At 63.1% G+C, this 95587-nt stretch carries 89 protein-coding genes, 4 tRNA genes, 1 other RNA gene and 1 pseudogene; 18 read left to right on the top strand and 77 right to left on the bottom strand.

Annotated features, from left to right (window positions below):
- A pseudogene (locus AC1AUD_RS11490) lies at positions 1 to 115 on the top strand (IS3 family transposase); the annotation flags it as partial.
- Positions 116 to 328: 213 nt separating this feature from the next.
- On the opposite strand, the gene AC1AUD_RS11485 reads toward AC1AUD_RS11490, so the two are convergent.
- From AC1AUD_RS11485 to adhE, 33 genes are all read right to left on the bottom strand, one after another.
- Positions 329 to 417, bottom strand: a tRNA-Ser gene (locus tag AC1AUD_RS11485).
- 127 nt (positions 418 to 544) lie between these two features.
- The gene (gene truA / locus AC1AUD_RS11480; RefSeq protein WP_476574514.1) at positions 545 to 1465 is read right to left on the bottom strand and encodes a tRNA pseudouridine(38-40) synthase TruA; all 921 of its coding nucleotides are present in this window, start codon (positions 1463 to 1465) and stop codon (positions 545 to 547) included.
- A gap of 209 nt (positions 1466 to 1674) precedes the next feature.
- Positions 1675 to 2211 carry a 50S ribosomal protein L17 gene (gene rplQ / locus AC1AUD_RS11475; protein ID WP_476574513.1) on the bottom strand — a complete coding sequence of 179 codons (537 nt, stop codon included), beginning with the start codon at positions 2209 to 2211 and terminating at the stop codon, positions 1675 to 1677.
- 87 nt (positions 2212 to 2298) lie between these two features.
- Positions 2299 to 3294: a DNA-directed RNA polymerase subunit alpha gene (locus AC1AUD_RS11470; protein WP_476574512.1), complete on the bottom strand. Its 996-nt coding sequence runs from the start codon at positions 3292 to 3294 to the stop codon at positions 2299 to 2301.
- 79 nt (positions 3295 to 3373) lie between these two features.
- The gene (rpsK, locus tag AC1AUD_RS11465; protein WP_204468737.1) at positions 3374 to 3772 is read right to left on the bottom strand and encodes a 30S ribosomal protein S11; all 399 of its coding nucleotides are present in this window, start codon (positions 3770 to 3772) and stop codon (positions 3374 to 3376) included.
- A gap of 91 nt (positions 3773 to 3863) precedes the next feature.
- Positions 3864 to 4241, bottom strand: a complete 378-nt coding sequence (gene rpsM, locus AC1AUD_RS11460) for a 30S ribosomal protein S13 (protein ID WP_476574511.1) — start codon at positions 4239 to 4241, stop codon at positions 3864 to 3866.
- A gap of 137 nt (positions 4242 to 4378) precedes the next feature.
- A complete protein-coding gene (gene rpmJ / locus AC1AUD_RS11455; protein WP_003808136.1) occupies positions 4379 to 4492 on the bottom strand; it encodes a 50S ribosomal protein L36 in 114 nt (37 codons plus the stop codon).
- A gap of 21 nt (positions 4493 to 4513) precedes the next feature.
- Positions 4514 to 4732 carry a translation initiation factor IF-1 gene (gene infA / locus AC1AUD_RS11450; RefSeq protein WP_004268611.1) on the bottom strand — a complete coding sequence of 73 codons (219 nt, stop codon included), beginning with the start codon at positions 4730 to 4732 and terminating at the stop codon, positions 4514 to 4516.
- A gap of 227 nt (positions 4733 to 4959) precedes the next feature.
- Positions 4960 to 5526 (bottom strand): adenylate kinase, encoded by a 567-nt coding sequence (locus AC1AUD_RS11445; protein WP_476574510.1) that lies wholly within the window; start codon positions 5524 to 5526, stop codon positions 4960 to 4962.
- A 72-nt stretch (positions 5527 to 5598) separates the two neighbouring features.
- Complete coding sequence (gene secY / locus AC1AUD_RS11440) at positions 5599 to 6936, bottom strand: preprotein translocase subunit SecY (RefSeq protein WP_476574509.1); 1338 nt, start codon at positions 6934 to 6936, stop codon at positions 5599 to 5601.
- A 279-nt stretch (positions 6937 to 7215) separates the two neighbouring features.
- The gene (gene rplO, locus AC1AUD_RS11435) at positions 7216 to 7668 is read right to left on the bottom strand and encodes a 50S ribosomal protein L15 (protein ID WP_476574508.1); all 453 of its coding nucleotides are present in this window, start codon (positions 7666 to 7668) and stop codon (positions 7216 to 7218) included.
- Positions 7669 to 7670: 2 nt separating this feature from the next.
- A complete protein-coding gene (gene rpmD / locus AC1AUD_RS11430; RefSeq protein WP_476574507.1) occupies positions 7671 to 7856 on the bottom strand; it encodes a 50S ribosomal protein L30 in 186 nt (61 codons plus the stop codon).
- Between the two features lie 2 nt (positions 7857 to 7858).
- Complete coding sequence (gene rpsE / locus AC1AUD_RS11425; protein WP_476574506.1) at positions 7859 to 8599, bottom strand: 30S ribosomal protein S5; 741 nt, start codon at positions 8597 to 8599, stop codon at positions 7859 to 7861.
- Positions 8596 to 8967, bottom strand: coding sequence for a 50S ribosomal protein L18 (gene rplR, locus AC1AUD_RS11420; RefSeq protein WP_476574505.1), 372 nt, complete (start codon positions 8965 to 8967; stop codon positions 8596 to 8598). The genes rpsE and rplR overlap by 4 nt, the downstream gene beginning before the upstream one ends.
- A 1-nt stretch (position 8968) precedes the next feature.
- Positions 8969 to 9508, bottom strand: coding sequence for a 50S ribosomal protein L6 (gene rplF, locus AC1AUD_RS11415; protein ID WP_476574504.1), 540 nt, complete (start codon positions 9506 to 9508; stop codon positions 8969 to 8971).
- Positions 9509 to 9525: 17 nt separating this feature from the next.
- Entirely contained in the window at positions 9526 to 9924 is a 399-nt protein-coding gene (rpsH, locus tag AC1AUD_RS11410) for a 30S ribosomal protein S8 (RefSeq protein WP_476574503.1), read from the bottom strand.
- Between the two features lie 71 nt (positions 9925 to 9995).
- On the bottom strand, positions 9996 to 10181 hold the full coding sequence (locus AC1AUD_RS11405) for a type Z 30S ribosomal protein S14 (protein WP_003808046.1): 186 nt from the start codon (positions 10179 to 10181) through the stop codon (positions 9996 to 9998).
- 1 nt (position 10182) lies between these two features.
- Positions 10183 to 10755: a 50S ribosomal protein L5 gene (gene rplE, locus AC1AUD_RS11400; protein WP_476574502.1), complete on the bottom strand. Its 573-nt coding sequence runs from the start codon at positions 10753 to 10755 to the stop codon at positions 10183 to 10185.
- On the bottom strand, positions 10752 to 11087 hold the full coding sequence (rplX, locus tag AC1AUD_RS11395) for a 50S ribosomal protein L24 (protein ID WP_476574501.1): 336 nt from the start codon (positions 11085 to 11087) through the stop codon (positions 10752 to 10754). The genes rplE and rplX overlap by 4 nt, the downstream gene beginning before the upstream one ends.
- A 1-nt stretch (position 11088) precedes the next feature.
- Positions 11089 to 11457 (bottom strand): 50S ribosomal protein L14, encoded by a 369-nt coding sequence (gene rplN, locus AC1AUD_RS11390; protein WP_044089104.1) that lies wholly within the window; start codon positions 11455 to 11457, stop codon positions 11089 to 11091.
- A 90-nt stretch (positions 11458 to 11547) separates the two neighbouring features.
- Positions 11548 to 11814 (bottom strand): 30S ribosomal protein S17, encoded by a 267-nt coding sequence (gene rpsQ, locus AC1AUD_RS11385; RefSeq protein ID WP_476574500.1) that lies wholly within the window; start codon positions 11812 to 11814, stop codon positions 11548 to 11550.
- Positions 11815 to 11816: 2 nt separating this feature from the next.
- Positions 11817 to 12074, bottom strand: coding sequence for a 50S ribosomal protein L29 (gene rpmC, locus AC1AUD_RS11380; protein ID WP_476574499.1), 258 nt, complete (start codon positions 12072 to 12074; stop codon positions 11817 to 11819).
- Complete coding sequence (rplP, locus tag AC1AUD_RS11375) at positions 12074 to 12493, bottom strand: 50S ribosomal protein L16 (protein ID WP_476574498.1); 420 nt, start codon at positions 12491 to 12493, stop codon at positions 12074 to 12076. Before rplP ends, rpmC begins: the two co-directional genes overlap by 1 nt.
- 7 nt (positions 12494 to 12500) lie before the next feature.
- Positions 12501 to 13319 (bottom strand): 30S ribosomal protein S3, encoded by an 819-nt coding sequence (gene rpsC, locus AC1AUD_RS11370; RefSeq protein WP_476574497.1) that lies wholly within the window; start codon positions 13317 to 13319, stop codon positions 12501 to 12503.
- Between the two features lie 2 nt (positions 13320 to 13321).
- The gene (rplV, locus tag AC1AUD_RS11365) at positions 13322 to 13681 is read right to left on the bottom strand and encodes a 50S ribosomal protein L22 (RefSeq protein WP_476574496.1); all 360 of its coding nucleotides are present in this window, start codon (positions 13679 to 13681) and stop codon (positions 13322 to 13324) included.
- Between the two features lie 15 nt (positions 13682 to 13696).
- On the bottom strand, positions 13697 to 13975 hold the full coding sequence (gene rpsS, locus AC1AUD_RS11360) for a 30S ribosomal protein S19 (protein ID WP_172145459.1): 279 nt from the start codon (positions 13973 to 13975) through the stop codon (positions 13697 to 13699).
- A gap of 15 nt (positions 13976 to 13990) precedes the next feature.
- On the bottom strand, positions 13991 to 14821 hold the full coding sequence (rplB, locus tag AC1AUD_RS11355; protein WP_476574495.1) for a 50S ribosomal protein L2: 831 nt from the start codon (positions 14819 to 14821) through the stop codon (positions 13991 to 13993).
- A 35-nt stretch (positions 14822 to 14856) separates the two neighbouring features.
- On the bottom strand, positions 14857 to 15153 hold the full coding sequence (rplW, locus tag AC1AUD_RS11350; RefSeq protein ID WP_476574494.1) for a 50S ribosomal protein L23: 297 nt from the start codon (positions 15151 to 15153) through the stop codon (positions 14857 to 14859).
- A gap of 4 nt (positions 15154 to 15157) precedes the next feature.
- Entirely contained in the window at positions 15158 to 15823 is a 666-nt protein-coding gene (rplD, locus tag AC1AUD_RS11345) for a 50S ribosomal protein L4 (protein ID WP_476574493.1), read from the bottom strand.
- 6 nt (positions 15824 to 15829) lie between these two features.
- Positions 15830 to 16480: a 50S ribosomal protein L3 gene (gene rplC / locus AC1AUD_RS11340; protein ID WP_476574492.1), complete on the bottom strand. Its 651-nt coding sequence runs from the start codon at positions 16478 to 16480 to the stop codon at positions 15830 to 15832.
- Between the two features lie 16 nt (positions 16481 to 16496).
- Positions 16497 to 16805: a 30S ribosomal protein S10 gene (gene rpsJ / locus AC1AUD_RS11335; RefSeq protein WP_003827292.1), complete on the bottom strand. Its 309-nt coding sequence runs from the start codon at positions 16803 to 16805 to the stop codon at positions 16497 to 16499.
- A 495-nt stretch (positions 16806 to 17300) separates the two neighbouring features.
- The gene (locus AC1AUD_RS11330; protein ID WP_476574491.1) at positions 17301 to 18239 is read right to left on the bottom strand and encodes a YwiC-like family protein; all 939 of its coding nucleotides are present in this window, start codon (positions 18237 to 18239) and stop codon (positions 17301 to 17303) included.
- Between the two features lie 383 nt (positions 18240 to 18622).
- Positions 18623 to 21349 (bottom strand): bifunctional acetaldehyde-CoA/alcohol dehydrogenase, encoded by a 2727-nt coding sequence (gene adhE, locus AC1AUD_RS11325; RefSeq protein ID WP_476574490.1) that lies wholly within the window; start codon positions 21347 to 21349, stop codon positions 18623 to 18625.
- Positions 21350 to 21707: 358 nt separating this feature from the next.
- Here adhE and AC1AUD_RS11320 point away from each other — a divergent pair, with 358 nt between their 5' ends.
- Entirely contained in the window at positions 21708 to 22844 is a 1137-nt protein-coding gene (locus tag AC1AUD_RS11320) for an ROK family transcriptional regulator (RefSeq protein ID WP_476574489.1), read from the top strand.
- Between the two features lie 41 nt (positions 22845 to 22885).
- Here the strand turns inward: AC1AUD_RS11320 and AC1AUD_RS11315 are convergent, their stop codons facing one another.
- From AC1AUD_RS11315 to AC1AUD_RS11290, 6 genes are all read right to left on the bottom strand, one after another.
- On the bottom strand, positions 22886 to 23983 hold the full coding sequence (locus AC1AUD_RS11315; protein ID WP_476574488.1) for a glycoside hydrolase family 172 protein: 1098 nt from the start codon (positions 23981 to 23983) through the stop codon (positions 22886 to 22888).
- Positions 23980 to 25029: a LacI family DNA-binding transcriptional regulator gene (locus AC1AUD_RS11310; protein WP_476574487.1), complete on the bottom strand. Its 1050-nt coding sequence runs from the start codon at positions 25027 to 25029 to the stop codon at positions 23980 to 23982. Before AC1AUD_RS11310 ends, AC1AUD_RS11315 begins: the two co-directional genes overlap by 4 nt.
- A 37-nt stretch (positions 25030 to 25066) precedes the next feature.
- Positions 25067 to 25924 (bottom strand): carbohydrate ABC transporter permease, encoded by an 858-nt coding sequence (locus tag AC1AUD_RS11305; RefSeq protein WP_476574486.1) that lies wholly within the window; start codon positions 25922 to 25924, stop codon positions 25067 to 25069.
- Positions 25921 to 26793, bottom strand: coding sequence for a carbohydrate ABC transporter permease (locus AC1AUD_RS11300; RefSeq protein WP_476574485.1), 873 nt, complete (start codon positions 26791 to 26793; stop codon positions 25921 to 25923). Before AC1AUD_RS11300 ends, AC1AUD_RS11305 begins: the two co-directional genes overlap by 4 nt.
- Positions 26794 to 26862: 69 nt before the next feature.
- Complete coding sequence (locus AC1AUD_RS11295) at positions 26863 to 28209, bottom strand: ABC transporter substrate-binding protein (protein WP_476574484.1); 1347 nt, start codon at positions 28207 to 28209, stop codon at positions 26863 to 26865.
- A gap of 86 nt (positions 28210 to 28295) precedes the next feature.
- Complete coding sequence (locus AC1AUD_RS11290; protein WP_476574483.1) at positions 28296 to 29750, bottom strand: hypothetical protein; 1455 nt, start codon at positions 29748 to 29750, stop codon at positions 28296 to 28298.
- A gap of 342 nt (positions 29751 to 30092) precedes the next feature.
- Between AC1AUD_RS11290 and AC1AUD_RS11285 the strand changes: the two genes are divergently transcribed.
- Positions 30093 to 30221 carry a hypothetical protein gene (locus AC1AUD_RS11285; RefSeq protein WP_476574482.1) on the top strand — a complete coding sequence of 43 codons (129 nt, stop codon included), beginning with the start codon at positions 30093 to 30095 and terminating at the stop codon, positions 30219 to 30221.
- A 262-nt stretch (positions 30222 to 30483) separates the two neighbouring features.
- Here AC1AUD_RS11285 and AC1AUD_RS11280 read toward each other — a convergent pair whose 3' ends face one another.
- Complete coding sequence (locus AC1AUD_RS11280) at positions 30484 to 33015, bottom strand: glycoside hydrolase family 31 protein (protein WP_476574481.1); 2532 nt, start codon at positions 33013 to 33015, stop codon at positions 30484 to 30486.
- 31 nt (positions 33016 to 33046) lie between these two features.
- Positions 33047 to 34330 carry an MFS transporter gene (locus tag AC1AUD_RS11275; protein WP_476574480.1) on the bottom strand — a complete coding sequence of 428 codons (1284 nt, stop codon included), beginning with the start codon at positions 34328 to 34330 and terminating at the stop codon, positions 33047 to 33049.
- Positions 34331 to 34612: 282 nt separating this feature from the next.
- Between AC1AUD_RS11275 and AC1AUD_RS11270 the strand changes: the two genes are divergently transcribed.
- Both AC1AUD_RS11270 and AC1AUD_RS11265 read left to right on the top strand, forming a co-directional pair.
- Positions 34613 to 35644 (top strand): LacI family DNA-binding transcriptional regulator, encoded by a 1032-nt coding sequence (locus tag AC1AUD_RS11270; protein ID WP_476574479.1) that lies wholly within the window; start codon positions 34613 to 34615, stop codon positions 35642 to 35644.
- Positions 35645 to 35871: 227 nt separating this feature from the next.
- On the top strand, positions 35872 to 36438 hold the full coding sequence (locus AC1AUD_RS11265; RefSeq protein WP_476574478.1) for a hypothetical protein: 567 nt from the start codon (positions 35872 to 35874) through the stop codon (positions 36436 to 36438).
- Positions 36439 to 36538: 100 nt separating this feature from the next.
- On the opposite strand, the gene AC1AUD_RS11260 is transcribed toward AC1AUD_RS11265, so the two are convergent.
- The 4 genes from AC1AUD_RS11260 to AC1AUD_RS11245 all read right to left on the bottom strand — a co-directional run bounded on the left by AC1AUD_RS11260 (position 36539) and on the right by AC1AUD_RS11245 (position 41971).
- The gene (locus tag AC1AUD_RS11260; RefSeq protein ID WP_476574477.1) at positions 36539 to 36937 is read right to left on the bottom strand and encodes a VOC family protein; all 399 of its coding nucleotides are present in this window, start codon (positions 36935 to 36937) and stop codon (positions 36539 to 36541) included.
- A 102-nt stretch (positions 36938 to 37039) separates the two neighbouring features.
- Complete coding sequence (locus AC1AUD_RS11255) at positions 37040 to 39577, bottom strand: glycoside hydrolase family 31 protein (protein WP_476574476.1); 2538 nt, start codon at positions 39575 to 39577, stop codon at positions 37040 to 37042.
- Positions 39578 to 39624: 47 nt separating this feature from the next.
- Entirely contained in the window at positions 39625 to 40896 is a 1272-nt protein-coding gene (locus AC1AUD_RS11250) for an MFS transporter (RefSeq protein ID WP_476574475.1), read from the bottom strand.
- 37 nt (positions 40897 to 40933) lie between these two features.
- The gene (locus AC1AUD_RS11245) at positions 40934 to 41971 is read right to left on the bottom strand and encodes a zinc-dependent alcohol dehydrogenase family protein (RefSeq protein WP_476574474.1); all 1038 of its coding nucleotides are present in this window, start codon (positions 41969 to 41971) and stop codon (positions 40934 to 40936) included.
- A 553-nt stretch (positions 41972 to 42524) separates the two neighbouring features.
- Here AC1AUD_RS11245 and glgX point away from each other — a divergent pair.
- The gene (glgX, locus tag AC1AUD_RS11240) at positions 42525 to 45092 is read left to right on the top strand and encodes a glycogen debranching protein GlgX (RefSeq protein WP_476574473.1); all 2568 of its coding nucleotides are present in this window, start codon (positions 42525 to 42527) and stop codon (positions 45090 to 45092) included.
- A gap of 83 nt (positions 45093 to 45175) precedes the next feature.
- On the opposite strand, the gene rpsI is transcribed toward glgX, so the two are convergent.
- From rpsI to AC1AUD_RS11210, 6 genes are all read right to left on the bottom strand, one after another.
- Positions 45176 to 45667, bottom strand: coding sequence for a 30S ribosomal protein S9 (gene rpsI / locus AC1AUD_RS11235; protein ID WP_476574472.1), 492 nt, complete (start codon positions 45665 to 45667; stop codon positions 45176 to 45178).
- 21 nt (positions 45668 to 45688) lie between these two features.
- The gene (gene rplM / locus AC1AUD_RS11230) at positions 45689 to 46138 is read right to left on the bottom strand and encodes a 50S ribosomal protein L13 (protein WP_476574471.1); all 450 of its coding nucleotides are present in this window, start codon (positions 46136 to 46138) and stop codon (positions 45689 to 45691) included.
- A 209-nt stretch (positions 46139 to 46347) separates the two neighbouring features.
- Positions 46348 to 48537 (bottom strand): 4-alpha-glucanotransferase, encoded by a 2190-nt coding sequence (malQ, locus tag AC1AUD_RS11225; RefSeq protein ID WP_476574470.1) that lies wholly within the window; start codon positions 48535 to 48537, stop codon positions 46348 to 46350.
- A 167-nt stretch (positions 48538 to 48704) separates the two neighbouring features.
- Positions 48705 to 49349, bottom strand: coding sequence for an AbrB family transcriptional regulator (locus AC1AUD_RS11220; protein ID WP_476574469.1), 645 nt, complete (start codon positions 49347 to 49349; stop codon positions 48705 to 48707).
- Between the two features lie 49 nt (positions 49350 to 49398).
- Positions 49399 to 50031: an IMPACT family protein gene (locus AC1AUD_RS11215; RefSeq protein ID WP_476574468.1), complete on the bottom strand. Its 633-nt coding sequence runs from the start codon at positions 50029 to 50031 to the stop codon at positions 49399 to 49401.
- A 6-nt stretch (positions 50032 to 50037) separates the two neighbouring features.
- Complete coding sequence (locus AC1AUD_RS11210; RefSeq protein ID WP_476574467.1) at positions 50038 to 51465, bottom strand: CapA family protein; 1428 nt, start codon at positions 51463 to 51465, stop codon at positions 50038 to 50040.
- Between the two features lie 341 nt (positions 51466 to 51806).
- Here AC1AUD_RS11210 and AC1AUD_RS11205 point away from each other — a divergent pair.
- A tRNA-Ser gene (locus AC1AUD_RS11205) sits at positions 51807 to 51896 on the top strand.
- A 257-nt stretch (positions 51897 to 52153) separates the two neighbouring features.
- Here AC1AUD_RS11205 and murA read toward each other — a convergent pair.
- The gene (gene murA, locus AC1AUD_RS11200; RefSeq protein ID WP_476574466.1) at positions 52154 to 53482 is read right to left on the bottom strand and encodes a UDP-N-acetylglucosamine 1-carboxyvinyltransferase; all 1329 of its coding nucleotides are present in this window, start codon (positions 53480 to 53482) and stop codon (positions 52154 to 52156) included.
- A 206-nt stretch (positions 53483 to 53688) separates the two neighbouring features.
- On the opposite strand from murA, the gene AC1AUD_RS11195 reads away from it, so the two are divergent.
- Positions 53689 to 55032, top strand: a complete 1344-nt coding sequence (locus tag AC1AUD_RS11195; protein WP_476574465.1) for an NAD(P)/FAD-dependent oxidoreductase — start codon at positions 53689 to 53691, stop codon at positions 55030 to 55032.
- Between the two features lie 248 nt (positions 55033 to 55280).
- Here the strand turns inward: AC1AUD_RS11195 and AC1AUD_RS11190 are convergent, their stop codons facing one another.
- Positions 55281 to 56402, bottom strand: a complete 1122-nt coding sequence (locus tag AC1AUD_RS11190; RefSeq protein ID WP_476574464.1) for a diguanylate cyclase — start codon at positions 56400 to 56402, stop codon at positions 55281 to 55283.
- Between the two features lie 197 nt (positions 56403 to 56599).
- Between AC1AUD_RS11190 and AC1AUD_RS11185 the strand changes: the two genes are divergently transcribed.
- Complete coding sequence (locus tag AC1AUD_RS11185) at positions 56600 to 57433, top strand: response regulator transcription factor (RefSeq protein ID WP_476574463.1); 834 nt, start codon at positions 56600 to 56602, stop codon at positions 57431 to 57433.
- A gap of 216 nt (positions 57434 to 57649) precedes the next feature.
- Here the strand turns inward: AC1AUD_RS11185 and AC1AUD_RS11180 are convergent, their stop codons facing one another.
- Positions 57650 to 59023 (bottom strand): sensor histidine kinase, encoded by a 1374-nt coding sequence (locus tag AC1AUD_RS11180; protein ID WP_476574462.1) that lies wholly within the window; start codon positions 59021 to 59023, stop codon positions 57650 to 57652.
- The gene (locus AC1AUD_RS11175; protein ID WP_476574461.1) at positions 59020 to 59832 is read right to left on the bottom strand and encodes a DUF805 domain-containing protein; all 813 of its coding nucleotides are present in this window, start codon (positions 59830 to 59832) and stop codon (positions 59020 to 59022) included. The genes AC1AUD_RS11180 and AC1AUD_RS11175 overlap by 4 nt, the downstream gene beginning before the upstream one ends.
- 129 nt (positions 59833 to 59961) lie before the next feature.
- On the opposite strand from AC1AUD_RS11175, the gene AC1AUD_RS11170 reads away from it, so the two are divergent.
- Both AC1AUD_RS11170 and AC1AUD_RS11165 read left to right on the top strand, forming a co-directional pair.
- A complete protein-coding gene (locus tag AC1AUD_RS11170) occupies positions 59962 to 60564 on the top strand; it encodes a PH domain-containing protein (protein WP_476574460.1) in 603 nt (200 codons plus the stop codon).
- Positions 60564 to 62432, top strand: a complete 1869-nt coding sequence (locus tag AC1AUD_RS11165) for a PH domain-containing protein (protein WP_476574459.1) — start codon at positions 60564 to 60566, stop codon at positions 62430 to 62432. The genes AC1AUD_RS11170 and AC1AUD_RS11165 overlap by 1 nt, the downstream gene beginning before the upstream one ends.
- A gap of 60 nt (positions 62433 to 62492) precedes the next feature.
- Here the strand turns inward: AC1AUD_RS11165 and leuD are convergent, their stop codons facing one another.
- A complete protein-coding gene (gene leuD / locus AC1AUD_RS11160) occupies positions 62493 to 63176 on the bottom strand; it encodes a 3-isopropylmalate dehydratase small subunit (protein WP_476574458.1) in 684 nt (227 codons plus the stop codon).
- 132 nt (positions 63177 to 63308) lie between these two features.
- Positions 63309 to 64712: a 3-isopropylmalate dehydratase large subunit gene (leuC, locus tag AC1AUD_RS11155; protein WP_476574457.1), complete on the bottom strand. Its 1404-nt coding sequence runs from the start codon at positions 64710 to 64712 to the stop codon at positions 63309 to 63311.
- Between the two features lie 255 nt (positions 64713 to 64967).
- Between leuC and AC1AUD_RS11150 the strand changes: the two genes are divergently transcribed.
- Positions 64968 to 65792, top strand: coding sequence for an IclR family transcriptional regulator (locus AC1AUD_RS11150; protein ID WP_476574456.1), 825 nt, complete (start codon positions 64968 to 64970; stop codon positions 65790 to 65792).
- A gap of 91 nt (positions 65793 to 65883) precedes the next feature.
- Here the strand turns inward: AC1AUD_RS11150 and AC1AUD_RS11145 are convergent, their stop codons facing one another.
- The 4 genes from AC1AUD_RS11145 to gltX form a co-directional block, all read right to left on the bottom strand.
- Positions 65884 to 67254, bottom strand: a complete 1371-nt coding sequence (locus AC1AUD_RS11145; protein ID WP_476574455.1) for a metallophosphoesterase family protein — start codon at positions 67252 to 67254, stop codon at positions 65884 to 65886.
- 84 nt (positions 67255 to 67338) lie between these two features.
- Positions 67339 to 67413 (bottom strand) — tRNA-Gln (locus tag AC1AUD_RS11140).
- Between the two features lie 40 nt (positions 67414 to 67453).
- Positions 67454 to 67526 (bottom strand) — tRNA-Glu (locus AC1AUD_RS11135).
- A gap of 232 nt (positions 67527 to 67758) precedes the next feature.
- Positions 67759 to 69282: a glutamate--tRNA ligase gene (gltX, locus tag AC1AUD_RS11130; RefSeq protein ID WP_476574454.1), complete on the bottom strand. Its 1524-nt coding sequence runs from the start codon at positions 69280 to 69282 to the stop codon at positions 67759 to 67761.
- Between the two features lie 134 nt (positions 69283 to 69416).
- Here gltX and AC1AUD_RS11125 point away from each other — a divergent pair, with 134 nt between their 5' ends.
- Positions 69417 to 70592 carry a DUF805 domain-containing protein gene (locus AC1AUD_RS11125; RefSeq protein ID WP_476574453.1) on the top strand — a complete coding sequence of 392 codons (1176 nt, stop codon included), beginning with the start codon at positions 69417 to 69419 and terminating at the stop codon, positions 70590 to 70592.
- Positions 70593 to 70662: 70 nt separating this feature from the next.
- Here the strand turns inward: AC1AUD_RS11125 and AC1AUD_RS11120 are convergent, their stop codons facing one another.
- Complete coding sequence (locus tag AC1AUD_RS11120; RefSeq protein WP_476574452.1) at positions 70663 to 71592, bottom strand: hypothetical protein; 930 nt, start codon at positions 71590 to 71592, stop codon at positions 70663 to 70665.
- Between the two features lie 170 nt (positions 71593 to 71762).
- On the bottom strand, positions 71763 to 72440 hold the full coding sequence (locus AC1AUD_RS11115) for a histidine phosphatase family protein (RefSeq protein WP_476574451.1): 678 nt from the start codon (positions 72438 to 72440) through the stop codon (positions 71763 to 71765).
- A gap of 228 nt (positions 72441 to 72668) precedes the next feature.
- Between AC1AUD_RS11115 and AC1AUD_RS11110 the strand changes: the two genes are divergently transcribed.
- The gene (locus tag AC1AUD_RS11110; RefSeq protein WP_476574450.1) at positions 72669 to 74066 is read left to right on the top strand and encodes an MFS transporter; all 1398 of its coding nucleotides are present in this window, start codon (positions 72669 to 72671) and stop codon (positions 74064 to 74066) included.
- 88 nt (positions 74067 to 74154) lie between these two features.
- Here the strand turns inward: AC1AUD_RS11110 and AC1AUD_RS11105 are convergent, their stop codons facing one another.
- Complete coding sequence (locus AC1AUD_RS11105; protein ID WP_476574516.1) at positions 74155 to 74691, bottom strand: GtrA family protein; 537 nt, start codon at positions 74689 to 74691, stop codon at positions 74155 to 74157.
- Positions 74692 to 74863: 172 nt separating this feature from the next.
- Between AC1AUD_RS11105 and AC1AUD_RS11100 the strand changes: the two genes are divergently transcribed.
- The gene (locus AC1AUD_RS11100) at positions 74864 to 75211 is read left to right on the top strand and encodes a tautomerase family protein (RefSeq protein ID WP_476574449.1); all 348 of its coding nucleotides are present in this window, start codon (positions 74864 to 74866) and stop codon (positions 75209 to 75211) included.
- Positions 75212 to 75373: 162 nt separating this feature from the next.
- On the opposite strand, the gene AC1AUD_RS11095 is transcribed toward AC1AUD_RS11100, so the two are convergent.
- From AC1AUD_RS11095 to AC1AUD_RS11085, 3 genes are all read right to left on the bottom strand, one after another.
- On the bottom strand, positions 75374 to 76891 hold the full coding sequence (locus tag AC1AUD_RS11095) for a formate--tetrahydrofolate ligase (RefSeq protein WP_476574448.1): 1518 nt from the start codon (positions 76889 to 76891) through the stop codon (positions 75374 to 75376).
- 171 nt (positions 76892 to 77062) lie between these two features.
- Entirely contained in the window at positions 77063 to 78643 is a 1581-nt protein-coding gene (locus AC1AUD_RS11090; protein ID WP_476574447.1) for a C69 family dipeptidase, read from the bottom strand.
- 60 nt (positions 78644 to 78703) lie between these two features.
- Complete coding sequence (locus AC1AUD_RS11085) at positions 78704 to 79255, bottom strand: YbhB/YbcL family Raf kinase inhibitor-like protein (protein ID WP_476574446.1); 552 nt, start codon at positions 79253 to 79255, stop codon at positions 78704 to 78706.
- A 130-nt stretch (positions 79256 to 79385) separates the two neighbouring features.
- Here AC1AUD_RS11085 and AC1AUD_RS11080 point away from each other — a divergent pair, with 130 nt between their 5' ends.
- Both AC1AUD_RS11080 and AC1AUD_RS11075 read left to right on the top strand, forming a co-directional pair.
- Positions 79386 to 79706 carry a FitA-like ribbon-helix-helix domain-containing protein gene (locus tag AC1AUD_RS11080; protein ID WP_476574445.1) on the top strand — a complete coding sequence of 107 codons (321 nt, stop codon included), beginning with the start codon at positions 79386 to 79388 and terminating at the stop codon, positions 79704 to 79706.
- Between the two features lie 3 nt (positions 79707 to 79709).
- Positions 79710 to 80147 carry a PIN domain-containing protein gene (locus AC1AUD_RS11075; RefSeq protein WP_476574444.1) on the top strand — a complete coding sequence of 146 codons (438 nt, stop codon included), beginning with the start codon at positions 79710 to 79712 and terminating at the stop codon, positions 80145 to 80147.
- Here the strand turns inward: AC1AUD_RS11075 and AC1AUD_RS11070 are convergent.
- From AC1AUD_RS11070 to ffs, 10 genes are all read right to left on the bottom strand, one after another.
- Positions 80144 to 80710, bottom strand: coding sequence for a hypothetical protein (locus AC1AUD_RS11070; protein ID WP_476574443.1), 567 nt, complete (start codon positions 80708 to 80710; stop codon positions 80144 to 80146). The two genes, AC1AUD_RS11075 and AC1AUD_RS11070, sit on opposite strands and share 4 nt — an antisense overlap.
- Positions 80707 to 81699 (bottom strand): class C sortase, encoded by a 993-nt coding sequence (locus tag AC1AUD_RS11065; RefSeq protein WP_476574442.1) that lies wholly within the window; start codon positions 81697 to 81699, stop codon positions 80707 to 80709. The genes AC1AUD_RS11070 and AC1AUD_RS11065 overlap by 4 nt, the downstream gene beginning before the upstream one ends.
- Positions 81700 to 81734: 35 nt before the next feature.
- Positions 81735 to 82799 carry a Cna B-type domain-containing protein gene (locus AC1AUD_RS11060; protein ID WP_476574441.1) on the bottom strand — a complete coding sequence of 355 codons (1065 nt, stop codon included), beginning with the start codon at positions 82797 to 82799 and terminating at the stop codon, positions 81735 to 81737.
- A gap of 171 nt (positions 82800 to 82970) precedes the next feature.
- A complete protein-coding gene (locus AC1AUD_RS11055) occupies positions 82971 to 84656 on the bottom strand; it encodes a SpaH/EbpB family LPXTG-anchored major pilin (protein WP_476574440.1) in 1686 nt (561 codons plus the stop codon).
- Between the two features lie 121 nt (positions 84657 to 84777).
- The gene (locus AC1AUD_RS11050) at positions 84778 to 88599 is read right to left on the bottom strand and encodes a Spy0128 family protein (protein ID WP_476574439.1); all 3822 of its coding nucleotides are present in this window, start codon (positions 88597 to 88599) and stop codon (positions 84778 to 84780) included.
- A gap of 335 nt (positions 88600 to 88934) precedes the next feature.
- On the bottom strand, positions 88935 to 90086 hold the full coding sequence (locus tag AC1AUD_RS11045) for a DNA polymerase III subunit delta' (RefSeq protein ID WP_476574438.1): 1152 nt from the start codon (positions 90084 to 90086) through the stop codon (positions 88935 to 88937).
- Between the two features lie 183 nt (positions 90087 to 90269).
- Positions 90270 to 90887 carry a dTMP kinase gene (gene tmk / locus AC1AUD_RS11040; protein WP_476574437.1) on the bottom strand — a complete coding sequence of 206 codons (618 nt, stop codon included), beginning with the start codon at positions 90885 to 90887 and terminating at the stop codon, positions 90270 to 90272.
- 12 nt (positions 90888 to 90899) lie between these two features.
- Positions 90900 to 93950 (bottom strand): type I DNA topoisomerase, encoded by a 3051-nt coding sequence (gene topA / locus AC1AUD_RS11035; RefSeq protein WP_476574436.1) that lies wholly within the window; start codon positions 93948 to 93950, stop codon positions 90900 to 90902.
- A 105-nt stretch (positions 93951 to 94055) separates the two neighbouring features.
- Positions 94056 to 95111: a phosphatase PAP2 family protein gene (locus AC1AUD_RS11030; protein WP_476574435.1), complete on the bottom strand. Its 1056-nt coding sequence runs from the start codon at positions 95109 to 95111 to the stop codon at positions 94056 to 94058.
- A 41-nt stretch (positions 95112 to 95152) separates the two neighbouring features.
- Positions 95153 to 95247, bottom strand: an RNA gene (gene ffs / locus AC1AUD_RS11025) — signal recognition particle sRNA small type.
- Between the two features lie 232 nt (positions 95248 to 95479).
- Between ffs and AC1AUD_RS11020 the strand changes: the two genes are divergently transcribed.
- Positions 95480 to 95587 (top strand): NAD(P)-binding protein (locus AC1AUD_RS11020; RefSeq protein WP_476574515.1); only part of this gene is annotated, 108 nt, incomplete at its 3' end.

Genomic DNA, 95587 nt, shown 5'->3' with positions numbered 1-95587 from the left:
CGAGCGGTTCAAGACCGAGCTGGACGCGTACATCGTCCACTGGAACACCAAACGACGCCAGATACGACTCGAGGGACACACCCCGGAGGAATACCGGAACATGTCCCTCGCAGCCCGACCCCCGTATCCTAATAAACAACGTCCAACAAACGGGGCGCAGTTCACATTGCATCTGCCGGGCCTTTTGTTTTCGGCTTTCGCCGATCGGCCCGCCATATCAAAGCGGGGATGCCGCATGTAATGGCATCATGGTCGAGCATATCAATCCACGGAACCGCGTTTTTCACGGAAAGCAAAAAGGGTTTTGAGGAAATCCCAAAACCCTTGGTGGCGGATGAAGCGAGATTCGAACTCGCGGAGGGGGTTGCCCTCACACGCTTTCGAGGCGTGCTCCTTAGACCGCTCGGACATTCATCCATATCACTCGGCTAGCCGAGCAACTTGTCTATTATTACACACTCCCGCCGACACTCAAACCACGGCGTGCCCCGTGCCGGCATATGCAGGGTCCAGGAAAGCGTCTCCCGCCCCGTGCCATAGACCTCTACGGCAGGGTGCGCACGGCCCGGATGGCCTCGGCTCGCGCGGCAAGCTGGTCGTCGGGCGGGTAGGCGACGTGTTCGAGCGTGAGTCCCTGCGGGGCGATCGGCCCGGTCGAGCCCTCGCGCTTGGGAACGGCCATTTTGCCGGCGAACCAGTCGAGATCACGTTTGCCGGTTCCAACCGCGACGCACCCCCCTACCAAGGAACGCACCATATTGCGCGCGAAGGCATCGGCGACGATGGTGAAGCACAACAGACCGGATTCAAGGGTGGGCACTGCGAATCCCGCACGCTCCGGCATATCGGGCGCCGCCGGCACCAATGGCGTGACGGGGATACGCTCCCATCGCGCGAACTTGACCTCGCGGATCGTGGTGCCGCCCGGATTAGGCGTGGCGAAAGATCCGAAATCATGAAGGCCGAGCGTCATCGCCGCCGCCGCGTTCATGGCCTCGATATCGAGTTCCGCGTCGATATGGAGCACGCAGCCGGCCAAACGCGGATCGACCATCGAGGAACGGTCGGCGATGCGATACACATAGGTGCGTTCCAGCGCCGAGAACCGTGCGTCGAATCCCTCGGGCGCGAGCGATACACGATATATCGAGATATCGGCAGGCAGAATGCGCTGCAATCGACGTTGCAAAGCCACCACCGGCGGCACATCCATATGCCCGACCGCGCGCGCCAACGTCTCTTCATCGAGGTCGAGGTGGCACACCTGCCGGCTGGCATGCACGCCGGTGTCGGTGCGGCCGGCGACCATCAAACGCAACGGTTCCGCCGGATCCCCGGAACGCACGCGCAGCACCTTGCGCAGCGCCGCCTCGATCTCACCTTGCACGGTGCGCAGCTCGGGCTGCACGGCCCAGCCGTAAAAGTCGCCGCCGTCATAGCCCAGATCGATTCGCAGTCGTGTCATAACCCCATATTCTCCCATGCCCTGCACTCGCGTGGTGCGACAAAACGTGCGTGGTGCGACATTGCGTAGTGCGATAATGGCGGAATTGCAAGGATTCGTGTTGTCGCACCGCGCGCACTTTGTCGCACCACGCGCGACCCGGATATGGCAAAGGGCCGGGAACCCAAACGGATTCCCGACCCTTATATCGGTTCGAAGAACCTACCGATTCACTCGGCCTTCTCGGCCTCGGCGGTCTCGGCAGCCTCGGCCGCTTCCACAGCCTCGACCGGGGTCTCAGCCACGGCCTCTTCGACGGCCTCGGCCTTCGCCTCGACGGCCTCATCGGCCTTGGCGGCGACCTTGGTGGCAGCCTCGGCTTCCTTCACGACGGCCTTCTTCGGGGACACCGGCTCGGTGACGAGCTCGATGATCGCGGCAGGCGCGGAATCGCCACGGCGCGGAGCGATCTTCACGATGCGGGTGTAGCCGCCCTCGCGCTGCTCCATCTGCTCGGCGATCTGGGTGAACAGCATGTGCACCACGGACTTGTTGCGGATGACGCGCATCACGCGACGGCGGGAGTGCAGATCACCGCGCTTGGCGAAGGTGATCAGGCGCTCGGCCAGCGGACGGAGGCGCTTGGCCTTCGGCAGCGTGGTGGTGATGCGGCCGTTCTGGAACAGGCTGGTGGCCATGTTCGCGAGCATCAGGCGCTCGTGCGCCGGGCTGGACGCCAGGCGCGGACCCTTCTTGGGTGTAGGCATTGGTTACTCCTTTTGCCATGCCGTCTCAGGTGGGCAGCGGCCCGAACATCCGAAACGGCGCGGCGGTTGGTTAAGGGTGGAACGATCTCACTCGTCTTCCGGCGAGAAGAAGGTGCCGCCCTCGAGATTATTGGCGTCGAAGCCCAGCGGCGAAGCCTTGAGGCTCAGTCCCAGGGACTGGAGCTTCTCCTTGACCTCATCGATCGACTTCATGCCGAAATTGCGGATGTCGAGCAGGTCCTGCTCGGTGTGGGAGACAAGCTCGCCGATGGTGTGGATGCCCTCGCGCTTGAGGCAGTTGTAGGAACGCTGCGTCAGGTTGAGGTCCTCGATCGGCACGGCCATCTCGGGGTTGGACTCCTCAGCCACAGGGGCCGGTCCGACCTCGACGCCCTCGGCCTGGGTGTTGAGCTCGCGGCACAGGCCGAAGAGCTCCACCAGGGTCGAGCCAGCGGAAGCCACCGCGTCTCGCGGCGAGATGGCGGGCTTGGTCTCCACGTCCAGAATGAGCTTGTCGAAGTCCGTGCGCTGTTCCACACGGGTCGCCTCGACCTTGTAGCTCACCTTGAGCACCGGGGAATAGATGGAATCGACCGGAATGCGGCCGATCTCATCGTTGTCGCTCTTGTTCATCTGCGCCGGCACATAGCCGCGGCCGCGCTCGACGGTGAACTCGAACTCGAGCTCGCCGTCCTCGGCCAGAGTGGCGATGTGCAGGTCCGGGTTGGCGATGGTGACGCCGGCGGGAGGAGTGATGTCCCCCGCGGTCGCCTCGCCCTTGCCGGCCTTGCGCAGATACATGACCACCGGCTCGTCGTATTCGCTGGTGAGCACGATGCCCTTGATATTGAGCAGGATCTCGGTGACATCCTCTTCCACACCCGGCAGAGTCGTGAACTCATGCAGGGCGCCGGAGATACGCACCGAGGTCACCGCTGCACCGGGGATCGAGCTCAGCAGCGTGCGACGCAGTGAGTTGCCGAGCGTATAGCCGAAGCCAGGCTCGAGCGGTTCGATGGTGAAGCGGGAGCGCTGAGGATTCAGGGATTCCTCGGTCAGGGTCGGACGCTGTGCAATAAGCACTGTGATATCCTTTCAGCTTTTGCGCGCGTGGTGCACTCACGGCACGCAACAGCGGGTTGGAATTGCTGTCTTCTAGTGCTCAGACGCGGCGGCGCTTCGGAGGACGAACGCCGTTATGCGCTTGCGGGGTGACGTCGGTGATGGAACCGACTTCCAGTCCGGCGGACTGCAGGGAGCGGATGGCGGTCTCGCGACCGGAGCCCGGGCCCTTGACGAACACGTCGACCTTCTTCAGACCGTGCTCCATCGCCTTGCGGGCGGCGGACTCGGCGGCCATGCCGGCGGCGTACGGCGTGGACTTACGGGAGCCCTTGAAGCCGACATCGCCACCGGACGCCCAGGACAGGACGGCGCCGGACGGATCGGTGATCGAAATGATCGTGTTGTTGAAAGTGGACTTGATGTGCGCCTGCCCGACCGGGACCGACTTGCGGTCGCGGCGACGCGGCTTGCGCGCAGCTTGCTTTTGAGCTGCCATTGACCCTCGTTTCCTAAATAACGAAATATTGCTATTTGGATTCCGGACGATGAAGCGGGAGCTTCCGCCTCGTGGCCCGGATAGTCACCTACTACTTGGTGGCCTTCTTCTTTCCGGCGACCGTGCGCTTCGGGCCCTTGCGGGTGCGCGCGTTGGTCTTGGTGCGCTGGCCGCGCACAGGAAGACCCCTGCGGTGACGCTGGCCTTGGTAGCAGTTGATCTGGATCTTGCGACGGATGTCCGCGTCGATCTCACGACGCAGATCGCCTTCGATCTTGTAGTTGCCTTCAAGATAGTCACGCAGCGTGATGAGCTGCTCATCCGTCAGATCCTTGACGCGGATATCCGGGTTGATCCCGGTCGCGGCAAGCGTTTCCTTCGCACGAGTGCGACCCACACCGAAAATATAGGTGAGGGCGATCTCAATGCGCTTCTCATTGGGGATGTCGACTCCGGCAAGACGTGCCATTGCGATTCCTTCTATGTTCCGTAGGTCTTGCACCGAGTCGCCCGGTTTCCCGGCACGGGCCTACGTTCCCGTGGTGAAGTCGTCCATGGATCACGGACGACTGTGACTCAGCGCCTTTCTGTGCCGCTGGAATCTGCTCAGCCCTGGCGCTGCTTGTGGCGCGGGTTGACGCAGATCACCATGACGCGGCCGTGACGACGGATCACGCGGCAGTTCTCGCAGATCCTCTTCACACTAGGGCTGACCTTCATGGTTTTCCTTTGCTTGTACCTTTACTTGTAGCGGTACGTAATGCGTCCGCGATTGAGGTCGTAGGGGCTCATCTCAAGGACCACACGGTCCTGCGGCAGGATGCGGATGTAGTTCTTGCGCATCTTGCCGGAGATGGTGGCCAGCACGATGTGCTTGTTCTCAAGTTCGACGCGGAACATTGCGTTCGGCAATGCCTCCACGACGCGACCCTCGACCTCGATCACACCGTCTTTTGCCATGTGCTCCTGCTTCCGTTCTCGGCTGCATTACTGATAGTGCGCCCGAAGACACACCAAATTGCAAGAATATAGCAAGCCCCTCCCAACGACACGCCGTGGATATCGGGCGTGTTGCGGGAGGGACTGTGCTTCTCCTGTCATCCTGAGCGAGCAAAGCGAGTCGAAGGATCTCTAGAGATGCTTCGACTCAGCGCTACACGCTCTGCTCAGCATGACAAAAAAGGCGCTCAGCGGGCATCGAGCGCGGCGACGATATTCGCCTGGATCGCGTCGATGTCACCGGTGCCGTCGATGGCGACGAGCTGGCCGCGGGACTGATAGGTGTCCAGCAGCGGAGCGGTCTCCTTGGCATAGGTCTCCAGGCGCTTGGCGATTACCTCGGGGGTGTCGTCGGTGCGGCCCTGCTCCTCGGCGCGCTTGGCCATGCGGTGCATGAGCACATCATGGTCGGCGTCGAGAGCCACCACCGCGTCAAGCGGGGTGTTAAGGTCGGCAAGCATGGCGTCGAGCGCCTCGACCTGGGAGGCATTGCGCGGATAGCCGTCGAGGATCCAGCCGTTCTTGGCGTCGTCCTGGGCCAGACGGTCCTTGACGATGCTGTTGGTCAGCTCGTCGGGCACCAGCTCGCCCTTGTCGGTGTAGGCCATGACCTTGAGGCCAAGCTCGGTCTTGTTCTTGATGTTGAAGCGGAAGATGTCGCCGGTGGAGATGGCGGGGATGCCATAGTGCTCGGCGAGCAGCGCGGCCTGGGTGCCCTTGCCGACGCCCTGCGGGCCCATGATGAGCAGACGCATGGTGAGTGCCTTTCTTGTTATATCAATATCGAAAACGAATTATCCTCCCCCTTGTCAGGGGAGGATATATGTTTACTTGCCTTCCGTATGGTCGGTGCCCTCGAAGAGGAATCCGGCGTACTGGAACTGCTCGGTCTGGGCCTTAGCCTGGCGCAGGGTGTCGAGGCCGACGCCCGCGATGATCAGGATGGTCGTGCCGCCGAAGGGCAATTGCGCGTTGAGGCCGAGCGCCATGATGAGCACGGTCGGGATCAATGCCACGAAGAGCAGGTAGACGGCGCCCACGGTGTTGAGGCGGTTCATCACGTAGCTCAGGTAGCGCGAGGTGGCACTTCCGGCGCGGATGCCGGGGATGAAGCCGCCGTAGGACTTCATGTTGTCGGCCGTCTCGTCCGGGTTGAACGTGATCGACGTGTAGAAGAAGCAGAAGAACACGATCATCAGCGCGTAGAGCGCGATGTACCACACGGAGGTGGTGTTCGCCAGGTTCGCGTTGATCCACTGCACCCACGACTGGTCGGACTTGCCGAACTGGGCGACCAGGGTCGGGATGGCGAGGATCGACGAGGCGAAGATCGGCGGGATGACGCCGGACATGTTGATCTTCAGCGGCAGGTAGGTGGAGGAGCCGCCGTACATCTTGCGGCCGATCATGCGGCGCGTGTACTGCACCGGGATGCGGCGCTGCGACAGCTCGACGAAGTCGACGAAGATGAGGATCACGACGAGCACGGACACGACGATCGCGAACTTGGTCCAGTCGCCGTCGGTGCCGTTGGTGCCCCAGCCGATCTCCCACAATTGGGGCAGGAAGCCGGAGCAGATGGACATGAAGATAAGGACGGACATGCCCTGGCCCAGGCCCTTGTCTGTGATGAGCTCGGCCATCCACATGATCAGGCCGGTGCCGCCGGTCATGATCAGCACCATGACGACGAGGTTCCACACGGAGCCGTCGGGGATGACCTGGGAGCACTGGTAGTTGAACAGCGCGCCGGAGCGGGCGGTGACGAGGATCGTCGTGGACTGCAGCACCGCAAGGCCGATGGTGAGGTATCGGGTGTACTGCGTCAGCTTGGCCTCGCCGGACTGGCCCTCCTTGTGCAGCGCCTCGAAGCGCGGGATGACCACGCGCAGCAGCTGCGTGACGATGGAGGCGGTGATGTACGGCATGACGCCCAGCGCGAAGATCGACAGCTGGAGCATGGCGCCGCCGGAGAACAGGTTCACGAGTCCGACGAAGTTCTCCTGGTTGCCCGACAGGTTCGAGATGCACTGCTGGACGACCTTGTAGTCGACGCCCGGAGTGGGGATGAACGAGCCGATGCGATAGATGATGATGATGAACAGGACGAAGAGTATCTTCTTGCGCAATTCCTTCGTCTTCAGGGCCTGGATTAGCGTCCTCACCTTGGGTATCCTTCCTGATCGTGCGAATCTCGCGCACGTGTGAACACAATCTAGCGCACCACTGTAGCGCACAGCATCTACCACTAGACGCATGCGACCGGGAATCGGATGTACGCAAAACTGTTGAAAATGATCCTCAACCATCAACATGGGGAAGAGGAAATCCCATACTGACGCCCGTATAAGAAAGGAACGGGGGTATGGGAAGAATAATATGCAACGACCCTCCCACGTCCCACGGACGGGGAGGGTCGTTCCTAGGCTTTCATCGCCGAGGCATCAGTCCTCGGAGACGGAACCGCCAGCGGCCTCGATCTTGGCCTTGGCGGAGGCGGAGGCCTTGACGCCCTTGAGCGTGAAGGCAACCGTCACATCGCCGTCGCCCAGCACCTTGACCGGGGCGTTGGCGCGCACGGCGCCCTTGGCGATGAGGTCCTCGACGCTCACCTCGCCACCGTTCGGGAACAGCTCGACGAGACGGGCGACATTGACGACCTGATACTCGACGCGGAACGGGTTCTTGAACCCGCGCAGCTTCGGCAGGCGCATGTACAGCGGCAACTGGCCGCCTTCGAAGCCAGGACGCACATGATTGCGCTTGGTCTGGCCCTTGGCGCCACGGCCCGAGGTCTTGCCCTTGGAGCCTTCACCGCGGCCAACGCGGATGCGATCCTTGTTGGCGCCCGGCGCGGGCTTGAGGTCATGCATCTGCAGGATTTCGTTATCTGCCATGATCAGTCAACCTCCTCGACGGTGACCAGGTGGCGCACCACGTTGATCAGGCCGCGCACCGCGCCGTTGTCCGGACGCTCGACCGTCTGGCCGATCTTGCGCAGGCCGAGGGTCTTGGCGCTTTCACGCTGGGCGTGGTTCGCGCCGCACATGCCGTGATGCAGGGTAATCTTCAGGGACTTAGCCATGCTCACTCACCATCCTTCTGGTCGGCGGCAGCCTTGGCCTGAGCCTCTTCGCGAGCCTTGCGAGCCTCGGCGATGCCGGCGGCGCGGGAACGCAGCAGGGCGTCCGGGGCCACCTCTTCGAGGGACAGTCCACGACGGGCCGCGATCTCCTCGGGCTCCTCGAGCTGCTTCAAGGCAGCGACGGTCGCGCGCACCATGTTGATGGCGGTGGGCGAGCCCATGGACTTGGACAGCACGTCGGTGATGCCGGCGCACTCCATGACGGCGCGCACCGGGCCGCCGGCGATGACGCCGGTGCCGGGGGCGGCCGGACGCAGCAGGACGGTGCCTGCGGCGTCGTGACCGATCACCGGGTGGGTGACGGTGCCGCGGATGCGCGGGACGGAGAACATGTGCTTCTTGGCGTCGAGCTGGCCCTTGGCGATGGCGGCAGGAACCTCACGGGACTTGCCGTAGCCAACGCCCACGGTGCCATTGCCGTCGCCGACCACCACGAGGGCGGCGAAGCTGAACGTGCGGCCACCCTTATGGGTCTTGGACACGCGGTTGATGGTCACCACGCGATCGAGCAGCTCATCGCCCTTGTTCTCCTCGCGGCGGTTACGACGCTCGCCGCGACGGCCTTCGCCACGCTGGCCGCGACGGTTGGAGCGGCGCTCCTCGGTCGCATTGCCCTCGGCGGCGGGAGCCTGGGTGTTCTGGGTCTCTTCAGCCACTTGGGTTTCCTTCTCGTTGTCGCTCACAGCTCAAGACCTCCCTCGCGGGCGCCTTCAGCCACAGCTGCGACGCGACCGGTGTACTTGTTGCCGCCACGATCGAAGACGACCGCGGTGATGCCGGCGGCCTTCGCCTTCTCGGCGACCAGCTGGCCGACCTTCTTGGCCGCCTCGACCTTGGTGCCCTCGAAGCCCTCGAACTCGGCGGTGACCGTCGAGGCCGAGACCAGGGTGATGCCCTTGGTGTCGTCGACGACCTGGGCCACCATGTGGCGGTTGGAGCGGGTGACCACCAGGCGCGGACGCTCCGGGGTGCCGGTGATGTGCTTGCGCAGACGGGCGTGACGACGCTTGAGCGCGACCTTCTTGCCCTTGCCCTTGATAGCGACGCTCATATCACTTACCAGCCTTTCCAGCCTTGCGCAGGATACGCTCGTCGGCGTACTTGATGCCCTTGCCCTTGTAGGGTTCCGGAGCGCGCAGCTTGCGGATGTTCGCGGCAACCTGGCCGACGGCCTGCTTGTCGATGCCCTTGACGACGACCTCGGTCGGGCTCGGCAGCTCGAAGGTGATGCCCTCGGGCGGGTTGACGGTGATGGTGTGGGAGTAGCCGAGGGAGAACTCGATGCCCTGGCCCTTCATCGCGGCGCGGTAACCGGTGCCGACGATGAGCAGGTGCTTCTCGTATCCATCGTGCACGCCCTTGACCATGCCGGCCATGATGGAGCGGGCCAGGCCGTGCTTGGCACGGGTGGGACGCTGGTCGTCGGCCGGGGTCAGGACGATCTCGTTGCCCTCGACCGCCGCGGTGATGCCCTCAGGGATGTCGAAGCCATCGGTGCCCTTGGCGCCCTTGGCGTCGAAGCGCTGTCCGTTGATCGTGACCTCCACACCGGCCGGGATGGCGATGGGGAGCTTACCAATATGCGATGCCATGTGTCAGCTCTCCTTTCTCACCACACGTAGGCGACGATCTCGCCGCCGATGCCCCGGTCGAGGCATTCCTTCTGGGTCAGCAATCCCGACGAGGTCGAGATGATGGCGATGCCAAGGCCGCCGAGCGGCATCGGCAGGGCGTCGGACTTGGCGTAGCGGCGCAGGCCCGGCTTGGAGATGCGCTTGATGCCCTGGATGGAACGCTCGCCGTTGGGGCCGTACTTGAGGGTGACCTCGAGGGTCTGCCCGACCTTGGCCTCCTTGGCGGCGAAGTCCTTGATGAAGCCTTCGCGCTTGAGGATCTCGGCGATGTTCGCCTTGAACTTGGAGTACGGCATGTCCACGGTCTCGTGCTTCGCCGCGCTCGCGTTACGCAGACGGGTGAGCATGTCTGCGATCGGATCTGTCATTGTCATTGTGGGCTAACGCCCTTTCTCGCCGTGGTTTCCGCCGCCCACTCGGGGCCGCGGACCTTCAGCGTCGATGTTTACCAACTGGACTTAGTGACGCCGGGCAGCTCGCCGCGGTGGGCCTTCTCGCGAAGGCAGATGCGGCACAGGCCGAACTTGCGGTAGACGGAGTGGGGACGACCGCACACCTGGCAGCGCGTGTAGGCGCGCACCTTGAACTTCGGCTTGGCGGCCGCCTTGTTCTTCAGAGCGGTTTTTGCCATATCAGTTCTCCTTGAAGGGGAAGCCCAGGTGCTTCAACAGCGCGTAGGCCTCGTTGTCGTCCTTGGTGCTGGTCACCACGGTGATGTCCATGCCACGCTGGTGGTCGATGGAATCGGGATCGATCTCATGGAACATGGACTGCTCTGTGAGGCCGAAGTTGTAGTTGCCCTGGCCATCGAACTGGTGGCCGTTGATGCCGCGGAAGTCGCGGATACGGGGCAGGGCCGTGGTCAGAAGGCGGTCCAGGAACTCCCACATGCGCTCGCCACGCAAGGTGACGTAGGCGCCGATGGCCTGGCCTTCGCGCAGATGGAACTGGGCGACGGACTTCTTGGCCTTGGTGATCTTCGGCTTCTGGCCGGTGATCAGGGTGAGGTCCTTGACGGCGCCCTCGATGAGCTTGGAGTCGCGCGCCGCGGCGCCGACGCCCATGGAGACGACGACCTTCTCGAGGCGGGCGACCTGCATGGGGTTGGAGTACTTGAACTCCTTCTCCATCTCGGGGACGATCTCCTCGTTGTAACGGACCTTCAGGCGCGGGGTGGCCGGCGCTTCGACGGTGGTCTCGCTCATGCCAGCTCCTTTCCGGACTTCTTGGCGACGCGCACGCGCACGTTCTTGACCTTGCCGTCGCGCACTTCCTGCTTGACGACGATGCCCACGCGGGTCGGCTGCTTGGTCTCGGGGTCGATCAGCATCACATTGGAGCGATGGATCGGGGCCTCGACGGACACGATGCCGGACTGCTGGCCCTGCTGCGTGGCGCGGACGTGCTTCTTGACAATCTGCACGCCCTCGACGATCAGACGGTCATCGGGCAGCACGCGGGTGACGGTGCCTTCCTTGCCGCGGTCCTTGCCGCGGATGACCTTGACCTGGTCGCCGCTCTTGATCTTGGCTGCCATATCAGATCACCTCCGGGGCGAGGGACACGATCTTCATGAACTTGTGCTCGCGCAGCTCACGACCGACCGGTCCGAAGATACGAGTGCCCTTCGGTTCACGGCCGGAGCCGAGAATGACGGCGGCGTTCTCGTCGAACTTGATGTAGGAGCCGTCGGTGCGACGGGACTCCTTGACGGTGCGGACGACGACGGCCTTGACCACGTCGCCCTTCTTGACCGACCCGCCAGGGATCGCGTCCTTGACGGAGGCGACGATCACGTCGCCGATGCCGGCATAGCGTCGCTTCGATCCGCCGAGCACGCGGATGGCAAGGAGTTCCTTGGCACCCGTGTTGTCGGCGACATGAAGCCGCGTTTCCTGCTGAATCATTGATTCTCCTTTGCCGAGCCGGTTCTCCCCGTCCACCCGGCCGGCCGACGAATCGGTCGGCCGGGTGAGACGCGGAGCCTTGCCGAACTATTACTTGGCGCGCTCGATAATGCTAACGAGACGCCAGCGCTTGGTCTTGCTCAGAGGCCGAGTCTCCATGATACTCACGAGGTCGCCAACATGCGCCTCGTTGTGTTCGTCATGGACCTTGACCGTCTTGGTGGTGCGCACGACCTTGCCGTACAGCGGGTGGGTCGAACGCTTCTCGAGCTCGACGGTCACGGTCTTGTCCATGGTCTCGGACACGACGTAGCCGCGGCGAACCTTGCGGAAATTGCGCTCCTGGGTATCAGCCATGATCACTTCTCCTCAGCTTTCTTGTCGGTGGCCTCGGGCGCCTGGCTGATGCCGAGCTCGCGCTCACGCAGGACGGTGTACATCCTGGCGATGTCGTGCTTGACCGCCTTGAGGCGGGCAGTGTTGTCGAGCTGACCGGTGGCGGACTGGAAGCGCAGGTTGAACAGCTCTTCCTTGGACTTCTTCAGGAAGCCCTCGATCTCCTCGTTGGTCTTCTCGTTGAGATTCTTGATGGAGTATTCAGCGGTTCCGACTGACATCAGAGATCACCACCTTCGCGAGCGATAACACGGCACTTCATGGGAAGCTTGTCGATGGCGCGGCGCAGGGCCTCGCGGGCGACGTCCTCGGACACACCGCCGATCTCGAACATGACGCGACCGGGATGGATGTTGGCGATCCAGAACTCCGGGGCGCCCTTTCCGGAACCCATTCGGGCGCCGAGGGGGTGCTTGGTCAACGGACGATCCGGGAAGATCGTGATCCACACGCGGCCACCACGCTTGATGTAGCGGGTCATGGCGATACGCGCGGCCTCGATCTGGCGGTTGGTCACGTAGGCCGGGGCCATCGCCTGGATGCCGTAGTCACCGAAGTTGATCTCGTTGCCGCCCTTGGACATGCCAGAACGGGTGGGACGATGCTGCTTGCGGTACTTGGTCCTCTTTGGGATAAGCATTCCTAGCTCACTCCTTCGTTTCCGTGGCGGCGGGCGCCTCGGCGGCAGCGGCCGGAGCCTCGGCCGCGGGGGCCTCGGCGGTGGTCTGCTGCTGGCCGGCGGCAGGACGGTTGCCACGGCGCGGGCGGCGATCGCCGCGGCGGCCGGGACGGTTGTTCTGCTGGGCCTGCTGCTCTTCGAACTCACGCTCGGTCATATCGCCCTTGTAGATCCACACCTTCACGCCGATGCGGCCGTAGGTGGTCTTGGCCTCGAAGAAGCCATAGTCGATCAGGGCGCGGAGGGTCTGCAGCGGAACGCGGCCCTCGCGATAGAACTCGGAACGGCTCATCTCGGCGCCGCCGAGACGGCCCGAGAGCTTGATGCGGATGCCCTTGGCGCCGGCGCGCATCGCGTCCTGCTGGGCCTTGCGCATCGCGCGGCGGAAGGTCACGCGGTTGGTCAGCTGCTCGGCGATGCCCTGGGCCACCAGCTGGGCGTCCAGAGCGGCGTTCTTCACTTCGAAGATATTGAGCTGGACCTGCTTGCCGGTGAGCTTCTCGAGCTTGGCGCGCACGCGCTCGGCCTCCGCGCCGCGGCGGCCGATCACGATGCCCGGGCGGGCGGTGTGGATGTCCACACGCACGCGGTCGCGGGTGCGCTCGATCACGATCTTGGAGACGCCTGCGCGCTCCAGATCCTTGCTCATCTCCTTGCGGATCTTGTCATCCTCGAGCACGAAGTCACGGTAACGCTCGCCGGCCTTGTTGGAGTCGGAGAACCACTTCGAGCGGTGATCCTCGGTGATGCCCAGACGGTATCCAAACGGATTGATCTTCTGACCCATCTTTAGCGGGCTCCTTCCTTGCTAGCAACGACGACCGTGATGTGGCTCGTGCGCTTGTTGATGCGAGCGGCACGGCCCTGGGCGCGGGCGCGGAAACGCTTGAGCGTCACGCCTTCGTCCACATAGGTCTCCTTGACGACCAGATCGTTCTCACGGAACGACTCGCCGGCCTTGTCGGCCTTCACGCGTGCGTTGGCGATCGCGCTCTTGAGGACCTTGAGGACCGGGACGGACGCATCCTGCGGAGCGAACTGAAGGATGGTGATGGCTTCGGTCGCCTGCTTGCCTCGGATGAGGTCGACCATGCGGCGAGCCTTGCGCGGCGTCACGCGGACGTGACGAGCGATTGCTTTAGCTTCCATAAGTCATTCTCTCCTTTAGCGGCGGGCCTTCTTGTCGTCCTTCACATGACCCTTGAAGGTCTTGGTCGGGGCGAACTCGCCGAGCTTGTGGCCGACCATCGACTCGGTGACGAACACCGGGACGTGCTTGCGGCCATCATGCACAGCGAAGGTGTGACCGATGAAATCAGGGGTGATCATCGAACGGCGCGACCACGTCTTGATGACGTTCTTCGTGCCCTTCTCGTTCTGCTCGTCGACTTTCTTCTGCAAGTGGGCGTCGACGAAGGGGCCCTTCTTGATGCTACGAGTCATCTTCTAGACACTCCCTTACTTGCGGTTCTTACCATTCGGACGACGACGAACAATCATCTTGTTCGAGGCCTTCTTCGGACGGCGGGTACGGACCTCACCCTTGCCCCACGGGCTCACCGGCGGCTTGCCACCGCGGGTACGGCCACCATGCGGGTGATCGACCGGGTTCATGGATTCACCACGGGTGATCGGGCGCTTGCCCATCCAGCGGGCGCGGCCAGCCTTGCCGAGCTGAATGTTGGCATGGTCCTCGTTGCCGACCTCGCCGACGGTCGCGCGGCAGCGCGCGTCGACGTTGCGAATCTCGCCGGAGGGCATGCGCAGCTGGGCGTAGGGGCCGTCCTTCGCGACGAGCTGCACGGCGGTGCCGGCGGAACGCGCAATCTTGGCGCCACCGAGCGGGCGCAGCTCGATGGCGTGCACCACGGTACCGGTGGGAATGTTCTTCAGCGGCAGGTTGTTGCCCGGCTTGATGTCGGCCTGGGCGCCGGTCTCGATGACGTCGCCCTGCTTGATGCCCTTGGGGGCGATGATGTAGCGCTTCTCGCCATCCGCATAGTGCAGAAGGGCGATGTTGGCGGAACGGTTCGGGTCGTACTCGATTTCCGCGACCTTGGCGGGCACGCCGTCCTTGTCCCAGCGACGGAAGTCGATGAGACGGTACTGGCGCTTGTGGCCACCGCCGCGATGGCGGGAGGTCATGCGGCCATAGGAGTTGCGACCACCGGTCTTGGTGAGCTTGCGAACCAGCGACTTCTCAGGCGTGGAACGCGTGAGCTCGGAGAAATCCGAGACGGACGCGTTGCGGCGGCCTGCGGTCGTCGGCTTATAAACGCGGATAGCCATAATGTAGTTCTTCCTTTGACTTTCTCGGCTAGCCTTCAGTTACCGAAGATGTCGATCGACTGGCCCTCGGCCACGGTGACGATCGCACGCTTCTGATTGACGCGCTGACCGAAGCCGAAGCGGGTGCGCTGGCGCTTGCCGGCGCGGTTGAGGGTGTTGACGTTCGTCACCTTCACCTTGAAGATCTCCTCGATGGCCTGCTTGATCTGCACCTTGTTCGCGTCGTTGGCCACCACGAAGGTGTACTGGCCGCGATCGGACAGGGCATAGCTCTTCTCGGAGACGACGGGCTTGAGGATGACGTCGTGGGCGGGCTTGTGAATAGCGACCATGAAATCAGGCCTCCTTGACGGTCGGCTCGGTCTTCGCCTTGACGAACTCCTCGAGCGAGGCCTTCGTGAAGACGACATACTGGGCGGTGACCACATCGTAGGTGTTGAGCTGATCGGCGAACAGCACATGCACGGTGGGGATGTTGCGGACGGACAGCCACTCGTTCACCTCGTCGCGCGTGAGCACGACGGTCGTGAACTTGTTCTCGGTCACGGGCGTCAGCGCGGCGACGGCGGCCTTGGTGGAGGGAGCCTCCAGCTTGCCGAAGTCGACGACGGCGACGCGACCGGCGTTGGCGCGATCCGACAGGATGTAGCGCAGGGCCGCGGCCTTCATCTTCTTGGGGGTGCGCTGCGAGTAGTCACGCGGCTGCGGTCCGAAGACGACGCCGCCGTGATACCACTGCGGGGCGCGGATGGAGCCCTGGCGGGCACGGCCGGTGCCCTTCTGCTTCCACGGCTTCTTGCCGCCACCGGAGACGTTGGCGCGGGTCTTCGTGGCATGGGTGCCCTGGCGGGCGGCCGCGAGCTGCGCGATGACGACCTGGTGGATCAGCGGGATGCGGGTCTGGATCTCCTCGGAGGCAATGCCGAACAGCTCGGCGGGGGCCTCGACGGAGCCGGCCTTGGCGCCCTTGGCGTCAGTGACGTTCAGAGTAACGTTTGCCATGGTTTATCAGGCTCCCTTCACTGCCGAACGGACGAGAACGATGCCGCCCTTGGGGCCCGGGATGGCGCCCTTGATGGCGAGGATGCCGTTCTCAACATCCGCGGAGACGATGGTGAGGTTCTGCACGGTGGAGGTGACGTGGCCCATGCGGCCGGCCATCTTCTTGCCCTTGAGGATGCGACCCGGGGTGGCGCATGCGCCGACGGAGCCGGGACGACGCTCGTTCTTGTGCGAGCCGTGCGAACGGCGGTAGGACTTGAAGCCCCAGCGCTTGATGGTGCCGGCGAAGCCCTTGCCCTTCGTGGTGCCGGTCACGTCGACCTCGGTGCCTTCCTCGAAGGTGTCGGCGGCGAGCTCCTGGCCCACGGTGTACTCATCGGCGTTGTCCTCGCGCACCTCGACGAGATGACGACGGGGGGTGACGCCGGCCTTGGCGAAGTGACCGGCCAGAGGCTTGGTCACCTTGCGCGGGTCGATCTGGCCGTAGCCGATCTGAACGGCCTTGTAGCCGTCGGTCTCCTCGGACTTGACGGCGATGACCACGTTGGTGGACACGTCGACCAGCGTGACGGGAACGAAGAAGCCGTTCTCGTCCCACACCTGCGACATGCCGAGCTTCCTGCCCAGCAGCGCCTTGCGATCTGCACGTTGCGACATAGCGGTTCCTCCTCCCTTACAGCTTGATCTCGATGTTGACGTCCGCAGGCAGATCGATGTGCATCAGGGAGTCCACGGCCTTGGGGGTCGGGTCCACGATGTCGATGAGGCGCTTGTGGGTGCGCATCTCGAAATGCTCGCGAGAATCCTTGTACTTATGAGGAGAACGGATAACACAGAAGACGTTCTTCTCGGTCGGCAGCGGAACGGGGCCAACAACCGTTGCGCCCGCGTTCGTCACCGTTTCGACGATCTTCTTCGCCGATTGGTCGATGACCTCGTGGTCATAGGACTTAAGCCTGATGCGGATTTTCTGTCCCGCCATTGCCGTCCGCCCTTTCTAGCGATTCGTTGTACTGTTTACCAACCTGCTGCTCGGGGCACCGGCGCGCATGGCCTTCCTTGGACATACGTCCTCGGCGGGTCATCCGTCATCAGTGCGCGGAACTGTCGGGGACCTACTGGGGCTTCGGTCCTCGGTCCGCGCTCGCTTTTTTGATTCCAATTGTGCGAGCCCGAAACAGGCAACTTTGTTATTAAAGCACCGGCCCTACCCAACGGAATTCGGGCGTGTCGCACAGGCTTTGCCCCGTGCGACACGCCCGAATGCTGCTTTGCTACCTCAGCCATGTCTGGCTTCGGCGTCGCCTACAAACAGCCCACCGGGCTGTTTGCTTAACGGCGCCGTGGGCGAGTCGCGGATGGCCGCGATTCCAAAGGAATCGCATAAGCCGTCCGCGCGAGGAGGAGAACAGTCCAGTGGACTGTTCGACGACGGAGCTCTCCTTATAACAAAACGCAACCACCATTACCTTAATATCTATATCCACGCCAAAATAACGAAGATAAGCGCAACGATATTGGCAACCGCCTCCACCGCGCCGGTGACCATGGGTTTGACATGCCGACGCCGCGCCACCACAGGCAGCGCCACCGCGCGCAGCAGCAATACAACGGCCACCACGGTCATCCATCCCCAGCCGTCCATGGGCCGCCACATCACCCACCACACCAGCAGCGCCGCATGCCACATCCAGGACGCGGCCATGTATCGACGGTCCCCGCGCTCGCGGATCATCGTCTTGACGAACAGCACCGAGCCGAATTCGATGACGGCGAAGATCGCGGCGAGCCACAGCCCCGTCTCGCTCGGCCAAGCGGGGCCAATGAGGTCGACCATCCGCTCCCCGACAATGCAGTCATAATATGCGCAATAATCCTCAAGCGAGGTCATGGGGCGATATCCCGCGTAGCCATAGGCGATGGTGGCCATCAGCGAAGCGGCGATCACCGCCGCCGCGTTCCCCCACAGCGAGCGCTCCCGCCTCAGCCATGCGGCGGCGAACTCGATGCCGGCCAACACGACGTAGATCGGCGCCCATATCAGGATATCCGGGTGCAGCACCACGAAGGGCACGCCAATCAACGCAAGAACCGCGCCGTATCCGATGGTGGGCGGCAGATACCGGCGGCCGCCACGCGATTTGAGCCAACGGGCGACCGAGAATTCGAAGCAATAGCACAACGTCCAGCACACCAGCAGCCATAGCGCGGTCCACAGCATGGATCCGGATTGCGCCGCACCCACGATCAGTCCGGCAAGCGCGGGGAACAGGGCCATCACCCACGCGCCGGGCTGGTCAGCGATCCAATCGCGCGCCGTGGTCGGGCGCGGATGGCGATCATGCACCGGGCAATCGGAGGGGCAGCGTCTCGTGTGCCGATGGTTCTTGCTCGTGACGGCATTCGTATGGGTCATGCGCCCCACCGTAGGGCATCTCGATTCGACATGCCAGAGCCGGCCTGCGGAAAACCGCTCCCCCGCGCATCCCTGCGTACGTTTATGAGCACTCCCACGATATGCCTGCTCACAAACGTACGTTAAGCCACTCCATCCGTACGATTCTGAGCAGACCGACGGTAGTCGTGCTCATAAACGTACTCTTGGCGGCGCTCAGCGTACGGTTATGCGCAGGCATGCCGTGGGAGTGCTCATAAACGTACGCTGCCGACCGGGCGATGTCTAATACCTATATATAGGTATGGGAAGGCCCCGGTTCCGTGGTGGGAACCGGGGCCTTGCATCGTCAGATGACTCAGTGACCGGCATCAGGCCGGCCCATGGTCAGAGGACGGATTCGCTCAGCGCTCGGAGGCTTCCTCGGTGGCGGCCTCGCCCTCGCGCTCGACGCGGATCTTGTGACCCTCCTCCTGGGAGACGCCGTAGTAGGCGGCGACGGCGATATCCTTCATGTCGTTGATCATCGGGATACGCGGGTTGGCGGGGGTGCACTGATCCTCGTAGGCGCGCATGCCGGCCTGGTCGAGGATGGACCAGAAGTAGTCCTCCTCCACGCCGCACTCCTGGAAGGACTTGTTCATGCCGAGCTTGTTGTCGCGGTAGTCCTCGACGGCCTTCGCCAGATTCTCGACGCCCTCGGCCGGGGTCTTGCCCGGGTCGATGCCGAGGTTGCGGGCGATGTCCTGGTAGCGCTCCGGCGCGACGTACTTGTTGTACTTCGGCCAGGAGGTGGGCTCGGTCGGGATGGAGCCGTTGTAACGGATCACATACGGCAGCAGGATGGAGTTCGTGCGGCCGTGCGCGATGTGCAGCAGGGCGCCCAGCGTGTGGGCCATGCCGTGGCACATGCCCAGGAACGCGGAGCCGAAGGCCATGCCGGCCATCGTGGCGGCGTTGTGCATCTTCTCCTGCGCGTTGGTCTTCTCCAGGCCCGGCTCGCCGTTGACCGACTCGGCCAGGTTGTCCCAGATGAGCTTGGCCGCGTGCAGCGCCATGCCGTCGGTGAAGTCGTTGGCATAGACGGAGACATAGGCCTCGAAGCTGTGGGTCAAGGCGTCGAAGCCGGCGTCGGAAGCCAGCTTGCGCGGCTGGGTGCGGGCCAGCACCGGGTCGACGATAGCGACGGACGGGGTCAGCGCGTAGTCGGTGATCGGGTACTTGTAGCCGGTCTTGTGGTCGGTGATCACGGCGAACGGGGTCACCTCGGAGCCGGTGCCGGAGGAGGTCGGGATGCACACGAGCTTGGCCTTCTTGCCCAGCGGCGGGAGCTTGAAGGCGCGCTTGCGGATATCGAAGAACTTCTCGCGCACGTCACCGAAGGAGATCTCCGGGTGCTCGTAGAGGAGCCACATGATCTTGGAGGCATCCATCGGGGAGCCGCCGCCGACCGCGATGATCGTGTCGGGCTCGAACTCCTCGCGCATCATCGCGGCGCCCTTCTCGACGGTCTCGACCGAAGGCTCCGGCTCGACGTAGTCGATGATGCGGAAGGTGACGCGGTTGGAACGGGCGCGCAGCTGGTCGATGATCTTATCGACGACGCCGAGCTGCTCCATGACCTTGTCGCAGACGATGACGGCCTTCTCGATGCCGTACATGTCGCGCAGGTACTTGATCGCGTTGGGCTCGAAGTACGTCTTGGCGGGGATCTTGAACCACTGCATGTTGTTGTTCCTCCGAGCGATGCGCTTGACGTTGATGAGGTTGACGGCCTGGACGTTGCCGGAGACCGAGTTGCCGCCGTAGGAGCCGCAGCCCAGGGTCAGCGACGGGGCGATGGCGTTGTAGATGTCGCCGATGCCGCCGAGCGAGGAGGGCTGGTTCCAGATGATGCGGCAGGCGTGCATGCGAAGGCCATACTCGCGCACCAGGGCCTCGTTGTTGGTGTGGATGGCGGCGGTGTGGCCGGCGCCGAGCTTGAGCATGGCCTCGCACATCACGAAGGCCTCGTCCTTGTCCTTGGCCTTGATCATGGCGTGCACCGGGGCGAGCTTCTCGTGGGTCAGCGGCTCGTCGTCGGAGACCTCCTTGCACTCGGCCACGAGGATCGTGGCGTCCTCCGGGATGGAGAAGCCGGCGGCCTTGGCGATGTACTGCGGGGACTTGCCCGGCACCACGGAGTTGAGCTTGGGCATCTGGCCGGAGCCGGCGGTGCAGCCGAACATATACTGCTCGAGCTTGGCCTTCTCATCGGCGTTCACGAAGTAGGCCTTGCGGCGCTGCATCTCGGCCTTGAGCGGCGCGTAGACGTCCTTGTTGGCGATGATGGCCTGCTCGGTGGCGCAGATCATGCCGTAGTCGAAGTGCTTGGAGAGCACCAGATCGTTGGCGGCGCGCACGATGTCCACGTCGGAGTCGACATAGGCGGGGGCGTTGCCGGCGCCGACGCCGAGGGCGGGCTTGCCGGAGGAGTATGCGGCCTTGACCATGCCCGGGCCACCGGTGGCCAGGATCGTCGCGATGCCGTCATGGCCCATCAGGAAGCCGGTGGCGGCGATCGACGGGTGCTCGATCCACTGGATGCAGTCGGCCGGGGCACCGGCCTCGATGGCGGCGTCGCGCACGATCTTCGCGGCGGCGACGGAGCAGTTCTGCGCGCCCGGGTGGAAGCCGAACACGATCGGGCAGCGGGTCTTGAGCGCGATCAGGGACTTGAAGATGGCGGTGGAGGTCGGGTTGGTCACGGGGGTGACGCCGGCGACCACGCCCACGGGCTCGGCGACCTCGTCGATGCCCATGACGTCGTCCTCGCGGATCACGCCGACGGTCTTCTGGCCGGCCAGATAATTGGTGATGTGCTCGCAGGCGAAGATGTTCTTGGTCGCCTTGTCCTCGACCAGGCCACGGCCGGTCTCCTCGACGGCCATCTTGGCCAGCACCAGATGCTTGTTCAGCGCTGCGACGGAAGCCTTGGCCACGATATGGTCGACCTGCTTCTGATCCAGCTTCTCGAATTCGACCAGCGCCTTCTGCGCCTTCGCGACGAGAGCGTCGACCTCGGCCTTCGCCGCGGCCTCCTTCTCCTCGGCGGTCGGCTGGGTTGCTGCCTTCTTGGTTGCCTCTGCCACTGTCGTCCTCCTTGAACTGCGGGCGAACCCTGTTGTTGTCTGCTTAGCTGCCACATGGTTATGTGACCTGACTCACAATGTATCGAAGTTCCGCAAGCGCCGGGCGTGTCGTCGTGTCGCACAAAAAATGTTTTATTTCGTTCTATTTCTGTTCGTTATTCGTTCGCTTAAGCTACAAATCATCGCCGAAAGGTCCCATATGAGTGTTTTTGTGTGTTTTGGCAGCGAAAACGACACCACTTCAGGATGGCGCGATTCCAATGTTTTATAAATCTCTTTTTTAAAAGTAAAACTTTGCGTCGTTATTTTTTTATATACTTTTCCAAAAGTACGTATACCTCACTCCGGGAGGCAGCATATGAAGGCCGCATCCGCCGTCACGCTCAAGGAAGCGAACCGGCACACCGTCACCGAGTTCCTCTATCGCCATGACCATGTCACGAAACAGATGCTGGAGCGGGAACTGGGCCTGAGTCTGCCCACCATCACGGCGAATCTACGCGCGCTGGAGCAGGAGGGGCTGATCGGGCGCGGCGAGCCGCGGGAATCGACCGGCGGGCGCAAAGCGCAGACCTATGTGTTCAATGCGGCCGCGCGGGCGGCCATCGGAGTGAGCATGCGCTCGGGCGAGCTGACGATGGTGGCGGTGGACCTGCGCGGCGAGGTGCTGGAACGGCGGCAGCGCGCGATGGCGTATCGCAACACCGACGTCTATTACAGCCGCGTCGGCGCACTGGTCACGGCCTTCTCCAACGACATCGCCGCCAAAGGCAGCCAGGTGCTGGGCGTGGCCTTCGCGATCCAAGGCATCGTCGCGGCGGATGGCAGTCGCATCACCTTCGGGCAGATCGCCGGCAACACCGGCCTGACCTTGGAACAGCTGAGCCAGGGCATCGACCTGCCAGCGGTGATGATCCACGACTCCGACGCCTCGGCGATGGCCGAGCTGTGGTTCGACCCGACGATCCGCGACGCGGTATGCGTCTACCTGCACCGGCGGCCCGGCGGCGCGGTGATCGTGAACGGCGCGCTCTACCGGGGCCCAAGCCTGTGCAACGGCACGATCGAGCATATGACGCTGGAACCGGGAGGCAAGGAATGCTACTGCGGCCAGCGCGGCTGCATGGACACCGTCTGCTCCCCCGAGGCACTGGCCGAGGACGGCGAAAGCCTGCCCGGCTTCTTCTCGGTGCTGGAGCAGGGCGAGCGCGGCCATCGCCGTCGTTTCAACGTGTGGCTCGACCATGTGGCGCAGGCGATCAGCAATATCCGCGCGGTGCTCGCCGGCGACATCATCCTCGGCGGCGAGGCCACCACCTATCTGGACGACGACGAGCTGGCCGTGATCAAAACCCGCGTCGAGGCGCTCTCACCCTTTCCCGGCGCCGAGTTCGAGCTGCGCCGCAGCATCTGCGCCGACGACCAGGACATCATCGGCGCCGCGCTTACCTTCATCCAGTCCGAGGTCGTCCGCCTCACCGGACGCCTTGGATAGCCTTTGCGAAAACGACTTTCCGTATTGAAAAAACGGAGAAATCAACGAGGACGGAGCATGGCGCGTTCCGGCCCCTCGGGGAACGGGACATGGGGCTCGTCCTGATACCAATACGCCACGCTGGACACATCATCCCGGCGCTCGAACAAACCGTGCTCGTCCGCGCCGATTTGCTGAATCGTCACCCTGATGTCATGGTCGAAGGCAATCGGATCGGGAATATGCCAGCGATACAGTCCACGCATGACCGGCGCATCATCATCCCAGTACCGGCTGCCGCCCCCATCGATATGACGACTATGGAACGGATATCCCATATAGGGCCCGCAGTAGGTACGCTCATGCATTTTCCCGGCTTGGTCGAATCCGGCGAAGCTCCATGCGCCGCCGAAATAATCCTCGGTGCCGGTCGACACCCACGTGGGGTATTTGTCATCGCCGTCGAGGAAGATCTTCACCTCGCCCTCGCCCCACCATCTGCTTTCCAACGCCACATGCGCCAAATAGGTGCCCACGTAGACGCCCCGGCCACGGACCGCGTCGAGTATCACATAGTCACGCGCCGTTTCGGTCATAAGGCTGCGCCGCCACTGCGCGTGGAACCGCATCGCCTCCCGCGGCAGGGCATCCACCTGCGCATAATCGATCTGATAGAAAAAGCCCTCCACATCCTCGTTGTGCTCATTGCGCACCTCGATGCGCATATGCTCGAAAGGCATGGGGAAGAAACAATTGAACCCACGGTTCGGGCACACCATGATCGGTTCCGAAATCACATCGCAGGCCTGGGCATGGCCGCAGCAAAAGAAGTCGCCCAACGGAGACCTCACGGAAGGCTCGGACTCCCCATCCCAGTACATCTCGAGCACCAGATCGCGCAGCACATTCGGACCGGTCGCCGACGTCCGGTCCGTGACGGTCATCCAAATGTGACGAACGATGCCGGGACCCTCGACATCGGCGAGGACCGCCGTTCCACCAGCCTCGATTCGATCGATGCAAGGACTGCCTTTGCGCCCCGGGCCGAGCGGACTGGACGCCTGCGCGCCCTCGCCTTTGCGCCCGTGGCGATTCTCCGCGTTGATGCATCGCGGCCTCTCATGGCGCGGCACGAACAAATCATCCATCGAAAAACTCATGATTGGTCCCTCCTATCGCGAATCGATTCCCTCGGCACAGGGGGGCATGGCACCAAGACACGGCCCCGATCCACTTGAGGCGCATCGTCGCACTGCCCGCAGGCGGAGAGAAGCACCCGCATTCCCACCGCACCCAGTGCGTAATGCGGAAGCGCGACCGTCGACAATGGGGGCCGTGTATGTGCTGCGATGACTTGCTGATCGTCGAAACCGACGACGGAAAGCTCGTCGGGAACCTTGTGACCGCGTTCCTTCAGCACATCGATCAACCCCATCGCCACGCGATCATTATGGCAGCAAACGCCTGTGGCGCCCGATGCCAATACCGCCTGCGCCACCCCGGCGCCACCTTCCTGGACGGGGTCGACTTCGAAAATGAGATCATTGTCGAAGACGATGCGGTTCTCCTCCAGCGCCTTGAGATAACCGGCGAAACGACCGGTTCTGGCGGGCGAGGCGGCATTTGTGTTGACGAACGCGACGCGTCGATGCCCCCGGTCGATGAGCATCCGCGTCGCCGCGTATCCTCCACCGAACTCATCGGGGACCACGGCGGTCGGACCGTCATCCAACTCGGAGAAGCAATTGACCAGGACCGCGTTCGTCTTCGTCAGCTGACTCGGCGGAGTGATTCCATGGTGATACCAGGACGAATACAGGATGCCGCTGACCTTGTATTCCATGAACTGCTGGATGGCTTGCTGCTCCAACTGCTCGTTGCCGTCGGTATTGGCGACCATCAACACATAGCCATGCTTCCATGCCTCGTCCTGGGCGCCTTGGATGATCTGACCCGCGAATGGCGTGGTCGCGATGGCATCCGTGACCAGCCCGATCATCCTCGACGCCCCTGTGCTCAGCGTGCGGGCCATGACGTTGGGGCGGTATCCCAACTCCTGGACGGCGGCCCTGACTTTGGCCTTCGTCTGCGGGCTGATCCGATCAGACAGCTTGCCATTGATGACCAAGGAGACCGTCGAAGTCGACGTACCCGCCAATTGAGCGACTTCCTTCAATGTCACCCTGTCCCCAGACCGTCTGTTCATGATCCCTCGCAGTCGGTTATATGCCTTTACCTGAATTCTACTTGCCCACGCCGCCTTCCAGGCCCTTGATCATCGCTTTGTTCAGCACCAGGAACACCAGCATCAGCGGCGTGATGGTCACGCAGACGGCGGCAAAGGTCGCGGTCCAGTCCGTGTTGCCCATTGCGCCGATGTAGTTCTGCATGCCCAGCGGAATCGTCTTGAGACCATCGGAAAGCACGAATGTGTTGGCGAAGATGAACTCATTCCAGATGAAGATACTGTTGACCAGAACCACGGTGACCACTGTGTTGAGCGACAATGGCAGTGTGATCTGAGCGAAGATCCTATAGGGACCAGCGCCGTCCAACGACGCCGCCTCATATGTTTCCGCTGGAATATATTCATAGAAGGAGCTGAACAGGAAGACCGACATCGGAAGCGCGAAGCCCGCGAGCGGAATGATCATCGACAGGTAGGTGTCGAGCAGATTGACCTGCGAGTAGTCGATGAACAGCGGCACCAGCGCGATCTGCACAGGGACGATGATGCCCAGCAGAAACGCTCCCCGCACCACCTTGCTGCCTTTGAACCCAAGCACTTGCAGGGCGTAGGCGGCCATCATGCCCAGAATCACAATCAGCACATTCGCGCCGAAGGTGACGATGATGCTGTTGAGGATGTATTGCGGGATATCACCGGTCTCGAAGGCCCGGCCATAATTCTCAAGCGTCCATTGGCGCGGCAAGCCGAAGGGATTGCCCGAGGCGAAGTCTGTCTCCGTGCGGAGGCTGGTGATGAACAGCCAAAGCAACGGATAGACCTGGATCACCATGATGATGGCTACGATGATCTTGCTCAGCAGACCGTGGAAATGCAAACGGCGCTTCGCCTCATGGAGGGTGATCTTGTTCATCGGTCGGCCTTTCTGCCCAGCATCGCGAAGATGAGGCCCACCGCCACGAGGCATTCGATGACGATGAACACCGCTATCGCGGATGCATATCCATAATTGGTGTTAGTGAACGCCGTGCGATACATGTACGTCGTGACCAGCTGGCCATGCCTGCTATTGGTGAGCAAATAGGGGATATCGAATCCTCGCAACGCATAGGTGACCGCCATGACGACCGTGGTGATCCACACCGGACGGATATAGGGGAAACGGATCTTGGCGAACATCTGCCATCCATTGACGCCATCGAGTCTCGCGGCCTCCTCGATCTCCTGCGGAATGGACATGAACGCCGCATAGATGATGAGCATGTACAGACCGGAGAAGCGCCATCCCTCCGGGACGGAAACCGCCGCAAGCACCGTGCCGGTATCGGAAAGCCATGCACGGGTCAAGCCCTCCAGACCCATCCAGTCCAGCAACTGATTCAGCAATCCCACGGGATTGACCGAATAGATGCGCTGGAACAGGAACGCAATGGCCGTCGTGGAAATCACCGCGGGCAGCAGGTAGAGCGTCTTGGCGAGATTCCTGCCTCTGGTCAGGTTGAGCAACAGGGTCGCGACCAGCAAAGCCATTCCAAGCTGCAGCACCAGGCAGATGACCAGATAGATCATGGAGTTGGCGAAGGACTGCCAGAAAACCTTGTCGCCCGCCAGCATCTTCGCATAGTTGTCGAAACCGACGAACTGCATGTCGCTGATGCCGTCCCAATCGAAGAAGCTCAGGAACAACGACTGAATGACGGGAAACACCACGCCGATGCCGTACAACAGCAACGGAGGAATGAGAAAGATGAGCACCGATTTCTTTGAACGGAATGGCAGCATGTCTGCTCCTCACACATTGAACCATGCGGGGGAGGCGAAGGCGGATCCAACGCCTTCCCCGCCGATTACTCAATCCTTGACGCCGAACGCCTTCGGACCGTTCTCCGCAATGGTCTGGTCCATGGTGTCGATGAACTCGTCCACGCTCACATCGCCGGCCACCAGAAGCGGCAGCTCCTGCTGCAGACGCGTGTTCGACGTGGAATCAAGCTGGGTGTCCCAAGGCATGGCCAGCGCCTTGCCGACCTTGTCCGCTTCGCCATATACGCGGGAATAGAGCTCCGTGGCGTTGTCCGGGATGACGACCTCGGCGTCCTTCTGCGGAGCCAACTGACCTGTCGCGCCGTAGACGTCGGGATAACGCTCGAGGGCGAACTTCAGGAAATCACGCACCAATGGGTCGAAGGACTTCGAGCTCACGGCCATGCCGATGCCGGAGGAGACCACGTATTCGTTCTCGCCGGTGACGCTATCCGGTGTGGTGGGCAGCAGGAAATAGTCGATGTTCTTCTGGACCTCGGGATCGATCTTGTCGGTGGCCAGCGTGGGAAGATCCCAGGAGCCGGTATTCCAGATCGCGGCCTTTCCGGAGGTGAAAAGATTCTGGGCGTCGGAGTATCCGGTCGAGGAGAAACCCTCCTGGAAGCAGCCGGACTCGCCGAGTTCGGCCATCCACTCGACGGCCTGGCGCCCCGTGTCATCGGCGAACTTGGCCTCGCCCTTCTTCAGCTTGGTGACGTACTCGCCGCCTTGCGCACGGAACGGATAGTAGGCGAGGTATCGTTCCAGCGGCCAGGCATCCTGCCCATCAAGGGTGATGGGCGTGACGCCAGTCTCGGACAGGGCCCGGCACATGACGGGGAAATCGTCAAGCGTCTTGGGAGTCTCGACGCCGGCCTTCTCGAAAAGATCCTTGTTGTAGAAGAAGACCTCGACCTGGCTCTCGAAAGGCACCATATACAGCGATCCATCGTCGAAACGCTGATAATCGAGCGCGGATTCGCGGAAATCATCGTAGACGCCGATGCTCTTGAGCAATTTCTCGACGTCCATCATGCTTCCCTTCGCGGCGAGCTTCTGGGCGAATGGGGTGGCGTCGGTGTCAAAGAACTCCGGCAGCTTGTTCGCCGCAGCCAGCGTCTCCAGCTTCTGGATGTAGGACGGGCGGTCAGGCGTGGTGATGAGATTGAGCGAGAACCCCTCATGGTCCTTCGCATATTCGTCGGCGATCTGTTTCATCGCCTTGATGACGCCGCCGTCCGCAGGACGCGACAGCAGCCAGGAGATCTCACGGGGCTTGATCTCCCCCTGTGGATCGACATCGGTGGCGTTGCCCTTCCCACCTGCCCCGCAGGCGGCTGTGAACAACAGCAACCCGGCGACGGCGGCCAGAGCCTTCATGACATGCTTGTTCATTATGACTTCCTTGTCTTATGGTTATGTTGGGTGTTTGTCAGTCGGCAAGAACGTCCATGCCCTTGCCATGGTTTCTCGGCGGCCCATCACCTCCGTTCCGCTTCGAGGACATTGCGTGACCCGCCTTCGCTTCTCGTGGCGAGCCGCAGTTCGTTCACCACGGTTTCCCCCGAGGTGGAGCATAGGCCGATATGGTCGCCCCACGAGGTTTCCATACGGGTGCTGAGCATAACCGAACCATCAAGGTTGGCCACGCAGATGTCATCTTCGATGACCACGATCAACGTGTGGACCCCGGGGCGAAGATCGCAGAACCGTTCCGTTTCGATCTGATGGGGAATGTCACCGGAAATCTGCCATTGTTCGCCTCCGGTGACGCGGCGGGGCCATCGATCGACGACCATCCGGCCATGACGCGGCTCGAGTCGCAACATATGGGCACGGTCTCCATCGTCACTGGCATGAAGCAGAAGCGATAGATCGGCCTTGTCCTCGCCCACCGTGAAGTCCAAACGCATGAGGCAGGTGCGGGGCGCCTCGCCGACCATCATGACATCGCTGCCATCGGGTCGGCCGATCCGCACGTCGGTGACCCCGTCTTCGACCACCGTATCGAAGGAAGCGACGAACTCCTCCGGCAAACGGAAATCAAGGGTGCCGTCCGGGCATTGAATCGCTTCGCACACCGACATCGTGCCGGCCCACTGCCAATCGCCGTCGTCCACATGACCGACATGGGTCGGAATCCATCCGAAGAAGAATCTACGGCCATGCCATTCCGCGGTCTTGGCCGCGTAAAAGCCCCGTCCGTCCACACTGTCCCGCTCCGGCGACACCCACGGACCATCCAGACTCCGTGACATGCAGTACCTTGTGCAGAACGCATCGGAGAATTCCGAATACACCAAGTACCACCAATCGCCCCACCGAAACGCCTCCGGGCATTCATGGGCGATGTAACGGTTCGGCGCCCAGAAGTCCGGGGCGGCTTCCCAAGTCTCAAGATCCTTCGACACGCATTGGGCCGTGACGCCCCGCCGCCGCTCGGCGCCTTCGACGCTTCGGGCGGCCAACAGCATCCTCCAGCACCCTCGACTTTCGTCACGGAACACAAAGGGATCCCGCCAATCGCTTTGCCCATGCCCCGGTGTCGCCACGCACACCGGCTCAGGGCGCTTATCCCAGCGCAGCATGTCGCCGTCCGAGGTCGCGTGCATCACAACCTGCAGCGGCAACCCGTCGTCGCCGATGAAACGCGGATTATGCCCCGTGTAGAAAAGGTGGTACAAGCCGTCGTCATCCTTGACCACGCTTCCGGTGTATGCGTTGAAATCCGGATCGAACATCCCGCCGTGAGGCAGAGCCACGCCATGGTCCTTGAAATGAACCAAATCGCCGGTCGTCACCAAACCCCAGCCCATGCCCACGCGCGGGTTCTCGCGAAGCTCATGCAAGAAGAACAGTCTGATCTGATCGTCCTCGCAAAAGGGAATGATGTCGCCGACCCATCCCTCGCGCGGCGCAAAGAATACCTTGTCCATGTGAAACCTCGTTGTTTAGTGTTGTTCAATCGCTTGAACATCTTTGATGAACTAAATATAAAACTTGACCAGCAAAAATGTCAAACTAGTCGATATATCTAGAGATTTCAGATGTTAAAACGCTTGAATTGCAGTATATTTCGAGCGACACGCCGAGGCATCCGACCCAAGCCCCCCCCCGGGGGGGACTCCGTGCACAACCGTCGGAAAGCACCCGCACGACACACCAGTTTTATAAAGCCTTTTGCTAAAAGTAGGGAGACAGTTCTATACTCAATGCCGTCAGCAGGGATATCCGGCTGATGCAACCGCCCTGCACAAGGACATGACGAAAGGAACATCATGAACAAGAACAAGTTCTTCGATTCCATCAAGCGCGGCTTCGCCTTCAGCGGCATGAGCGCCTTCGCCTCCGCCGGCTATAGCAAGTCCGTCGTGGACGCGTTCGAGAAGATGGACGAGATCAAGTAAGTCCGCGAAACCGCACGAACAGCAACGAATATCGACGGGACAACGGAGTCCTCATCACAAAGCCGCCAACAGGGCGGTTTTTTCATGTTCGGAATTTGCCGGGAACCCGCAGCGGCGCGTGCCGCAAGCCTTGGGATTTGCGCAGTACCATGCAGCACCCCGTATAAACGAAAAACGTCTCCTTCCCGATGCCACGGCGGGGCATCGGGAAGGAGACGATGTCGAGAGATGGGCGGCGCGTGAAGCGGCCCTGAGTCAGCCGCTAGTTGCGGGTCAGCACCTCGGTGAGGGCGCGGAGCACCGGCTGGGGCATATGCGAGTCGTAGCTTTCGCGTTCGCCCACGCCCTTGAGGTTCTCCAGCGCGCCGAGTGCGGCGAGCGCGTTCCTGCCCTGCTCCTGGACGGCCTTGTAGGCGTTCTCCTTGGTGAGGTAATACATCTGCGCGTCACGGAGCACGGCGAAGGCGTCCGCTTCGAGCGGGTCGTCGGCCACCGGCAGCCCCGCGGGGAACGCGACCTCGACGCCGGCCTTGGGCGAGGCGGCGGGCACACGCACCTTGAGACTCAGCGTGGCCCAGTCATAGGAGGCCTCCGCCTCGACGGAGCGTCCGCCGACCGTCACCGTGAGGCCGTCCTGGCTTTCGGGTGCGACGCCGCGGAACACCAGCTCCCAGCTGCGCTCGGCGGGCAGGACGTCAAGCGCACCGGCCGCCGGGGCGATGCGGAACACGGCCGAACCGCCGCTCTCTCCCAGCGCCAGGCTCAGCTCGGTGGAAGCCCAGCGGACCTTCGCCTCGGACGCGCCGTCATCCTCCCACAGCGTGAACGAGCCGGAGGCGCCCGGGAACACCACGGCTTGCATAGCCTTCGGATTGGCCACGGAGTTCAGCGCCTCATCCTCGGCCTGCATCTGCAGCGGCACGATCGCGCCGGCCTTGGCGAACACCGGCATGCGGTCGAGGTCGCGCCAGACCTCCATACGCCGTCCATCGGCCGGGCGGGAGACATAGCGGCGCCCGTCGAAGAAGTCGAACCACTCCCCCTGCGGCAGCCACACATCGGCCTTGGCACGCATCGCGACCTTGTCGGCCGGATCGACGATCGGCGCGACCAGCAGCTCGGTGCCGAAACGGAACTCATCCGTGACACGGTAGGCGTCCTTCACCTCGGGATAATCCCAATACAGCGGCTGCACCAGCGGCTCGCCCTCGACGGCGGCGCGGCGGTTCATCGTGTAAAGATACGGCAGCATCGCGTGGCGCAGGCGCAGCGCGGCGGTCATCGCCGCGGCCACCTCGGGATGATAGTTCCACGGCTCCTTGCCATTGAAAGCGAAATCGTTGGAATGCAGGCGGTTAATCGGACTGAACGCGCCCAACTGATACCAACGGGCCTCCAGTTCCTCGTCGCGGTAGCCGAACATATGGCCGCCGATATCATGGCTCCACCAGCCATAGCCGATATTCGAGGCACAGTTGGTGAACTCGGGCTGGAACTTCAACGAATCCCAGGAGATCACGGTATCGCCGGAGAAACCGACCGGATAACGGTGCGAGCCGGGGCCGGCGTAACGCGAGAAGGTCAGCGGACGCGGGTTGCGCTCGGCGTGCGCGCTGCCGTCCTCGCGCCCGGAATCCAGGAAGTGCAGATGATTCAGACCCCACAGGGGATCCAGACCGGGCTGACGGGTCACACCGCCCTGCTGCCAGTCAAGCCACCAGAAATCAACGCCCTCATCCTCCATCGGATGATGCAGTTTGTCGAAATACGTCTCCATGAACTTCGGATCGGTCAGGTCGAACTGCACCGCCTCCTCGCTCTTCGGGTCGATGCCCATCGCCTCGGCGACCTCGGGATAGCGCTCCTCGAAAGCACGGATGCCATCCTTCGGGTGCACGTTGACCGTGGTCTTCATGCCATGTCCGCGCAGCCATGCCAGGAACCGCTCGGGATCGGGGAAGAACTTGCGGTTCCACGTGTATCCGGTCCAGCCGGAGCCGTACTTGGGATCGACGTCATCCACCAAGTGCCAGTCCATGTCGATGACGGCGGTGGTGAACGGGATGCCCTCGGCCTCGAAGCGCTCCATAAGCGCCTTGTAGGTCTCCTCGGTGTAGCGATAGTAGCGGCTCCACCAGTTGCCCAGCGCCCAGCGCGGCAGCAGCGGGGTCGGGCCGGTCAGGCGGTAGAGGTCGTGCACGGCCTCGCGATAGCGGTGACCATAGGCGAACAGGTAGAAGTCCGTCGTCGGCTCGGCCTTGGGGGTCGTCCAGGTGCCGAAGGGATTCGGCTTGCCGCCCACCTCAGCCATCTCGCGGATGACATTGGACTTCGAGTCGTCGATCACCGCCCAGCCGTCCACGCCGCAGACGCCCGGATCGACCGGGATGCGGCCGTCGGCGCAGTCCAGCGTGCGGGCGGTGCCGCCGAGATTGCGGCACTGCACGTCTCCGTAGTGCCAAGTGTTGTCCACCGCGTTGACGTTCTTGACGGTGGCGTAGAGGCCTTCCGCGGAGAATTCGCGCTGGTTGTAGGAGATATGCAGGCTGGGGGTATCGATCTCCAGCCAGCCGTCGCGCTCGGTGACGGCGAACCACGGCTGCTCGCCGAAGTCGCGCACCAGCGCCATCTGCGTGGCGTCGTCGACGAAGCTGCCGGAGTCGGACCATTCGAAGCGGACAAGCGCCTCGGTGATGACGCCGATGCGCCAATGGTCGCCGGTGATGGTGCAGTCGGGGTTCATCGCGGGATGCGCCTTGAGCGCGGCGAGCGAGAATGCGGTGGCATCGACCATGATGCTGTTCCTTTCGTGGGGGATGTTGGGCTTACTTGATGCGCTTGATGGACATGACCGTCACGCCGGCGAGCGCCGCCAACAGGATGGCCACAGGGAACACAAAGTTGTAGTTGCCGGTCACGGTCACGATGGTAGAGGTGACGAAGGAACCGACGGCCTGGCCCGCGCAGGTGGCGATGTTGAGGATGCCGAGGTCCTTGCCGGCGTCCTCCTTGTTCGGCAGCACGTCGACGTTGAGCGCCTGGTCGACCGACAGATACATGCCGTAGCCGAAGCCCGCGATGCCGGCGAACAGATACATGCCCATGACGTTCGGGAAGATCCACGGCATCGCGATGCCGATGGCGTAGAAGACGCAGGCGATGAGGATCGGGGGCTTGCGACGGCCGATCACATCGGACAGCGGGCCGGCGAGCGCGGTGGCGACGAAGGAGACGACCATGGTGATGATCGCCATCACGGAGATCGCGGAGGCGGCGGCGACCTTCGGCAGGCCGATGTGGTCCTGCATGATGTAGAGCTGGTAGGAGGTGATCATCTGGTAGGCGACGATCAGGAAGGAGCGGCACAGGAACGCCTTCCAGAAGTCGCTGGCGTTCTTGGTGGGCGGGGTGAGGGCCTTGATGATGACGCGCAGCGCGGATTCCTTCTCACGCGGCATGTCGAGGGAAGAGGGCTCGCGAGGCAGCACGAGCAGGCTGCCGACGCCGCACAGGAAGGCGAGAATCGCCGCCACGGTGAAGCCCAGCTGCATGCGGGTGATGAAGAAGGAGGCGAGCAGCATGCCGATGGCCTGACCGACGACATTGCCGCCGCCGAGGGCCGCCGAGACGGTGGCGCGGAAGTTCTTGGGCACGCGGTCGGAAACAATGGTGAACATCGGTGCCTGGATGGCATTGGAGCCGATCAGACCGACGCAGTAGGCCAGGCCGATGAGCAGGCCGGAGGACGGAAGGCTGATCAGGTAGAACATCACGGCATACATCACCGAGCCGAAGATGATCCACGGGGTGCGCCGACCGAGGCGGGAGCGCGTGCGGTCGGAGAACGCGCCGATGAACACCGCGTAGAAGATGGACAGGAGAGCGCCGGCGGCGTTGATCGCGCCCAGCGTGGCATCCGGGTTGGCGACGCCGATGTCCTTGAGCCTCTGCGGAATCATGATCGAAACCACCATGTAGAACGCCACGTTGCCGCAGAGGGCCCACACGATGAAGCCACCCAGGAACCTGAACTTGGTGAGCTTCGAGATATCCTCGGTTCCCTCCGTCATCACGCCGCCGTTCTTGGCGACATCGGCTCCACTGGCCATTGTCATCTCCTTTCCACAGACCCAACGGTTTTTGCGGCAGCGCTTGCGCAACGGTTGCGCAAAACCGACAGCATCTGCATACACTTGGTTTTTCTCTTCTTTGAAAACAACAATTATATTGGGCACTGCTCCACATCTCAGTGAAGTTGTGATAAAAATGATAGCGCTTGCGCAAGCGTATGCAAAACCGGCGTGTCGGGCCATATTCCAAGCCGGAAAGTCCTACGATGAAGATGAGCAAGCGCTGCCAGACGCGCGATTCCAACCAAATCACAGGAGCCGATGGTGCCGAACCCAAGCCTTCACGACGTGGCGATTGCCGCCGGCGTATCCGATTCGACGGCCTCACGCGCCCTGCGCGGCGTCGGACGGGTGTCTCCCTCCACACGACGACGTGTCGAGGACGCGGCCAAATCCCTGCATTTCTCCCTGTCCCGAACGGCATCCTCGCTGGCATCCGGGCGCACCATGCGGATTCCGGTGCTGTTCGTTCGGCCGGTGAACACCTGGTTCAACGCCTCGGTGCTCGAAGGCTGCCGACAGGCGCTTGCCCCGCATGGCTACGATGTGGTGCCCATCGTGGCGGACAAGCGCGACCGTTTCGACGAATTCTTCGAAGGACTGCCCGGCAACCGCAACGCCGATGCCATCATCGTGTGCTCGGTGCGCATCGACGAGCGGCAGAGCGAGGCGCTGCGACAGCTCACCATTCCCGCGATCGGCTTGGATTCAAGCTCCTCGGACGGATTCGACGCCTCCGTCCGGCTCGATGAGAACGCCGCCATGGAGGACGCCCTGCGGCTGCTGCTCTCCCTCGGCCATCGACGCATCGGCTACGCCACCGCCCCCGAACCCGAGGGTTTCTCCTTCAGCGCGCAGCTGCGGCGCGACGCCTTCATACATGCGGCCGAACGCCTCGGACTCGATGCGGGTGACGTCGTCGTCTACGACGTGGATTCGTTGGAACACTACCGTTCGCAGGAGGAGGCGATGGGGACCGTCGCCACCCGCATCGTCTCCGATGGCAGCCGCCCGACGGCGCTGTGCGCGGTATCCGACGAGATCGCGATGATGCTGATGGCGCATCTCAAGCGCTTGGGAGTCTCCGTTCCCGACGATCTGTCCGTGGTCGGCTTCGACGACTCCGCGCTGGCCCCCATCGCGGGACTGACCTCGCTGCATCAGAATCCACTGGAGATGGGCCGTCGCTGCGGGCAGATGGCACTGACCCTGATGCGGGGCGAAGCGTTGGACGCGCCGCATGAGGTGCTGCGCCCGACCGTCATCGCCCGAGGCAGTACCCGCCGCGTCTAACGGCGCAAGAATTGTGCACTTGACCCGTAAATTGTGTATCGACTCCGGCAGAAGCCTGCCGAAAACATGGGGATTTCAGTGCCCATGCGATGCAGGAGATACACAATTCTTGGACCAAGTGCACAATTCTCGCTAAGCCCACATCGCAATCAGACACAACATACAATTTTGCGGCCAGATGCCCCTGCTATGCTCGATACACCAACGGCGCAGGAGGGGAGGTTGGCATGACCGCCATCGCATGGGGCGACGAGAGCATACGTTCCAACAACCTCAGCCAACCTCTGTATCTTTTGGGCGCATCGCTGATTGACTCCGATTTCGACGAAGTCCGCCAACAGCTCAATGCAGCCAAACCTGCTGGCTCATCAAAATTGCACTGGCGGGAGATGTCGGACCGAACACGTCGTTCCACCATCAAGCTTCTCGAATCGTTCGACTCATGGCATTGCATCGTATGCAGCGAAGTCTTGCGCCCCGGCAAGGAGGAACGATGCCGGCGCAAATGCATGGAACGACTACTGCCTTTCTTGGAATCCAGTGGCATATCCGCATTATGTTTGGAAAGTCGCTCACAACGCGAGAACGACCGCGACATTTCACTGGTGCGTGGCATGCGTCAACAAGGAAGGCTGGTGGGGCTACGGGTCGAACATCTCAAAGGCGACCAAGATCCGCTCTTATGGATTCCGGATGCCGTGCTGGGAACGTATGGCAGCACAATATGCGGAATAGCGGATTATTCGCCGTTTATACACGACCATGTGCTCATGGAACAAATTTCCGCTGCGTAACGCCGGAGCCGGGGCCCATGACAACCACGGGACGCACCGGCTCCAACTTCCATATCCGCCTCAGCGGCTGGCTTCGCAGCCATGGTAACACATGAACTGCTCAGACGATCTGGCAGAACTCGATGGTCTCGCCGTTGGGGCCGGTGACGTTGAAATAGCGGATGCCGTTGTCCCAGAAGGTCGGGATGGACTGAATCTCGTGTTCCTTGATCGACAATCCCAGTTCCTGCGCATTGGCGAAGGCGGCCTCGATATCCGGGGTGTCGAACGCCCAGTGGTTGATGGCACCGGTGGTCATCGGCGCAGGGTCGCCCTCCCAGGTTTCGATGGTCAGGTGACCGTAGCGCAGGAAGGCGCAACGGTTCTCGCCGTTCTTGAAGATGCCGGCCACTTCGAAGCCAAGCTTCGTGGTGTAGAACTCGATGGTTTCGTCGAGATCCTTGGCAGGCATGCCGGAGTGCTGAAAGTCGGTGGTGAATGCGGTCATTGGCTGGGTCATGGATGTTCCTTTCCGAAGGAATGTTTGATTTATCGCTTGACTGGTCCGCCAGCAAGGAGACATTCACTGGCGGACCGTCTTTCCTCACATGGAGTTGCCGGTCTAGTTACGGGTCAACACCTCGACGAGGGCCTGGATCACTGCTTGCGGCATATGCGAATCATGATAACGGCTTTCGTCCACACCATGCAGATTCTCAAGCGTGCCAAGGGCCGGCAAGGCGTCCTTGCCAAGTTCCCGAACAGCCTTGTATGCCTGTTCCTTGGTGAGGTAATACATCTGCGCATCCTTGAGCACGGCGAAGGCGTCCTCAAGTGTCGGATCCTTGGCAATCGTCAGACCTCCGGCGAAGGAAACCTCGATCCCCGCTTTGGCCGCGACAGTCGGAATGCTCACGACCAGGCTCAATGTGGTCCGGTCATATGACAACGGGGCATCGATGGCGTCGCCTCCGACCCGAATGGTCACATCACGCATCGCCTCCGGCGCGACGCCGCGGAACACCAGTTCCCAACTGCGCGCAGCGGGCACGACATCGGCCGCGCTGGCCACCGGAGCGACGCGGAACACAGCCCGTCCATTCCCCTCCGTGCCAGGCAATGTCAGGCTCAGTTCGGTGGAAGCCCAGCGCGCCTTCGCCTCGGACGCGCCATCGTCTTCCCAGAGGGTGAACGAACCGGACGCCCCCGGGAACACCAAAACCCGCATTGCACACGGATTGGCGACTGAGTTCAGCGCCTCACCCTCAGCAGGCTTTTGCAACGGCACAATCGCACCGGCCTTGGCGAACACCGGCACACGGTCGAGGTCACGCCAAGCCTCCAAACGGCGGCCGCCAGAAGGACGCGAAACATAGCGGCGCCCGTCGAAGAAATCGAACCACTCCCCCTGCGGCAACCACACGTCAGCCTTGGCGCGCTGCGCCTCCCGGTCGGCCGGATCGACAATCGGCGCGACCAGCAGCTCAGTGCCGAAACGGAACTCATCCGTGAGCTTGTATGCATCGCGGATCTCGGGATAGTCCCAATACAGCGGCTGCACCAGCGGCTCGCCCTCGACGGCGGCGCGGCGGTTCATCGTATAGAGATACGGCAGCATCGCGTGACGCAGGCGCAGCGCGGCGGTCATCGCCTTCGAGACATCGCCGTGGAAGTTCCACGGCTCCTTGCCGTTAAACGGTGAGTCGGTCGAGTGCAGGCGGTTGATCGGACTGAACGCGCCCAGCTGATACCAGCGGGCCTCCAGCTCCTCGTCACGGTAGCCGAACATATGGCCGCCGATATCGTGGCTCCACCAGCCATAGCCGATATTCGAGGCACAGGCGGTGAATTCCGGCTGGAACTTAAGGGAGTCCCAACTCACCACGGTATCGCCGGAGAAACCGACCGGGTAACGGTGCGAACCCGGACCCGCATAGCGCGAGAAGGTCAACGGACGCGGATTACGCTGCGTATACTCGCTGCTGTCGGCGCGCGCCGAATCGAGATAGTGCAAATGGTTCAGACCCCACAGCGGGTCGAGGCCAGGCTGGCGGGTCAGGCCGCCCTGCTGCCAATCGAGCCACCAGAAATCGACGCCCTCGTCCTCCATCGGATGATGCAACTTGTCGAAATATGTCTCCATGAACTTCGGATCGGTCAGATCGAACTGCACCGCCTCCTCGGTCTCCGGATCAATGCCCATCGCCTCGGCAACTTCCGGATAATGCTCCTCGAAGGCGCGGACGCCATCCTTCGGGTGCACATTAAGCGTGGTCTTCATGCCATGCTCACGCAACCAACCGAGGAACCGCTCGGGATCGGGGAAAAACTCACGATTCCACGTGTATCCGGTCCAGCCTGAGCCATACTTCGGATCCACGTCATCCACCAAATGCCAATCCATATCGATGACCGCGGTGGTGAACGGAATACCCTCGGCCTCGAAACGCTCGACAAGCGCGCGATATTCGTCTTCCGTATAACGGTGGTACCGGCTCCACCAGTTGCCCAACACAAACCTCGGCAACAGCGGGGTCGGCCCGGTAAGGCGATAGAAATCGTGCACAGCTTCGCGGTAACGATGCCCGTAGGCAAACAGATAGCAATCGATGGTCGGCTCGGGCTTGGGCATCACCCACGTGCCGAAGGGGTTCTCCTTGCCATTCACCTGTGCCATCTCACGGATGACGTTGGACTTCGAATCATCGATCACCGCCCAGCCATCCGTGCCGTTGACACCCGGGTCAAGCGGGATGCGGCCGTTGGTGAAGTCCAGCGTGCGGTAGGTGCCGCCGAGGTTGCGGCGCTGCTCATCGCCGTAATGCCAGGTGTTGTCGATCGCATTGACGTTCTTGACCGTGGCATACAAGCCTTCCGCGGAAAACTCGCGCTGATTATAGGACAGATGCAGACTGGGGGTATCGATCTCCAGCCATCCGTCACGTTCGATGACAGTGAAGTTCGGCTTGTCGCCGAAGTCTCGCACGAGCGCCATCTGCGTGGCATCGTCGACGAAACGGCCGGAATCAGACCATTCCAAGCGGATGAGGGCATCGGTAATCACGCCGATGCGCCAATGATCGCCCTGGATAACGGTGTCGGGATTCATCGCCGGACGGGCTTTCAACGCATTTAGGGAGAAGAGGTTGGCGTCTACCATGGAAACTCCTTTGTTCACAAACACAGGTTAGTGGGTCTTGTGGATTGCTATTTGATACGGCGAATCGTCATAACCGCCACGCCGGCGAGCATCGCAATGACAATGGCCGTGGGGAACACGATGTTGTAGTTATGCGTAAGTGTGACGATGGAGGACGTGATGAACGAGCCAATGGCCTGCCCCGCGCAAGTGGCGATGTTGAGGATGCCAAGGTCCTTGCCCGCATCCGCCTTGTTCGGCAGCACGTCGACGTTGAGGGCTTGGTCGACGGCCATATACATGCCGTAGCCGAAACCGGCGATGCCGGCGAACAGATACATGCCCATGACATTCGGGAAAATCCACGGCATCGCGATGCCGATGGCATACAGCACACAGGCGATGAGGATGGGTGGCTTGCGACGTTTGATCACGTCGGAGATCGGCCCGGAGACAGCGGACGCGACGAAGGACACGATCATCGTGATGATGGCCATCACCGAAATCGCCGCCGCGGCATTCACCTTATCGAGACCGACATGATCCTGCAGAATATACAGCTGATACGAGGTAATCATCTGATAGGCGACGATGAGGCAGGTGCGGCACAGGAACGCCTTCCAGAAATCCCCGGCGCCCTTGGTGGGCGGGGTGAGTGCGCGGACGACGACCTGACCGGCATTGCCTTCCTCCCTCGGCATATCCTTGCTCGAAGGTTCGCGGGGAATAAGCACCATGCTCAACCAGCCGGAAGCGAGCGCGAACAACGCCGCGACGACAAAACCTAATTGCATGCGCGTGATGAAGAACGAGGCGATGAGCATGCCGATGGCCTGCCCGACCACATTGCCGCCGCCCAATGCCGCGGAAGCAGTGGCACGGAAGCCCTCAGACACCCGATCCGAGACGATGGTGAGCACCGGCGCCTGCACAGCGTTCAGGCCGATCAAGCCGATGCAATAGGCGAGTCCAATGGTCAGACCGGATGTCGGAAGACCGATGACCCAGAATGCCACCGCATAAAGCACCGCCCCCAGGACGATCCACGGAGTGCGACGGCCGAAACGCGAACGTGTGCGGTCGGAGAACGCGCCGATGAACACCGCATAGAAAATGGACAGGATGGCGCCGGCAGCGTTGATCGTTCCCAGCGTGGCATCCGGGTTGGCGACGCCGATGTCCTTAAGCCTCTGCGGAAGCATGATGGACACGGTCATATAGAACGCGATGGCATTGCATATTGCCCAGGCAAGGAACCCCGCGAGGAACCGCCAGTTATCAGCCCCCATTGTGCGCTGCGCCGGCACCGCCGCTTGCGCTGTTTCCCTCTCATCAAGCATGATTATCCCCTTTCTTCTTTGCATACCGTTGAACGAATCAGGCCAACACATCACCGGCGCTGACGCAATCGAAGTCACCGATCTTGACGACGGCCTTGGAGACGCCCTGGATCTTGCCGTCGAGGAAGTCCTGCACCTGGGTCAGGTCGAGTTCGTGGCTGATGAGGCCGCCGATGTTCATCTTGCCGGCGGAGATCAGCGAGATGGCGTCGCGGAAGGTCAGCGGGTTGATGAAGGAGCCTTGGATCGTGAGCTGCTTCTTGTAGATGTCATAGGTGTTCATCTCGAAATGTGCCTCGGCCGGCCCCACGCCGAACATCAGCACCTGCGCGCCCTTCTTGGCGGCGGCGACGGCCTGCGCCTGCGTGGCGGGCAGACCCACGGCCTCGACGATCACGTCGTAGGAATCTGCGGGAATCTCCTCGCGAGTGGTGTTGAAGGTCTCGGCGACGCCGAAGAGCTCCTTGTTGCGCTCAAGCTTCTCGTCGAAGATGCCGGCGAGGTCCACCTGGTGCACGCCGTAGGCCTGCAGCAGCTGGGCGAAGATCTGGCCCATGAAGCCGTCGCCGATCACGAGGGCCTTCTGGTAGGGGCGCAGCTTGAGCAGGTCGAGGCCGTGCACGGCGCAGGAGACAGGTTCGATGGCTGCCGCGTCGCGCAGGGAGACATTGTCGGGCAGCTTGTAGACCACGCTGGCCGGCGCGGTGAATTGCTCGGCCAGACCGCCGTTGCGGGTGACGCCCACGGCAGACAGATCGTCGCACAGCTCGGGGCGCTGGGTGAGGCAGAACTCGCACTGGCCGCAGTAGATATTCGGATCGACGGCCACACGGTCGCCAGGCTTGACGTTGGTGACAGCATCGCCCACGGCGGCGACGACGCCGGAGTTCTCATGGCCAAGCACAATCGGAGGCACGGCCGCAGCCGAACCGGGGCGTCCGGCGTAGAGGTCGTGGTCAGTGCCACAAACGCCCGCATAGGCGGTGTTGACCAGCACCTCGTCGGGCGCGATCCTGGGGGTGGACAGGTCCTGCATCTCGAATTCCTTGACGCCGGTGAGCACGAGAGCCTTCATGGTGTTTCCTTTCTTCAGCGAAAGCGCTGGGTCAGCTTGGTTGTCTTCGTTGTCATCCCGCGAACCTTGCGAGGTGTTGAGGACCAGCATAACTTTCTTTATCATATTTTGCAAATTCATTTTCTAAAACTAATTTATATGGCGTGTCGCAGCTACCTACACAAGCTCCTGTCACCGCCCATAGGACACATTCGCCCAGTCAAGAGAGTCCAAGGTTCCGTCGAACCGTCAGACTCGCGCAGGCCACCGCTGCATCCATGCATATCTCCGCCGGGTTTGTTCGGATCCCAGTCAGCCTCATACGAATCCCTACCGGATTCATACGGATCTCTGCCGGGTTTGTGACACCACACGTCACAAACCCGGCAGAGATCCGTGCAGAACTGACAGCGATTCGCACGAACCCAACGGAGATCCGCACAAAACCGACGGGCATGGCAGACGGCATCTGGCGCGGTGAGTGCCCGCATCGCCGCGATGCGGCACGGCATCGCCGCAACGCGGCAACGCCGACAAATAGCGGGCCCAAACGCGGCACATCTACAATGGTGTTATGAGAAATCCGAAATTGCACCGGTACGCAACGAGGCCCGGACTGTACTTCACCGAGGACGGCGGCGCCGATGCCGTCGTGCGCTCGGAAACCGCCGACCAAGTGTGGCTGAGCGTGCTCGAACCCGTCGATCAGCCCAGCGCCTTCTTCAGCAACGCGATACGCCTGTTCGACACCCCTGGCATCCCCCTCAAACAGCAGATCCAGGAATTCCCCGTATGCTCGCGCATCATCGAGAAGCACTACGTACGCGAGACGCTGTTCCGCATGTCCGGCCCCAACTATGGACTGTGGTACGTCCACCTGCCCAAGGCGTGGGATGGCATGCGATACGGATACCGCGTCGACGGCACATGGGACCCCAAACACGGCGTGCGCTTCAATCCGAACAAACTCCTTCTCGACCACTACGGCAAGGGCATCGACGGGAAGATGGAACTGCATCCGGCGGCCTTCTCCTACGAATGCGATGTGACCGACGGCACCGTGCGCGGCTCCGCGTTCGGCCCGATGAGCACCGTAGATTCGCTCGGCCACATGCCCGTCTCCGTCGCCATCGACGACCGCGACGTCACCAAGCACGACGGCGATCCCGACCATCCGCATGTGCCGTGGAGCAAAACCGTCATCTACGAGCTGCATGTCAAGGGCTTCACCGCGCAGGCGCCGTGGCTGCCCGAGGAGCTGCGCGGCACCTATGCCGGGCTCGCGCATCCGACCACGCTGAGCTATCTGCAGAACCTCGGCGTCACCTCGCTCGAACTGCTGCCGATCCAAGCCAAGCAGGACGAGCTGTTCCTGCAGGAGCACGGGCGCTCGAATTACTGGGGGTATTCGACGCTCGGATACTTCGCCCCGGAACCCTCCTACGCCACGAAGGCGGCGCGCGAGAAGGGCGCGACGGCCGTGCGCCAAGAGGTCATCGACATGGTGCGCGCGCTGCACGAGGCCGGCTTCGAGATCATCATGGACGTCGTCTACAACCACACCTGCGAGGGCGGGGTCGAGGGGCCGACCGTCTGCTGGCGCGGACTGGATTCGCTGGCCTACTACCGGCGGCAGAAGAACAACATCGGCCGGCTCGAGGATACGACCGGATGCGGCAACACCTTCGACTTCTCGAACACGCATGTGGTCACCTTCGCGATCGATTCGCTGCGATATTGGGCCAAACGCATCGGCATCGACGGATTCCGCTTCGACCTGGCGGCTTCGCTGGCCAGGCTCGACGGCGAGTTCACCAGCCAGCATCCGTTCCTCTATGCGCTGCGATCCGACATGCTGCTCGGCAATCTGAAGCTCATCATGGAGCCGTGGGACCTCGGCAACCAAGGCTGGCGGACGGGCCAGTTCGGCTCGCCCTTCGGCGAATGGAACGACCGCTTCCGCGACACCACGCGCCAGTTCTGGCTCACCGATGTCGAGGCCGGCCCGGGAGGCGGACATATCGGCATGCAGGAGATGGCCACGCGCCTATGCGGTTCGGCCGATCTGTTCGCCACCGAGCCGGGGCGCGGCGCCGCCTCGTCGATCAACTACGTGTCATGCCACGACGGCTTCACGCTCACCGATCTGACGCGGTATGCGGTCAAGCACAACGAGTCCAACGGCGAACACAATAACGACGGCTCGAATGTGAACCATTCCGTGAACTTCGGCGTCGAGGGGCCGAGCGACGACCGGCAGGTCGAGACCAAGCGCGAACGCGCGGCGATGAATATGCTCGGCACGTTGCTGCTGGGCCTGGGCACGCCGATGATGCTGGCCGGCGACGAGTTCTGCAACACGCAGGACGGCAACAACAACGCCTATTCGCAAGACAATCCGATCACCTGGCTCAAGTGGGACTGGCTGTATGAGACCGAGAAAAGTCCCGAAATGCGCCGGCTCGACACGGTGTCGAGGCTGATATCACTGCGCAAATCGCTGGATCTGTTCCACCACGAGGATTTCTTCACACGCCTCACGCAGCTCGGGCTGCTGAAGCCGTCGAGCCGTGTGCAATGGTTCCTGCCCGACGGCACCACGCCGATGGAACGCGATTGGTTCGACCACACCGTGCGCAGCTTCGTGATGCGACTGCTGTCGAACAGCGAAACGGACGTGCTGCTGGTGGTCAACGGAGTCAACGAGGACACGGGCTTCCGCCTGCCCGCCGACAGCGAATGGCGGTGCCTGTGGAGTTCGGCCGAGTCGACCGGGCAGCGGCCGGCGCAAGGCAATCGCGTGGAGGATCTGATGCTGGGCGACGAGGTGTCGGAATGGACGCTGAACGTGCCCTCCGACAGCGAGATACGGCGGTTGGTCGAGGAAGCGGCGCGAGAGGGAACAGGTTCGGACACGTCCAAGGCCGCGAACAAAGCCGCGGAGACGCCTAGGACGGGCGCCAAGAACAACAAGCCGAAGACCGGCGCGACGCAGACGGTCCGGTCCGCCGCCCGGTCCGTCGCCGACGCCCCGGCCTCTCCGACGGCACCCGCATCGGTGCTCCCGCAACAGGACGAGACGGAGGATATGAACATGTGGACGATGCCGGCGCTGAGCATATCGTTGTTCCGGCAGAACTAGCGCGGGCCCAGCGAATATACGAAAGCCCCTCGGCCGAGAAAAACCTCGAACCGAGGGGCTTCGATATGCGAAAGTCGCGAAAATCAGCGCTTCGAGAACTGCGGAGCGCGGCGGGCCTTGTGCAGACCGGCCTTCTTGCGCTCGACCACGCGGGAGTCGCGGGTCAGCATGCCGGCCTTCTTCAAGGCGGCACGGTTGGCGTCGCGGTCGATGGCGTTGAGCGCGCGAGCCACGCCGAGGCGGATGGCGCCGGCCTGGCCGGTGGTGCCGCCACCGTCAACGAGGATGATCGCGTCAAACTTGCCTTCGAGCTTCAGGAGCACGATCGGGGAGTTGACCTCGCGCTGCAGCAGCTTGGAGGGGAAGTACTCCTCCAGGGTGCGGCCGTTGATGGTCCACTTGCCCGAGCCGGGAACCAGACGCACGCGGGCGACGGCTTCCTTGCGACGACCGGTGCCGTAGCCCGGCTCGATCGCGGAGGTGCCGGTGCCAGCGCCGGCGTTGGTCTCGGTGGTGTAGCTGGTGAGCTCCTCTTCGGTCTCCTGAACCGCGGGGGCGTTGGTGTTTTCAGCCATGATTCTTTATCTCCCTTCGGTTCACTTGGCCTGCTGCGAGATCTGCTTGATCTCGAAGACCTGGGGCTTCTGCGGGGTGTGCGGATGCTGGTCGCCGGCGAAGACGCGCAGACGGCCCAGCTGCACCTTGGCAAGACGGTTCTTCGGCAGCATGCCCTTGACGGCGGAGGTGATGATGCGCTCCGGCTTGTTCGCGAGCAGCTGGGCGTAGGTGTCGCGGCGCAGGCCACCGGGGCGGCCGGAGTGCGCGTAGAGTTCCTTGCCCATCTTGTTGCCGGTCAGAGCGATCTTCTCGGCGTTGATGACGATGACGTGGTTGCCGGAATCGGCGTGCGGCGCGTAGGTCGGCTTGTTCTTGCCGCGCAGCAGGTTCGCGACCTGCGTGGCGAGGCGGCCGAGCACCACATCGGTGGCGTCCACGATGTACCAGTCGTGAGTCAGATCAGCTGGTTTCGGAGTGAAGGTCTTCACTGTTCTACCTTTTCTTTCATTGTGTTCCGGGTTCGCGGCTGCCCGGCGTGCGTGTGGTTAGGACGCGCGCACGGGAGGCTTGGAACCTCTTTATCCGTGGGCTCCCTGAAAGTCCTCGATGGCGAGTGGGAAAGCGCTTTGAAGGACCCCTTAGGGAAACACAACAATCCACTAGTATATCGCCACCGACGACAAACCCAAGGCCTTGTTCAGCCGCGCATGATGGCGGCGAGACGCTGCACGTCGACGCGCTCGAACAGGCCCTCCAACGGCACGGATGCGCCGGTTCCGTCGGCCAGCGGGATGCGCCAGTTCGGATACTCGTTGTTGGTGCCGGGCTGGTTCTGCGCGCGCCGCTCCCCCACCGCGTCGGTCAACGATGCCGCAAGCAGTTTGCACGGCGAATCCTTGAGCGCGCGATACTGCGCCTCGACGATGGCGCGGTTCACCTCCGCCAGCGCCTCGCCATCCGCTCCGGCGGCACGCCGCTCGGCCACCGCGGGATCAAGATATCCGTTCTCGACGAGCATCGCGACCATGGCGTCCTGTTCGGCGCGCGCGGAGCGTTCGAAGGCTTCGCCGCCCTCTTCCAGCAGTCCCAGACGCTCGCGCAGATGGACGTGCTCGTATTCGAGATATCCGACCGCCGGCGGCAGATCATGCGTGTTGACCGAGGCAAGCGCATACGGACGGTAGGCCTGGGGCTTGCGGAAGGTGCCGTCGAACTGTTCGAACCATTCGACCGCACATCCGAGCACTCCGTGCGCGGACAGCGAGTCGGCCACATGGGCGGGCACGACGCCAAGATCCTCACCGACGACCACGCCGCCGGCGCGTTCGGCCTCGAGCGCAAGGATGCCGAGCATGGTGTCGGCGTCGTAATGGACGTAGGCGCCGTCGAGCGGGCGGCGTCCGGAGGGAATCCACCACAGGCGGAACAGGCCGAGGATATGGTCGATGCGCACCGCGCCGGCGTGGGCGAAGGTGTCTCGCACCATCGCGCGGTAGGCCTCGTATCCAGTGGCCTCGAGATCGAGAGGGTTCAGCGGCGGCTGGCTCCAATCCTGGCCCTGCTGATTGAACATATCCGGCGGTGCGCCAACCGTCGCACCCTTGGCGAAGCGCTGCGGGTTCCACCACACGTCGGCGCCGAGCGGATGGACGCCCACGGCCATGTCGGCCATGATGCCGATGGGCATGCCGGCCTCGCGCGCGGCCTGCTGCGCGGCGTTGAGCTGTTCGACGGCGACCCATTCGAGCCAGCGGTAGAAGTCGAGTGTGTCGGGATACTGCCCGCGCAATCCGGCGATCTCGGGCGAATCCTTGCTCAGCGACTTCTCCCAGTTGGCGTCGGTGCCGTCGGGGGCGCCCCACTTGTCGTAGCACAGGCACCATGTGGCGTAAGCCTCGAGTCCATCGCCGGCGGCGGCCTTGTAGGCGTCGAACTCGGCCTGGCGCGCCTCGGGGCGGCCGGCCTTGAAGATCAGCCACAGGGCGCGCATCTTGGCGACCCACATGGCGTCGCGGTCGATGTGCTCGGGGTTGGCGTTCAGCGCGGCGACGCCGGCGTGCAGCCCATCGACCTGTGCGCGCGTGTCCTGGTCGAGGCCGGCGTATTCCGGCACGGCCTCGGGGCGGATATAGGTGAAGTTGACGAAGCGCCGTGAAATCGGCAGGTATGGCGAGGGGGTGAGCGGCGCGACGGGTTCGGCGGCATGCACCGGGTTGACGAGCACGAAGTCGGCGCCGGTGGCGCGGCGCGCATCGACCAGCGTGCGCTTCAGATCCTCGAAGTCGCCGACGCCCCACGATCCGGCGGAGCGCACCGAATACATCTGCTCCATCCATCCCCACAGATGGCCTTCGCGCATGCCGTCGAGCATCGGCACCTCGGCGGGCGCGCTGACCAGCGTCGCGTCCTGACGGCGGCCGGCGACCTCGACGTGGAGCGTGTGGTATCCGGCGGGCAGGTCGGCGGGAAGCCTCAGCGCGACGGGGAAGATGAACTTGCCGGCGTACTCATAGGGCTTTCCTGCGGCGGGCTCGGTCGCAAGGTCTCCCTGGTATTGCCCGCCGTCCTCAAGCGTAATGGTGGCGGTCGGGATCTCCATGATGCCGGCGTTGACCATGACCGTATCGGCCTGGCCGACCGTATGCAGCACGGTCGGGGCCACGAGACGGCTGTGCCGGTCGTCGAGGATGGAGCGGATGGAGCGTTCGATGGCGTCGGGCGTCGCGGCGTCGATGCCGAGCGCGGCGAGCACACCCACGAGGACATCGTCGTCGATCTCGTGGTAGTCGTCGCTCATGCCGACATAGCTGGTGGCGACCCCCACCATCCGGGCCAGGCGGATCAGAGGCCTGGCGAGCCGGTCGGGGCTTTCCGTGTGTTGTGTCATGTTTTCCAGTGTAATCACAGGAAAGCATGGCACGCCCATGCGATGACGGGGTTCGGACGGTGTGTCGCGGCCGGACGGAACCGACCCCGACCAAGGGCCGGGTTGGTTCCATCACACGCCCGCGAATCGCCGGCGGACGAGACCGGGCCCTCCGATCCGATCCAGGCTCAGGCCTTGCGCGAGGCGACGGCTCGCCGCACCTCGGGCGAGGGATCGTCGGCGAGTTTGGCGAGCATACGCGGAGAGCAGTTCGGATTGAGCGCGACGGCACGACGCACCATCGAGGTGAGCACCGTGGGCGCATCCGGTTCGTTGTCGGTGCCGAGCGCGCCGAGGAAGTCCAGCGTCTCGGCGTCCACATCCGGGTTCTGCGCGCCTTCGAGGCGCATCTTCCATGATGTGCGCTTGTTGGTCAGCGCCTTGTCGCGCACCTCGGGCACCGGATCCTTGGTGAGGCGGCCGACCAGCCAGTTCTTGTCGTCGGTGTTGCCGGCCACGGCCATGCGCACAGCGGGCTCCGGATCCTCGGAAAGCTTGACGAGCACATTCGGGAAGGGCATCGACTCGCCCAGATGGATGCGGTCCTCGACCGGCGTGCTGAGGTTGCCCGCCACGGCCTCGAGCAATGCGGTGGCGCGGGAGAACGCGGACTGATCGGCGCGGTCGGGCAGTGGACGCCGCGCGAATTCGCTCAGTTCGGCGGAATCGGTGGAATGGCGCAGACGTTCGTAGGCCACGGTCAGCGGCTCGAAGCCGGCGGATCCGCTCCCGGCGTTTTCGGCGGTCCCGGCGGTCTCAGGGGTATCGGTCATAGCCACCAGTGTAGGCCAATGGCGGCATGCCCGCCCGCCATCCGACCTCTCACAGCGCGAGGTTGACCAATTCGAGCGGCACCGGGACGACGGAGGCGTTGAACGACTCGCGCACGCGTTCCTCGAAGACGGCCGTCTCTGACTGCGGCACGGTGGCCGTCAGTTCGACGGCCTCGGCATAGGACTCCTCGGACTGTTGCCCGCCGACGCCGGCCAGCAGCTGCTGGAACCGCGCCAGCTGCGGGTATTCGAGCCGCATTCGGTAGCGTTGGCAAGCCACGATCCGCGCCATCGTGGCCGCCTTGACGGCCAGGGACGCGGCGGAGGAATAGGCCCGGATCAGTCCGCCGGAACCCAGCAGAATACCGCCGAAATACCGCGTGACCGTCACCACCGCGTCGGTCACGCCCCCCTGGCGCAGCACATCCAGAATCGGCTTGCCCGCGGTGCCCGAGGGTTCGCCATCGTCGCTCATGCGCTCGGCCATGCGTCCGTCGGCTCCCCCGCACACGGCGGCGTAGGCGACGTGCCGGGCCTTGGGATGCCGCTCGCGCACCGATTCGACGAAGGCCAACGCCTCGTCGAGCGAATCGATGTGCGCGGCGTCACCGATGAACTCCGACTTCTTCTCCGTCAGGCTGGCGCTTGCCGGCGCCGCGGGGGTCTGCGTTATCGTGCGCATCGACCGCTACCTTTCGTCGCTGATGCGCCATTCGCGCACGATGTTCGGATCGGCGCCCATCGCATAGATCACGCCGCGGATGCGCTCGCGCACCTGCGCGTCCTGTTCATCATTCCAACAGGCGCCGTCGGGCCGGTCCGAGGCTATCGGACACCACACATAGCGTCCCTGCCGTTCGTTGGCGGTGGGCAGCCAGTCGATGCGGCTGACGCGCCACGAACCCGCCACGCCGCGCCGGCCCGCGAACTGGATGCGCGCGGTCACGCCCTGGTTGTTGACGATGGTCTGGCCGGCGGGCGCCGATTCGGTGACCGCATTGCCCAGGCCGTAGACGATCCAGGTGCCGTTGTAGTTCTCGATCGGCTGCGCGCAATGGCAGCCCGCGCCATAGATCACGTCGAAGGCGCCGGTGTCGGCGAGCGCATGCGCCTCGGAGACCTGCCATGAGTCGGCGTAGTCGATGTATTCCTGCACCGAGTGCATGGCCATCGCCACCACGTCGGCACCCTGCTCGCGCGCGGCCTTCGCCTTGGCGACGGCTCGGTCGATGTCGGCCTGGTGGTTCGGGTCGCCGGCGTCGCGCAGCCGGTCGACCTGCCAGTCCTGGTCGGCGGTCATGCCGTTGAGGGACACGGTGCCGGTGACCAGGCCGAGCTTGCCGCCGCCGGTGGGCGAGTCGATGACCAAGGGCTTGAGGGAGTCGGCCTCGGTTTTGTAGGAACCGGTCTGGGCGATGCCGTTGGATTCGAGAGTGTCCCACAGGCGCGCGATGCCCTCGGCGCCCTGGTCCCAGGAATGGTTGGTGGCGTGCGTGCAGGCGTCGTATCCTACCTTGGCCGCCGCGTCGGCGACCTCGGGCGGAATCGCGAAGATCGGATATGCGGAATACGGCCCGCCGCGCTGGGCGATGGGGGTCTCGAATTCACAGACGGCGATGTCGGAGGCGTCGATGTATCGGCGCATGGGTTCGAACAGTCCGGTGAAGTCGAAGGCGGTGCCATCGGTGGCGGCCGTATTCAGGCCGGCATATTGGTTCCACAGTCCCGCGTGGAAAAGCAAGTCCCCGTTGACCAGCAGGGCGATGCAGTCGGTGTCGGGGCAGTCCGGGGAGTTGCCGTGGTGCTCTTCGACGGGTTCGGGCACGGCACGACGGGTGGCGGTCGTGTTCGGTGCATCGATGGTGTCGGTCACATTCGGCGTGCCGGCGGTCGGCATGCGACGGCCGGCCAGCGTGAGCGCGCCGAAGGTCATGGCGAAGACCAGCAACGCGGTCAGCGCGGCGATCGCGGCAAGGACCGGAATCGACAAGCCCCGGCGCATGCCCCTGGATCGACCGGCGCCCATGCCGGCCCGCCTCGCATGCTGACCTTCGCCTCTGATATGCCCCACCATCGTCCTCTCCCATGTTGCGCCGCGCCCTGCGTCTGCCGCCATGGCGCGTCATCCTACGGCCGAGTCTACACGTCCATGCTGCCGTCGCCGCCTCGCGTCTGCCGTCGAACATCCACGCGATATCGATGTCCGACAGCCGATATGCCGCATACGGAACCATCCGTTTTTTCGGATGGGGTATTGCTATGCTGACCCACGGAGGCGGACGGACAAGGACGTACCTCCGACTCCGTTACCATTCCCCGAGACTCGCATCGCCCGCACGTTTTCTCGTGTGATGTCCCGCCATGCGGCGTGGTCCGGATAACTCTTTTTGCACCATGCGGCGCGTCTCATCCACCGCAGATGGTAGAGTGGACTGCTGTTGCGCTCCAATGCGCACCGGAGTCATGCCTGAGTGGCCGAAAGGGGCACCCTGCTAAGGTGTTAGTCGCGTTAGCGGCTCGAGGGTTCGAATCCCTCTGACTCCGCCACCAGGGATTCCGCGGTTTCGCGGAATCCCTTTTTCATAGCCGAACCGTTGGAAACAGACGGCTCTCAGAGGGTCCCTGGTTGTCCCTCACCAATCCATGACGGCCATCCCATGCTTGCCGCGATATAGGCACTCGCTTAGGTATGCAATGAAGGCAGGTCAAGGCCCGGCCCATGCGAGCATGGGCCATTTGACATGCCCCCTTGGGGCCAGTCAGCGGGTCTGGCCGGCCAACCAACCGGCCAACCAAACCGGAACCTAGTCGATTTCCGCGCCGAGCTGGTAGAGCTTGCCGCGGAAATCGGCGTAGCCACGGTCGATCAGGGAGATGCCGTGGACGTCGGAGGGGCCGGAGGCGGCAAGCGCAGCGATCAGATGCGAGAAGCCGCCGCGCAGATCCGGCACGTCGATGTCGCGGCCGGTCAGCGGCGTCGGTCCGAAGATCACGGCGGAATGCTTGTAGTTGCGCTGCTGGAAGCGGCACGGCAGCGATCCCAGGCACTCGCGATACAACTGGATCGTCGCGCCCATCGACACCAGCGGCTTGGTGAAGCCGAAGCGGTTCTCGTAGACGGTCTCGTGCACGATCGACAGACCATTGGCCTGCGTCAGCGCGACGACCAGCGGCTGCTGCCAGTCGGTCATGAAACCGGGGTGCACATCCGTCTCGATCGCCACGGGCTTCAAATCCCCGCCCGGATGCCAGAAACGGATGCCTTTGTCGGTGATGTCGAACTCGCCGCCGATCTTGCGGAACACGTTGAGGAAGGTCATCATCTCCGGCTGCGTGGCGCCCTTGACGAAGATATCGCCATGCGTGGCCAGCGCGGCCGACGCCCAGCTCGCCGCCTCGATGCGGTCGGTCAGCGCGGTGTGCGTGTATCCCTTGAGCTCGTCGACGCCCTCGATGCGGAAGGTGCGGTCGACGTCCACGGAGATGATCGCGCCCATCTTCTGCAACACGGCGACCAGATCCATGATCTCGGGCTCGGTGGCCGCGCCCGACAGCTCGGTCTTGCCCTTGGCGAGCACGGCGGCCAGCAGCGTCTGCTCGGTGGCGCCGACGGACGGATAGGGCAGATGGATCTTCGCGCCGGTCAGGCCGTTCGGCGCGGTGATATGGATGCCGTCCTTATGCTCCTTGTCGACGTTCGCGCCGAGCTTGCGCAGCGTCTCGAGATGGAAGTCGATCGGGCGTCCGCCGATATTGCAGCCGCCGAGCGCCGGGATGAACGCCTCGCCGAGGCGATGCAGCAGCGGGCCGGAGAACAGGATCGGGATGCGGCTGGAACCGGAGAGCGTGTCCACGTCGGCCACGTCGGCGAGCTGCACATGCGTCGCGTCGATGGTCACGATGCCCCTGTCACCGTTCACATCCACATCCACGCCGTGCAGGCGCAGCAGGTCGGAGACGACGTGCACATCGCGGATCTCGGGCACGTTCTTGAGCACGGATTTGCCGGGGGCGAGCAACGCCGCCACCATCGCCTTGCTCACGAAGTTCTTCGCGCCGCGCACCTTGATCGTTCCGTTCAGCGGCTTGCCGCCCTCGACATGCAGGACGTCGGTTTCCGGATTCTCTGACACAACCGCCTCTTTCGAACTCTGGGGTTTCGGACACACTGTATTCCAGTCTGCCATATGCGATGTGCCGGAGACGTGAAATGCCCCCAAAGGAACATTTTCGGGGTATCCGGCAACGCCTCGCGCACCGCGATGCCCTCGGTTCTCATGGAGCGCTGGTATCGTATTCGCTGAAAAACGGCCTTCTGGCCTTACGCAAAGGAGCACATATGACCACCGTCGCCATCGTCGGCTGCACGCATGCCGGCACATTCGCCGCCACCTCGATCCTCGCCGAGCACCCGGATTGGCAGGTGCATGTCTTCGAGCGCAACGACACGCTGTCCTTCCTCTCGTGCGGCATCGCGCTGTGGGTCGGCGACCATGTGTCCGACCCGAAGAAGATGTTCTACTCCTCCCCCGAGGCGCTGGCCGCCGCGGGCGCGACGATGCATATGCGCACCGACGTCACCTCGGTCGACGTCGCCGGCAAAACGCTCGCCTATCGTCCGGTGGACGATCCATCCGCCGCCGAGGAGACGCTCGCCTACGACAAGCTGGTCGTCACCACCGGTTCCAAGCCCGTCGTGCCGCCGATCCCGGGCATCGACTCGAAGCATGTGATGCTGTGCAAGAACTGGGACCACGCGATGGCGATCAAGGAGAAGGCGAAGAGCGCGAAGTCGGCCGTCATCATCGGCTCGGGATACATCGGCGCCGAGCTGGCCGAGCAGTTCAGCCTCACCGGCGTCAAGACGACGCTGGTCGACGGACTCGACCGCGCGCTGGCGAAGAACTTCGACAAGCCGATCACCGATATAGTCGAGAAGGCCTTCACCGACCACGGCGTGACGCTGGCGCTCGGGCAGAAGGTCGTCGAATTCCGCGACAATGACGACGACACGGTGACGGTGGTGACGGAGAAGGGCGAATACACGGCCGAGATGGCGATCCTGGCCGTCGGATTCCTGCCGCGCACCGACCTGTTCACAGGCCAGCTCGATATGCTGCCCAACGGCGCGATCGTCGTCGACGACTATATGCAGGCCTCCGTGCCCGGCGTGTTCGCCTGCGGCGACTCGGCCACCGTGTTCTACAACCCGACCGGCAGGCACGACTACATTCCGCTGGCGACGAACGCGGTGCGCCAAGGGCTGCTGGTCGGTCGCAATATCGAGACGCCGACCGTGGCGTATATGGGCACGCAGGCCACGTCGGCCGTGCAGCTCTACGACCTGTCGCTGGCCGCCTCGGGCCTGACGCAGGCGGGCGGCGAGGCGCGCGGGGTTCAGGTGCGCTCCACCGAGCTGACCGAGGACTACCGCCCCGACTTCATGCTCACGACGGAGAAGGTCACCGCGATCCTGACATGGGATCCGGCGACGCGCAAGGTCAAGGGCGCGCAGTTCTGCTCGAAGGCCGATATCTCGGGCGCCGCGAACGTCGTGTCCGTAGCGATCCAGGCCGGTTTCACGATCGACCAGCTGGCGAACGTCGACTTCCTGTTCCAGCCGAACTTCGACAAGCCGGTGTATTACGTCGGCGCCGTGGCGATGAAGGCCGCCGCCGAGTGAACTGACCGACCGGCCGGCGCCGGAGCCTCTGACGCCGGGACTTGGAGCGTACGTTTCTGAGCACTCCGACAATGGGTATGCGCAGGAACGTACGCTCAGTTCATCTCAGCGTACGTTTGTGAGCAGAGGTATGGCTAGGCTGCGCAGAAACGTACACTGAGGCAGGCTAAGCGTACGTTTCTGCGCAGGGATATGGGCGGAGTGCTCAGAAACGTACGCCAGGATAAGGAATCGAGACCCGAGATGGCTCAGAGCGCGGCCTTGATCTGCTGCGCCAGTTCCGGGTTCCACATCGCGCCGGTGGCGGACATCACCGAGTCCGCACCGGCGTCGATATATGCCTGATAGTCGGCCGGCGACACCACGCCGCCCACGCCATTGATCGCGAAGTCAAGGCCAAGCCGCTCGCGGATGGCGGCGAGACGGCGCACCATATCGAGGCCGGCTCCGCGGATCGCGTTGCCGCACACGCCGGAGCGATCGCGGCCGGCGCCCGGCAGCGCCTGATTGCCGTCCTTGTCGACCAGCTTCGCGGAGATGGTGTTGATCGTGCTGAATCCCTGCACGCTGCCACGACCGACGGTTTCGCGCACCATGGTTTCCAAGGCTTCGTCGGAGGGGATGTAGGCGAGCTTGACCATCAGCGGCAGGTCGCCGATTTCGTTCTTCACGGCCTCGGTGATGCGCCCGACCAGCAGCGGGTTGTGGCACAGCAGGCGGTTGTGGCCCTCGTTCGGGCAGCTAGTGTTCATCACCATGAGCCGCGCGCCGGTTTCCTTGACCAGGCGTGCCGTGGTCACGTGATCGGCGATATAGTCCGCTTCGGTGGCGCCGGGATCGCGCGAGCCTTGGAAGCTCGGCACCAGCACCTGTCCAGGACCGGCGGCGGCGATGGCCTTGCACATATCGGGCTGCCAGTCGTCCGGGCTTTGCGAGGGGACGCCGAAGGAATTGGAGATGGAGATGGGCTGCCCGTAGTTGGTGTCGGCGAGCACGCCCTCGTCCAGTTCGGCGCTGCCCGGGGTCAGGCTGCCATCCGCGGAACGCGGGTGCACGGCGAGCACATTCGGGAAGGGATTGCAGCCCCACGCCCGCGAGCGCACGGTTTTGTAGGTGGCCAGATCGAAGCCCATGCGGAAGGCGGCGGTCGTGAAACGCTCGTTGAGGAGCGGCCCGGCGGGGATACCGAAGGGCAGGTTCACCGGGACGCCGAGGAAGGTCGCGCCGGAGGCCGCGGGCTGGGTCTGGGCGCTGTCGCCGGCATCTTCGCCTGCGTCGTCCAGCGCCTCGGCGAAGGCACCGAACGGACCTTGCGCGTAGTTGTCCTCATAGGTGAGATTCACGTCGTAAAAAGGCTTGATATCGGTCATATTCCCATAGTATCCCTCGCCGTCTTAGGCACGGTCCAAAGTCGAGGCACAATCTCAGCCAAAAACGGAATCATCTGCCAGCATGCGATATCGGTTCATCACGGATGGGACCGTATACGCCGTAATCGCATGCTCCGCTCGTCCACCCGGTAAAACATGCCCAAAGTACCCCCCCCCCCCGCCTAAAATGGCGAATCATGAGTGAACGGGAAGGAACGGGCGCGGCGTTGCCCACGCTGGTGGCGGCCGTTGACAACGACCGGATGGCGCTGCTGGCGCTGAAAGCCATTGTGCCGCAACTGCTGCCGGGGGCGCGGTGGCTGTGGGGAGCGCAGACCGCCGACGAGGCGGTAGCCCGCGCGTTGGATCCCGAGACGCGGCCGAAGTTGCTGCTGGTCGATATGTCGCTCGGCGAATCGACGGGCGTCGAAGTGTGCCGACGAATCCGGCTGCGCACCGACCGCGTGGCATTGCTCGCGGTCACAGCCTTCCAGACGCATGATTATGCGGACCGTGTGGCGGAGGCGGGCGCACAGGGCATTGTGTCGAAGGCCGATATGCCGAGGCTGATGCAGGCGGTGCGCACCGTGGCGGCCGGTGGCGTGTATGGCACGGGAACTGCAGTGGGCGGCGCTGCCGACGCGGCAAGCGACGCGCGGACAAGCAGTGCAGTCTCGGGAATCGAAACCGGCGCGGCAAGCACGGAAAACGCGGGCGACGCACCCGGAATCACCAGAGCGAGCGGCATGACTGGGGCTATTGACGCACATGCGATGTTCCACACACCGAGCGAAGCGCACCGCATATTGGTCGAACGCACCGATGCGGCCGAAGGTAAGAACGAAGCGCCGAAGCTCGGCGCGAAGGAAGCCGAGACCCTGCATCTGCTGTCACGCGGCTTCAGTTATGAGCAGATCGCCTCACAATGGGGCATCGCCGCGTCAACGGTGCGCACACATGCGCATCGCGCGGTCGAGAAACTGGGCGCCAACTCGCTGGCGCACGCCATTGCGCTGTGGTTGAGCGCCTGACGGCTGCCCTTCGGACCAGGTTCGGGCAAACTGTTGGCGGTTTTGGGCTTCTGTTGGTAATTGCGCGGCGACGCACGGAATAGGAACCTTATGAAAACGGCTTGAAATGGCGGTTTTGCATGACGCTGATTTTCGGGATTCCCAGCACGACCACCAACAGAAGCCCAAAACAACCAACAGTTTGCTCCACGCCACCCGAAACACGCATCGATCGACTCACCGCAACGGGATGTGGGCGTTCAACACCCACACGCCGTCTTCGGCAGCGGCATTGAGCTCGCCGCCTAAAGCCTCGACCTCAGCGCGGTGCAGCGCCAGACCTCGGCCATGCCGCATGCGACCGAACGCCTGCAGCCCATCGGACGCGACGGCAAGCGGATTCGTGGCCGTGACACGCAGTCCCCCGCTGTCAGTGGAGACGACCACGGCATACGGTCCGCCATCCGAATCGCCATGGCGCACGATATTCGCGTAGATCTCTTCCAGAAGGCCCAATGTGCAGCGGCGAATCGGCTCCAGCAGCCGGCCGTTCTCCCCTTGTACGCTGGCCACAGGATCATCCAGCCGAACCTTGGCATGCCCTTCGAATCCGAGCATATGCATCATCCGGTCCCGGTCCTCGCAGTAACGTTCAAGGCTCACGGAACTGGCATCGGTCGTTTCCCCCACCTCTGCACCAGCGGTATCGCCGAGATCCTTCGCGCCATTGAGCACATCGATGACCTCGTGCGTGCGGTCAAGCGCATGGTGCGCGCATTGGTAGATCATGTCGAGCATCTCCCGGTCGTCGTCGACCATCTTCGCTTGCCAAGCCAACATGGCGATCACCGAAGCGTCGTTGGCCACCGAGTCATGGATCATATGCGCGAGCTCCTGTTCGCGCGTGAGACGCCCGACCATCGCCTCGCTGCGTTCGCGCCGCGCATTCGCGGAGTGGGTTTCGGCGAAGGCATGGCCCATCGCCACCGACATGCCGCTGAGGATGCAGGAGACGGCCACGCCGCCCACGAAATACACCACCGGCCCTGGTCCGGGCATGCTTGCGGCGGCCGCGGCTGCTTCGCCGGATAGACCGAGCCCGGGCCCCTGCGCGGAAGGATGATTCTGCGCCCAAAGCGCGGCCATCGTGCCATCCACGATTCCCCGGATGCCGGATAACGCCGGGCTATCCGCGCCAAGCCATACGCCGGACGCGGTTTCGGCGAGCGCATAGCCCACGACCACACCGACCCGCGCAAACCAACGGCGATAGACATATCCGGATCCCAGGAACAGGCAGAACAGCACGATGACCACGCCGAGCTCGTCGGGTTCGTATCGTTCCCCCGCACCAGCCAGCACCCACATCTCGACCAGGCACAACGCCAATCCGACCGGCGGCACGACCCGCGGCGCGTGAGGCAGCGCCCACAACAATGCGACACCCACCAGCATCGCCAGCGCATGCACCGGTGCCGACGGCGGCACCAGCACGGCCACCAACGCCAGAAGCGCAATGCCGATCGCGCGGGTTTTGGCGAGGAAGTGAGGCTCATGCCACCAGACGCGCCACCGGCGCCAAAGCGCCTTCGCAGAAACCTCCCCGCTCACGATTGCGTTCCCCGGGAAGCGTTGGGCGCCGCGTCGAAACGGACGCCAGTCGGATTCGACGGCAGCACACCGAACACAATCGGCACGACATAGCCAAGCAGCCATTGCGCGATCGCCATAATCACCATTCCGGCCTGCACATCGACGCCCCACGACTCAACGAACAGCGGCATCACCACCGTGACCAGGGCCGTCAGATCGAAGACGAACGGCAGCGCGGCCCACCATCCGCTGTGGTTCGCGTCATGCAGACGCCGCACGGTCAGCGACAACGCCGGCAGGAAGATGGCCAGTTGCAGCACACCCGACGCCACGTCCGAAATCGGCGTTTCGTCGCTGCCCGCCCCTTGCACGGCCATATCGATGGCCACGGTGACTGCCGCGACCGCAGCCGCCAGAAGCATCAGGAACAGCATCGCCCACCAGTATTCGCCGCGCGAGGCGCGCCCGGAGAAGGTCAGCCCCTTGCGCCAGAGCCGGGCGACGGCCCGGCCGAAGCCAATGCCATACCACGGCGCCCACAGCGGCGGTTCGGCAGGCATGCCGGCGATCGGCGGCATCGGGCGCGCCGCCGCGGCCGTCGGAAGAAAACTTGACTGGCTCGGCCGCGGTTCCGCTGTCTGCCATTCCCGCGCTTGCGGCGGCCGACCAGGTGAATGCGGCTGGCCCGACTGCGGTTCCATTGTCTGCGGTTCTTGCCGCTGCGGCGGCTGCGGCCCTTGTGTTCCCCGTTGCGCCTGTTGGCTCGCAATGTGTTCTGCCATACGTTCCATGATGCGTCCCCTTTCGTCGTGGATCGACGGCACCATGCTGTCGTGCTTCCCCGCCCTGGTCCACATTCTGCGCCCGCCGGTCAACAGATGTGTACGACGCGGCTTCGTAATCCCCCATCGAAGGCCGCGCACCATATTATGAAACCAACCTAGGGAAGGAACACCATGCCTGATGACGCAATGCCGACGACGATCCAGGACTGCGACTCCGCCGGCTCCGACGCCAGCGCCTCTTACCAATCGACCCATATCGACGCGCCCGCACCCGGAATCGATGCGGAGCCAGCGCCCGCATGGCGGCAGCTGCCGGCGCAGGTCAAGCGCGTGTGGCTGATCGTCGAGCTCATCGCCTCGGCCGCGCTGATCGGCGGCGCGGCCGCGTTCGCCGCCCTGTGCGTGGCGCTGGATTGGTGGGGATTGTGGCAAGGCGTGGCGGCGGGTGCGGCCGCGGCCGTGGGACTCGTCGACCTAGTCACGACGCCGTTGCAGATCCGATATTCCTATCAATTCTGCCGGTTCCGCATCGGCGAACGCGACATACGCATCGCCAAGGGCTGGATATTCCGTTCCAGCGTGACCGTGCCATTCAACCGCGTTCAGCACGTCGACACGAAGCAGGGGCCGGTGCTGCGATCCTGCGGATTGACGAAGGTCGTCGTCAGCACGGCCGTGGGCACGCACGAAATCGAGGCGCTGGAATCCGACGAGGCCGAACGTGTCGTCGAGCAGATCACGGTGCGCGTGCTGGCCGCGAAGGAGGACGTGTGATGACCGGTTCCGCCGATATGAGCGCCGATTCCGGCAGCACCGGCGCGACGCCGACGAGCCTTCGAGAGAACGGCTGGCACCGCTTGCATCCGACGGCGCTTATCGTCGAGACCATCACCGCACTCAAGGCACTCGTCAGTTCGTTGATTGGTATCGTCGCGTTCTTCGGCATCTTCCGCACCGGCACGGCCACGGATATGTGGGTGTTGGTGTTGGGCGCGGCGGCGGTGATTGGATTCATCGCCGAGCCGATCAGCAAGTGGCTGACGACGCGCTATCGCTTGGACGAGGATGGGCTGGCGTTGCGCACGGGGCTGTTCCGGCGGTCACGGCGCATGGTGTCATATGACCGCATCCACGCGATCACGGTGTCGCAGCCGGTTCATATGCGTCCGTTCGACGTGGTGCAGTTGGCGATCGCCACCGGAGACGCCACCGATGGCTCGATTATTCTGGCCGCAGTGCCGAAGGCGCTGCAGACTGAATTGGAGAGGCTGCGGTCCGCTTACTCGATGTCAGGGGAAATCGGGGAGTCCGCATGCTGCGCCTCCGGACTCCCCGGGATATCCGGAGTCTCCAATCACGCATCCTCCGGGGACGTCGTGGACGACACGGATGCCAACGGCATCGTCGACGTTCCCCAGGCCCAGGACAGCGATCGCATATCTTCCGCTGCCGCAACGCATCGCGGTCCACGGTCGGCCAGGCCGAACCCCTCGCAAAACCCTGCGCCCATGACGTTGGATGCCGCGCCCACCGCCGCTCCCGCCCGCTTGGTTTTCCGCGCGTCGACGCGCGACATCCTGCTTTTCGCCCTGACCGATCTGGGATTCCTTGCCGCTGCCGTCGTGCTGTGGGGCTTCGTGCAGCAGGTCGAGGACGTGCTGCCGCGGCGTTGGACGCGTATGGCCGCGGATTCACTCAACGGCATGGCCGCGCGTGGGGCGTTGGCCTTGGCCGGTCTGTTGCTTGCGGCCGTCGCGGTATTGCTCGTATTCAGTGTGATCGCCGCCTTGGTGCGCTTCTACGGATTCGAGGTGCGGCGGCGCGGCGATGACCTTGTGGTCGAGCGCGGTCTGCTCACACGCCGCACTATGACGATGCCCATAAGCCGTATCCAGACCATCGTGGTGCGCCGCAATCCGCTGCGCCGCATCTTCGGCCTGTGTTCGGTGGAGCTTGGACTGAGCGCCGCGGGTCTCGGCGAGGCCGGAGACACGGAGGCGATGGAAGGCGCGAATGTGCTGCCGATGATCGGGCGGGCGAAGGTCTATGAGGTGCTGCGCGATATGTTGCCCGAATGGGACCTGCGCGAACCGGATCTGCACCGCACCGGGCGCGGATTGCTGCGCTATTATCTGCTGGCGCCGGTCGCGGCATCGCTGGCTTTGGCTGCGTGTGCGGCGGTTTCGTGGACGCTGGATATGGAGATGTTCTGGCCGATTTCCTTTGCTATTGCGACGGCAGTGGCGTTGCTATGGCTTGTTTCGCGTTGGATCAAGGCTCGCGTCGAAGGTTACGTTGTTCTTCCCGATGCGACTGTCATGACCAGCGAGCCAACTTCGACGTCTCAGAACGATTGCGCGCTGACGCCAGATGCAACCGGGCTACACGGCAGAGAGCCGTTGCACGGCGTGGTCTCGCATCGTATCGCGGTCTGCATGGAGCAGCGGTTCACGGAAATGACGCTGTTCACGCGACGTGCCCGCGTGCAAAGCGTGCAGCGTAACGTGCCGGCTTGGCGCGTGCGGCACGGCATCGAACGACTCACCATGCCGCTGTTTGTGATGAATGGCCTGAGCTGGCTGCGGTTCACCTTCATCCGCCGCGCCGATGCCGATGCTCTCGCGGCTTGGTTCAACGCATAAATGCATAGTGGGTTCTGTCGTCGGATAGCTGACGACAGAACCCACTCAATAAAATTCTTTTCAGGCCTCGACCGGCTGCAACGGCCCCGACCAGTCATACTCCAGCTCGCGGGCGGAGGCGATGGCCTCCTCGGGCAGGTGCTTGGCCGGCAGGGTCTTGGGCTTGAACGGGAACTTCTCGGCGCGCATCTTCTCATAGGCGGCGATGTCGTCCTCGTGCTGCAGCGTCAGGTCGATGTCGTCGTAGCCGTTCATCAGGCGCCAACGCGTGTAGTCGTTGACCTCGAAGGGCAGCGTCACATCGCCGCAGGTGACGGTCCGGTCCTCCAAGGAGACCGTCATCTCGCGTCCCGGTTCCTCCTCGAGCAGCTTCCACAGCAGCTCGACGGACTCCTGCGGCATGATGGCCGCCAGCACGCCGTTCTTCGCGGTGTTGCCGTAGAAGATATCGGCGAACGAGGGGGCGATGACCACGCGGAAGCCATAGTCATGCAGCGCCCATACGGCATGCTCGCGCGAGGAGCCGATGCCGAACTCGGGGCCGGCCACGAGGATGCGGCCGTCACGATATCCGTCGCGGTTGAGCACGAAGTCGGGGTCGCGGCGCCACGCATAGAACAGCGCGTCGTCGAAGCCCGTCTTCGTGACGCGCTTCAGGAACACGGCCGGGATGATCTGGTCGGTGTCGACGTTCGAACGGCGCAGCGGCACGCCCGCGCCGGTAACAACAGTGAGTTTTTCCATGGGTTACATATCTTTCCTTGATTGTCATTCTGACCGGAGGCCGAAGGCCGGAGCGGAAGAATCCCTCACGGTTGGTGACGGGAGGAGATTTTTCGACTCCGCTTCGCTCCGCTCAAAATGACAGGTGCTGAATCACAGATCTTCCGGCGACGAAATCGTGCCGCGGATGGCGGTGGCGGCGGCGACCAGCGGCGACGCGAGGTGCGTGCGGCCGAGCTTGCCCTGGCGGCCCTCGAAGTTGCGGTTCGAGGTGGAGATGCAGCGCTCGCCCGGCACCAGCTTGTCCGGGTTCATGCCGAGGCACATCGAGCAGCCGGCATTGCGCCATTCCGCGCCGAAGTCCTTGAACACCTGGTCCAGGCCCTCGGCCTCGGCCTGCAGGCGCACGCGCGAGGAGGCCGGCACCACGAGCACACGGTGGATGTTCTCGGCCTTGTGATGGCCGCGCATGATATTGGCCGCGGCGCGCAGGTCCTCGATGCGGCCGTTCGTACAGGAGCCGATGAACACGGTGTCCACGGCGATGTCCTTGATCGGAGTGCCGGGCTCGAGGCCCATGTAATCGATCGCGCGCTCTGCGGCGACACGTTTGGTCTCGTCGGCGATGGTCGCCGGGTCCGGCACGGCCGCGGTGATCGGCAGACCCTGGCCCGGGTTCGTGCCCCAGGTCACATAGGGCTGCAGATCGGCGGCCTCAAGCGTCACCTCGCGGTCGAACACCGCGTCGTCGTCGGTCCTCAGCGTCTTCCAATACTCGACGGCCTTATCCCACATCTCGCCTTCCGGAGCGTGCGGACGGCCCTTCAGATATTCGAAGGTCGTCTCGTCGGGCGCGATCATGCCGGCGCGCGCACCGCCCTCGATCGACATATTGCAGATCGTCATGCGGGCGTCCATCGACAGGTTGCGGATCGCCTCGCCGCGGTATTCGATCACATAGCCCTGGCCGCCGCCGGTGCCGATCTTCGCGATGATCGCGAGGATGATGTCCTTGGCGGTGGTGCCGGCCGGCAGCTTGCCCTCGACGTTGACCGCCATGGTCTTGAACGGCTTGAGGGAGAGGGTCTGGGTGGCCATCACGTGTTCGACCTCGGAGGTGCCGATGCCGAAGGCGAGCGCGCCGAACGCGCCGTGCGTGGAGGTGTGCGAGTCGCCGCACACGATGGTCATGCCCGGCTGCGTGAGGCCCAGGATCGGCGCGAAGGCGTGGACGATGCCCTGGTCCGCGTCGCCGAGGGCATGCAGGCGCACGCCGAATTCCTTGCAGTTCTTCTCCAGCGTGGACAGCTGCAGGGCGCTGGTCTTGTCCGGGTTCGGCCGGTCGATGTCTACGGTGGGCGTGTTGTGGTCCTCCGTGGCGATGAGCTGGTCGACATGGCGCGGTTTGCGGCCGGCCAGGCGCAGTCCCTCGAATGCCTGCGGGCTGGTGACCTCGTGCATCAGCATGAGGTCGATGTACAGCAGGTCAGGCGCCCCGTCGCTGCCCTTGCGCACCAAATGATCGGCCCAGACCTTCTCGGCCAATGTCATTCCCATATGGGTCCTCCTAAAAAATGTACGCAAGGGTATTGCCCTCGCGCATGTTTCGTGGTATCAAGCCTATGGTCGCGCCGGCGGAACGGTTGCGCCGGGCCCGGAATATGAGATTGCGCCGGCGCCATGCCCTGTTTCGGGGATGGGATCCCCGCCTCCCCAATCCACTGCGAATCGACGAGACCGCCGCGCCCGACCATCGCGACCTCTGTCCGCGAAGTTGCGGTTTCACTATATGAGATGGCATACTAGGAAGTTATGACCGTCCTCGAACAGACCACCGACCCGTCCGAAAACGGCTTGAAAGAGCCTCTTGACAGCCCGTTGACCACGAACGCGCCCGCGGCGCAGGACGACGGTGAGATTCATTCCGGCGTCGGAGTGCTTGACAAAACCGTGAAAATCCTCGACGCGCTCGAATCCGGCCCCTCGACCCTGGGCCAGCTTGTGGCCGCGACCGGACTGGCCCGCCCGACGGCGCACCGTCTCGCCATCGCGCTCGAGCGCCACCGTTTCGTGGTCCGCGACCAGCACGGACGCTTCGTGCTTGGCTCGCGATTCGCCGAACTCGCGGCCGCGGCCGGCGAGGACCGACTGTTGACTGCAGCGGGTCCGATTCTGCAGACGCTGCTCGACCGCACCGGGGAATCGGCGCAGATTTATCGCCGTCAGGGCGACCAGCGCGTGTGCATCGCCGCCGTGGAGCGTGCCTCCGGTCTGCGCGATTCGATTCCGGTGGGCGCGATGCTGTCGATGGAGGCCGGCTCCGCCGCGCAGATTCTGCTGGCATGGGAGGATTCCGAACGCCTCCACCAAGGGCTGCGCCATGCGAAGTTCACGGCCACGAAACTCGCGCAGGTGCGCAAGCGCGGCTGGGCCGAATCGATCAACGAGCGCGAGGAGGGCGTGTGCTCGATTTCCGCGCCCATCCGCAACGCCTCTGGACAGGTCATCGCCGCGATCTCCATCTCCGGCCCGACCGGCCGCATGGGATCCCAACCCGGACGCCGTTACGCGCCACTGGTCATGGCCGCCGGCAAATACCTGACCGACGCGCTGATCAAGGCCGCGGCGGGACGCTGAGGCAAGCCAGTCCACGGCTATAGGACACGATATAAGAAAACCGGGATCCGCAGATTCTCGCGGATTCCGGTTTTCTTATATCAGCACGTTATCACCGCAGCCATCCGAACAGCCGGCTCAGCAGGCTGGGTTTCCGCAGCAGATCGTCGCCTTCGCCATCCTGCGGCGGCTTCTGGTTCAGGGCGTAGGTGTAAGCCTTCTTGGAGCTGGGCTTGCCGACGAGTTCGCCGAATTCCAGCAATTGTGTGCGCGGCTCGTCGGGGTGACGGATGTCGAATTCAATCAGGCGCGTGGCGCGTTTGGCCGGCGCCGGGCCGTAGGAACCGAAGCCGCAGGTCGGCGTGGCGATGAGTTTGATGCCGTCGAGCGTGCCGACGAAGCCATTGCGATGATCATGTCCGGCCGCGACGCCGATATAGGCGGAGGGCACGGGCGCCGCCGAATCCTCGGATGCCGCTCCGCGCAGAATCGTGAATTCATCCGAAGCGTCGGGGCAACTGATGCCCTCGCCCAAGTATCCGCCGGGCTGGGTCCGCTCCTCGTCAAGCACATAACTCTGGCCGGCGTGGGCACGGTAGCCCTGCATCGCGAAGGCGGTGGTGGCGGGCACGGCACGAAGCAGACCATAGTATTCAGGCAATGGCATATGTTGGAACACCATCGAGGGCGCGCCGACCAGGCCCGGCGCCCGGCGCAGGAATTCCAAGGCCCGCGCGTCGGGCCCGGCGAAACCGCCGCCGCGCGCATAGTCTCCCGAGTCGAGGATCACCAAGCCGATCACGCTGCGCGTATGCTCCAGATCGGACACCGGCAGCGCGAAGGTGCCGGGCGCGCAGGCAAACACACGCTGCTCCGGCAGCGCGGCGCAGGACGCGGTCGAACGTTCCAGGTCGGCCGCACCATCCGCGATGGATGGATCGGCCAAGCCTCCCGGATTCAGACATCCAGGGAACTCACGGTACATGGCGTCGAGTTCGTCCACATCAAGCCCGCACTGGAAGTCATGGTTGCCATAGGTCACGGCGAAGGGCACGCCGCGTTCGATCAGAGGCTTGAGGAACTGACCGATGGCTCCGCGCACCAGTTCGCGCGTATGTCCCATCGCGTCGTCACTGGAATCCCCACGCGCCCCATCCGCCGCCTCCGCGCCGTCCGACCAACGACGTTTGCGGAAGGTATCGGCGAAGGCCGCGTCATATCCGGCGATCTGATTGCCGGTGAAGACCACAAGATCCGGCCGCACCGTGTCGAGGCTGGCGGCAATAAGGCTGATGGTATCCTTCGAAACCTTCGGACCGTCCTGGATGTCGGCGACCTGCAACACGCGGAACTTGCCCGACTGATGGAATTGAAGGCGTCCCAAGCGCGCCGACACCGACACCGGGCGTCGGTCCCCCGCATCGGCGGGTTTGATCCTCGGCTTGGTCGACATGCCTTCGGGCGCGCGCTGTGTTTCCGTCATGCCTTCCAAGTGTATTACCGCCATCGCATGGTCAACGCCGGAGACGGCGGATAACAAAAAACCCTCGCTTCCGCGAGGGCTCATTGGCTGGGGTGCCTGGACTCGAACCAAGAATGGCTGAACCAGAATCAGCTGTGTTGCCAATTACACCACACCCCAATTTGGCTTGGCGTGTCAATTCCTTGGGAATCGACCGTCGTACCCCCGACCGGATTTGAACCGGTGTTGGCGCCGTGAGAGGGCGTAGTCCTAGACCGCTAGACGACGGGGGCATATTCAGTTTTTCAACCGGCTGCTCGGTGAACCGCGCAACAGGTGATTAATATACGCACCCTTCGCGATGAATGCAAATCTCGGCGTGTCGCGCCGCCGGCTTTCCCTCGGAAAGCCAATAGCGGCGCGGCGCGAGGCGGACCAGAGGACAGTCCAATGGACTGTCCTCCCGCCGGAGCCATCCTTATAACAGGACGCAGTCACGCACTCACCGCCGCGACTCGAGGCAGGTCACAGGTGCTCGCGCAGGCCCTGGAGACGGGCGAGGGTGAGATCCTTGCCGAGGATCTCCATGGACTCGAACAGGGGCGGGGAGACGCGGCGGCCGGAGACGGCCACGCGCACCGGGCCGAAGGCGAGGCGCGGCTTGTAGCCGCCTTCCTCGATCAGCGCGGTGTTGAGCAGCTCGTGCAGCGGCTCAGCCTTCCAGTCCGCGGCCTCGTCCACGCCGGACAGCGCGGCGATGGCCTTGTCGAGCACGTCACCGGCGGAATCCTTGAGCGTCTTGCGCGCATCGTCGGCGGGTTCGATATAGCCCTCGGTCGACAGCAGCGAGCCGACCATGCCGGCGACCTCGCCCAGCAGACGCACACGCGGCTGGACCAGCGGCGCGGCGGCCGTCAGAATCTCACGCTCGCGGTCGGTCAGCGTCTCCCAGGAATCGGCCGACACCACGCCGTCGCGATGGAGATACGGCACGGAACGCGCCAGGAAGTCGGCCGGCTCAAGCATGCGGATGTGCTCGGCGTTGATCGAGATGGCCTTGTCGAGGTCGAAGCGGGCCGGATTGGCCTTCACATCGCGCACGTCGAAGTTCGCGATCATCTCGTCCATCGAGAACACGTCGTTATCGGGCGCGATGGACCAGCCGAGCAGCGCCAGATAGTTCAACAGGCCCTCGCGGATAAAGCCGTTGTCGCGGTGGTTGAACAGATTCGACTCCGGGTCGCGCTTGGAGAGCTTCTTGTTGCCCTGGCCCATCACATACGGCATGTGGCCGAACAGCGGCATCTCCTTGGCGATGCCCAGTTCCATCAGGTCGCGGTAGAGCACGATCTGGCGCGGAGTGGAGCTCAGCAGGTCCTCGCCGCGCAGCACGACGTTGACCTCCATCATCGCGTCGTCGACCGGGTTGGTCAGCGTGTAGAGCGGGTCGCCGTTGGGGCGCACGATCACATAATCCGGCACGGAGCCGGCCTTGAACTCGATGCGGCCGCGAATCAGATCGTCGAAGACCACATCCTCATCGGGCATACGCAAACGCAACGCGGGCTTGCGTCCCTCGGCGCGGAAGGCGGCCTTCTGCTCCTCGGTCAGGTTGCGGTCGTAGCCGTCGTATCCGAAGGCCTCGGGACGGCCGGCGGCGAGATTGCGCTCCTTGATCTCGTCGGGCGTGGAGAAGGATTCGTAGGCATAGCCGGCCTCAAGCAGCTTCGCGGCGACATCCTTGTAGATGTCGGTGCGCTCGGACTGACGGTAGGGGCCGTGGGGGCCGCCCACGTCGATGCCCTCGTCCCAGTCGATGCCAAGCCAGCGCAGGGATTCGAGGATCTGGTTGTAGCTCTCCTCGGAGTCGCGCACGGCGTCGGTGTCTTCGATGCGGAAGATCAGCTTGCCGCCGGTGGCGCGCGCCTCGGACCAGTTAAACAGGGCGGTGCGGATCATGCCGACGTGCGGGGTGCCGGTCGGGGACGGGCAGAATCGCACGCGGACGTTTTTCGGGAGTTCGGGTTTGGTGTTGTCAGCTTCGCTCATGCCTCATATTGTGCCGCGCCCGACGGACCGTGCGGGGTGCGCCCGGCCCACGCATGGCCACGGAATCTCGCGCAACCGGACGTTTTCTGAGACAATGGACGAGGATTCATATGCCATCGAGGAAAGGGGCAATTATGAGCGATCCGAATATCAATATGCAGAACGAGGGGCAGATGCCCGGGTTCCAGCCCGCAAACGGGGACGCGGCGCAGCCGGCTCAGCCCGCTCAGCCTCAGATGCCGCAGGTTCCGGAGATTCCGCAGGCGCAGCAGGCGCCGGATATGCCGCAGACGCCGGCATACGGGGCCGCACCCGAAACACCGGCGGCGCCGCAGTATGGACAGGAATATGGTCAGGGCGGCCAGAGCGTGCCGCAGTATGCCGCGCCCGCCGCCACACCGCAGTACGGACAGCCCGCAAGTCAGCCGGCGTATGGTCAGTCCGCAGACCAGAACCCCTACGCCCAACCCATCAGCCAGCCCGTCTATGGACAAACCGCAGATCAAAATCCTTACACCCAACCCGCCGGACAACCCGTCTACGGACAAGGCACAGATCAAAATCCTTACACCCAACCCGCCAGCCAACCGGCCTACGGACAGGCCGCGAATCAACCGCCTTACACCCAGCCCGCGCAGGGCATGCCGCAATACGGGCAGCCGGCCTATGGCCAGCCCGCCTACGGACAACCCGCGCCCGGCGCCGGCCAGCCGCTGCCGCAGGGCGTGCCCGCCTATGCCGGCGCGCAGTTCCCCGGCGGCGAGCCCGCGCTCGACCAGCCATGGTATGGAATCGGTTTCGTTCCCGCCGTGAAGCGGTTCTTCCTCAAATACGCGACCTTCTCCGGACGCGCGTCGAAGGGCGAGTTCTGGTGGGTGATCCTGTTCTTTGTGCTGGTGAACATCGCGATCGGCGTCATCGCCACGCCGCTGCCGTCCGCGGCTGCCACCGGCATCGATGTCGTCTGGCGACTGGCGACCGTCGTGCCCTTCGTGGCCGTGGCGGTGCGCCGTCTGCATGACACGAATAAGTCCGGCTGGTGGGCGCTGCTGCCTGGCATTCCATATGCCATCACGACGGTGTGGTCGCTCATCTGGGAACCCATGGCACTCAACACGCTCACGGGAATATCGATGAATCTCGACCCCAACGATCCGGCGCAGGTGGAGATGCTTGCGCGCCAACTCGGCAGCGTGATGACGCCGTTGGCGGGCATGGGCCTGCTCGGACTGGTCTATCTCATCTCCGGCATCGTGCTGATGGTTGGCCGCACGAATCCTGCCGGCGCACGCTTCGACACGCAGCGCTGAGCACATCCCCCAAAACGCCTGATGCCCCTCAGATGAGGGGCATCAGCATATTCGACGCGTTTTCAACGGCTCAGAGTTCGACAGTTTCCTTGTTCGGATCGTCCTTGATATGCGCGAATTTGGCGGCGAGCGCCTCCTTGCTCTTGCGCTCGTCCTCCTCCTTGGCGCGCTTCTTCGCCTCGACCGGATCCCAGAGCACATCCTCTCGGTGCTTGGCCCACTCGGTTTCGGCCAGCGGCGCGATGACTGCGGCCACGGCCTCGACCGATGCGCTCGGATCGGCCGCGTTAACCGCGGCATGCACCATCGTGTGGAAGCCTTCGGCATCCGGGCACAGGCGGGGCACGGCCACGCGTTCGCATAGTTCGTTAGCATAGAGCGCCACCGGCAGGGCGCGACGAGCCGCAAACTCGGCCGCATTCGCATCATCCGCAGCCTCGCCATCACCGCAGATGGCGGCAAGCAACGCATCGATGGCGAGCAGCACCACGGCGAAACGCCGCGCCACTTCCCCGGGATCGGCGGAGGTGTCCAACCGCTCCCCCGGCCTTGCCTCGGCGCCCACCGTACGCTCCACCGTCTCCATCACGGCCTTCGCCGCGGCGGTGGCTTCCGCGCTCCAATCCACGCCCAGCTCATCGACGGCCCCCAGCGGCAGCTCGATGTCTCCGGTCTCCGAATATTCGGCCACGCCGTCGTAGGCGTCGTTGGCGGCAAGCAGCGCGTCGACGATCTCCTGAGGGCGTCCCGGAATCTCGTCCGCGCCCTCGTAGACGAATTCGGCGTCCGGCATCGTCACCTCCTGGCCGGTCAGGATCGCGGCGATCATGCGGGTGACGCGCACCTGCAGGTTTTCGGCGTATTTCGCGTCGTTGTCCATCTGCTTGGCATCGGTCAGCGGCCATAGTTCGATAAGGCTCGCGCCGGCCTTGGCGGCCTGCCGCACGACGGGCAGCGCCGCGACGCGCGCGATATCGGAGGGATTGAGTTCGAAGGACATGCAAGCTCCTTTGCGTGGGGTCGTGATCCTCACTTCATCCTAGTCAGTGAAGGATGGAGCATGCGGATGGATCAAAGTGCGTTCCATCACAATTGCGTTTTGTCATAAGGATGGCTCCGTCGGCACGGAAGCGCACAGCGCTTCCTCTTCGGCCTCCTCACGCGAGCGTCTTATGCGATTCCTTTGGAATCGCGGACGCTCGCCGCGGGATCTACGTAAGTGATTGACAATACGCGGTGGGTGTCGCTGTCGTAGGTGACGGAGGTGACCGAGGCGAGCGCCGTCTTGCGCAGGAACATCCAGTGCTCGGGATGGCCGGTTTCCAGCAGATGTCGATACGACCAGATCGGTGACTCGTGGCTGACGACGACGATCTGCCGCCCGGCCCATTCGTCGACCTTCTCGTCGGCGAAATTCTTGACACGCGCGGCGATATGACGGTAGGACTCGCCCCAGGTCGGCTTATATAGGTTGCGGATCAGCTTCAGGTTCTCCGGGCGCCACAGCGCTCCGTCACCATGGCCGATGCGCTTGCCGCGGAACTCGTTGGCCGCCTCGATAACCCGCTCATCCGTGCGCAGTTCCAGCGGCTCCTCGCCGCGGACGGTGCGCACGTCGTTCAACGCATCCAATATCGCGCCCGCCGTCTCCCTCGTGCGGTCCAGCGGCGAGGAATACACGGCGGCGACGGTGTTCATCTGCGGACTCGACGCGATATAGTCGGCGGTCGCCTCGGCCATGCGCCGACCGACGTCGGACAGATGGAAATCGGGCAGGCGTTCGTAGAGCACATGGCCCGGATTGTGGACCTTGCCATGGCGGACGAAATGTATGGTGGTGGCGGTCATCTCAGGCCCCTCCCTATTCGAACACATAGCTCCAAATGTTGTTCCAAATCTACCGCGTGTCGCGGAACAGTCGCGGGTAAAGTCGCCGTGTCGCAAACATGCGCGGCCAACGCCACGCACCCCTTTGCGCGACCAACAGGACGACACATCGTCAACGATGAGGGCTCCGACGCAAACAGTTTGCGCCGGGGGACATCCAATCGGGAGCGGAAAGGAGCGGGTGTCACTATGTCTTTGGTCCATCGTTTGTTCGGCGGCTACGCAGAGCTTCTGCGCATACCGCACACCGCACGCTTCGCCGTCGGCGCCGTGATCGCGTGCATGCCGTTCCCCATGGTCGGTATGACCATCACGATTTCGGTGCAGCATTATTACGGCAATTATTCGCTCGCCGGAGCGCTGACCGCCGTGCAGGCCATCGCCTTGGCCGTCACCAGCCCGCTGCTCGGCAAACTCGTCGACAAATTCGGCCAGCGCCAGGTCTCGATCCCGACAATCGTCGTGTGGGTGATCGCGGCGACCTTGCTGATCACCTGCATCACCAATCACGCGCCCGCATGGGTGCTGTTCTGCATCACGCCGTTCCTCGCCGCGATCCCGCCGTGGGGAGCGATGAGCCGCGCCCGCTGGACGCGCCTGCTCAAGGGCGACCATGAGCGCACGAACCGCGCGCTGAGCCTGTCGGGCGTGTTCGACGAATGCATGTGGGTGATCGGCAATCCGCTGGCCTCCACGCTCGCCGTGATCTCGGGCCTGCTGTCGATGTCGTTCACCGGCATGTGCGTGGTCATCGGCGCGCTGATGTTCCTGACCGAGATGTCGACCGAGCCGCCGTCGCAGACCAAGCTGGCGCGCGAGGCCGGCATGACGCGCAAGCAGTATCGCGAGCAGGAGGCGGCGCATGCGGCGGCGCTGAAGGCCGAGACGCTGGCCGAGAACGTGCGGCGCGAGCAGAGGGCGAAGGGCGCTTCCGAGGAGGAGATCCGCCGCGCGATCGAAGTGGAGATGGCCGAGAAGGCGACCGCCACAAAGGAATCGATCTGGGGGCCGGGTCTGATCGCCGTGTGCGTGACCTGGTTCTCGCTGGGCGCGTTCCAGGCGGCGACCTCGATCTCGATCATCGCCTTCGCCACCGAGCAGGATATGAAGCAATACACCGGCTTCGTCTTCGCCTGCTTCTCGTTCTCCTCGCTGATCGGCGCGCTCGTCTACGGCGCGAAGAACTGGCGGATTCCGCTGTGGAAGCGCTTCTACTTCTGCCTGGCGGTGGTGAACATCGGCATCGGCTCGTTCATGCTCGCCAAGCACCTGTGGGTCATCATGATCATCTACCTGCTCATCGGCGTGTGCCAAGCCCCCACGTGGATCAACGGCAACCAGCTGATGCTGCACCTCGTGCCGCCGTCGCGCTTCACCGAGGGCATGGCGTGGATGGGCGCGATGAATTCGATCGGCTCGTCCTTCGGTTCGGCCGTCGCCGGGCAGTTCATCGACCGATTCGGCTCGCATGGCGGCTTCGTCGTCGTCACGGTGCTTGCGCTGAGCTCGCTGGCCATCGCCTTCATCGGCTTCAAGCAGATCAAGTCCTCCACCGAGGAACCGACGCTGACCGAGGTAGTGGTCTGATCTTTCCTGATTTTCTTGGGATATGCGAACGCCGACTCCGGAACCGGGGTCGGCGTTCGTTTATATTCGCCTCATATTGGCTTAAGTCTTACTTCGGCCAGCCCTTGGGCGTATGCTCCAGCGACCACACACCCAGGCGGTGCGAGAAGCTCTGCTCCCACTTGGCTTCGAGCTGCTCGGGCGTCAAACGATTGTCGGCGCTCTTAAGGCGGTTCATCGCATTCGTGTGCGTGTCGTCGAGCAGCCATTTGCGGATGAGGAAGTTCCACACCGCCACGACGAAGGTGGCGACGATCTTACCGCCGTTCGTGCGGATCAGATATTCGAGGTGCTGCGAAACGTAGGCGTCGCGGTTCATGCCGTAGGTCGACAGCCAGATGATCGCGTCGTTCATGAACAGGCCGACCACCGCGGAGGCCACGAAGATAAAGATCTCCATCCAACGCGCCATATCGTCGCGGTGCTTGAACACGAAGCGCATGCTCGCCAGATAGTTGAAGACCAGGGCGATGAGGAAGGATACCGTGCCGGCCAGCACGTTGTGCAGATGGAAGACGCCCACCAGAAAGTTCAGTATGCCGAAGTCGATGACGGCGGCGATCACGCCCACCACACCGAACTTCATCAGCTGCTCGATCAGTTTTTTCACAAGGGTTCATTTAACACGCGCCGCCTGACCGGCGGGCGGGCGACGGGGCGAATCCTCACAATACTTCTCGACAAGGGAGCCGCCAAGGCTGGCGCTTTGCCTATCACTATGATGAGGGATGAGTTATCCCATCGATTGAAGGAGCGTTATGCCCGTCATCCACACCCATGTGTCCGTGTCCACTACCCCGGAGCAGCGCGAGGCCCTCAAGGCCGCCTACGGCAAGGCCATTACGGCGGTTCCCGGCAAGTCCGAAGGCTGGCTGATGTGCCCGTTCGAGGACCATATGCCAATTTATTTCGGCGGTGACGACTCGGCGCCGGCGGCTTATGTTGAGGTCAATGTCTTCGGTTCGTCGGTGCCGGGCTCGGCTTGGGAGAAGCTGACCCAGTCGATTATGGCCGCGCTCAACTCCGAGCTCGGCATCCCCGAGGACCGCACCTACATCCGCTACACCGCCACCACCGACTGGGGCTGGAACGGCGGCAATTTCTGATTTAGTGGGAGATTCCCAGTCACCATCAATACGGAACCCTGCTCCTTTTCCGGGGCAGGGTTCTGTCATAAGGATGGCTCCGGCGGCACGGGAGCCCACTGGGCTCCCTCTACGGCCGCCTCGCGTGACCGGCTTATGCGATTCCTCCGGAATCGCGGCCAGTCACACGATCTTCGGCATGGGGGTGGTGAGGCTGGTGGTCAGGTTGACGTGGACCAAGCCGGCGCCGGCGTGGACCTCGACCTTCTTCAGGGTCACGGTCCGCTCGGCCTCGGGCGCGCGGTCGTCGTCGGTCATCGTGGCCGGCGACTTGACCGCGACCAGCGCCAGATCGGCCAGCGAGATGCCCGCGGACTCGCACAGCTTCACGGCCGCGTCGCGCGAGGCGACGAAGCCATCCTTAAGCTTGACGCGCTCGGCCGGCACACCATAGGCGTTCTCGGCCACCCACTTGACGTTCTCGATCACCGACATGCCCTTATGCGAATGCGGGCGGGCCGGCATGGAGCCGTTCGTCAACGCATCGACGAAGGCATCGAGCTGCGGGGCCAACGCCTCGCCGCCGTCGCGGAACAGGTTGCCGACAATCGGATCGCGGAACTCCAGCTCGCGGGCGGTCTCGCGCAGCGCGGGCACCTGATCGTCCTCGCCCTCCCACAGGTTGATCAGCGGGAAGGTCGGGATATCAAGGCCCTCGAGGCGCTGGACATGGAACGGATAGCGCCAGGCGAGATCCGGGTCGTCGCGCCAGGTCGAGGCACGCGTGACGACGATGGCAGCGGACGGCCACTGCGCGCCGTATTCGCGGCAGGCGATGTCGAGCCACTTCTGGGCGCCCGCGTCGGTGCCGTATCCGGCCTCGACGATGACGACGTCATGCAGCGCGCACGCCATCTCGACGGAGACCAGCGTCGGGATGCCGATGGACACGTTGGCGAAGGGGCCGCCGTGCACATACACCGGCGAACCGTTGACGGTCTCGGTCTTGGCCGGCTTGACCGCATCGGTCAGGATGCCGGTGATGCGCCACAGATCCACGAACTGACCGAAGGTGACGGCATTGCCGTCCTTCGTGCCGGCGATCATCTTGGAGACGCGATCGGCGATCTCGTCCATCGAACGCGACAGCACGACGATCTGCATAAGCTCGCAGGTCGGGGTGAGCACCACGCGCTCGGCCACGTTGTTCTTGCCGGCGTCCACGGTGATATTGCGCAGCGAACGGCTGGGAACCTCGGAGACGCGCGGCACGAGCACGGTGTCGATCACGCCCTCGTCCACGGCCTTCTCGGCGAAGGAGACCAACAGGTTCTGGGCCGCTTCGATCGCGCCCATTTCGCCGCACAGACCCCAGTCGATGAGCTCCGGGTGGGTCAGGGAGGCCTTGCCGCCGCCGGACGCGCCGCCCTTGGAACCGGCGGCCGTGATGCCCATGCTCGGCTGACGCAGCACGGCGGCCGCGTCGATGCCGCGCTTGTTGAGCGCGTCGATTAGCGCGATGGTTGTCGTGGTCTTGCCCTCGCCACGGCTCGCCTTGAGCGGGGTGTCCGCCGTGACCAGCACGACCTTGCCGTGCTTGCGAGGCGCGTCGGGATTGTTCTTCAGATAGTCGAGATAGCCAAAGGCATCGATTTTCTGGACCAGACCGTATTGGGTGGTGAAGTCCTGGATGTCGGTCATGTACTTCCCTTCCTTTGTGTTCGTTACTTACATCTCATTTTTCCTCCCCTGGAGGGAAGGATGGGGGCAGTGCTTGCGTTCTGCTATAAGGATGGCTCCGGGGTATGGAAGCGCACTGCGCTTCCATACCCCTCGCGTCGGATTTCCTGTGAAATTCGGCGTTGCCGAATTTCAGAAATCCGACATATGGAAGCCGTTCTTCATGGCCATGGAGCGGGTGAACAGCACGGAGTCGAGCAGCTTGTCGGTGTCGGCCTTGAGCTTGTCGGCGAGCGTCTGGTTGGCCGCCTCAAGCACTTCGCGCGAGGCCGTGTCGGCGCGGAGCGCGGCGATGATCTCGTCCGGCTCCATCGGCTGCACGTCGCCATCCGTCTCGTCCGCCTCGAACTCCGCATCCATATCGATGCCGGTGATCTCGGCGACCTTCGCATCGGCCTCGGCGACGCCGGCGTGACCATAGGCGCCGGTTTTCTCCTGATAGCGCTCGATGGCGTTGGAGGTGTCGGCGAACGCACCGTCGGCGAGCGCGGCGATGACGCGGTTGGCCCAATAGAAGTTCTCGGTCGTCACGCGCGTGGTCGTGTTCTCGAGATACTTCGGCGTGACCGACACGTTCGCATAGAACGGCACCAGCGTGTTGAACGGGTTGGAGCCGTAGGCGATCCACTGAAGCGTGCGCGAGGCCTGCGGACGGTAGGGACGGATCTGCATGACGGCCAGCTGGGACTGGCGGTTGATGCCGATCGGGCGATACATGCCGCGGGTGTGCTCGTCGCCCTTCTTGCCATACGGATCGTAGGGCGTGCCCTGGTAATGGCCGGACAGCACGTATTTGATGTCCTCGATGGTGATCTTGCGTTCCGGCTGGCGCGCCCACGGGATGTCGTTGGATTCGGGGCCGTGGTCGGCGTCGGGGCCGTCCCACACCTCGTCGTAGGGGTTGAGGAAGCGCTGCATCCACCACGCGCGCGGCGTGTTGTAGACGTGGTCGGAATCGGAATGCGAGCCGAAGACGTCGCGCGGATTGAGCGGAGTGCTGTTCTCGACGGCCAGGTCGAGATGGTTGCGGCCGATGAACTCGGCGAGGTCGGCGGAGCACATATGCTCCTCCTGGTCGCCCAGAGCATCGTCGAGGTCGAATTCGTCGATGCCGAGCTGGTTGGGCATCGTCACATAGGCCTCGTCGGGCACGCGCTTGGCGATCCAATGATGGCCGCCGACGGTCTCCAGCCACCAGATCTCGTCGACGTCGGAGAAGGCGACGCCGTTCATCTCATAGGTGCCGTATTCCTCGAGCAGCGCGCCGAGTCGGGCGACGCCTTCGCGCGCGGTCTTGACATAGGGCAGGACGATGGTGAGGAAATCCTCTTCGCCGATGCCGCCGGGGATTTCGGGACGGTCGTCCTCGGCCTTGACGAGCTCGACGAAGGGGTCGGCGCCGAGCACGCGCTCGTTGGTCGTCAGGGTTTCGGTGGCGCTCATCGCGACGTTGGCTTCGTTGACGCCGGCCTCGCCCCAGATGCCTTCCTTGAGGTCCGCGTTGGGGACGGCGGTGTATCGCATCGGGTCGTCGGGCAGGTCGATTTCGACGTGCGAGAGGACGGAGCGGTAGTGGCGCGGCTGTTCGTCGGGGTTGACGACGACGAAACGCTTGGGATTGAACTCGCCGTTGGCGGAGTCCTCATTGCGGGCGATGATCGTGGAGCCGTCGTAGCTCGCGTCCTTGCCAACGAGAATCGTGGTGCAGGCCATGGGGTTGGGAATTCCTTTCTTCGTATGTGGTTTATCGATGTCGTATGATGCCGTGAGCGCTCAGGCGCGTCCGGTGATGACGATTCCGCCCTGATCCGGCGTCTCGCGCGAGTCACGCACCGCATGCAGCAGCTCGTTCATCCAGAACCCCTGGTTGAGCCCGGGCAGCGGTTCCGCGGTCCCCCACACATGCAGCGTGTAGTCGTGGTCCTTGTCCGGCGGCTGCGGGCCGTTGTATCGCATGGTGACGGCGGGATTGGTCGAACCGACCCAACGCGAGGCCGCCGAGGTGCGTCCCTGCGCCGCCTCGGGGATCATCGCGGGCAATTGCCGCGAGAAATCCGGCGGGATGGCCAGCGCGTGCGAATCGTTGAAGTCGAACATCAGCGCGTCCACCGGCAGGTTGGCGACGGTCCAGTGGATCCACTCGAATCCGCACACCGGGATCGAATCAGGGTCGGTGAACGCCCAGTGCAGGTATTTTGCAGACGAATCGAGTTCGTCGATGTAGAAGGGGAAGGAGACGACGGGCACGCCGTCGACCTTGTATTCGGGGGCGGCGGCCTTGGCGAAATCGTCAGGCATCACGGTGAAATCCGCTGATATCTTCATATCCCTTAGTATCGCGCACCCGTCTGACCGGCGCACCTGAGCGGCCCGACACTTGAGGCACGCTCTTCATCGCGGCATTTTGCTAGCATAATGACAGCACTTTTTTGTTCATCGATGACGGGGAGGCACTATGGCGACATTCACGATCAGAAGGCTTGACGACGAGATCGCCGAGCAGTTCAAGCAGATGGCCCGGGACCATGGCCGCTCCACCGAAGCGGAATTGCGCTCCGTGGTCGAGGAAGTCACGCGGCAGTATGTCGAGAAGAGGATACGGCAAGAAGAAACGGGGGCCGACTGGTTCCTCAACGCGCATGAAACATGGATGGACGGCCTCAATGAGGACGAACGGAACGAACCCTTTGTTCTTCCGGAACGCAACTCCGCGTCCCACGATCCATTCGAAAACTGGACTGAAAAAGATTGGCATCATCTTGAAGGAGGAGAATAAGCCATGGCGCAACGCATCATTCTGGACACCAATGTTCTTTCCGAGCCAATGCGCCCCGCCCCTGATCGAAACGTTGTGGAATGGCTCAGTTCCCTTGCGCCGGAGAATCTGCGCGTCACCACGGTTTCGCTCGGCGAGATGGCATACGGCATGGCCCGAATGCCACAGGGACGCAGGAAAACAAATTGTGGACGAACGTTAAACGCCATCTTCAGCAATTTTCGAGACCGAATCTACGACTTCAACACACAATCAGCCTTGCATTACGGTGAGATCAAAGCCATGCGGCAGGCGATGGGCAGACCCACCGACGACCTCGACGCTCAGATCGCAGCCATCGCCAAAGCCCACGGTTGCGTCGTGGCCACGCGCAATATCAAGGATTTCGAGGGTGTTGGCGTGCCGTTGATCAATCCATGGAAGTGGGGAGGGAAGATCTAGGCCTCCTGCAACTCCTGAGATTCCCTCGCCTCGCGCAGTTCGCGCAACTCATCCTGCAGCATGTCGATGAGGACGATCTGCTGGCGGATGATCGCGTCCTTCTCGGTCTCGGGATTCCACCGGGAGCGACGGAGAGGCTTGGCACCGGCTGGGCGGGATGCACGAGCTCCCGTTGCCGCGCCATCGATCGCGGACTTTCCGTCAGAGGAAGCGCCCGCTTCACTCACGTTCGCATCACCCGCCGCCGCAGCGGCGCCACGGCGCTCCGCAACAGGCAGCACCGGCTGACCGGCGGCCTGACGCCAACGCGCGAAGCAACGTTCGATGCGCTTATATCCAATAAGTTTGGGATCAAGCCCAGCCTCGCGGAACATCGCCACCGGGCTTTCGCCGTGCTCATAACGGTGCAGGCAATCGTCACGGAATTCGGGAGCATAGTAGATGCGGCGGCCGCTGATCGACAGCACCGCCGGCAAGGACATTAGGTATGCACGCTCCTTGCGCGTGAACTCGCGCTCGCCGCGCCCCTTCGGGCTCAGGGCTGATGACGGAACGTTGGTCATGATGCGTGGCCTCCTAGCTCTGGGGACGATGAATCGAACGTGGATGAATCGCGGAACGCGCTGCCGGCACCCCGCGCATGCTTGGCGAACGACATGGCCACGCCGCCATGCCGATTGCGGCGCACGCGACGCCAGATGAGCAACGCCACGATGCCGGCGATGAGCACGCCCAGCGCAACGCCCACGGCGATTATGGCCTTGGATGCCCAGTCGTAATCGGTGTCGTCGGGCGCGACGGGATTGGGGATGCGATGCCCGCGCACGAGCAGGCGGTGTGTGTTGATGCCATACGGCGTGCAGGTGATCAACGTGGCGTAATCAGCGCTGGGGTCAACGTTCAAATGCGAAAAATCGTCGGGCAAAACCGTGTTGATTTCGTCAACTTGGTAGGTGTAGGTCTCGCCGAGCACATGGAACGCGAAGGTATCGCCCTTGCGCATCTCATCCAAGCCGGTCAGCAGGCGCGCGGACGGCAGTCCGGTGTGCCCGGAGACCACCGCGTGTGTGCCTTCGCCTCCCACCGGCAACGAGGAGCCGGGCAGGTGCCCGACCGCGATCTGCAGCACCGCGTCATCGGTGCCGTGATAGATCGGCAGGCGCGTTTTGAGTCGCGGAATCGTGACGTAGCCCATGATTCCGGTGCCCGAGACGTCCAATATGTGTTCGTAGGCTTGTCGGTCGGCTTCGCTGGGGCGCATGGCCGCGTTCCAGCGCGTCATTTGGTCCGACTGGGCACTGGCTTCGAGGCGTTGGTTGTATTCGCGCGCCGCGGCCAGCAGTTGCTTGCGTTCCGCCGCGCCCATATCCTCGGTCTGCTCGATATAGGAGGCCACCGCACGCGACTGGTGCATGCGGTTCCACCAGTCCGCCACCGTCGGATACGCCATCAGCCCCACGCCGGCGAGCAGCAGAGTGACGAAGAATACGACCATAGCCCGCAGACCGAGGTCCGCGGGCTTGCGTTGGCGGGTGGATGGCGAGTCGCTCATCCTTCCATGCGCTCCTGCATTATATGGTCGCTCACTCAGGACTGGCGACGACGCACGGCGATACGCACGGCCAAGCCGATGCCGAGCAGGGCGACGGCGATCAATGCCACGCCTGCTATGGCGGCGCCGGTGTCGGCGGTGGTGTCATGCTTGTTATCCGGAGGATTGACGACCGGCGGGTTCTCCTTGTCCTCGCAGTCATCACCTTCGCAGGTGTCGTCTTTTTCGTATTCATTGACGATCGTGATGGTGCTGCCCTCACGATCAATGCTCATCGTGTAGCCGTCGGGCACGGTTTTCTCGATGACCTGCCACGTGTGGTCCTTGTCGAGATCGGTCCACGTGTGCTTCCATCCGTTGGATTCGTTGAGCTCGACCTCGTCAACGACGACGCCGTCCTTGATGAGCTGGACGATGACCTTGCTGGGACGCTTGCCGTCGGCGTTGTTGTCGTCCTTCCAGACCTTGTTCACGGTGATGTCCTCGTGGTTATCAGGCGGAACCGGCGGCGTGATTGGCTTGGTCTCACATTCCGTCTTCGGATTCACGGTGATGTTGATGCCTTTATCCGTATCATCCAGATTTGTTTTCGAAGGCAGGGAGACCAGCATCGCGCCCGCCTTGCAGGTAGTATCACCGTTCGCATAGCTGCCGTAGGTGATGAGATACAGGCCGTCAGGCAGTTGATTGAACACGTAAGTGCCATCGGTAGCGGTCTTGCCGGTCTGCAACGGGCTGATCTTCTGCTGTGCGATATAGCTATCGAGCGTGTTAGCCAGTACGCGCAAATCCTCCGACGTATTCAACTCAGGCCACGTCACCGGAGCGTTCTTGAAATCTTCGGTCGCTTGGGCGTTCCAGTCCTTATCCCATGTGGCGACCTGATACAGCTTCAGTTCCACATCCGCAACCGGGGTGCTGCCATGCTGGTAGTCCACCGTGATGCTGCCCGAGCCAGTCACGGTCTCAGTATTGCTATCGCTATCCGCAGCGTTGGCCGTGCCGGTCAGCCCAACGAGGCATAGCACGAGGGAGGCGAGCAACGCCACCACACCCATGAGTCCCCTCCGGACCCACCGGCCCTTGGAACATGCAGTCATAACCACTCTCTTCCCTCGAAAACCAACAGATTGCAAAAAGATTGAAAACCCATGCCCGGGGCCGGAACCAAGCGGGCTCGACGGCCCTGGCATGGAGGATCGCCCCGTCATAACCCCGACGGGACCAGGGGTTCAATTATCGATATTCGGTTATCTGCGAAACCATGTGGCTCAGCGAGCGTTCTGACGCTTGCGCAACACCACAGTCAGGCCAAGGGCAGCGGCGATCACGATCACCGCGCCAGCCGCGTAAAGAACGGTCGCGCCCATGCCGCCGGTGCCCGGCAGTTCGCTGCCGGCCTGGTTGAGCACGTTCACGGTCTTGTCCGTGGTCTCGTACGCCATGCCATCGAAGGTGTACACGACCTTGCCCATGTTGACGGGATCCGAAGCGGTCTTGATCTCGACTTTGATCGGATTGTCCAGCTTGTTGTAGCCAGCCGGAGCCTTGGTCTCGTGCAGCCAGTACGTGCCCGAGTCAAGGCCCGACAGGTTGAACTTGCCCGTGTTGTCGGTGGTGAACTCCGTCACCTTGTCGGTGGTCGTGTCCGAGGCGGAATCGAAGACACGGTACTGGTTGGGGACAACCTTGTCATCCTTGTCGGTCTTCTTCACGAACTCGACGGCGTTGTTGCCGGCTTCGTCGATGGTAAGCTTGAACTTCGCGTCTTTGAGCGGGGTCTTCGTCTCGCCGTCCTGCGCGTACTTGTACACGTTGAAGTCCCACACATAGGTGGTGGTCGTGTCGTCGGGCGTGTGGCTCGTATGGTTCTCGTCACCATAGTCCAGGTGCGTCGTGTTCTCGTTGCCGTCGGTGTCGATGTTGGCGTCCTTGTTGACCGTGGCGGTGTACTGCACGATCAGCTTGTCGCCGTCCTTCAACGAGTCGAGCAGCGCCTTGGAGAACGCCATGTCGAACGTATCTGTCTCGGTCTTATCACCCACGGTGTGGGTTACGGGGGCGGCCACCGTGTAGTCGGCGTTCTCGCCGGTGCCGCTCAGAACCTTGTTCTCCTTGCTTTCCTCGGCGTAGTCGAGCGTGACCTTGATGCTGCTCAAATCGAATGTCAGGCCCGCCTGCATCTGGTCGTGCAGTACGTAGTTAAGCGCGCCCTCCTGAGCGGTGATCGTGGTCTGGAACTTCACCTTCTCGCCGATCTGGGCGTCGTTCTGATCCTCCCAGCCATCAGTCCAATTGGACTCGCCCTTGTCGCCGGAATCCTCCTGAACCTTCTTCTCGACCTCGGGGCCCTCGTTCTTGTCCGTGATCTCGGCGACCGGCTCACCGTTCTCGTCCTTGGGAAGGGTCGTATCCAAGGACACGAGCGTGCCCACCGTGGAGGTCACCAGATAGTAGCCCAGCGGCAGATTCTCGAACTTCAGCTCGCCATCGGCGTCGGCGGGCTCCGTGAATTCGTTGAACTGCTTGCTGGTCGTCTTGATGTAGGCGATGGCCGCGTCGGCGAACGCCTTCGCGTCCTCGGTGCTCATTTGCACGCCATCGGTCTCGGGATCGGAATCCTTGATCCAAGACACCGTGCGGTTCCCGTCAAGCGACACATATGTCGCGCCCGCGGCACCCGCCTTGAAGAAATCGTCCCAAGGGCTGTTCGCGGCAAGCGTGTACGACACCTTGGTCGTCACGTTCTCGCCCGCGCCCTCCACCTTCTGCGAGGCGACGTCGAAGATCTTGTACGCCTTGTACTCATGGCCCTTCTTCGCGTTCGAAATCGTAATCGAACCCGTCACAGGATTCGCCGTATCATCCGCACTGGCGGAGGTGGACATTAGGCCACCGGCGGCGAGCATGGCCACGGCGGCGAGGATGCCGACCAAGGCCTTCCATAGTTTCCTCATAAGATTCTCCTTTGTCCCTTGGGAAACAAAATCTGTGTTTCTTAAGTGTTGATAAGTAACTGTTTTTGGAGTAGGACAAGCCGCCCCGCTAAGGGGGCTTGCCATTGCGGGCAGGCATCACTCACCACCGCCTACGCGCATACCCCAGCCCGGCCAAACCGCACCCGGCCAGCAGCAATCCGCCCCAAACCAAAGCCATAGGCCCGTTCCCGCCCGTCTCCGGCAGCTCGGGACCGTACTTCGTATTCACGAAGAGGGGCGCATCGATTGTGCCGTCGTACTTAACTTCAGCGGTCATGGAACCGTCATCGCCCTTAGACACCGTCACGACGATCTTCACGACATGGGTGTCATAGGTCCAGTCATCGGGAGCCCCGTCTGTCTTCTCGCTGAGACGGAAGTAGTAAGTGTTTTCCTTGGCGAACGACAGTACCGGGAAACCATTGGCTTTACCGCCTTTAACAAGCTGCTTGTTGGATTCACCTGTCTGGATTGTTCCGGTCGTATGAGCAGACAACGACCCCACATTCTGAACGGTGGACTTGCCATCACTGCCCGTGACCGTAGCGGTGACATCACCGTTTGAAACGGGTGTATCGTCAGTCTCCGAAGTCACACGCTGAAGCGTGAACTCAAAGTTCTTGTTGCCATGGTCAGCCGGATTCCAGTCGCCACCCTTGACCTGCTTGTTCAGCGAGATTGTCGCGGTGGCCGCAGCCTTGCGATTGGTCACCTGCACCATCACCGAACCGGTGATGAGGGACGAGAGGGATCCATCCGAATTCGTCGGATTGGTGTTGGCACCCGAGTTGTTCAGCGTGGTACGTTCCAGCGTTTCAGCGCCTTCCGGATGAGAATCCTGATAGGTGCGCAGGATCGGCCAGCCCTCGTCCGCAACGAACAAATAATTGCCATTCGCATCTCGCGGACCATAGTCCAGTGCTGCACCGGAATTACCGCCGACACCGCCGTATTGCAGTTGCAACGGTTCACTAGACTCCGTGTCAGCAGCCTTGACCGTACCACTCTGCTTCTCGACCTTGCCAGGATACAGCGCCGCAGACGCGCCATTATCAGTTCCGTCATTCTCGTCCACCGTGATCGCGCCGGGATAAGTCTTGATATACCGCAACGTATCATCGAACGAACCGGTCGAACCGAACGTGGACATCGTGGCCACCAGCTGGCCCACGCCACGCACCACCTTGATGCCATCGTTCTCATTGCCGGCGTCGGCGTAAATGCCCGAATCGTTGACGATGATCTTCGTCGCGTTCGCATGCTTCACGTACCCGTCCGGTGCCGTCTCCTCGACCAGATAGTACGTACCGTTCGTCAACGGATTACCGCTGAAGCCAACCTGCTTCGTCCCGTTAACGGTGGAAGCCAAACCGAATGCGGCCGCGTTCGCGAACGACGGCGTACCGGGATCATTATCATTCAGCCACGCGTTCTGCGTGGTCACCGAATCCGGAGCCGCGCCATCGTGCACATCGATCACGTAACCGCCATTCGTGGTATCTGCGGTCGCATCGACCTCGCCGGCCTTGTACAGCTTGAATGTCGCCACGCCATCCTTGATCGGATTGCCGTCCTCGTCCACCTTCTGCACGTACAGCTCGTTCTTGATGTTCGGCACGTAGAACCGCGAGGAGAAAGTGCGACCGAAGTCATCCAAGCTATTGCCAGTCACACGCCACGTGTTGCTCGCGGTCATATTGCTAGCTTCGGCGGCAGTGGAGTAATACACCGCCACGGTGTACTTCGCATTGGCTTTGTCAGCATCGTCCGAGATCTGGTAGTAGTACTCGTTCAGATAGCCCGGCAGCTCATCGATATCAGCCTTGTACTCGCCACCATTGAGTCTGAAGTCATGCGGATTCACTTGATGCGCCTTGATAATCGAATCGATATCAGTGGCATCCTGAGCATTCCACCCGTCGACCGTGTTGCCTGTGATCGTCTGCCAAGTATTGTCATCAGCCTTGCGCAGTACCACCGCGAACATCGTTCCGTTCTGCCCGCCGACCTTGTCCGCGGTCTCGCATGAAACGGTCGAGCAGTCCCCATCATTGGTCTTGAACTCAGACGGCGCGGTCAACGTCTCCTTACCACGCGCGATGCCGCCCGTCTTCCAAATCGAACTATCCGGGCTGCTCGAAGTCGGATCGGAGGTCAGCGAACCACTCGTACTGTCCTTCGCCGACATGTACTTGAGTTCCATCGGATTAATCATGCGGCTGTAACCTACAGGTGCAGCGGTCTCCTTCAGCACGTAATACGTGCTGTTGGCATGAGTCACCGTGTCCTTATCGCTACCCCACCGTTTATGGAAATCCAGCATTGAGCCAGGCATCTCGCCATCCGGATTTCCTTCGGCATACTGCAGCACCAGCCGGCCATTCGAATCCGTCTCACCCGTGGCCAATGGTGCGCTGTCCGTTCCTACCTGATGATCCGCACCTGTGAAGTACAACGCGAACTGCGCCCCCTCCAACATGTCACCGTTCTGGTCCACCTTGATGACATCGCTGCTCTTGGGCGCGACCAGATTGAACTTCAACTTCATGTTCGAGTCGCTGTTACCGCGCTCGAGATAGAAGAAGTCGAGCGTGTGGTAAGAACCATCAGTGAAGGTATTTTCAGGAAGTTTGAACAGCTGCTTCAGCGTCGTAGACCGTTCAATGTTCTTCTGTTGGTCACAGTAATACCAACCACGATAGCCATCGATAGCTTCGCAGTTACTATATTCGCCTCCCGGCCATCCGTAGGGACTCTCGACCCGCACTCTTTCAATGACATATTTATCCTCGTTGACCACCACTTCGCCGGTATGGAAATCAATCTTGAGAGAGCCAGCATTATGAATGCCGCCAAGATCGCCCACCAACATGCCGTCGATGTACACCCATACATCGTCGTCACCGCTGAACTCATAGGTCATCGGCTTAGTCTTGGCGTTATCCACGTAGCCACCGGTGGGTTGCACGAACTCCGAGCTCATATGCACGCCGAAATAATGGTTTATATCCACGGTATTGCACTTGTCAGCCTCATTCTTCGTGCTGCACCGCGAGTTCACGTCTTCAGGAACCAACTTGCCGGAAGAGTCTGTCTCGAAGCTGCCATCGCTGTTCTTCTTGAACACTTGATTAGCGGTGTTGAAGGGGAAGAACTGTCCATCCGGAGATTGGCCACCAGCTTTTACACCCCAATTGTCATACAGCGTCATTTGCCTCGACTGCTCGCCAAGGGACGCAAAGTTCTGCTGGCTGTCGTAGTAGTAATAGCCATCCTTATCCAGCTGCAGCATCCCCTGCACATTCGGGAACGACTGCTTGCCAGATTGCAACGACTCATTGAATAGATATGCCAGCGACTCATTCTCAGTCGTGCCATGCTGACCGCTCAGAACCGGATAGCCATTCGAAAGCGAGGACCGCACCAAACCAGACCTTGTGTCGGCGCTGCCGGTCCACTTATTTGCATCCGTCTCGTTGTCGGGGCCTGTGGTGAAATGAAGACTATGACCGGCGTTGATACCGGTGGAGCCAGTGGTGGCATCCCCATTGTTATAATCCGGAGCGTCACGCTGCGTAATCCAGTAATCGAACATGTCAATCGTCGTGCCGTCAGGAGACAGACCTTCGACCGTATGATCGGGAACACTGGCAGCTTGACTATCAGTGGACATGTCCTCGGCGGAGGCATCGTTCGAGGTCGTCTCATTAGAGATACCAGCGCCATCAGCGTTTCCAACGGTGCCGCTCACGCCGCCCTGGCTAATCTCGGGATTCTGCAGCGTCTCCTCGGCGGAGGCCACGCTGGCGGTCACGGTGCCACACAGCAGGCCGGCCGCCAGCAGCGCGCCCACGGCGCGGGTCAGTAGCTTGCCGCCAGTGCGCGCAGCGCGCATGTCATGATTCGAACGACGAATGCTCATAACCTCTTGTCTCCTTGCCCATCGCCCGACACCGCACAAACCACCTCTGGTCCAGGCACTAAAAAGTTGATACCCCCCCGTATCGATTTGTCAAGTCACCAAGGCGTGTCCATCACCCGAGGCCTGGATTCAGCCCGCAAAATCACACACGTTAAAATCACTGGAAAATCAAGAAAACCAACAATCTGCCCCATTGCAGACATACGATTCACGCACATAAATATGCGATTCAGAAAACAGTCGCCCGACAGCCTCCGCCATCTCCGATTCCCCTAAATAGGGGAATCACATCGCTCCCTAAAACAGGGAAATGATCTCAACCATAAGGCGCCCGCTCACGGCAGCAGCGCGCAGAACAGGGCTTCGAAGACGAGCGTGGGGTTGCCGTTGCCGGCGAGGCGACGGCGTGCGATCGCGACTTCGTCGAGACGGGCGACGGCGCCGGCGCGGGGCATGCGTGTGGCTAGCTCGGTGATGGCGGCGCGATTCTCGAGGTTGATGAGCCCCACGGACTCCTCCGCGTTGTTCTGCAGCACGGCGATGTCACGATAGACGGAGGCGATGGTGTTGAGCGCCCGGTCAAGCACATCGCGCGTGCGGCGCGTGGCCCGACGCTTGAGTTCGTCCTTCTTGCCGATCTGATTGAAGGCACCACGCAGCTTGGTGGGGATTCGTTCGCCTTCGGCCAGTCCGTTGATGCGACGGAAATCGGCTTCGTCGGCGGCCGCGGCGCGCGCCACATCCACTTCGGCCTGGGCCTTCGCGTTGTCGATCAGCGTTCCCGCGAGCAGCACCGCGTCAGAGGCGCGCGCGAGATTCAGCACACCGACGACCAGTTCGTCGCGGTCGATCATGACGCGCTCATCGGTGGCATAGAGCTTGGCGACGCCGATATGTCCCTCGGCCAGACGCGCGGCACGGCGCGCGATCTTCTCCTCGACACGGGTTTCGCGCACCAAGTATTCCGCCACGGCGGACGGCTGGGGCACGGCGAGGTTGACGATGCGGGTGCGCGAACGAATCGTGGGCAGCACGTCCTGAGCGCTGGGCGCGCACAGCAGCCAGATGCAGTGCTCGCTCGGCTCCTCGATCTCCTTCAACAGCACATTCGTCGTGCGCTCAAGCATGCGATCGACATCCTCGATGATGATAATGCGCCACGGCGCGGTGCTCGGCATCTGTTCGGACACGGCGATCAGGTCACGCACCTGATCGATGCCGATCGTCACCTTGTCAGTGGCGAGCACACTTACGTCGGGATGCGTGCCCTCCAGCACCTGCCGGGTGACCTTGGTGGGCTCGTCGGACATGCCATGATCGGGACTTTCAAGAGCGGCCGCGAAGGCGCGCGCCATATTGGAGCGTCCCGATCCGGGAGGTCCGCAGATCAGCCATGATTGGGCGATCTGCTTCGGATCGCCGCAGGCGATGGCCGCGAGTCGATCCGCCACGGCCTGTTGGCCGACCAAGGAGTCCCATACTGACATATCCCACACCTTACGCCGCACGGCCCACAGTCGGCCACGCCCATCCTGTAAGTTCCGTCCCATCCTGCGACTCACAGCATGGGCCAATCTTTAGCACAATGGCTATTTTTCGCCGTTTTGGATCACGCACAGGATGGGCCGAGACTCACAGGATGGGTCCAGACTCACATGATGGGACGGCGCTCACAGCATGTCGACATCGGCGCGAATGGTTTCCCATACTTCGTCGATGCTGCGCGCGGCGTCGACGACGCGGAACCGGTCGGGTTCGGCCTCGGCGAGCGCAAGGAACGCCTCGCGAGTGCGCCGCTGGAACTCATTGCCCGCGGCCTCCATACGGTCCTCGTCATGCGTCAGACGTGCATGCGACTTGCCGGGGTCCATATCCAGCAGATAGGTGCGCGCCGGCAGCAGTCCGCCGGTGGCCCACATGCTTAGATCCCGCACTTCCTCGGCCGTCAGCTCGCGCCCGCCGGCCTGATAGGCCAGCGAGGAGTCGAGATATCGGTCGGTGATGACCACGGCGCCGCGCTCCAAAGCCGGCCGAATCGTCTCGGCGACATGCTGCGCGCGGTCCGCGGCGAACAGCAACGCCTCGGTGCGCGGCGCGATATCGGCCTGCGCGCCTTCGACGCCGTGCAGCAGCATCGCTCGGATGGCGGCACCGAGCGCGGTTCCGCCCGGCTCACGGGTGACGACGACCTCATGCCCGCGGGCGGCCAGATATGTGCGCAGACGTTCGACCTGCGTGGTTTTGCCCACGCCGTCGACGCCTTCGAAAGACAGAAATACGCCAGCCATAACCGCGACGGCTTACTTCTTCTTAGGCTTGGCCGGGACCACCGCGGGACGCGTGTAGCCTTCGTTCGCGGTCAGCCAGTCGATGTCGGACTTCACCGTGGACGCGGTGGAGCCAAGCTTTTCGGCGATGCGCGTGTTGGCCCAGCCCTTGTCGGCGAGTTTCCTCACCTCGGCGCGGCGTTCGGCGCGCTTGGTTTCGACGGCGTTCGCCTTCGGCGCGGCGGCCTTGGACTTGGCCGAACCCTTCGCGCCCGCGCGTCCGCCACGTCCGCGGCGCGGGGTCGGTCCCATCGCGCGCTTCTCGGCGAGGATGCGATACGCGTCCTCGGGAGCGATCGTCGCCGGATCATACTGCCTCGGCAGCGTGCGGTTCGTCTCGCCATCGGTCAGGTAGAGGCCGAAACGGCCTTCCTTGATGACGACCGGCTTCTTGCTCTCCGGGTCCATGCCGATCTCGCGCACAGGCGGCTTGGCGGCGCCGCGGCCGCGCCCACGCCCATACTTGGGCTGGGCGAACAATTCCTTAGCCTTCTCGACATCGACCGTGAAGATCTCGTCCTCGCTGCCCAACGAGCGCGTCTCGGTCGAACCGTCGGCCGCAGTCTTGGTCAGATACGGGCCATAGCGGCCGTTATTCGCCTCGACCTTCGAGATCGTGACCTCGCCGGTCTCCGCGTTCGTCTCCTCATAGGAGCCGACCTCACGCGGCAGACCCAACAGACGCAGCGCGTCCTCAAGCGTGATCGCATCGGGGGTCATCGTCTTGAACAGGCTGGCCATCTTCGGGCGCGGCGCATCGCTTTTGCGCGCCCCACGCTTGGCACCGGCTTTGCCCGTCGCCTCGACGGTCGCCTGTTCGATGGCCGACTCGGGCGGGACCAGCGCCACATACGGCCCGAAACGCCCGTTGCGCACCTCGACGGTGCCGCCGGTGACCGGATCCTTGCCCAGCTCGCGCGGACCGCCGGAATGGTTGTCGATCAGATCATGGCCGACGGCCACGGTCAGCTCGTCCGGGGCGAGCGTGTCGGGCAGGGAGGCGCGCTTCGGATTGCCCTCGGCGTCCGTATGCTCCATATCCTCCAGATACGGGCCGTAGCGGCCGACGCGCACATGCAGTCCGTCGCCGATCTCGATCGTATTGATCGCGCGCGCGTCGATCTCGCCCAACTGCGCGACCTGCTTCTGCAGGCCCTCGTGCGCCTCGTCGGCGCTATGCGCGGCATCGCTGCCCGAGCCGAAATAGAAGCGCGTCAGCCATTCGCGGCCGGTTTCCCTGCCGTGCGCGATCTGGTCGAGGCCGTTCTCCATCTCGGCCGTGAAGGCATAGTCGACGAGCTTGGGGAACTTCGTCTCCAACAGCTTGGTGACCGCGAAGGCGAGCCAGCTGGGGATCAGCGCGCGGCCGCGTTCGTAGACGTATCCACGGTCGATGATCGTGGAGATGATCGAGGCGTAGGTCGACGGACGGCCGATTTCCTTGGCCTCCAACGTCTTGACCAGCGATGCCTCGGTGTATCGCGCCGGCGGCTGCGTCTCGTGTCCGTCGGCTTCGACGCGCGTGGCGTCGAGCTGCTGACCGGTGGTCATGGGCGGCAGCGAGGCGTTCTCCTCCGTGCTCTTGCCGGATTTACCGGACTTCTCGGCCTTGTCCCCCGCGGCGGAAGCGGCGGAAGTCGAAGAATGCCGTCCCTCCCCCGTCGCCTTCATGAAGCCGGGGAACTCGATGACGGTGCCGGAGGCCTGGAACACAGCCTCGCCGTCCTCCCCCGCGGGAGCGGACAGACGCACGGTGGCGGTCGAGCCGGTGGCGTCGGCCATCTGCGAGGCCAGCGTGCGCTGCCAGATCAGCGTGTAAAGCTTCAACTGGTCCGGCGGCACCTTCGCGGCCAGTTCGGCCGGGTCGCGGAAGCTCGAACCGGCGGGGCGGATGCATTCGTGCGCCTCCTGCGCGCCCGCCGTCTTCGTGGCGTACTGCTTGGGCGCATCCGACAGGAAGGCCCTGCCATAGTGATATTCGACGGCGTTGCGCGCCGCTTCGATGGCCTCCTGGGACAGCGTGACCGAATCGGTTCGCATATAGGTGATATAGCCGTTCTCATACAACCCCTGCGCGGCGCGCATCGTCTGACGCGAGCTCATGCCGAGGCGGTTGCCGGCCGTCTGCTGCAGCGTCGAGGTCGTGAACGGGGGCAGCGGGCGGCGACGATACGGCTTGGTCTCCATGCCGAGCACCGTGAACACCGCGCCCTGCAACGCGGCGGCGAGCGCGCCGGCATGCGCCTCGTCCAACTCGCACACATTGTCCTTGAAACCGGCGGGTGTGAGCTTGCCGTCGGAACCGAAGTCCTTCGACACCGCAAGCCGCTTGCCGGCGAGCGAAACCATGCGCGCCTCGAATTCGACGCGCTCCCCCTCGGCGTCGGGCGCCTCCAGCGTGGCGGTCACATCCCAGTAGGGCGCGCGGACGAAGGCCATGCGCTCGCGCTCGCGCTCGACGATCAGACGGGTGGCGACGGACTGCACGCGGCCGGCGGACAGGCCGGGGCCAACCTTGCGCCACAGCACCGGGGACAACTCGTAGCCGTAGAGACGGTCGAGGATGCGGCGCGTCTCCTGCGCGTCGACCATGGGGCCGTCGACGCCGCGCGTGCTCGCCAGGGAGGCCTTGATCGCCTCGGGGGTGATCTCGTGGAAGACCATGCGCTTGACCGGCACCTTGGGCTTCAGCGTCTCGACCAAGTGCCATGCGATGGCCTCGCCCTCGCGGTCCTCATCAGTGGCGAGGTAGAGTTCGTCGGCTTCCTTGAGCGCGGACCTCAACTCGGAGACCGTGCGCTTCTTGTCGCCGTCGACGATGTAATACGGCTTGAATCCATCCTCGATATCGACGCCGAACTTGCCGTATTTCGCTTTGTCGGCGGCCGGCACCTGGCTCGGCTGCGCGAGGTCGCGGATATGGCCCACCGATGCCATGACGGTGTATCCCTTGCCAAGGTAGCCGCCGATCTTCTTCGCCTTCGTGGGGGACTCGACGATCACCAGCTTCGTGCCGTTTGCCATGTCCGCTCCTTATCTATGGATTGCTGCAGTCATATTAAACATGGCGTATGGTCAACAGGCGCGTTGGAGAGTGGGTGGGCTCTCATCGGGGATCGCGCGGCCGGTTTATGCGATTCCCCGGGAATCGCGCCCGGCCGCGGGCGGCGCCGGAGGAGCCCCAACCAGACCAAGACGAGTCAGCGGAGAGGCGGTGAGCTGACGCATCACCAGCGTAAGTCCCGTGCCGAGCAGCGCGACGCCGCAGATGCCGACGACGGCCGAGCCGACCGCGCCGGGCTGCGCCCACGCCATGCTCATCGACAGTCCGGGAATGACCTGCCAGACGACATATGCGCCGTAGGCCAGGCACAGCAGGCCGCCCGTCACCATGACGCTGCCGACGATCTGCACACTGGCCGAGGAGGCGCGCTGCCCGGGCCTGTCCATGCCCGACGTGCGGCTGAAGGCGAGCACCAGCAGCGCGATGCCGCCGACCAGCAGGATCGACATCGCCACATCGGCCGGGCGATGCCATTTGCCCGAGATCACGGACAGTCCGACCACCAGCGTCCACGCGCAGGCGATAATCGCCGCGACGGCTCGCCAGACCCGCGGAACGGCCAATAGCAGCACCATGCCCGACGCAGCCGCCAGTATCGTATGCCCCGAGGGAGCGGAATTCTCGTGTCCGCCCATCGTATTGATGATGAACGGACGCGGCAGCACGCACTTGAGCCCCGTGGCCGCATAACACAGCGCGGAGAAGACGGCCAACTGTCCGACCAGCCACCAACGCCGGCGCGCCACCGCGACGGCCAGACCGATGCCGCCGAGCAGCAGGGACACGATAAGCACCAACAAATGGTGGCCATCCCAGGCCATGCCGACGCGGACGACGCCAACATGGGTGATCAATCCCATGAAACCGGCCAACCATCCGGGCACATTGTCGTTGAAGGTCGTCTCGACCATATCCTCATAGGCCTGCCCGTTCTCGGTGCGCACGCCCAGCCACCACACGCCGGCGGCGGTCGCAAGCAGGAGCACGGCGAGCACGATGCACAGCACGCGGCTCGACGTACGCGGGCGCAGCGTCAGCGGATCGACGCGTGCCAGACCGCGCGCGATATCGTCGTCGCGCAGGCTGCCGTGCATGGAGGAAAGATTCCGTTCGTCACTCATGCCTTCGACTGTACGTGGCCCGGGTGGACGAGGGGAGGAAAAGGAAAAACCTCCACGCACCCGTCAGAGGCCACTTACCCTTGCTGCATTCCTGCCCTGGGGGAGTTGGGTGACATGACGCCACATGGAGGCTGGGGTTCAGTCTACACCAGCCCCGGACCGTGTGGAGATGCGGTTGGGGTGCGTGTCTGAATTCGCCTGGATGAACGAGCTGCCATGCTGTGGGCGGAATCGTTGGAATGGCGGTGTTTTGCCGCGGGCGATGGCGGCTCGATTATCGCCGTCCGCCCGAAAGGCGGGAGCTGACGGACTCACGCCCGTGGGGTAGGCTGGGTCATGTTTTGTTTTCGTTGTTCAGGGAGGATCATATGGACGAGTCCAATGGCGTGGATTTGGTGGTTGTTGGTGCGGGTTTGTTCGGTCTGACGGTGGCCCAGCAGGCGGCCGAGAGGGCCGGGGCGCGGGTCGAGGTCATC

The organism is Bifidobacterium sp. LH_730, assembly GCF_056355835.1.
Note: the sequence above shows the minus strand (reverse complement) of the source record. Positions and strands in the feature narration are given on the sequence as shown.

What these genes read in the sequence shown, in the direction of transcription:
- AC1AUD_RS11280 (WP_476574481.1), bottom strand. Translation starts at nt 33,015, where the DNA reads ATGGTCGATGCCACCGCATTCTCGCTCGCCGCGCTCAAGGCGCATCCC.
- AC1AUD_RS11085 (WP_476574446.1), bottom strand. Translation starts at nt 79,255, where the DNA reads ATGAAGATATCAGCGGATTTCACCGTGATGCCTGACGATTTCGCCAAG.
- AC1AUD_RS11190 (WP_476574464.1), bottom strand. Translation starts at nt 56,402, where the DNA reads ATGACCGATATCAAGCCTTTTTACGACGTGAATCTCACCTATGAGGAC.
- AC1AUD_RS11300 (WP_476574485.1), bottom strand. Translation starts at nt 26,793, where the DNA reads ATGCTGCCATTCCGTTCAAAGAAATCGGTGCTCATCTTTCTCATTCCT.
- AC1AUD_RS11080 (WP_476574445.1), top strand. Translation starts at nt 79,386, where the DNA reads ATGGCGACATTCACGATCAGAAGGCTTGACGACGAGATCGCCGAGCAG.
- AC1AUD_RS11215 (WP_476574468.1), bottom strand. Translation starts at nt 50,031, where the DNA reads ATGCGCACGATAACGCAGACCCCCGCGGCGCCGGCAAGCGCCAGCCTG.
- AC1AUD_RS11165 (WP_476574459.1), top strand. Translation starts at nt 60,564, where the DNA reads ATGACCGGTTCCGCCGATATGAGCGCCGATTCCGGCAGCACCGGCGCG.
- AC1AUD_RS11030 (WP_476574435.1), bottom strand. Translation starts at nt 95,111, where the DNA reads ATGAGTGACGAACGGAATCTTTCCTCCATGCACGGCAGCCTGCGCGAC.
- AC1AUD_RS11095 (WP_476574448.1), bottom strand. Translation starts at nt 76,891, where the DNA reads ATGACCGACATCCAGGACTTCACCACCCAATACGGTCTGGTCCAGAAA.
- AC1AUD_RS11045 (WP_476574438.1), bottom strand. Translation starts at nt 90,086, where the DNA reads ATGTCAGTATGGGACTCCTTGGTCGGCCAACAGGCCGTGGCGGATCGA.
- rpsI (WP_476574472.1), bottom strand. Translation starts at nt 45,667, where the DNA reads ATGGCTGAAAACACCAACGCCCCCGCGGTTCAGGAGACCGAAGAGGAG.
- rpsQ (WP_476574500.1), bottom strand. Translation starts at nt 11,814, where the DNA reads ATGGCTGATACCCAGGAGCGCAATTTCCGCAAGGTTCGCCGCGGCTAC.
- tmk (WP_476574437.1), bottom strand. Translation starts at nt 90,887, where the DNA reads ATGGCTGGCGTATTTCTGTCTTTCGAAGGCGTCGACGGCGTGGGCAAA.
- AC1AUD_RS11175 (WP_476574461.1), bottom strand. Translation starts at nt 59,832, where the DNA reads ATGGTGCCGTCGATCCACGACGAAAGGGGACGCATCATGGAACGTATG.
- leuD (WP_476574458.1), bottom strand. Translation starts at nt 63,176, where the DNA reads ATGGAAAAACTCACTGTTGTTACCGGCGCGGGCGTGCCGCTGCGCCGT.
- rpmC (WP_476574499.1), bottom strand. Translation starts at nt 12,074, where the DNA reads ATGTCAGTCGGAACCGCTGAATACTCCATCAAGAATCTCAACGAGAAG.
- rplV (WP_476574496.1), bottom strand. Translation starts at nt 13,681, where the DNA reads ATGGAAGCTAAAGCAATCGCTCGTCACGTCCGCGTGACGCCGCGCAAG.
- AC1AUD_RS11145 (WP_476574455.1), bottom strand. Translation starts at nt 67,254, where the DNA reads ATGACGGAAACACAGCGCGCGCCCGAAGGCATGTCGACCAAGCCGAGG.
- AC1AUD_RS11330 (WP_476574491.1), bottom strand. Translation starts at nt 18,239, where the DNA reads ATGACCCATACGAATGCCGTCACGAGCAAGAACCATCGGCACACGAGA.
- AC1AUD_RS11120 (WP_476574452.1), bottom strand. Translation starts at nt 71,592, where the DNA reads ATGTCCTTCGAACTCAATCCCTCCGATATCGCGCGCGTCGCGGCGCTG.
- infA (WP_004268611.1), bottom strand. Translation starts at nt 4,732, where the DNA reads ATGGCAAAAGACGGTGTGATCGAGGTCGAGGGTCGCGTCGTGGAGGCA.
- AC1AUD_RS11070 (WP_476574443.1), bottom strand. Translation starts at nt 80,710, where the DNA reads ATGACCAACGTTCCGTCATCAGCCCTGAGCCCGAAGGGGCGCGGCGAG.
- rplR (WP_476574505.1), bottom strand. Translation starts at nt 8,967, where the DNA reads ATGAGCGTCGCTATCAAGGGCAAGGGCAAGAAGGTCGCGCTCAAGCGT.
- AC1AUD_RS11125 (WP_476574453.1), top strand. Translation starts at nt 69,417, where the DNA reads ATGAGCGATCCGAATATCAATATGCAGAACGAGGGGCAGATGCCCGGG.
- AC1AUD_RS11445 (WP_476574510.1), bottom strand. Translation starts at nt 5,526, where the DNA reads ATGCGTCTGCTCATCATGGGCCCGCAGGGCGTCGGCAAGGGCACCCAG.
- AC1AUD_RS11050 (WP_476574439.1), bottom strand. Translation starts at nt 88,599, where the DNA reads ATGAGCATTCGTCGTTCGAATCATGACATGCGCGCTGCGCGCACTGGC.
- AC1AUD_RS11210 (WP_476574467.1), bottom strand. Translation starts at nt 51,465, where the DNA reads ATGGCGGCAGACGCAGGGCGCGGCGCAACATGGGAGAGGACGATGGTG.
- AC1AUD_RS11060 (WP_476574441.1), bottom strand. Translation starts at nt 82,799, where the DNA reads ATGACTGCATGTTCCAAGGGCCGGTGGGTCCGGAGGGGACTCATGGGT.
- AC1AUD_RS11275 (WP_476574480.1), bottom strand. Translation starts at nt 34,330, where the DNA reads ATGGCCAGTGGAGCCGATGTCGCCAAGAACGGCGGCGTGATGACGGAG.
- AC1AUD_RS11305 (WP_476574486.1), bottom strand. Translation starts at nt 25,924, where the DNA reads ATGAACAAGATCACCCTCCATGAGGCGAAGCGCCGTTTGCATTTCCAC.
- AC1AUD_RS11055 (WP_476574440.1), bottom strand. Translation starts at nt 84,656, where the DNA reads ATGAGGAAACTATGGAAGGCCTTGGTCGGCATCCTCGCCGCCGTGGCC.
- rplF (WP_476574504.1), bottom strand. Translation starts at nt 9,508, where the DNA reads ATGGCATCGCATATTGGTAAGCTCCCCATCGCCATCCCGGCCGGTGTG.
- rpsM (WP_476574511.1), bottom strand. Translation starts at nt 4,241, where the DNA reads ATGGCACGTCTTGCCGGAGTCGACATCCCCAATGAGAAGCGCATTGAG.
- AC1AUD_RS11250 (WP_476574475.1), bottom strand. Translation starts at nt 40,896, where the DNA reads ATGCTTGATGAGAGGGAAACAGCGCAAGCGGCGGTGCCGGCGCAGCGC.
- rpsJ (WP_003827292.1), bottom strand. Translation starts at nt 16,805, where the DNA reads ATGGCGGGACAGAAAATCCGCATCAGGCTTAAGTCCTATGACCACGAG.
- AC1AUD_RS11405 (WP_003808046.1), bottom strand. Translation starts at nt 10,181, where the DNA reads ATGGCAAAAACCGCTCTGAAGAACAAGGCGGCCGCCAAGCCGAAGTTC.
- AC1AUD_RS11320 (WP_476574489.1), top strand. Translation starts at nt 21,708, where the DNA reads ATGAAGGCCGCATCCGCCGTCACGCTCAAGGAAGCGAACCGGCACACC.
- AC1AUD_RS11220 (WP_476574469.1), bottom strand. Translation starts at nt 49,349, where the DNA reads ATGACCGATACCCCTGAGACCGCCGGGACCGCCGAAAACGCCGGGAGC.
- rplB (WP_476574495.1), bottom strand. Translation starts at nt 14,821, where the DNA reads ATGGCTATCCGCGTTTATAAGCCGACGACCGCAGGCCGCCGCAACGCG.
- AC1AUD_RS11075 (WP_476574444.1), top strand. Translation starts at nt 79,710, where the DNA reads ATGGCGCAACGCATCATTCTGGACACCAATGTTCTTTCCGAGCCAATG.
- rplO (WP_476574508.1), bottom strand. Translation starts at nt 7,668, where the DNA reads ATGGCAGATAACGAAATCCTGCAGATGCATGACCTCAAGCCCGCGCCG.
- AC1AUD_RS11185 (WP_476574463.1), top strand. Translation starts at nt 56,600, where the DNA reads ATGAGTGAACGGGAAGGAACGGGCGCGGCGTTGCCCACGCTGGTGGCG.
- AC1AUD_RS11105 (WP_476574516.1), bottom strand. Translation starts at nt 74,691, where the DNA reads ATGAAGTTCGGTGTGGTGGGCGTGATCGCCGCCGTCATCGACTTCGGC.
- rplX (WP_476574501.1), bottom strand. Translation starts at nt 11,087, where the DNA reads ATGGCAGCCAAGATCAAGAGCGGCGACCAGGTCAAGGTCATCCGCGGC.
- rpsC (WP_476574497.1), bottom strand. Translation starts at nt 13,319, where the DNA reads ATGGGTCAGAAGATCAATCCGTTTGGATACCGTCTGGGCATCACCGAG.
- rpsK (WP_204468737.1), bottom strand. Translation starts at nt 3,772, where the DNA reads ATGGCAGCTCAAAAGCAAGCTGCGCGCAAGCCGCGTCGCCGCGACCGC.
- rplE (WP_476574502.1), bottom strand. Translation starts at nt 10,755, where the DNA reads ATGAGCGAGACCACCGTCGAAGCGCCGGCCACCCCGCGCCTGAAGGTC.
- malQ (WP_476574470.1), bottom strand. Translation starts at nt 48,537, where the DNA reads ATGACACAACACACGGAAAGCCCCGACCGGCTCGCCAGGCCTCTGATC.
- AC1AUD_RS11265 (WP_476574478.1), top strand. Translation starts at nt 35,872, where the DNA reads ATGACCGCCATCGCATGGGGCGACGAGAGCATACGTTCCAACAACCTC.
- AC1AUD_RS11310 (WP_476574487.1), bottom strand. Translation starts at nt 25,029, where the DNA reads ATGAACAGACGGTCTGGGGACAGGGTGACATTGAAGGAAGTCGCTCAA.
- truA (WP_476574514.1), bottom strand. Translation starts at nt 1,465, where the DNA reads ATGACACGACTGCGAATCGATCTGGGCTATGACGGCGGCGACTTTTAC.
- AC1AUD_RS11245 (WP_476574474.1), bottom strand. Translation starts at nt 41,971, where the DNA reads ATGAAGGCTCTCGTGCTCACCGGCGTCAAGGAATTCGAGATGCAGGAC.
- topA (WP_476574436.1), bottom strand. Translation starts at nt 93,950, where the DNA reads ATGGCAAACGGCACGAAGCTGGTGATCGTCGAGTCCCCCACGAAGGCG.
- AC1AUD_RS11150 (WP_476574456.1), top strand. Translation starts at nt 64,968, where the DNA reads ATGACCGTCCTCGAACAGACCACCGACCCGTCCGAAAACGGCTTGAAA.
- AC1AUD_RS11290 (WP_476574483.1), bottom strand. Translation starts at nt 29,750, where the DNA reads ATGGACAAGGTATTCTTTGCGCCGCGCGAGGGATGGGTCGGCGACATC.
- AC1AUD_RS11315 (WP_476574488.1), bottom strand. Translation starts at nt 23,983, where the DNA reads ATGAGTTTTTCGATGGATGATTTGTTCGTGCCGCGCCATGAGAGGCCG.
- rplQ (WP_476574513.1), bottom strand. Translation starts at nt 2,211, where the DNA reads ATGCCTACACCCAAGAAGGGTCCGCGCCTGGCGTCCAGCCCGGCGCAC.
- AC1AUD_RS11255 (WP_476574476.1), bottom strand. Translation starts at nt 39,577, where the DNA reads ATGGTAGACGCCAACCTCTTCTCCCTAAATGCGTTGAAAGCCCGTCCG.
- AC1AUD_RS11100 (WP_476574449.1), top strand. Translation starts at nt 74,864, where the DNA reads ATGCCCGTCATCCACACCCATGTGTCCGTGTCCACTACCCCGGAGCAG.
- glgX (WP_476574473.1), top strand. Translation starts at nt 42,525, where the DNA reads ATGAGAAATCCGAAATTGCACCGGTACGCAACGAGGCCCGGACTGTAC.
- rpmJ (WP_003808136.1), bottom strand. Translation starts at nt 4,492, where the DNA reads ATGAAGGTCAGCCCTAGTGTGAAGAGGATCTGCGAGAACTGCCGCGTG.
- AC1AUD_RS11090 (WP_476574447.1), bottom strand. Translation starts at nt 78,643, where the DNA reads ATGGCCTGCACCACGATTCTCGTTGGCAAGGACGCGAGCTACGACGGC.
- AC1AUD_RS11260 (WP_476574477.1), bottom strand. Translation starts at nt 36,937, where the DNA reads ATGACCCAGCCAATGACCGCATTCACCACCGACTTTCAGCACTCCGGC.
- leuC (WP_476574457.1), bottom strand. Translation starts at nt 64,712, where the DNA reads ATGGGAATGACATTGGCCGAGAAGGTCTGGGCCGATCATTTGGTGCGC.
- rpmD (WP_476574507.1), bottom strand. Translation starts at nt 7,856, where the DNA reads ATGGCTAAGTCCCTGAAGATTACCCTGCATCACGGCATGTGCGGCGCG.
- rplP (WP_476574498.1), bottom strand. Translation starts at nt 12,493, where the DNA reads ATGCTTATCCCAAAGAGGACCAAGTACCGCAAGCAGCATCGTCCCACC.
- rplC (WP_476574492.1), bottom strand. Translation starts at nt 16,480, where the DNA reads ATGTCGCAACGTGCAGATCGCAAGGCGCTGCTGGGCAGGAAGCTCGGC.
- AC1AUD_RS11170 (WP_476574460.1), top strand. Translation starts at nt 59,962, where the DNA reads ATGCCTGATGACGCAATGCCGACGACGATCCAGGACTGCGACTCCGCC.
- AC1AUD_RS11115 (WP_476574451.1), bottom strand. Translation starts at nt 72,440, where the DNA reads ATGACCGCCACCACCATACATTTCGTCCGCCATGGCAAGGTCCACAAT.
- rpsH (WP_476574503.1), bottom strand. Translation starts at nt 9,924, where the DNA reads ATGACAATGACAGATCCGATCGCAGACATGCTCACCCGTCTGCGTAAC.
- AC1AUD_RS11110 (WP_476574450.1), top strand. Translation starts at nt 72,669, where the DNA reads ATGTCTTTGGTCCATCGTTTGTTCGGCGGCTACGCAGAGCTTCTGCGC.
- rpsS (WP_172145459.1), bottom strand. Translation starts at nt 13,975, where the DNA reads ATGACTCGTAGCATCAAGAAGGGCCCCTTCGTCGACGCCCACTTGCAG.
- rplD (WP_476574493.1), bottom strand. Translation starts at nt 15,823, where the DNA reads ATGGCAAACGTTACTCTGAACGTCACTGACGCCAAGGGCGCCAAGGCC.
- AC1AUD_RS11065 (WP_476574442.1), bottom strand. Translation starts at nt 81,699, where the DNA reads ATGAGCGACTCGCCATCCACCCGCCAACGCAAGCCCGCGGACCTCGGT.
- AC1AUD_RS11195 (WP_476574465.1), top strand. Translation starts at nt 53,689, where the DNA reads ATGACCACCGTCGCCATCGTCGGCTGCACGCATGCCGGCACATTCGCC.
- rplW (WP_476574494.1), bottom strand. Translation starts at nt 15,153, where the DNA reads ATGGTCGCTATTCACAAGCCCGCCCACGACGTCATCCTCAAGCCCGTC.
- AC1AUD_RS11285 (WP_476574482.1), top strand. Translation starts at nt 30,093, where the DNA reads ATGAACAAGAACAAGTTCTTCGATTCCATCAAGCGCGGCTTCGCCTTC.
- AC1AUD_RS11295 (WP_476574484.1), bottom strand. Translation starts at nt 28,209, where the DNA reads ATGAACAAGCATGTCATGAAGGCTCTGGCCGCCGTCGCCGGGTTGCTG.
- gltX (WP_476574454.1), bottom strand. Translation starts at nt 69,282, where the DNA reads ATGAGCGAAGCTGACAACACCAAACCCGAACTCCCGAAAAACGTCCGC.
- rplN (WP_044089104.1), bottom strand. Translation starts at nt 11,457, where the DNA reads ATGATTCAGCAGGAAACGCGGCTTCATGTCGCCGACAACACGGGTGCC.
- AC1AUD_RS11270 (WP_476574479.1), top strand. Translation starts at nt 34,613, where the DNA reads ATGGTGCCGAACCCAAGCCTTCACGACGTGGCGATTGCCGCCGGCGTA.